Origin of the sequence: Pseudomonas sp. MIACH (assembly GCF_001269925.1) — a bacterium.
Lineage (GTDB): Bacteria > Pseudomonadota > Gammaproteobacteria > Pseudomonadales > Pseudomonadaceae > Aquipseudomonas.
In genome coordinates this window covers 1-115,343 of the sequence record NZ_LHVO01000052.1, presented here as the reverse complement: position 1 = coordinate 115,343, position 115,343 = coordinate 1, and the positions used below count along the sequence as shown (strand labels likewise).

The 115,343-nt window shown below is 58.0% G+C and carries 104 protein-coding genes and 1 pseudogene (1 of these 105 running past the window's edge); 75 read left to right on the top strand and 30 right to left on the bottom strand.

Annotated elements, in window-relative coordinates:
- The 24 genes from AD670_RS20005 to AD670_RS19890 form a co-directional block, all read left to right on the top strand.
- Positions 1–1,089, top strand: the 3' portion of a protein-coding gene (locus tag AD670_RS20005) for an acyl-CoA dehydrogenase family protein (protein ID WP_053136261.1). 75 nt of this gene lie to the left of the window's left edge; the window shows 1,089 of its 1,164 coding nt (coding positions 76–1,164); its start codon lies beyond the left edge, outside the window; it ends in the stop codon at positions 1,087–1,089.
- A gap of 12 nt (positions 1,090–1,101) precedes the next feature.
- The gene (locus AD670_RS20000) at positions 1,102–1,926 is read left to right on the top strand and encodes an enoyl-CoA hydratase (protein WP_053136258.1); all 825 of its coding nucleotides are present in this window, start codon (positions 1,102–1,104) and stop codon (positions 1,924–1,926) included.
- Positions 1,927–2,017: 91 nt separating this feature from the next.
- The gene (locus AD670_RS19995) at positions 2,018–2,935 is read left to right on the top strand and encodes an SDR family oxidoreductase (RefSeq protein ID WP_218187634.1); all 918 of its coding nucleotides are present in this window, start codon (positions 2,018–2,020) and stop codon (positions 2,933–2,935) included.
- Between the two features lie 48 nt (positions 2,936–2,983).
- Positions 2,984–3,853, top strand: a complete 870-nt coding sequence (locus AD670_RS19990; RefSeq protein ID WP_053136250.1) for a MaoC/PaaZ C-terminal domain-containing protein — start codon at positions 2,984–2,986, stop codon at positions 3,851–3,853.
- A 9-nt stretch (positions 3,854–3,862) separates the two neighbouring features.
- Complete coding sequence (locus AD670_RS19985) at positions 3,863–5,059, top strand: acyl-CoA dehydrogenase family protein (RefSeq protein ID WP_053136248.1); 1,197 nt, start codon at positions 3,863–3,865, stop codon at positions 5,057–5,059.
- A gap of 79 nt (positions 5,060–5,138) precedes the next feature.
- A complete protein-coding gene (locus AD670_RS19980; protein ID WP_053136245.1) occupies positions 5,139–6,269 on the top strand; it encodes an acyl-CoA dehydrogenase family protein in 1,131 nt (376 codons plus the stop codon).
- 1 nt (position 6,270) lies between these two features.
- The gene (locus tag AD670_RS19975) at positions 6,271–7,137 is read left to right on the top strand and encodes an alpha/beta fold hydrolase (RefSeq protein ID WP_156338276.1); all 867 of its coding nucleotides are present in this window, start codon (positions 6,271–6,273) and stop codon (positions 7,135–7,137) included.
- 501 nt (positions 7,138–7,638) lie between these two features.
- Positions 7,639–8,649, top strand: coding sequence for an alpha/beta hydrolase (locus AD670_RS19970; protein WP_053136238.1), 1,011 nt, complete (start codon positions 7,639–7,641; stop codon positions 8,647–8,649).
- 82 nt (positions 8,650–8,731) lie between these two features.
- Entirely contained in the window at positions 8,732–9,481 is a 750-nt protein-coding gene (locus tag AD670_RS19965) for an electron transfer flavoprotein subunit beta/FixA family protein (RefSeq protein ID WP_053136235.1), read from the top strand.
- A gap of 1 nt (position 9,482) precedes the next feature.
- Entirely contained in the window at positions 9,483–10,412 is a 930-nt protein-coding gene (locus tag AD670_RS19960) for an electron transfer flavoprotein subunit alpha/FixB family protein (protein ID WP_053136232.1), read from the top strand.
- A gap of 120 nt (positions 10,413–10,532) precedes the next feature.
- Positions 10,533–12,074, top strand: a complete 1,542-nt coding sequence (locus tag AD670_RS19955) for a class I adenylate-forming enzyme family protein (RefSeq protein ID WP_053136230.1) — start codon at positions 10,533–10,535, stop codon at positions 12,072–12,074.
- Positions 12,075–12,264: 190 nt separating this feature from the next.
- Complete coding sequence (locus AD670_RS19950) at positions 12,265–13,626, top strand: SRPBCC family protein (protein WP_053136227.1); 1,362 nt, start codon at positions 12,265–12,267, stop codon at positions 13,624–13,626.
- Positions 13,623–15,329, top strand: a complete 1,707-nt coding sequence (locus AD670_RS19945) for an FAD-binding protein (RefSeq protein WP_053136224.1) — start codon at positions 13,623–13,625, stop codon at positions 15,327–15,329. The genes AD670_RS19950 and AD670_RS19945 overlap by 4 nt, the downstream gene beginning before the upstream one ends.
- 43 nt (positions 15,330–15,372) lie before the next feature.
- A complete protein-coding gene (locus tag AD670_RS19940) occupies positions 15,373–16,356 on the top strand; it encodes a thiamine pyrophosphate-dependent dehydrogenase E1 component subunit alpha (RefSeq protein WP_053136221.1) in 984 nt (327 codons plus the stop codon).
- Positions 16,353–17,348 (top strand): alpha-ketoacid dehydrogenase subunit beta, encoded by a 996-nt coding sequence (locus AD670_RS19935; RefSeq protein ID WP_053136218.1) that lies wholly within the window; start codon positions 16,353–16,355, stop codon positions 17,346–17,348. The genes AD670_RS19940 and AD670_RS19935 overlap by 4 nt, the downstream gene beginning before the upstream one ends.
- 22 nt (positions 17,349–17,370) lie before the next feature.
- The gene (locus AD670_RS19930) at positions 17,371–17,601 is read left to right on the top strand and encodes a biotin/lipoyl-containing protein (protein WP_053136215.1); all 231 of its coding nucleotides are present in this window, start codon (positions 17,371–17,373) and stop codon (positions 17,599–17,601) included.
- A gap of 29 nt (positions 17,602–17,630) precedes the next feature.
- The gene (locus AD670_RS19925; protein ID WP_053136212.1) at positions 17,631–18,413 is read left to right on the top strand and encodes a 2-oxo acid dehydrogenase subunit E2; all 783 of its coding nucleotides are present in this window, start codon (positions 17,631–17,633) and stop codon (positions 18,411–18,413) included.
- Positions 18,414–18,524: 111 nt separating this feature from the next.
- Complete coding sequence (locus AD670_RS19920) at positions 18,525–20,060, top strand: class I adenylate-forming enzyme family protein (protein ID WP_053136208.1); 1,536 nt, start codon at positions 18,525–18,527, stop codon at positions 20,058–20,060.
- Between the two features lie 23 nt (positions 20,061–20,083).
- Positions 20,084–20,974: a crotonase/enoyl-CoA hydratase family protein gene (locus AD670_RS19915; RefSeq protein WP_053136206.1), complete on the top strand. Its 891-nt coding sequence runs from the start codon at positions 20,084–20,086 to the stop codon at positions 20,972–20,974.
- 16 nt (positions 20,975–20,990) lie between these two features.
- A complete protein-coding gene (locus tag AD670_RS19910; RefSeq protein WP_053136202.1) occupies positions 20,991–21,770 on the top strand; it encodes an enoyl-CoA hydratase/isomerase family protein in 780 nt (259 codons plus the stop codon).
- Positions 21,771–21,810: 40 nt separating this feature from the next.
- Entirely contained in the window at positions 21,811–23,028 is a 1,218-nt protein-coding gene (locus AD670_RS19905; RefSeq protein ID WP_053136199.1) for an acyl-CoA dehydrogenase family protein, read from the top strand.
- A gap of 9 nt (positions 23,029–23,037) precedes the next feature.
- Positions 23,038–24,159: an acyl-CoA dehydrogenase family protein gene (locus AD670_RS19900; RefSeq protein ID WP_053136196.1), complete on the top strand. Its 1,122-nt coding sequence runs from the start codon at positions 23,038–23,040 to the stop codon at positions 24,157–24,159.
- A 66-nt stretch (positions 24,160–24,225) separates the two neighbouring features.
- Entirely contained in the window at positions 24,226–24,768 is a 543-nt protein-coding gene (locus tag AD670_RS19895) for a nuclear transport factor 2 family protein (RefSeq protein ID WP_053136193.1), read from the top strand.
- Positions 24,769–24,801: 33 nt separating this feature from the next.
- On the top strand, positions 24,802–25,812 hold the full coding sequence (locus tag AD670_RS19890) for an NAD(P)-dependent alcohol dehydrogenase (protein ID WP_053136190.1): 1,011 nt from the start codon (positions 24,802–24,804) through the stop codon (positions 25,810–25,812).
- A gap of 71 nt (positions 25,813–25,883) precedes the next feature.
- Here AD670_RS19890 and AD670_RS19885 read toward each other — a convergent pair whose 3' ends face one another.
- Positions 25,884–27,302 carry an MFS transporter gene (locus AD670_RS19885; RefSeq protein ID WP_053136189.1) on the bottom strand — a complete coding sequence of 473 codons (1,419 nt, stop codon included), beginning with the start codon at positions 27,300–27,302 and terminating at the stop codon, positions 25,884–25,886.
- A 173-nt stretch (positions 27,303–27,475) separates the two neighbouring features.
- Between AD670_RS19885 and AD670_RS19880 the strand changes: the two genes are divergently transcribed.
- The 10 genes from AD670_RS19880 to AD670_RS19835 all read left to right on the top strand — a co-directional run bounded on the left by AD670_RS19880 (position 27,476) and on the right by AD670_RS19835 (position 35,490).
- The gene (locus AD670_RS19880) at positions 27,476–28,228 is read left to right on the top strand and encodes an SDR family oxidoreductase (RefSeq protein ID WP_053136186.1); all 753 of its coding nucleotides are present in this window, start codon (positions 27,476–27,478) and stop codon (positions 28,226–28,228) included.
- Positions 28,225–29,007: an SDR family NAD(P)-dependent oxidoreductase gene (locus AD670_RS19875; RefSeq protein ID WP_053136183.1), complete on the top strand. Its 783-nt coding sequence runs from the start codon at positions 28,225–28,227 to the stop codon at positions 29,005–29,007. The genes AD670_RS19880 and AD670_RS19875 overlap by 4 nt, the downstream gene beginning before the upstream one ends.
- Before the next feature lie 18 nt (positions 29,008–29,025).
- Positions 29,026–29,838 carry an SDR family NAD(P)-dependent oxidoreductase gene (locus AD670_RS19870; RefSeq protein WP_053136180.1) on the top strand — a complete coding sequence of 271 codons (813 nt, stop codon included), beginning with the start codon at positions 29,026–29,028 and terminating at the stop codon, positions 29,836–29,838.
- 7 nt (positions 29,839–29,845) lie between these two features.
- Positions 29,846–30,424, top strand: a complete 579-nt coding sequence (locus tag AD670_RS19865; protein ID WP_053136176.1) for a nuclear transport factor 2 family protein — start codon at positions 29,846–29,848, stop codon at positions 30,422–30,424.
- Between the two features lie 20 nt (positions 30,425–30,444).
- Positions 30,445–31,617, top strand: a complete 1,173-nt coding sequence (locus tag AD670_RS19860) for an NADH:flavin oxidoreductase (RefSeq protein WP_053136173.1) — start codon at positions 30,445–30,447, stop codon at positions 31,615–31,617.
- A 55-nt stretch (positions 31,618–31,672) separates the two neighbouring features.
- Positions 31,673–32,296, top strand: a complete 624-nt coding sequence (folE, locus tag AD670_RS19855) for a GTP cyclohydrolase I FolE (protein WP_053136170.1) — start codon at positions 31,673–31,675, stop codon at positions 32,294–32,296.
- Between the two features lie 15 nt (positions 32,297–32,311).
- Positions 32,312–33,064: a pteridine reductase gene (locus AD670_RS19850; RefSeq protein WP_053136167.1), complete on the top strand. Its 753-nt coding sequence runs from the start codon at positions 32,312–32,314 to the stop codon at positions 33,062–33,064.
- Between the two features lie 126 nt (positions 33,065–33,190).
- Entirely contained in the window at positions 33,191–34,207 is a 1,017-nt protein-coding gene (locus tag AD670_RS19845) for a phytanoyl-CoA dioxygenase family protein (protein ID WP_082341004.1), read from the top strand.
- Positions 34,208–34,217: 10 nt separating this feature from the next.
- Complete coding sequence (locus AD670_RS19840; RefSeq protein WP_053136161.1) at positions 34,218–35,042, top strand: SDR family NAD(P)-dependent oxidoreductase; 825 nt, start codon at positions 34,218–34,220, stop codon at positions 35,040–35,042.
- A 28-nt stretch (positions 35,043–35,070) separates the two neighbouring features.
- A complete protein-coding gene (locus AD670_RS19835) occupies positions 35,071–35,490 on the top strand; it encodes a carboxymuconolactone decarboxylase family protein (protein ID WP_053136158.1) in 420 nt (139 codons plus the stop codon).
- 49 nt (positions 35,491–35,539) lie between these two features.
- On the opposite strand, the gene AD670_RS19830 is transcribed toward AD670_RS19835, so the two are convergent.
- The 3 genes from AD670_RS19830 to AD670_RS19820 all read right to left on the bottom strand — a co-directional run bounded on the left by AD670_RS19830 (position 35,540) and on the right by AD670_RS19820 (position 38,225).
- The gene (locus AD670_RS19830) at positions 35,540–35,860 is read right to left on the bottom strand and encodes a 2Fe-2S iron-sulfur cluster-binding protein (RefSeq protein WP_053136155.1); all 321 of its coding nucleotides are present in this window, start codon (positions 35,858–35,860) and stop codon (positions 35,540–35,542) included.
- 25 nt (positions 35,861–35,885) lie between these two features.
- A complete protein-coding gene (locus AD670_RS19825; protein WP_053136152.1) occupies positions 35,886–37,142 on the bottom strand; it encodes an NAD(P)/FAD-dependent oxidoreductase in 1,257 nt (418 codons plus the stop codon).
- A gap of 159 nt (positions 37,143–37,301) precedes the next feature.
- Positions 37,302–38,225, bottom strand: a complete 924-nt coding sequence (locus AD670_RS19820; RefSeq protein ID WP_082341003.1) for a LysR family transcriptional regulator — start codon at positions 38,223–38,225, stop codon at positions 37,302–37,304.
- 154 nt (positions 38,226–38,379) lie between these two features.
- Between AD670_RS19820 and AD670_RS19815 the strand changes: the two genes are divergently transcribed.
- The 7 genes from AD670_RS19815 (at position 38,380) to AD670_RS19785 (ending at position 45,950) form a co-directional block, all read left to right on the top strand.
- Positions 38,380–39,159 (top strand): SDR family NAD(P)-dependent oxidoreductase, encoded by a 780-nt coding sequence (locus tag AD670_RS19815; RefSeq protein WP_218187633.1) that lies wholly within the window; start codon positions 38,380–38,382, stop codon positions 39,157–39,159.
- A 243-nt stretch (positions 39,160–39,402) separates the two neighbouring features.
- Positions 39,403–40,650 carry a cytochrome P450 gene (locus tag AD670_RS19810; RefSeq protein WP_053136143.1) on the top strand — a complete coding sequence of 416 codons (1,248 nt, stop codon included), beginning with the start codon at positions 39,403–39,405 and terminating at the stop codon, positions 40,648–40,650.
- A gap of 73 nt (positions 40,651–40,723) precedes the next feature.
- On the top strand, positions 40,724–42,325 hold the full coding sequence (locus tag AD670_RS19805) for a GMC family oxidoreductase (RefSeq protein ID WP_053136140.1): 1,602 nt from the start codon (positions 40,724–40,726) through the stop codon (positions 42,323–42,325).
- The gene (locus AD670_RS19800; protein WP_053136137.1) at positions 42,322–43,083 is read left to right on the top strand and encodes an enoyl-CoA hydratase/isomerase family protein; all 762 of its coding nucleotides are present in this window, start codon (positions 42,322–42,324) and stop codon (positions 43,081–43,083) included. Before AD670_RS19805 ends, AD670_RS19800 begins: the two co-directional genes overlap by 4 nt.
- 21 nt (positions 43,084–43,104) lie before the next feature.
- Complete coding sequence (locus tag AD670_RS19795; protein ID WP_053136134.1) at positions 43,105–44,262, top strand: serine hydrolase; 1,158 nt, start codon at positions 43,105–43,107, stop codon at positions 44,260–44,262.
- Positions 44,263–45,117, top strand: coding sequence for a MaoC family dehydratase N-terminal domain-containing protein (locus AD670_RS19790; RefSeq protein WP_053136131.1), 855 nt, complete (start codon positions 44,263–44,265; stop codon positions 45,115–45,117). It begins immediately after the preceding gene.
- A 41-nt stretch (positions 45,118–45,158) separates the two neighbouring features.
- Positions 45,159–45,950, top strand: coding sequence for a CoA ester lyase (locus AD670_RS19785; protein ID WP_053136128.1), 792 nt, complete (start codon positions 45,159–45,161; stop codon positions 45,948–45,950).
- A gap of 55 nt (positions 45,951–46,005) precedes the next feature.
- On the opposite strand, the gene AD670_RS19780 is transcribed toward AD670_RS19785, so the two are convergent.
- Complete coding sequence (locus AD670_RS19780; RefSeq protein WP_156338274.1) at positions 46,006–46,755, bottom strand: IclR family transcriptional regulator; 750 nt, start codon at positions 46,753–46,755, stop codon at positions 46,006–46,008.
- Between the two features lie 392 nt (positions 46,756–47,147).
- Between AD670_RS19780 and AD670_RS19775 the strand changes: the two genes are divergently transcribed.
- The 5 genes from AD670_RS19775 to AD670_RS19755 all read left to right on the top strand — a co-directional run bounded on the left by AD670_RS19775 (position 47,148) and on the right by AD670_RS19755 (position 51,125).
- Positions 47,148–48,062: an SDR family NAD(P)-dependent oxidoreductase gene (locus AD670_RS19775; RefSeq protein WP_218187632.1), complete on the top strand. Its 915-nt coding sequence runs from the start codon at positions 47,148–47,150 to the stop codon at positions 48,060–48,062.
- 105 nt (positions 48,063–48,167) lie between these two features.
- Positions 48,168–49,367: a cytochrome P450 gene (locus AD670_RS19770; protein ID WP_053136120.1), complete on the top strand. Its 1,200-nt coding sequence runs from the start codon at positions 48,168–48,170 to the stop codon at positions 49,365–49,367.
- A 9-nt stretch (positions 49,368–49,376) separates the two neighbouring features.
- Positions 49,377–49,541, top strand: coding sequence for a rubredoxin (locus AD670_RS19765; protein ID WP_053136117.1), 165 nt, complete (start codon positions 49,377–49,379; stop codon positions 49,539–49,541).
- Positions 49,542–49,604: 63 nt separating this feature from the next.
- The gene (locus AD670_RS19760) at positions 49,605–50,402 is read left to right on the top strand and encodes an enoyl-CoA hydratase/isomerase family protein (protein WP_053136114.1); all 798 of its coding nucleotides are present in this window, start codon (positions 49,605–49,607) and stop codon (positions 50,400–50,402) included.
- Positions 50,403–50,432: 30 nt separating this feature from the next.
- On the top strand, positions 50,433–51,125 hold the full coding sequence (locus tag AD670_RS19755) for an SDR family NAD(P)-dependent oxidoreductase (RefSeq protein ID WP_053136112.1): 693 nt from the start codon (positions 50,433–50,435) through the stop codon (positions 51,123–51,125).
- Between the two features lie 67 nt (positions 51,126–51,192).
- Here AD670_RS19755 and AD670_RS19750 read toward each other — a convergent pair whose 3' ends face one another.
- From AD670_RS19750 to AD670_RS31495, 3 genes are read right to left on the bottom strand one after another with little or no spacing between them, the layout of a single operon-like run.
- The gene (locus tag AD670_RS19750; protein ID WP_053136108.1) at positions 51,193–51,993 is read right to left on the bottom strand and encodes an enoyl-CoA hydratase/isomerase family protein; all 801 of its coding nucleotides are present in this window, start codon (positions 51,991–51,993) and stop codon (positions 51,193–51,195) included.
- Positions 51,994–52,041: 48 nt separating this feature from the next.
- Positions 52,042–52,956, bottom strand: coding sequence for an NmrA/HSCARG family protein (locus tag AD670_RS19745; protein WP_053136104.1), 915 nt, complete (start codon positions 52,954–52,956; stop codon positions 52,042–52,044).
- Positions 52,957–52,986: 30 nt separating this feature from the next.
- Positions 52,987–53,157, bottom strand: coding sequence for a hypothetical protein (locus AD670_RS31495; RefSeq protein WP_156338272.1), 171 nt, complete (start codon positions 53,155–53,157; stop codon positions 52,987–52,989).
- Between the two features lie 142 nt (positions 53,158–53,299).
- On the opposite strand from AD670_RS31495, the gene AD670_RS19740 reads away from it, so the two are divergent.
- The 4 genes from AD670_RS19740 to AD670_RS19725 all read left to right on the top strand — a co-directional run bounded on the left by AD670_RS19740 (position 53,300) and on the right by AD670_RS19725 (position 57,377).
- Positions 53,300–54,073, top strand: a complete 774-nt coding sequence (locus AD670_RS19740) for an SDR family NAD(P)-dependent oxidoreductase (protein WP_053136102.1) — start codon at positions 53,300–53,302, stop codon at positions 54,071–54,073.
- Between the two features lie 155 nt (positions 54,074–54,228).
- Positions 54,229–54,696, top strand: a complete 468-nt coding sequence (locus tag AD670_RS19735; RefSeq protein WP_053136097.1) for a MarR family winged helix-turn-helix transcriptional regulator — start codon at positions 54,229–54,231, stop codon at positions 54,694–54,696.
- Positions 54,689–55,846 (top strand): HlyD family secretion protein, encoded by a 1,158-nt coding sequence (locus AD670_RS19730; RefSeq protein ID WP_053136094.1) that lies wholly within the window; start codon positions 54,689–54,691, stop codon positions 55,844–55,846. Before AD670_RS19735 ends, AD670_RS19730 begins: the two co-directional genes overlap by 8 nt.
- Positions 55,839–57,377, top strand: coding sequence for a DHA2 family efflux MFS transporter permease subunit (locus AD670_RS19725; RefSeq protein ID WP_053136090.1), 1,539 nt, complete (start codon positions 55,839–55,841; stop codon positions 57,375–57,377). Before AD670_RS19730 ends, AD670_RS19725 begins: the two co-directional genes overlap by 8 nt.
- A gap of 436 nt (positions 57,378–57,813) precedes the next feature.
- Here AD670_RS19725 and AD670_RS19720 read toward each other — a convergent pair whose 3' ends face one another.
- From AD670_RS19720 to antA, 10 genes are all read right to left on the bottom strand, one after another.
- Entirely contained in the window at positions 57,814–59,280 is a 1,467-nt protein-coding gene (locus AD670_RS19720) for an aldehyde dehydrogenase family protein (protein ID WP_053136087.1), read from the bottom strand.
- A 98-nt stretch (positions 59,281–59,378) separates the two neighbouring features.
- Positions 59,379–60,614, bottom strand: a complete 1,236-nt coding sequence (locus AD670_RS19715; protein WP_053136085.1) for a dienelactone hydrolase family protein — start codon at positions 60,612–60,614, stop codon at positions 59,379–59,381.
- 22 nt (positions 60,615–60,636) lie between these two features.
- Positions 60,637–61,431, bottom strand: coding sequence for an SDR family oxidoreductase (locus AD670_RS19710; RefSeq protein WP_053136082.1), 795 nt, complete (start codon positions 61,429–61,431; stop codon positions 60,637–60,639).
- A complete protein-coding gene (locus tag AD670_RS19705) occupies positions 61,428–62,009 on the bottom strand; it encodes an isochorismatase family cysteine hydrolase (protein WP_256243925.1) in 582 nt (193 codons plus the stop codon). Before AD670_RS19705 ends, AD670_RS19710 begins: the two co-directional genes overlap by 4 nt.
- Positions 62,010–62,020: 11 nt before the next feature.
- Positions 62,021–62,554, bottom strand: a complete 534-nt coding sequence (locus AD670_RS19700) for an aromatic-ring-hydroxylating dioxygenase subunit beta (protein ID WP_053136076.1) — start codon at positions 62,552–62,554, stop codon at positions 62,021–62,023.
- Positions 62,544–63,875, bottom strand: a complete 1,332-nt coding sequence (locus AD670_RS19695) for an aromatic ring-hydroxylating dioxygenase subunit alpha (RefSeq protein WP_053136073.1) — start codon at positions 63,873–63,875, stop codon at positions 62,544–62,546. The genes AD670_RS19700 and AD670_RS19695 overlap by 11 nt, the downstream gene beginning before the upstream one ends.
- Positions 63,876–63,893: 18 nt before the next feature.
- The gene (locus AD670_RS19690) at positions 63,894–64,838 is read right to left on the bottom strand and encodes a PDR/VanB family oxidoreductase (protein ID WP_053136070.1); all 945 of its coding nucleotides are present in this window, start codon (positions 64,836–64,838) and stop codon (positions 63,894–63,896) included.
- A gap of 121 nt (positions 64,839–64,959) precedes the next feature.
- Entirely contained in the window at positions 64,960–65,982 is a 1,023-nt protein-coding gene (gene antC / locus AD670_RS19685; RefSeq protein WP_053136067.1) for an anthranilate 1,2-dioxygenase electron transfer component AntC, read from the bottom strand.
- Positions 65,983–65,998: 16 nt separating this feature from the next.
- Positions 65,999–66,490: an anthranilate 1,2-dioxygenase small subunit gene (gene antB, locus AD670_RS19680; RefSeq protein WP_053136063.1), complete on the bottom strand. Its 492-nt coding sequence runs from the start codon at positions 66,488–66,490 to the stop codon at positions 65,999–66,001.
- Between the two features lie 3 nt (positions 66,491–66,493).
- Positions 66,494–67,897: an anthranilate 1,2-dioxygenase large subunit gene (gene antA, locus AD670_RS19675; RefSeq protein ID WP_053136060.1), complete on the bottom strand. Its 1,404-nt coding sequence runs from the start codon at positions 67,895–67,897 to the stop codon at positions 66,494–66,496.
- Positions 67,898–68,367: 470 nt separating this feature from the next.
- Here antA and AD670_RS19670 point away from each other — a divergent pair, with 470 nt between their 5' ends.
- A complete protein-coding gene (locus AD670_RS19670) occupies positions 68,368–69,378 on the top strand; it encodes an AraC family transcriptional regulator (protein ID WP_053136058.1) in 1,011 nt (336 codons plus the stop codon).
- 145 nt (positions 69,379–69,523) lie between these two features.
- On the opposite strand, the gene AD670_RS19665 is transcribed toward AD670_RS19670, so the two are convergent.
- From AD670_RS19665 to AD670_RS19655, 3 genes are all read right to left on the bottom strand, one after another.
- Complete coding sequence (locus tag AD670_RS19665; RefSeq protein WP_053136055.1) at positions 69,524–70,870, bottom strand: aspartate aminotransferase family protein; 1,347 nt, start codon at positions 70,868–70,870, stop codon at positions 69,524–69,526.
- Positions 70,871–71,009: 139 nt separating this feature from the next.
- A complete protein-coding gene (locus AD670_RS19660) occupies positions 71,010–72,425 on the bottom strand; it encodes an APC family permease (RefSeq protein ID WP_082341002.1) in 1,416 nt (471 codons plus the stop codon).
- A gap of 521 nt (positions 72,426–72,946) precedes the next feature.
- Positions 72,947–73,840, bottom strand: coding sequence for a LysR family transcriptional regulator (locus tag AD670_RS19655; RefSeq protein ID WP_053136052.1), 894 nt, complete (start codon positions 73,838–73,840; stop codon positions 72,947–72,949).
- 612 nt (positions 73,841–74,452) lie between these two features.
- Between AD670_RS19655 and AD670_RS19650 the strand changes: the two genes are divergently transcribed.
- The gene (locus AD670_RS19650) at positions 74,453–75,778 is read left to right on the top strand and encodes a hypothetical protein (protein WP_053136048.1); all 1,326 of its coding nucleotides are present in this window, start codon (positions 74,453–74,455) and stop codon (positions 75,776–75,778) included.
- Between the two features lie 183 nt (positions 75,779–75,961).
- Here the strand turns inward: AD670_RS19650 and AD670_RS31700 are convergent, their stop codons facing one another.
- A complete protein-coding gene (locus AD670_RS31700) occupies positions 75,962–76,234 on the bottom strand; it encodes a hypothetical protein (RefSeq protein WP_053136045.1) in 273 nt (90 codons plus the stop codon).
- 124 nt (positions 76,235–76,358) lie between these two features.
- Here AD670_RS31700 and AD670_RS32315 point away from each other — a divergent pair.
- Together AD670_RS32315 and AD670_RS32310 are read left to right on the top strand one after the other, a co-directional pair.
- Positions 76,359–77,678 (top strand): annotated as a pseudogene (locus AD670_RS32315) (HAMP domain-containing protein); the annotation flags it as partial.
- Between the two features lie 102 nt (positions 77,679–77,780).
- Positions 77,781–78,536 (top strand): methyl-accepting chemotaxis protein, encoded by a 756-nt coding sequence (locus tag AD670_RS32310; RefSeq protein ID WP_371263191.1) that lies wholly within the window; start codon positions 77,781–77,783, stop codon positions 78,534–78,536.
- A gap of 331 nt (positions 78,537–78,867) precedes the next feature.
- Here AD670_RS32310 and AD670_RS19635 read toward each other — a convergent pair whose 3' ends face one another.
- Positions 78,868–80,136: an integrase arm-type DNA-binding domain-containing protein gene (locus AD670_RS19635; RefSeq protein ID WP_053136039.1), complete on the bottom strand. Its 1,269-nt coding sequence runs from the start codon at positions 80,134–80,136 to the stop codon at positions 78,868–78,870.
- Between the two features lie 153 nt (positions 80,137–80,289).
- On the bottom strand, positions 80,290–81,204 hold the full coding sequence (locus AD670_RS19630) for a LysR substrate-binding domain-containing protein (protein ID WP_053136036.1): 915 nt from the start codon (positions 81,202–81,204) through the stop codon (positions 80,290–80,292).
- A gap of 267 nt (positions 81,205–81,471) precedes the next feature.
- Here AD670_RS19630 and AD670_RS19625 point away from each other — a divergent pair, with 267 nt between their 5' ends.
- The 4 genes from AD670_RS19625 (at position 81,472) to pgm (ending at position 87,764) form a co-directional block, all read left to right on the top strand.
- Entirely contained in the window at positions 81,472–82,494 is a 1,023-nt protein-coding gene (locus AD670_RS19625; RefSeq protein ID WP_053136032.1) for a zinc-dependent alcohol dehydrogenase family protein, read from the top strand.
- A 707-nt stretch (positions 82,495–83,201) separates the two neighbouring features.
- On the top strand, positions 83,202–84,620 hold the full coding sequence (locus AD670_RS19620; RefSeq protein WP_053136029.1) for a hypothetical protein: 1,419 nt from the start codon (positions 83,202–83,204) through the stop codon (positions 84,618–84,620).
- The gene (locus tag AD670_RS19615; protein ID WP_053136026.1) at positions 84,617–86,023 is read left to right on the top strand and encodes a PLP-dependent aminotransferase family protein; all 1,407 of its coding nucleotides are present in this window, start codon (positions 84,617–84,619) and stop codon (positions 86,021–86,023) included. The genes AD670_RS19620 and AD670_RS19615 overlap by 4 nt, the downstream gene beginning before the upstream one ends.
- Before the next feature lie 97 nt (positions 86,024–86,120).
- Positions 86,121–87,764: a phosphoglucomutase (alpha-D-glucose-1,6-bisphosphate-dependent) gene (gene pgm, locus AD670_RS19610; protein ID WP_053136023.1), complete on the top strand. Its 1,644-nt coding sequence runs from the start codon at positions 86,121–86,123 to the stop codon at positions 87,762–87,764.
- Positions 87,765–87,995: 231 nt separating this feature from the next.
- Here the strand turns inward: pgm and AD670_RS19605 are convergent, their stop codons facing one another.
- Complete coding sequence (locus AD670_RS19605) at positions 87,996–88,691, bottom strand: pirin family protein (RefSeq protein ID WP_053136020.1); 696 nt, start codon at positions 88,689–88,691, stop codon at positions 87,996–87,998.
- 270 nt (positions 88,692–88,961) lie between these two features.
- Between AD670_RS19605 and AD670_RS19600 the strand changes: the two genes are divergently transcribed.
- On the top strand, positions 88,962–91,358 hold the full coding sequence (locus AD670_RS19600; protein ID WP_371263190.1) for a UvrD-helicase domain-containing protein: 2,397 nt from the start codon (positions 88,962–88,964) through the stop codon (positions 91,356–91,358).
- Positions 91,359–91,498: 140 nt separating this feature from the next.
- Here AD670_RS19600 and AD670_RS19595 read toward each other — a convergent pair whose 3' ends face one another.
- Positions 91,499–91,771 carry a DUF1652 domain-containing protein gene (locus AD670_RS19595; protein WP_003191138.1) on the bottom strand — a complete coding sequence of 91 codons (273 nt, stop codon included), beginning with the start codon at positions 91,769–91,771 and terminating at the stop codon, positions 91,499–91,501.
- 256 nt (positions 91,772–92,027) lie between these two features.
- On the opposite strand from AD670_RS19595, the gene AD670_RS19590 reads away from it, so the two are divergent.
- The 6 genes from AD670_RS19590 (at position 92,028) to AD670_RS19565 (ending at position 97,067) form a co-directional block, all read left to right on the top strand.
- Positions 92,028–92,837, top strand: coding sequence for an AraC family transcriptional regulator (locus AD670_RS19590; RefSeq protein WP_053136014.1), 810 nt, complete (start codon positions 92,028–92,030; stop codon positions 92,835–92,837).
- Positions 92,838–92,885: 48 nt separating this feature from the next.
- Complete coding sequence (locus AD670_RS19585; RefSeq protein ID WP_053136011.1) at positions 92,886–94,292, top strand: FAD-binding oxidoreductase; 1,407 nt, start codon at positions 92,886–92,888, stop codon at positions 94,290–94,292.
- Between the two features lie 27 nt (positions 94,293–94,319).
- Positions 94,320–94,661 (top strand): cupin domain-containing protein, encoded by a 342-nt coding sequence (locus tag AD670_RS19580; RefSeq protein ID WP_053136009.1) that lies wholly within the window; start codon positions 94,320–94,322, stop codon positions 94,659–94,661.
- Positions 94,662–94,721: 60 nt separating this feature from the next.
- The gene (locus AD670_RS19575) at positions 94,722–95,801 is read left to right on the top strand and encodes a polyamine ABC transporter substrate-binding protein (RefSeq protein ID WP_053136004.1); all 1,080 of its coding nucleotides are present in this window, start codon (positions 94,722–94,724) and stop codon (positions 95,799–95,801) included.
- Positions 95,802–95,906: 105 nt separating this feature from the next.
- The gene (locus tag AD670_RS19570; protein WP_053136001.1) at positions 95,907–96,341 is read left to right on the top strand and encodes a hypothetical protein; all 435 of its coding nucleotides are present in this window, start codon (positions 95,907–95,909) and stop codon (positions 96,339–96,341) included.
- Between the two features lie 264 nt (positions 96,342–96,605).
- Positions 96,606–97,067 carry a M10 family metallopeptidase C-terminal domain-containing protein gene (locus AD670_RS19565; RefSeq protein WP_053135998.1) on the top strand — a complete coding sequence of 154 codons (462 nt, stop codon included), beginning with the start codon at positions 96,606–96,608 and terminating at the stop codon, positions 97,065–97,067.
- Positions 97,068–97,165: 98 nt separating this feature from the next.
- Here the strand turns inward: AD670_RS19565 and AD670_RS19560 are convergent, their stop codons facing one another.
- Positions 97,166–97,951 carry a LuxR C-terminal-related transcriptional regulator gene (locus tag AD670_RS19560; RefSeq protein ID WP_053135996.1) on the bottom strand — a complete coding sequence of 262 codons (786 nt, stop codon included), beginning with the start codon at positions 97,949–97,951 and terminating at the stop codon, positions 97,166–97,168.
- Positions 97,952–98,149: 198 nt separating this feature from the next.
- Here AD670_RS19560 and AD670_RS19555 point away from each other — a divergent pair, with 198 nt between their 5' ends.
- The 8 genes from AD670_RS19555 (at position 98,150) to AD670_RS19520 (ending at position 108,861) form a co-directional block, all read left to right on the top strand.
- On the top strand, positions 98,150–99,514 hold the full coding sequence (locus AD670_RS19555; protein WP_053135993.1) for an APC family permease: 1,365 nt from the start codon (positions 98,150–98,152) through the stop codon (positions 99,512–99,514).
- Between the two features lie 9 nt (positions 99,515–99,523).
- Positions 99,524–100,627 (top strand): P1 family peptidase, encoded by a 1,104-nt coding sequence (locus AD670_RS19550; protein WP_053135990.1) that lies wholly within the window; start codon positions 99,524–99,526, stop codon positions 100,625–100,627.
- Between the two features lie 366 nt (positions 100,628–100,993).
- On the top strand, positions 100,994–102,427 hold the full coding sequence (locus AD670_RS19545) for a serralysin family metalloprotease (RefSeq protein ID WP_053135987.1): 1,434 nt from the start codon (positions 100,994–100,996) through the stop codon (positions 102,425–102,427).
- A 49-nt stretch (positions 102,428–102,476) separates the two neighbouring features.
- A complete protein-coding gene (locus tag AD670_RS19540) occupies positions 102,477–102,845 on the top strand; it encodes a protease inhibitor Inh/omp19 family protein (RefSeq protein WP_053135984.1) in 369 nt (122 codons plus the stop codon).
- A gap of 105 nt (positions 102,846–102,950) precedes the next feature.
- Positions 102,951–104,678 carry a type I secretion system permease/ATPase gene (locus tag AD670_RS19535; RefSeq protein WP_053135981.1) on the top strand — a complete coding sequence of 576 codons (1,728 nt, stop codon included), beginning with the start codon at positions 102,951–102,953 and terminating at the stop codon, positions 104,676–104,678.
- A gap of 97 nt (positions 104,679–104,775) precedes the next feature.
- Positions 104,776–106,068 carry an HlyD family type I secretion periplasmic adaptor subunit gene (locus AD670_RS19530; RefSeq protein WP_053135979.1) on the top strand — a complete coding sequence of 431 codons (1,293 nt, stop codon included), beginning with the start codon at positions 104,776–104,778 and terminating at the stop codon, positions 106,066–106,068.
- Positions 106,069–106,070: 2 nt separating this feature from the next.
- Positions 106,071–107,408: a TolC family outer membrane protein gene (locus tag AD670_RS19525; protein ID WP_053135977.1), complete on the top strand. Its 1,338-nt coding sequence runs from the start codon at positions 106,071–106,073 to the stop codon at positions 107,406–107,408.
- Between the two features lie 40 nt (positions 107,409–107,448).
- Positions 107,449–108,861, top strand: coding sequence for a lipase (locus tag AD670_RS19520; protein ID WP_053135974.1), 1,413 nt, complete (start codon positions 107,449–107,451; stop codon positions 108,859–108,861).
- A gap of 57 nt (positions 108,862–108,918) precedes the next feature.
- Here AD670_RS19520 and AD670_RS19515 read toward each other — a convergent pair whose 3' ends face one another.
- Positions 108,919–109,143: a YgdI/YgdR family lipoprotein gene (locus tag AD670_RS19515; RefSeq protein WP_053135971.1), complete on the bottom strand. Its 225-nt coding sequence runs from the start codon at positions 109,141–109,143 to the stop codon at positions 108,919–108,921.
- Positions 109,144–109,330: 187 nt separating this feature from the next.
- Here AD670_RS19515 and AD670_RS19510 point away from each other — a divergent pair, with 187 nt between their 5' ends.
- Positions 109,331–110,980, top strand: a complete 1,650-nt coding sequence (locus tag AD670_RS19510; protein WP_053135968.1) for a VRR-NUC domain-containing protein — start codon at positions 109,331–109,333, stop codon at positions 110,978–110,980.
- Entirely contained in the window at positions 110,977–113,229 is a 2,253-nt protein-coding gene (locus tag AD670_RS19505; RefSeq protein ID WP_053135966.1) for an ATP-dependent DNA helicase, read from the top strand. Before AD670_RS19510 ends, AD670_RS19505 begins: the two co-directional genes overlap by 4 nt.
- A gap of 6 nt (positions 113,230–113,235) precedes the next feature.
- Here the strand turns inward: AD670_RS19505 and AD670_RS19500 are convergent, their stop codons facing one another.
- Entirely contained in the window at positions 113,236–115,044 is a 1,809-nt protein-coding gene (locus AD670_RS19500; protein WP_053135963.1) for a hypothetical protein, read from the bottom strand.
- A gap of 87 nt (positions 115,045–115,131) precedes the next feature.
- On the bottom strand, positions 115,132–115,343 hold a 212-nt coding region (locus AD670_RS31785), incomplete at its 5' end, for a hypothetical protein (RefSeq protein ID WP_218187631.1).

Here is a 115,343-nt window from a genome sequence, read left to right as displayed (position 1 = left end):
GAGTACTGGCGCAAGATCGACCATGAACGGTCTTACCCGGAAGCCTTTGTCGATGCGTTGACCCACGCCGGCTGGATGGCCGCGCTGATCCCCGAGCAGTACGGCGGCTCGGGTCTGGGACTCACCGAGGCGTCGGTGATCATGGAAGAGATCAATCGCAATGGCGGCAACTCCGGTTTCTGTCACGGCCAGATGTACAACATGAATACCCTGCTGCGTAACGGCTCAGAAGCACAAAAGCAGCTGTACCTGCCGAAAATCGCCAGTGGTGAACTGCGCTTGCAGTCCATGGCGGTCACCGAGCCTTCGACGGGTACCGACACCACCAAAATGAAAACCATGGCCGTCAAAAAAGACGGTCGCTACGTGGTCAACGGGCAGAAGGTCTGGATCTCCCGGGTACAGCATTCGGACCTGATGATTCTGCTGGCGCGTACCACGCCGCTGGCTGACGTAAAGAAAAAGTCCGAGGGCTTGTCGTGCTTTCTGGTCGACCTGCACAGCGCCATTGGCAACGGCCTGACCGTGCAGCCGATTCCGAACATGGTCAACCACGAGACCAACGAGCTGTTTTTCGACAACCTGGAGATTCCAGAAGAAAACCTGATTGGCGAAGAGGGCATGGGGTTCAAGTACATCCTTGATGGCCTGAACGCGGAACGCGCATTGATTGCTGCCGAATGCATCGGTGATGGTTACTGGTTCGTTGATCGCGCGACGCGGTATGCCAATGAGCGAATCGTGTTCGACCGACCGATCGGCAAGAACCAGGGCATCCAGTTCCCGATTGCCGAAGCCTACATGGACATTCGCGCCGCCGACCTGATGCGCTACCAGGCCTGCTCGCTGTTTGATAGCCATCAACCGTGCGGCGCCGAAGCCAACATGGCCAAGCACCTGGCGGCGACCTCGTCCTGGAAAGCCGCCAATGCCTGTCTGCAAACCCATGGCGGCTTTGGTTTCGCGTGTGAATATGACGTCGAGCGCAAATTCAGAGAGACGCGTCTGTATCAGGTTGCGCCCATCTCCACCAACTTGATCCTTTCCTACGTGGCCGAGCACATCCTCGGCCTGCCACGTTCTTTCTGACAGGAGTCACCCATGAGCGTTGAAGCCTCTGGCTATGAAACGATTCTGTATGAGGTCAAGGATCGCATTGCGACCATTACCCTCAACCGACCCGATCAGCTCAATACCTGGAACGACGCGGTCGCTACCGACGTCTACGACGCGATGCAAAAGGCCGGGGCGGATAAAGGCGTGCGGGTCATCGTGTTCACCGGCGCGGGCAAGGCCTTCTGTGCCGGCGGCGACATCAACAGCTTTGGCGGCGACCCGAACCGCTTGATGACCAAGCTGCCGCGCCCGTTCGACATGCGCCAGCGTCCGGATTGGCAGACGCGCTGTTCCTACTACCCGGCGATTCCGAAGCCGGTGATTGCGATGCTCAATGGCGCTACGGTCGGGATCGGGCTGATTCACGCGCTGTTCTGCGACATCCGGTTTGTGGCTGAAGACGCCACCATCACCACCGCCTTCGCGCGTCGCGGGCTGACGGCTGAATACGGCATGGCGTGGATTCTTGAGCGTCACGTCGGCCATGCCCATGCCCTCGACCTGTTGTTGTCGGGCCGCAAGATCAAAGGGCGTGAGGCCGAGCGCATGGGGATGGTCAACCGGGCGATCCCGGCAGATCGATTGGTCGAAGAGACCTACGCCTATGCCCGGGATCTGGCTGAGAACTGTTCTCCTCGTTCAATGCGAGTGATGAAGCAGCAACTCTGGGAAGTGCCATTCCAGACCTGTCATGAAGCGGTGATGAGCGCCGGGCTGGATATGCCGATTGCCAATCAGGGCCCTGACTACAAGGAAGGCATCGCCAGTTTCATGGAAAAACGCAAACCCGAATTCCCGGACGACCTGTAAACGCCCCCGTGGGCTACAGGCCAGACGAAAGCTATCGATAGCGTTGCGGGAACTGCTCCCGGCGCTCAAATAATGACAAGAGGACGCAGACATGAGTGCAATGCTGGAAGGTAAGGTAGTAGTCGTCAGTGGCGCCGGCAATGGCATCGGTCGTGCCATCGCCCTGGAAATGGCGGCTGAAGGCGCCCGTGTGGTGGTGAATGACCTCGGTTCTTCCGTACACGGCGAGGGCCAGGATGCCGGGCCTGCGCAGAAAGTGGTCGACGAGATCAAGGCGCTGGGGGGCGATGCCGTGGCCAATACCGACAGCGTTGCGGGATGGGATTCCGCGCACCGTATCGTGCAGACCGCCATGGACACCTTTGGGCGTATTGATGTGGTGGTTAACAATGCGGGCATTCTGCGTGACCGGATGTTCCACAAGATGGACGAGCAAGAATGGCTGGCGGTGCTTAACGTCCATCTCAACGGCTCGTTTTTTCTGGCGCGTGCTGCCGCACCGCACTTTCGCCAGCAAAACGGCGGCTCTTACATTCACATGACCTCCAACACCGGCCTGGTGGGTAACGTCGGCCAGGTCAATTATGCCGCCGCCAAGCTGGGTATCGTGGGTATGTCCAAGGCGATAGCGCTGGACATGGCGGCCTTTGGCGTACGTTCCAACTGCATCTCGCCGGCCGCATGGAGCCGCATGATCGGTGCGGTCCCCACCGACACTCCGGAGAAAAAGCTGCAAGCCGAACGCATGGAAAAAATGATGCACCCCTCCAAGCAGGCGCCCTTGGCGGTGTTCCTGGCGAGTGATGCGGCCAAGGATGTTTCGGGTCAGATTTTCTATGTGCGCTCCAACGAAATCATGCTGGTCAGCCAGCCACGGGTGGTTCGTTCAGTCCACCGCGACGCTGGCTGGACCGCGCAATCGGTCGCCGAACACGCTATTCCGGCGTTGCGCGCGAGTTTCCTGCCGTTGCAACAGACCCATGAAGTCTACAGCTGGGACCCGATCTGAACTGTCGGTCAACCCATCACTGCGCCTGGAAACCCTGAGGACCCGAACATGCTGAACTACGACAAAGTCAAACACTGGCCCATAGAAGACGTCACACAGACCTGGACTGAGCGCGACAGCATCCTCTACGCACTGGGTCTGGGCGTGGGTGGCGATCCTATGGATGCCAACCAGTTGCGGTTCACCTACGAAAAAGATCTGCAAGCTGTGCCGACGCTGGCGGCAGCGATTGCCTGGCCAAAATCGTGGATGCGCAATCCCGAGACCGGTATCGACTACCTCAAACTGGTTCACGGTGAGCAAGACACCCGCTTGTTCAAACCAATGCCAGCCAGTGGCACGGTGACCAGCCGCACCCGGGTCAGCCGGATCTGCGACAAGGGCGTGGGTAAGGGCGCGATTGTAGAGTTGCTGCGCGACATCATCGATACCGCCAGTGGCGAACGGATTGCCGAAACCCGACAAATCTCGTTTTTACGTGGCGACGGTGGCTTCAGCGAAGTTTCAGGCGTGACCGACGCCCCCCCCGCGGGGTTACCAGGAGTGCCTGAGCGCGCACCGGATGCGGAGTTCGAATTGACCTCTCCGGCCCAGGCGGCCTTGATCTATCGCTTGTCGGGGGATTCCAATCCGCTGCACGCGGACCCGGAGATAGCGGCCAAAGCCGGTTTCAGCAAACCGATCCTGCACGGTCTGGCGACTTACGGCATGGCGGCGTTCGCGGCGATCAGTTGTCTGGCGGCGGGCGATGCCCGTCGACTCAAGCGTGTCGCCGCGCGGTTTACCGCACCGGTCTATCCCGGCGAGACCCTGCGCTTTCAGTTCTGGAAAGGTGATAACGGTCGATGGCACTTGCTCGCGCGGATCGATGCGCGCGATGTAATCGTGCTGAATAACGGCCTGATCATACTGAGTTGAGATAAGCCTATGAACCTAAGTGAAAGCTCGGAAGACCAAGCCTTCCGCCAGCAGGTGCGTGAATTCGTTGCTACCCAACTTCCAACTGACATTCGCGACCGGGTGCTCAACTTCAAGCACCCGGTGCGCGACGACTACGTTCGTTGGCAGCGTATTCTCGCGGCCCAGGGCTGGGGCGCGCCAGCGTGGCCGCAGTCCTTCGGTGGTGCCGGCTGGAACTCAGCCCAGCGCAATATATTCGACGAAGAATGTTTCTGTGCCGGCGCGCCCAGACAAATGCCGTTCGGGCTATCGATGGTCGCGCCGGTGCTGCAGAAGTTTGGCACTACGGCTCAGCAAGAGCGCTTTCTGCCGCGCATTCTCAGCATGGAGGACTGGTGGTGTCAGGGCTATTCGGAGCCCGGAGCCGGTTCGGACCTGTCGTCACTGAGCTGCCGGGCCGAACGCGAGGGTGACTTTTATCGCGTCACCGGGCAAAAAATCTGGACCTCGTTTGCCCAATGGGCCAATTGGATTTTTTGTCTGGTGCGTACCGATGCGTCGGGACGCCAGCAGGAAGGTATTTCGTTTCTATTGATCGAAATGAACACCCCCGGCATCCAGGTGCGCCCGATCAAAACCCTGGATGGCGGCCATGACGTCAACGAAGTGTTCTTCGATAACGTCAAGGTCCCGGTCGAGAATCTGGTGGGCGAAGAACACCGAGGCTGGAACATCGCCAAGTATTTGCTGGGGCATGAACGCACCAATATTGCCGGGTTGGGTAACTGCAAGCGCTTCATGCGGCGCCTGAAGGAAATTGCCGCCAGCGTCAGCAAACACGGAAAACCACTGATCGAAGATGTGCGCTTTCGCGACAAAGTAGTACGTATCGAAATGGAGTTGCTGGCCCATGAGTGGTCTTTACTGCGGCTGATCGACCAGGAACAGAAGCAGCAAAGCAAAGGCATCGAAGCTTCATTGCTGAAGGTGCGCGGATCTGAAATCCAGCAGACCCTGACCGAGCTCATCATGGAATGTGCCGGCCCTTACGCCGTGCCGTTCACCAGCGAGGCGATGGAGGCCGATGCGCAGGTCGACACGGCCAATGGCGAGTTGCTCAACGCCTTGGCGGCGCACTACCTCGATTGGCGCAAGATTTCGATCTATGGCGGCTCCAACGAGGTGCAGAAGAACATTATCGCCAAGTTGACGCTTGGTCTCTGACTGTCGACGGATCGGTCCATTCGCTTGAACGACGCCCGGATGACGAGCGTGCGGGTGGGTTGGCCATGAGGGTACTGCCATGGATTTTTCGCTGAACGAAGAACAAAGAATGCTGACCGACCTGGTCAACCGCTTCATTGAGCGCGAGTACGCATTTGAAAACCGCCGCACGCTGGCGCAGACCGCACAGGGTTGGTCGACGCAAAACTGGGCCGCGCTGGCCGACACCGGGTTGTTGGCGTTGAACGTTGCCGAGGTTTATGGCGGGCTGGCGGCCGGTCCGGCAGAAACCATGATGGTCATGGAGGCGTTTGGCCGGGGTTTGTTGCTTGAGCCGTACCTGCCCACCGCCGTGGTCGGTGCAGCGCTGATCGGTAAATCGGCCACTGACGCACTCAAAAGCGATTTGCTCGGCGAATTGGCGGCCGGCTCGTTGCGCGTAGCGCTGGCGGCACTGGAGCCACAGGCTCGTTTCGATTTGAGTGATGTGTTGACCGACGCCAAGCGTTCGCATAATGGATATGTGCTTAACGGGCAAAAAGCCGTGGTGGCCCATGGTGATTCGGCCGACTGGCTGATCGTTTCTGCGCGCACTTCTGGCCAGCAGCGCGACCGGCAGGGTATCAGTCTGTTCCTGGTCCCCGCCACAGCCGCTGGTGTTGAAACCAGGGGCTTTTCCGGGCTCGATGGTCAACGTGTCGCCGAGATCAGACTGAACGATGTTCATGTCAACGCTGAAGCCTTGATGGGCCGGGTTGATCTGGGGTTCGACGACCTGGATTGGGCGGTTGATCGGGGGCTCTTTGCCCTGTGTGCCGAGGCCGTGGGCTGCATGGCCAGACTCACCGAGCTGACCGTCGACTACCTGCAGACCCGCAAGCAGTTTGGCAAGGCGATTGGCAGCTTTCAGTCACTTCAGCACCGACTTGCCGACATGCTGGGCTATGTCGAACAGTCCCGCTCAATCACCCTGTATGCGGCGTCCTGCCTCGACGGGCCGGCCGTAGAACGGTGCAAGGCGGTGTCGGCTGCCAAAGCCTTGATCGGGCGGGCAGGGCGCCTCATCGGGCAACAGGCGGTGCAATTGCACGGCGGGATGGGCATGACCGATGAACTGGCGGTGGGTTGGTATTTCAAGCGACTGACCTGCATCGACATGACCTGGGGAGACGCTGATCACCATGTCGAACGCTACAGTGAACTGCTGTGATATGACGACCTTCAATGAGCAAACACCGGCCTGGTTTGACCAGGCTATCGGGTGTCCCGCACGCTCTCATTTCGCTACGAGCGAGGGCGTCGCGGTGCATTACCTGGCCTGGAACGAGGAGGAGCGGCACAAACCGGCGTTGCTGTTCGCCCATGGCTACCGTGGACATGCGCACTGGTGGGACTTTATCGCGCCGTTTTTTCGCGAAAACTATCGGGTGTTTGCCCTGGACTTCAGCGGCATGGGCGACAGCGCCTGGCGGACACAGTACAGCGCTGAAGTGTTCGTCGAAGACTTACGAGCGGTGATCGAACACGCCGATATGGGCACCGCTACCCTGGTGGGCCACAGCTACGGCGGTACCCGTGTACTTCGGGCGTGTTCGGTCTGCCCCGAGTTGATTCATCGCGCCGTGGTGGTCGACAGCTATGTCGCGTTTATCGACACCGACACGCCACCTGTGCAGCGTCAATACGGCGGCAATGTCTATCCGGATGCCGCCACCGCAATGCAGCGCTTTCGTTTGATGCCTGAGCAGCCGGCCCATCAATGGGCGCGTGAATACATCGCACGGCATTCGTTGCGTGAGACCGAACAAGGATGGACCTGGAAGTTCGATCCCGACCTGCCGTTCGCGCTATTTGAACGCGACGGTGAGTCTGTCTTGCAACAGATCAAGGTGCCCCTGGATTTCGTCTGTGGTGAGCTTAGCCAGGTAGTCAGTAGCGCCCGTGCGGAACGTATTGGCGCAGTCCTGGCGAGACTGCCCAATGCCAGAGGACCGGTAGTCATGCCGCAGGGGCATCACCATTTGATGCTGGATCAGCCATTGGGCTTGATCATTACTTTAAGGGCGTTGTTGTCCTGAGGGGAATCCCGGCGCTGGATATCGCTGGGCAGTCGAATACTCGCTCGCAGCAATGGCTGCGAGCGAGCACAGATGAGCCCAGATGCCAGCCGACGCCTCAACGCAGTGAGGCAAAGCTCACGGAGGGTGTCACGCACTGAAGGGGATTCATCTTGCAATTATTGATTGCCGCCTGAGGATTCGCGATGCGAATTTCATTCACTGCGGCAGCAAACACCATGATCGAAAGTAACAAAACAGACGTGCTTATTATTGTTTTCATGTCTTTACCTGCCTGTTAGCAGTGTCTTGGAAAGTCCAGCACCTGTTCCAACCGCAACCTGCGCTGGTGTCGATAAGGCCTCGAACACACTCATCCTCCCACACTATTCAGTTATTGTGAACGGTGTTTACAAATATAAATCGCATGCCGTAAGTTCCTCACAGGGGAGTGCCGACGTATGGCGCGAGTCTACGTGCTCTCCCCATCCTTGATGCTCACAACAAAAACGAGAGTGATCTATGAGTGCTTCCTCTATCAGCAAACGCTTGGACATGCACGTCGATGTCAGTGCGGTGATTCCCCTGCCAGGCCCGCATCGGGTGGCGATGACGGTGTATTTGCCGGATGTCGACCGCTTGACCCAGCCGCCGGTCGCTATCTTCGCCTCGCCGGGTGGCGGCTACACGCGTCACTATTACGACATGTCATTTGCCGGCCACGCAGGCTACAGCGAAGCTGAATATCACTGCGGGCAGGGGGTGATTTTCATTGCCTACGATCATCTGGGCGTTGGCGACAGCTCCACGGAGCACCTCGGCACCTATACCGTCGAGCACCTGGCAGCGGCGAATGACAGCGCGGTGCGTCAAGTGATCGAGCTATTGCGCAGCGGTACGTTGACCGAGGGCTACGCAGCGTTGCCAATGCTGCGCAAGGTGGGCATCGGTCAATCGATGGGCGGCTGCATCACGCTGATCATGCAAGGGCGGCACGCGACCTTTGATGCGGTGGCGGCGTTGGGCTACAGCGCATTGCATACGGTATTGCCACAGCGTAATCCCGAGGACGTGAAGCGCGGTATCGACGCCCACAACCAAGGACGCGAGGCCGCTCCAGCCGAGCTGTCTGTGCAGCAATCAAGCCTGCAAGTCGTGGATTTCGTCTACCCCTTCCACTGGGAAGACGTTCCTCGGGACATCCTCGAGACTGATATGAGCGGTGGCTACCCCATCCGACTCAAAGCCCCTCCGTTTGGCAGCCTGACCGTTCCGCCCTGCGCCGTGGCGATGATGTCTGAAGGATTTATTCGTGAAGAGGCGAACCTGATCACGGTTCCTGTGCTGATGGCCATGGGGGAGCGGGATGTCAGCCAGAATCCGCAGCTGGAACCCAGCGCGTTTGCCCAGGCCCGCGACGTTTCGGTGTTTGTCGTGCCCTCGATGGCTCACATGCATAACTTCGCCTCGAGCCGACTCACCCTGTGGGTCAGGATCAACCGCTGGGCCATGATGGTCACCACTGACGTGTGAGCCGGACGTTTTCAGGATTGACAGATAACCTGAACGAAGTTCAGTATACTGAACATCATTCAGGTTATCGGGCAGGTCCGTTATGAAAGTGCTGGTCGCCGTCAAGAGGGTTATCGATTACAACGCCAAACCGCGCGTCAAACCTGATGGTTCGGGTATTGATCTGAGCAACGTAAAAATGTCGATGAACCCTTTCGATGAAATCGCCGTGGAAGAAGCGGTAGCGCTCAAGGAGGCCGGTATCGCCAGCGAAGTGGTGTTGGTCTCCATCGGCACCCAGGCTTGTCAGGACGTGCTGCGGACCGGGTTGGCCCTGGGAGCGGACCGGGCGATTCTGGTGCAAACCGACATTCAGGTGCAGCCGCTGGGCGTAGCCAAGGCGCTGAAAGCGATCTGTGAACGTGAGCAGCCAAGTCTGTTGATTCTTGGCAAGCAGGCCATTGACGATGACGCCTGCCAGACCGGCCAAGCGGTCGCCGCGCTGTTGGGCTGGCCACAAGCGACATTTGCTTCAAACGTTGAGCTGTCGGCAGACACTGTTGTGGTTACCCGCGAGGTGGATGGCGGTTTGGAGATCCGGGCATTGTCCCTGCCTGCGGTCATCACCACCGACCTGCGCCTCAACACCCCGCGTTATGCCTCATTGCCCAACATCATGAAAGCCAAGAAAAAAACCCTGGAAACCCTCAGTGCGACAGAGCTTTCAGTCGATCTTGCACCCCGTCTCAAAACAGTCAGCGTGCGTGAACCGATGGCGCGAGCAGGTGGGGTGCTGGTCGCTGATGTGAAGGCGCTGATTGATAAACTTCGTTTGGAAGCAAAGGTGATTTGATATGGCTGTCCTGGTAATTGCGGAACACGACAACCGTTCGCTCAAGAGCGCGACGTTCAATACGGTAGCGGCGGCCTTGCAGATGGGCAGCGACGTGCACGTGCTGGTCGCCGGACACCAATGTTCAGATGCAGCCAAAGAGGCTGCGAGCATCGCCGGTGTGAGTCACGTGTTGCAGGCCGATGGTATCGAGCACGCCTATGCACAGGCGGAAAACCTGGCGGCTCAGGTACTTGAGCGGGCGCGTGGCTACAGTCACATCGTCACGGCGGCCAGTGCGGTAGGCAAAAGCTTTATGCCGCGTGTCGCGGCTCTGCTCGACAGCTCCCAGGTGTCCGATGTGATTGCGGTCGTGGCGAGCGACACCTTCGTTCAACCGATTTATGCCGGCAACGCCCTGGCCACTGTCCAGACCTGCGACCCCATCACCGTGGTGACCATTCGCACCACGGGTTTTGATCCCGCCGTGACGGGTGGGCAGGCCGTTATCGAAGCGATTCCGGTGGTGGCGGACTTTGCGTTGTCACGCTTTATCAGCCAGCAACTGACCCGCTCGGATCGCCCGGAACTGACGGCTGCTTCCATTGTGGTTTCCGGTGGTCGCGGCATGGGTAGCGCGGACAACTTCAAACTCCTGGAAACCCTGGCCGACAACTTGGGGGGCGCGGTCGGTGCCTCGCGCGCGGCCGTGGACGCCGGTTTCATGCCCAACGACTATCAGGTTGGGCAGACCGGCAAGATCGTGGCCCCTGAACTCTATATTGCCGTGGGTATTTCAGGCGCCATTCAGCATCTGGCGGGCATGAAGGATTCCAAGGTCATCGTTGCGATCAACAAAGACCCTGACGCACCTATTTTTCAGGTCGCGGATTACGGGCTGGTGGCGGACTTGTTTGAGGCGGTACCCGAAATGGCCGAAGCACTCGGCTAGTTTCAACCGCCAGTGCCGGGAAAGCTGCCATGGTGTGTTGCCAAACGCCGAGGGTATAGCGGACTCTTGGCTCATAACTATAAAAGGCAGGAAACGGATGCTCATGTTGGGGGAGCTATTTTGAAAACGCTTGCAGAACTGCTGGAGCGCAACGCTCGTCTGTTTCCAGAGCAGGAAGCCGTGGTGTATCAGGATCGTCGCATCACCTATGGCCAGTTGCTGGAGCGCGGTTTGCGCCTGGCTTCGAGCCTGCATCGCATGGGCATGCGGCATCAGGATCGCGTGGCGGTCCTGGCGATGAACTGTAACGAGTATTTTGATGTGTTTGCCGCCTGCCAGATGACCGGGTTTATTTGTGCCACGGTCAACTTTCGACTGGCGGCCCCGGAGTTGCAGTACATCCTGAGCGACAGCGCACCGTCGGTGTTGATCTTTGAAGCGCAGTACGCTGAATTGGTTGATGCGTTGCGCCCCGGTTTGCCTGCCATCGAGCACTATTTGTGCATCGGCGAATGCCCGGCCTGGGCACAACCTTACGAGCTAAGCCTGGCCACGGGTGATCCGGCGGGGCCAGGGCTGCGCGCGCTGCCGGAGGATATCGTCCATCTGATATACACCAGCGGCACCACCGGCCGGCCCAAAGGTGCGGCACGCTCGCAACAGGGCGACCTTGCGCTGGCTCAGAACCAGTCCGCAACCATGGATATTCGCACCAACGGCCGTATGCTGGTGATGATGCCCATGTTTCACGCCGGTGGTATCTCAATGATGCTGTCGGAGTTCTGGCACGCCGGCTGCGTGGTCTTGCATCGCAAGTTCGAGCCTGAGGAAGTACTGCGTACCATCGAGCGCGAGCGTATCGAAACCGTCCATATGGCGCCCACCATCGTGCAGCAGGTTCTCGACTTGCCGAACATCGGTGATTTCGATCTGTCGAGTCTGGAAACCATCCTTTACGCCGCAGCCCCCATGCCGGTGGCTGTTCTCAAGCGTGGCGTCGAGCTGCTCGGACAAATATTCGTCAACTCCTGGGGCATGACCGAGACCAGCGGGACCGTGTTGCCGCGCCATCTGCACAAGCTCGAAGGCAGTGCCGAAGAGGTGCGTCGCCTGGGCTCGATCGGCCAGGCCATGACCTATTGCGACATTCGGGTGGTCGATGAGCAGGATCAGGACTGCCCCTGCGGTACGCCGGGTGAAATTTGGGTCCGTTCGCCTGCCAATATGGCGTATTACTGGAACAACAGCGTAGCCACCATCGAAACGTTGCGTGACGGTTGGCTGCGCACCGGCGATATGGCCTGGATAGATGAGGCTGGCTTCCTGTTCCTGGTCGACCGCAAGAAAGACATGATTATTTCCGGTGGCGAGAATATCTACTGCCAGGAGGTTGAGCAGGCCCTCATGCATCATCCTGGCGTGGTCGACGTCGCGGTCATTGGTATCGCCCATGAGAAATGGGGCGAGGCGGTGAAGGCGGTGGCTGTACGCAACCCCGGCATGTCTGTCACCGAAGCCGAACTGATCGAGTTCTGTACCACGCGTATCGCCCGCTACAAGAAGCCTGCGAGTGTCGACTGGGTAGAAGAGCTGCCGAGGCTGCCGAGTGGAAAGGTGAATAAGATGGTTCTGCGCGAGCGCTATCGCACGGCTTCCAGCTAAGCGTACCAAGCCAGGCGATTGCACCAATGATTAGCTAACGAAGTACATTGACACCCATTTGCTTGCCGTTTATATTTTTGAACATCGTTCATAAAAAATTCCATTTACACAGTTCCATGTGGTTCAAATAGATAGTCCTGTACCGAAAACAATAAAAGGCAGTGCGCTGCCAGATACCGGAGGATTTCTGATGACTGTTCATGAAGAGGCTCCTCAGCCGATTCGAGAAGACTTCGTCCCGCGTGACGGGTACATCTCTCCCAAGTTCCTGCAACTTGAAAACGAGCGCATGTGGCCGAAAGTCTGGCAAGTCGCCTGCCGGCTTGAGGAAATCCCGAACGTCGGCGATTACGTGACCTTTGATGTGGTCGGTGACTCAATCATCATCACTCGCTTGACCGGCGACAAAATCAAGGCCTACTACAACGTGTGCCAGCACCGGGGTCGGCGTTTGACCACGGGCTGCGGCCATGTCACCAAGTTCCACTGCAACTACCACGGCTGGCAATGGAACCTGGACGGCAGCGTGCTGCGCATTCTTGACGAGAGCGATTGGGCCGGCTGCCCCAGCATGAGCAAGGAAGACCTTGCGCTCAAGGAAGTGCTGGTCGACACCTGGGGCGGCTTCGTGTTCATCAATATGGACCCGCAAGCCGAGCCGTTGGCCCAGTACCTGGCGCCGGTGCCGGAAATTACCGATTGCTACGAATTCGAGAAAATGCGCTACCGCTGGTACAAGTCGGTGAAGCTGCCGTGCAACTGGAAAGTTGCCCAGGAAGCGTTCAGCGAGGGCTACCACGTGGCGGCCACTCACCCGCAGATCCTTGATACCCAGGGTGACGACGTGACCCGCAGCTTCGCCTTCGGCAAGCACGGCATGTTCGGCTATTCGACGGCGGTGCGCATGCCAGGCACACCGTCTTCGCGTACGGGCAAGCCGATTCCAGAAGACATTCGCCCGGGCATGGTCAAGTTTTACCAACTGATGGAAGATCAGTTGAAGGCCATCTTCACTGACCGTGACAACGAAGCCACCAAGCGCCTGATGACGGAGCTTGAGCCGACTCAGGATCAGTTCCTGGTGCTTTCCAAAGCCATGGAGTTTCAGCGCGAAGCGGCCATTGCCGATGGCGCCGGTTGGCCGGACATTTCCTTCGAGCAAATGGGGCGTGCCGGCACGGATTGGCACGTATTTCCGAACCTGGTGTTCCTGCTGTACCCGGATGGCGCATTGTTCTACCGCTCCCGCCCGGACGGCGATAACCCGGACTCGTGCATCTTTGATATCTGGTCGCTCAAACGTTATGCGCCAGGCAAGGAGCCAAAACTCAACCGTGAGTTTTATCACGGTGTGGATGACTGGAAAGTCGACACGGCGGAAAACTTTGGCGTGATCCTCAGCCAGGACTTCATGAACATGGGGCAAGTGCAGCAGGGCATGAAGTCCCGTGGTTTTGCCGGTGCGCGAACCAACCCGCTGCAGGAAACAGCGATCTCCAACTTCCATCGCGAGCTGTCCGAGTACATCAATGGCAAGGGGACCACTCGATGAGCGATTGGCAGGAGAGTTATGACCTGGTGATCATCGGCAGTGGCGGCGGTTCGATGTGCGCTGCGCTCATGGCGCAGCAACTGGGCAAAAAAGCCCTGATCATCGAGAAGCAAGACAAGGTCGGCGGTTCGACCGGGTATTCTGGCGGCGTGTGGTGGGTACCCAACAATGCCGTGATGAAACGGCATGGCGTACAGGACTCCTATGAACGCGCTCGGCAATACATGGACAGCACTGTCACCTATGACGGTCCGTCGACATCGCCGATCCGTCGTGAGGCGTTCCTCAAGACCGGTCCGATCATGGTCGATTTTCTCGAGCGCAAAGGCATGGCGTTCGAGTACGCGGATGGTTGGTCAGACTATTACGACGAGCTTCCCGGCGGCGAACCTCGCGGTCGCTCGTTAATTGCCAAGCTATTCAATATCAATGAACTGGGAGCATGGACCCAGAAGCTTTCGCGCTATCGCGGAGCCGGTATTCCAGCCACTACCAACGAATACCCGACGTTGTTTCTGATGAAGCGCACCTGGGCCGGTAAGCGCATGGCGATGAAACTGGGCCTGCGCATCCTCAAGCAGAAGTTGCTGAAACAGGAGTTGCTGGGCGGTGGCGCAGCGATTCAAGGGCGCATGTTACAAATCGCCTTGCGGAACGAATTGCCGATCTGGACCGAAACCCCGGTCACTGATCTTGTCGTCGAAGACGGTCGTGTGGTCGGGGTGCTGGCGCAGCGCGAGGGCAAACCCGTTCGCATTCAAGCGCGTGAGGGTGTGCTGATCAATGTGGGTGGCTTCTCGCGTAATGAAGCCATGCGCAAGCAGTATCAGCCACAGCCGTCGTCGGCCGATTGGACCAACGCCAACCTGGGCGATACCGGCGAGATTATTCAGGCCGCGATGAAGCTGGGGGCCGCCGTGGATTGCATGGACGAATCCTGGTGGGTCGTGACGTCCCTGGGCCCGAACGAAAGTTTCCCGGAAGGCGCGCTGACGCCGGAAGGCAAGCCATTGCCCTTCATGCATCACCTGGATTTGTCGCTGCCGTACTCGATCATGGTCGATCAGGACGGCCAGCGTTTCTGTGACGAAGCCGGTGCCTATATGGAAATCGGCCAGCGCATGTACAAACGTCAGGCCGAGACCGGCAAGGCGGTGCCTGCGTGGGTCCTCATGGACAGTCGTCAGCGCAAGTTCTACCCCTGGGGCACCGCCATGCCTGGGCAGATTCCCCAGCAGTGGCTGGACAGCGGCTACATGATCAAGGCCGACAGCCTCGACGAACTGGCGCGCAAATGCAGTATTGATCGCAAGGGTTTGGCTGCGACGGTGACGCGCTTTAACGGTTTCTGTCAAAGCGGAGTCGATGAGGATTTCGGCCGCGGTTCCCGCGCTTTCGACCGCTGCCACGGCGACCCGACTGTCAAGCCGAATCCAAACATGGGCAGCATTGAAGAAGGGCCGTTTTACGCCGTGCGTATGTACCCGGGCGACGTGGGCACCGCCGGTGGTTTGGTCACTGATGAATATGCCCGTGTCCTCAAAGAGGACGGCAGCCCCCTCGAAGGACTCTATGCCACCGGTAACTCGACGGCAGGTGTCACCGGGCGGTGCTATCCAGGTGCGGGCACCAGCATTGCGGCCTCGTTCATTTTCGCCTACATCGCCGCGCAGCACTCGGCCGGTGTGGAAAAGATCTGGTAACCCCTCGAATCCATTCGTGACGGTTTTAACGGAGATTCACCTCATGGCAGGCACACTTCCAGACAGCGGCACGCTGGTCGACATCTACCAACGCATGACCCGTATCAAACAGAATGATGAGCGCTTTCGTGCGGTGATCAAGTCCGGCAAGTTAGTCATGCCGTACTACTCGCCCCGTGGACAGGAAGTCATTCCGTCGGCGGTGTCGGCGAACCTGACCGACGACGATTACATCTGCACGATCTACCGTGGCGTACATGACATGATCGCCAAGGGCATCCCGCTCAAAGACCTGTGGGCGGAGTTCGGTGGCCGTGCCACCGGTACTTGCAAAGGCAAGGGCGGCCCGATGCACGTGACACACCCGGCCACAGGCGTGATGGTCACCACGGGTATCGTCGGCAGCTCCATGCCGATTGCCAACGGCCTGGCCCTGGCGGCGCAGATTCGCGGCGAGAAACGCGTGGCGATTGCCTACTTCGGTGATGGCGCCAGCAACATCGGCGCGTTCCACGAATCGTTGAACCTGGCGTCGGTCTGGAAACTGCCGGTGGTGTTCGTGTGCCAAAACAACGGCTATGGCGAGCACACTAAATACGCCTACAGCACCTCGGTGGCGAACATTTCGATGCGGGCTGCCGGGTATGGCATGCCCGGCATCACGGTCGACGGCAATGACCCGATTGCCATGTACAACACGGCTAAAGACGCTATTGAGCGCGCTCGCAAGGGTGGCGGACCCACGCTGATCGAGGCCAAGACCTTCCGTTTTCATGGCCACGTGTTCGGCGATGTCGATGCGTACATGGACAAGGGTGAAAAGGACGCCTGGATCGCCAAAGACCCGGTGCCGCTGTTTCGCACCTGGTTGATCGCGACCGGCAACGCCAGCGAAGACCAACTGGCCGCCCTTGAAGCCAGCATCGAACGCGATATCGATGAGGCCGTCGAATTCACACTTTCCAGCCCATATCCGGATCTCGCCGAACTTGATCGCGATATCTACAAGGATCAGGTGAGCGCATGAACCAGAAAGTAGAGACCAAGCTCAATACGATCCAGGCCGTCAACCTGGCCCTGGATGACGCCATGGCCGCGGACGAGAATGTGATTATTCTCGGCGAAGACGTCGGCGATAAAGAGGAGGGCGGCATTGTGGGCGTCACCCGTGGTTTGTCGACCAAATATGGCGACTCCCGTGTGCGCTCTACGCCTATTTCCGAGCAGGCGATCATTGGTGCGGCGATTGGCGCGGCGATTGTCGGCATGCGGCCGGTGGCCGAAATCATGCTGATGAACTTCACCACCGTGGCCATGGACATGATCGTCAACCATGCGGCCAAACTGCGCTTCATGTCCGGTGGCCAGACCCATGTCCCGATGGTTATTCGAACCATGACCGGTGCCGGCTTTGGTACGGGCGGCCAACACGCTGATTATCTGGAAGCCTGGTTCGCTCATACCGCCGGGATCAAGGTAGTGGCTCCTTCCAGCCCTGCGGATGCGTACGGGCTGATGCTCTCGGCCATCGAGGACGATGATCCCGTGCTGTTCATTGAAAACATGCCGACGTACTGGACGCCCGGCGAGGCCCCTGAGCGCGGCAAAAAAATCCCGCTGGGCAAGGCCAATATTCTTCGCGAAGGCAAGGACGTGACGCTGATCACTTACAGCCGTCGGGTACTCGAAGCCAGTGCCGTGGTTCAGAAACTGGCCGGGGAAGGCATTTCGGTCGAGCTGATTGATTTGCGCACCATCGCGCCGATGGACACCGACACCATTCTGGCTTCGGTGGCCAAGACTGGCCGCGCGGTGATCGTCCATGAGGCGGTAAAACCTTTCGGAGTCGGTGCCGAGATTGCCTCGCGCATCTACGAATCACTGTTTGCTCAACTCAAGGCGCCCGTGCAACGGGTGGGCTCGCATTTCTCGCCCGTGCCATTTTCCAAACCGCTCGAAGACGCCTATGTCCCGGGTCTGGACCAAATCGAAGCGGCGATTCGCGCCACGCTGAAGTGATCAACCGAAGGAATACATTGCGATGACGACACAAGTACTTATGCCCAAGCTGGGTTTCTCGATGAATGAAGGGACCATCAGTGAGTGGCTGATTGACGACGGTGCAACGGTCACTGAAGGGCAAGCGCTGTACGCACTTGAAAGCGACAAGTCAGTTCAGGAAATCGAGGCGCCGGCCAGCGGCACGCTGAAGATCCTGGCCCAGGTAGGCGAAGTCTACGAAGTCGGCGCCGTGCTGGCGGAGATCGTTTAAGCCGTTATCGGCACGCAAGGGGGAGTCTGATGAGCGCTGAAACAGTGGTAGATGTCCCGAAGCCCGCAGCCTTTGGCAGTGATTTACCGCTTTGGCCCCAGGTTGACTTCAGCGAGTTTGGTGAAGTCGAGAGCAAGCCGCTGTCGCGGGTGCAAAAGCTGACCGCGCAATACATGTCGCGTAACTGGGTGATGATTCCGCACGTGACCCACAACGACGAGGCAGACATCACGGGTCTGGAGTTGCAACGCAAGGCGCGTAATGCGGCCGGCGAAGCGACCAAACTGACCTTGCTACCCTACCTGATCAAGGCCGTTGTCGGCGCACTCAAGGCGTTTCCACAGTTCAATGCATCACTGGACGGCAGCGGTAAAAACCTGGTGCTGAAAAAGTATTTTCACATCGGCGTGGCGGTCGATACGCGCTTCGGATTATTGGTCCCGGTGCTGCGTGACTGCGACAAGAAAAGCCTCGCGCAGATTGCGGCCGAGCTGCAGAGCATCTCCACCCAGGCACGGGACAAGGGCCTGAGCATGGCGCAAATGTCGGGTGGCTGTTTCACCATCAGTTCACTGGGAAGCTTCGGGGGCACCTCATTCACCCCGATTGTCAACGCGCCGGAAGTCGCCATCCTGGGCGTGACTCGCGCCGGTGATAAGCCTCGACGCGGCGCCAATGACGCCATCGATTGGCGGTTTACGTTGCCGCTTTCGTTGAGCTATGACCATCGAGTCATCAATGGCGCCGACGCCGCTCGCTTTACGGCAAAACTGGCTGATTTACTCGCTGACGTCGCTGCACTGGAGTCCTGAACACGGCGTGTTATCAATACCTGAACCGACCGGAAAACCCTCGTCTAAAAGAGACCGTTTTCCGTCGGGGCCTTTCGAACCGTTCAACAACATAATAAAGACGGGATTTCGATGAAAACACTGGGTGAGATGATCGAGCGGAATGCTCGGTACTTTCCTGATAAAGAAGCCTTCGTTTCGGCTTCCCGCAGGATCACTAACCACCAGCTCGCCGAGCGTGCCAAGCGCCTATCGAGTCATCTGTATAACCAGGGCCTGCGGCGACAGGACCGGGTTGCCATTCTGTCGATGAACAATCTTGAGTACTTTGAAACGTATCGTGCTTGCGAATGGGCGGGCTTCATTGCCGCGACGGTGAACTTTCGCCTGGCGCCACGGGAAATTCTCTACATCCTGCAGGATGCCTCACCCAAGGCGCTGGTGTTTGAAGCCCAATACGCCGAGGTGGTGGGAGAACTGAGGCGGGACTTGCCTGGCATCGAGCATTTTATTTGTATTGGCGATGGGCCTGCCTGGGCGCAGTCCTTTGAGCGTGCGATGGACCAAGGTTTGGTGCAAGGCCCGCCCATGCGCTCCAACCCCGACGATTACGCCTATTTGATGTACACCAGCGGAACGACTGGTCGACCCAAAGGTGTGGTCCGCACTCATCATGCAATGTGCGTCACGGCCGACAGCTGTGCCTTGATGACCGAATTCAAAGGTTCAACGCGGGTGCTGCAAACCACGCCGGCGTTCCATATCGGCGGTGTCGGATTCGTCAATGCGGCTGCATGGCTAGGCGGGACCACCATCGTCCACCAAGGGTTTGATCCGCGCGCCGTGGTGCTGGCCGTCCAGGAGGAGGGCGTGACCTTCACCTTCATGGTCGCGGCGATGTTGCAAGCGTTGCTGGATCTACCGGGTGTAGCGGATTTCAACCTGCGCTCGCTTGAACATGTGGTCACGGCCGCCGCCCCGATTCCTGTGCCGCTGCTCAAACGGGCGATGGACCTTCTGGGGCCAATCTTCTCTATCCAGTACGGCATGACTGAAAGTAATGCCTGTGTCATGCAACGCCATGAAGTGGTCGCCGAGGGCACGCCGGAACAACTTCACCGACTGGAGTCGGTCGGCCATGCGTGCCCGGGTATCGAGCTGAGAATCGTCGATGAGCACAGTCAAGATTGCCCTGTGGGCACGCCCGGCGAAGTGCTGTTGCGCTCCGACACACAACTGAGCGGCTACTGGAACAATTCGGTCGCGACTGTCGAGGCCTTGCGCAACGGCTGGTATCACACCGGCGACATGGGCTACCAGGACGCGCAAGGCTATGTGTTCCTGGTTGATCGCAAGAAAGACATGATCATTTCGGGGGGCGAAAATATTTACAGCCGCGAAGTTGAAGTCGCGCTGGAACTGCACCCGCTGGTGGTCGAGTCCGCCGTCATTGGCGTGGCCGATCCGCGTTGGGGTGAGTCGGTAAAAGCCATCGTGGTCTTGAGTCCCGGCGCAGGCCTCGGCGAACAAGAGCTGATCGCACATTGCAAGGCGGTGCTCGCCAGTTACAAGTGCCCAAAAACCGTGGAGTTCATTGATGAGCTGCCGCGCATGGCCACGGGCAAGATCAATAAAGTCGTTCTGCGTGAGCGTCAACGCAGCGTCTAAACGCATTGAGCGGAGAACTACACATGGCTAAGTGGCTGCAATCGAGTGAATGCGTGACCTTTGAAGTGGCTGATCGTGTTGCGCGCATCACGCTCAACCGCCCGGAAAAACGCAACGCCATTAACAACGTGCTGTTACGTGAATTAAAACAGGCGCTGCTTGAAGCGGATGACCTCAAATCGGTCAACGTCATTGTGCTCCAGGGCGCGGGCAAGGACTTCTGCGCGGGTTATGACCTGGTCACCACCTATGGCGACCTTGCTGACGTCAACCCGACGGACTATCGCGGCACGCAGAAAAACTTCGATGACGATTGCTGGTCGATGGAGCGGCAGAACGAAACCATCAACCTGTTCGCCGAGATCCACAAACCGATCATCGCTCGGGTGCATGGCAATTGTCTGGCCGGTGGGACTGACCTGGCGCTGGCCTGTGACATGGTGTTGGCTGCAGACACTGCCAGGATCGGTTTTCCGGCTACCCGGGCCAATGGATCGCCACCGGCGCATATGTGGTTCTACCACCTCGGGCCGCAATGGGCCAAACGCATGCTGCTCAGTGGTGACTCACTGTGGGGGCGTGATGCCGCCAAGCTGGGCCTGGTGCTGGATGCCGTGCCGCCCGAGCAGCTTGACGAGGCGGTCGGTGAGTTGGCACGGCGTTTATCGTTCGTCGACGCCGATCTTCTGTCGGCCAACAAACGCATCGTCAATTTGGCGCTTGAGTTGTCAGGCTCCAAAACCTTGCAACGGCTGGCCGTGGAGAACGACTCCCGGGCCCATCAATGCCAAGGCCCCCGCCGCACCCAGTTCAAGGAAGACATGCAGAACCTGGGCTTGAAAGATGCCCTTAAACGCCGCGACGAACCGTTCGGTGACGGAATGATCAAGCTCTACGCCCGTGGCGAAGAGTGAATTGGAGAGCGCATTAATGGATGTTGAACTGACAGTCAACGGTTCGGTGGCAACGCTTATCCTGAATCGCCCGGACAGCCTGAACGCACTGACGCCACAGATGCTGGAATTGATTATCGAGCACCTGGACCGCGTGGAAAGCGACCCGCAAATCCGCGCCCTGATTTTGACCGGGGCCGGTCGCGCATTCTGCGCGGGTGCTGACGTCAAGGGTTCGGGCTCGGCGCCGGTACGCATGAGCGTCAGCCATGCTCGGCGTTCGTTGGTGCCTTATCAGCAAGTGGCACTGAAACTCTACAACCTGAATAAACCCGTGGTCGCGGCGGTTCGTGGCGCGACGGTGGGCATCGCCTGGTCGTTCGCGATGTGCGCCGATCAACTGGTTGCCTCCGAAACCACCAAGTTCATTCCGGCGTTTCTGGCCCGGGCGACTGTGCCGGAGGGCGGCATGCTGCACCTGTTGGCACGCCATTGCGGTGAGTTTCGGGCCAAGGAAATCATGTACCTGAACCGCACACTCAGCGGTCGTGAGGCCTTTGACATCGGTCTGGCAAGCAAGGTGGTGACGGACGATCAATTGATGGTGACCGCACAAGCACTTGCCCAGGAACTGGCCGAAGCGCCGACCTTTTCCATCGGATTGACCAAGCAACTGTTTCGCGCAACGTCCGGCAATTTCGAGGCGTACCTGGCGCTTGAATTGAATGCGGTGGCGTTGGCGGTCAACTCCGCCGATGCCTCAGAAGGTCGTCAGGCCTTTCGCGACAAACGCAAACCCGAATTCCAGGGGCAGTAGGCCCGACGTCCTCGACGTTTCACCTGACAGAGGTCAGACCATGCATTTCGAATTCAGCCCCGAAGATGAAGCATTTCGCCAGGAAGTCCGGCAGTTCTTCAAGGAAAACGTAAACCCCGAGGTCGCGCGCTACAGTTTTGAGGGCTGCCACCCGCCACCCCGTGAGGTGTTGCGTCAGTGGCAAAAAGTCCTGCATGCCCGTGGTTGGGGGGCACCGCACTGGCCTGAGGCGTTTGGCGGTACCGATTGGTCGCCGTTGCGCAAGCACATTTTTCTGGAAGAGCTGGTGAATGCCGACGGCCTGGACTACGGCTGGCAAGGCACGCACATGATGGCGCCGGTGGTGATCGCCTTTGGTAATACCTGGCAGCAAGAGACATTTCTGCCCCCCTTGTTGGCGGGCGACACGTTCTGGTGCCAGGGCTTCTCTGAACCCAATGCCGGTTCCGACCTGGCCAGCCTGCGCACACGTGCCGAGCTGGACGAGGCGGGCACCCATTACATTGTCAATGGCCAGAAGATCTGGACCAGTGACGCGAAGATTGCGGATTGGGGGTTTTTCCTGGTACGCACCGACACGACCGTCAAGCCTCAGCGCGGTATTTCGTTTCTGTTGATCGATATGAAAAGCCCAGGCATTACCGTGCGGCCAATCATCTCCATCGATGGTGGTGACGGGCTCGCCGAGGTGTTTCTGGAGAATGTGCGGGTACCTAAGGAGCACTTGGTCGGCGAGCCGGGGATGGGCTGGACCTATGCCAAATACCTGCTGGAAAAAGAACGCACATCCAGTGCCTTCATCTACTTCAACAAGCGTGAATTGGAGAAGGCCAAAGCCATCGCCCGTCTCGAAAAAATTGACGGCGTTGCGTTGATTGATACACCGGCCTTCAGTCGCCGGCTTGCGGCGATAGAGGTGGATATTCTCGGGTTGGAGTGGTCGGTGCTGCGCATTCTGAGCAAGGAGACCTTGCGCGACAACATCGATGCGGTGGTCTCGACCCTGAAAGTCCGTGGCTCGGAATTGCAGCAGCAGGTCACCGAGCTGCAGATCGACGCATTGGGGCCTAGGGCCCTGCGATTCTACGACCATGGACCCAATCGCAAAGCCCATGAACCGAGCGCCGCCGACGAGCTCTGGCCAGCCTATGTACCAGGGCGCAGCAATATGTACTTTTTCCAGCGCGCCTCGACCATTTATGGCGGAGCCCGCGAAGTACAGAAAAACATTATCGCCAAGCTGGCCTTCGGCCTCTGAGGACGTACCATGGATTTCAATCTATCTGAAGAGCAGACGATGCTGCGCGATGGCGTAGAGCGTTATATCAAAGATGCTTACGGGTTTGAGGAGCGCCGTCACCATGCTGTGAGCGCCGAAGGTTTCAGCCGCGAACATTGGCAGCAATTTGCCGACCTGGGCTGGCTGGCCTTGAACCTGCCGGAGGACGTGGGCGGCCTGGACTGTTCATTCGCTGAAACCGCTATCGTTCTGGAGTCCTTTGGGCGTGGCATGGTGCTTGAGCCTTATATCAACAGCGCGGTGTTGTGCGCACGGATCATCGACCAATCCGGTAACGACCACCATCGACATGACTTGCTCCCGGCGCTGATCGAAGGGCGTATGTTATTGAGCCTGGCCGACAGTGAAAACGGTTCACGTTTTGCGGTCGGGTGCTGCGCCGAGACGTTTGCGATGAAAACTGCCCAGGGTTATACACTCAGCGGTCTCAAAACCCTGGTTATGGGAGCTGCTTCGGCGGACAAACTGCTGGTGACCGCCAGCCTGGACGACTTCAGCGATCCGGCGGTGTTTGTGGTTGACCGGAATGCGTCGGGCGTCAGCCTCGATAGTTACACGTTGATCGATGGTACTCGGGCAGCCGACGTACGGTTTGACGCTGTTCAGTTACCGGCGTCTGCCTTATTGCTTGCGCCATCGGCCAGCCAGAAGGTGCTGGAGGAGGCTCATGATCGAGGGGCACTGGCGGTGGTCGCACAGATCCTTGGGGTGATGCACGGTGTCATGGACTTGACGGCTGAATACATCAAGACCCGTGTGCAATTCGGCCAGCCCATTGGCAAGTTTCAGGCTCTGCAACATCGAATGTCCGAGATGTTCGTCGAAGCCACGCACACCCGGTCGATACTGTTCCGGGGTATGGCGTACCTGGAGAAACCGCCCCAAGAGCGCAGCAAGGCTATCTCGGCCGCCAAAGCCGCCGCGAGCAAATCCGGTCGGTTCGTCTGTGCCCAGGGGGTGCAGTTGCACGGTGGTATCGGCCTGACCGAGGAGTATCAGGTGGGCCATTACTTCCGCCTGATGACCTTGCTGGAAAAACACTTCGGCGATATCGACTACCATCTGGCCCGCTTTGCCGCCAACAGTTGACCGCTGTCACTCGGGTCTGTCCGCAGACCCGAGAGCCTGCCGATAATAAAAAAGGAAGTCTTGCTCATGAACGTCACCGAAGAACTGCTGGCCAATGTTCGGCTGTTGCTTGATCGCCAAGCCATTTCCGACTGCGTCACCCGCTATTGCCGGGCAGTAGACCGATTTGACCGGGACCTGCTGCGCACGGTTTATCACGAGGACGCCACTGACGATCATGGTGCATTTTGCGGGGGGCGCGAAGCCTTCATAGACTGGGCTTTCACCTACCACAACGAATACCAGATTTCACACCATCACATCATCACTAACCATACGACCGAGATCGAGGGCGATACCGCACACGCCGAAACCTACTGGCTGTTCTTCGGTGAAAATCGCACCAAGCCCGACACGGTCGCGGTGGGGCGCTACGTTGATCGTTTCGAAAAGCGTGACGGTCATTGGGCCATAGCGGCACGGGTGTGCGTCACGGAAAGCATCAACGAACTGACGCCCGCCGAGATACCAGAGGTGTTTCGACAGCTGCAGATGGGTAACGCCACCAGCGCCCGGTCGAAAGACGACGTGTCCTGGATGCGCCCGCTGAACGTACGCCAACCCGTCTGAGTCTGTTCGGCCATCAAGCTTCTGGAGGCAACCATGCGTTCCTATGTCATTTCGCATTATGGCGGAGTCGATGGCTTACGCCTTCGTGAAACCGACGCGGCGCCAGCGCCGGCAACGGGTCAGGTGCTGGTGCGGCTGCGGGCCGCTTCGTTGAATTTTCGTGACCTGATAATCCTCGCCGGGGGATACCAACAGCTGTGCAAACCGGATCTCGTGCCTTGCTCTGATGGCGCGGGAGAAGTGGTCGCGGTAGGTGAGGGGGTGCAACGGGTGTGTGTCGGTGATCATGTTGCCCTGACGTTTCATCCACACTGGATTGCCGGTGAGAGGCCTCTGGGGCGGACTATTCTAGGGCGTGGGGGCTCTGTGGACGGCACCTTGTCTGAATATGCCAGTGTGTCCGAAGAGGAGCTGGTCAAGGTGCCTGCGCATCTATCCTTTGAGGAAGCCGCGACTTTGCCGTGTGCCGCACTCACCGCCTGGTCGGCGCTCTGCGCGCAAGGTGTGCTGCTCCCCGGACAGCGCGTGTTGGTGCAGGGCAGTGGCGGGGTTTCGGTGTTCGCGCTGCAACTGGCCATGCTGTTTGGGGCTGAGGTCGTCGCGTTGTCATCCAGCGCCGAAAGGCTTGAACATTTACGGTTATTGGGCGCCGATCACCTGATCGATTATCGCGTCCATGAGGATTGGCATCGGCAGGTCCTGGACTGCACCGAAGGGGAGGGAGTGGACGTTACGGTGGAAGTCGGTGGTGGCGAAACCATCGAGCGCTCGGTGCAATCGACGCGTATTGGCGGGCGTATCAGTGTCGTCGGGTTGTTATCCGGGAGCCCCGCACTCAGTGAGGGATTCTTCTACCGAGGATTGAGCGTCAATACCATCGGCGTCGGCAGTCGCGAGCAGTTCGAGCAGATGAATCGCGCCATTGCCTTACACCGACTCAAGCCGGTTATCGACCGGGTGTTCAGTTTTGAACAGGTCCCTGAAGCGTTTACCCATCTGAAACAACGCAAGCACGTTGGAAAGGTGGTGATTCGTATCGATTGAGGTACTTGCCCTGGGGCGCGGCTTGAAAGGGACTCGGTGGCGCCAAGCATGGCGCCGCCAAGTCCCTTCTTCTACTCAACCAACGCAAGCTCCACTTTTTCCTTTGCCGGCCTCTTGGGCAAGGTAAACGCCACCGCCAGCCCTGCCAGCGTCATTACCAGCACATAGCCAAACACCCGCATGTAAGCCAGGTCGCTCGGCAAGCTCAGGGCATTGGTCGTGGAGGGGGCGTGGTCGGATGCCAGCAGCGTGAAAATCATTTGCGCGCCGATGGCGAAGGCGCAGGCGAAGAACACATAGGTGACGCCTGTGGTTTCCGAGGTCCGTTCGGCAGGCGTGGCTTCAATGATCAGGTTGTAGATGGCTGGGTGAGCGAACGCGAATCCGATGGTCGAGAGGACGGCGCACGCCAGGGTGGCCGCCAGCGTCGCATGCAAGAACAACATCGCGGCCCATGCCGCTGAGGCTATCGACAGACCGATGATGGCCGCAGAACGAGCACCTCTGCGGGCAGCAATACGGCCACTGAGCGGTCCCCCAATGAGCGAAAACAGGTTGATGCACAACATGGACAGGCCGGCATAGGTGGCACTCAAGCCAAAGCTGCCCAGCGTGCCGCCAGGTTGCTGCAAATAAAGCGACATGACTTGCCCGATCTGAACGCAGCCCATGCCAATACACACCATGCAGAGATTGGCGCGAATGACTTGGCGGTTAGCCAATAGGCGCAAATCGATTAAGGGTGCCGGTTGTTGCCACTGTTGGCGTCCCCAGACCAGCAGAACGCCCACGCCAGCCACCAACAATCCCCAGGTATAGGCATCCCAGCCCCATGCAGCGCCCTTTTGCACCACCACCAGCAACGCAGCCAGCCCTGGCGCGAACAATAGACCGGAAAATAGAGAGACTCGTTGTCCGGCCTTGGGCTCGGAGTGATGCACCGCGAGGTAGACGGCCAGCATCGCCGCTAATGCGAGTATCAGTTTGAACCAGAAGCCGCCCTGCCATGAGTAGTGATCAATGACAACGCCGGCCGATAAATAGATCACGCCAGCACTGATCATTCCCACCGCGCTCAACAGACCTACTGCAAACGGTATGGATTTGGCGTCCAGGTTTTCGCGCAGAATGCCGAAGGCCAGCGGGGTCAATGCACTCGCCAGGCCTTGTATGGCGCAACCGGCGATCATCCATTCAAGGCTTGTGGCCAAGGCCGCAATCAACGCACCGGCCATGCACAAACCCAAGACCCAAAGCGTTATTTTGCGTCGGCCCATAAGGTCGCCAAGTCGCCCGCATAGCGCGGCGGCGATGGCCGACACCAGCCAGTAAATGGTTACCACCCAGCCGATGGCGGAGGAGTCTGGGAAGTGCCGGTACAGCACTGACAGCATGCTGTAGATCACCGTGATACCTGCCGAGGATACGATGCTTAAGAGCATCAGTGCAGTGTAAAGCCCAACTCGGTTGCGGCGTTGCGCGGGCTGCATCGGTTTCCCTCCAGTTATTATTTTTATTAGTGGGCACTGTCGTGCCCAGCAGAAGCTTGGCTTGACAGTAAATATGAACGCTGTTTACATAGATGAATATATCGAGCTCTGCGTCATACCTGCAAGCCTTAAGATCGCGACTCCGAAAAACAACAAAAAACGGGAGTGTATGCATGACCGTCAACCCAATGTCCGGAGCGTTGCAATGCGCCAAGGATAAAAAAATCGTTGTCATCGCCATGGGCTTCGGTGCCGCAGACAGCCTGGTGCAGGGGCTAATCGCGCAGGGCGCCAGCGTTAGCCTGGTCACCGATGCGGTGCAAGCAAGCACCTTGAATGCGGTGTGCGAAAGCGAGTTCAGCTCCCAATCGGGGCTGGCATTGGCGCTTCGGCAGGCCGTTCAGCAATTGGGTGAGATTGATGCCGTGGTTGTGGCCTTGACTCCGCCGGCTTCGCTGGTTGCACGCCCCATTACTTCGATGTCTTCCGAGGACTGGCAAAGCGCTTGCCTGACGCCCTTGCGTTTGGCGCGCCACTGTTTGCAGGAGGCATTCGCGCTGTTTGCCGGACGGTCCGGCAGTGTGGTGCTGCTGGGGGCGAATCTTTCACTGACGGGCAGCGCGGGCCTGACCGCGTTTTGCGCCTTCAGTGAAGGGCAGCGTGCGCTGATGAAATCTGCCGCCAGGCAGTGGGGTAGCAGAGGCGTCCGTGTGAACTGGGTAGGCGTCGACTCGGTGACCTTCGTGCCATCGCTTCAGGATGTGCCCATCCCGTTAAGCCCGGAAATGGGGCCACCGCCTCCTGCTTTAGGCTACGTCCCGACGCTGGACAAGGGTGTGGCTGAATCGATCGCGATGCTGGTCGCTGCTAGCGCATTGACCGGGGTTTCGCTTCCCGTGGACGGTGGTTTATGGATGGTCCCATGAGTAATCAAATGACGCGAGTGCTCGACGGTGAAACCGTGCTGGTCACCGGTGCGGGAGGCGGGCTTGGCCGAGGCATCGCGCTGGCGATGGCTGAAGTCGGTGCCCGGGTGGTGATCGCCGCACGCCGAGGCAGTACCGGCGAAGAAACGGCGCAACTGATCCGCGCGGAGGGTGGCGAGGCGTTGGCCATCGAGACCGATGTCACCTCACTGGAAGGCATGCGCCAGGCAGTCACCGCTGCCGTCAGCCATTTTGGCGGCCTGGATATTTTGGTGCATAACGCCACTCACGGTGCCTCAGGCCACCCGAAAAACCTCGAGGACTTTGCAGATGACGATTGGGATAACCAACTGGCGGTGGATCTGGTCGGTGCCCACAACTGCGCCGTCGCCGCGTTCGACGCTTTGCATGCCACGGGGTGTGGCCGCCTGATTCTGCTGTGTTCGGCGTTCGGTTTGCACGGCGCGGCGCTCAATCCGGGTTATGCCGCCAGTAAAGGCGCGATTCGCGGCCTGACCAAGGCCCTGGCGCGGGAATGGGGGCCCTTCGGCATTACCGTCAATGCGGTTTCTCCAGCAGCACTGACCCCGGCGGCTGAGGCTTTTTTCGCCATGAATCCGGTGCTGCGCGATCAGTACATCGCCAACTTCCCGCTGGGATACATGGGGCGTGAACGCGAGGATGTGGGGCGTGCCATTACGGCCTTGTGCAATCCCAACCTGAGTTATGTGACAGGGCAAATCATCCAGGTCGACGGCGGCCTTTATACCGCGGTTTAACGTTCAGGAGTGCTATCAATGAACCGACTACAAGGCAAAGTCGCCATCGTTACAGGGGCGGCGTCAGGTATCGGCCTGGGCGCTGCCAGACGTTTTGCGCAAGAGGGCGCGCGAGTGGTGTTGGCCGACCTTAATGGCGAAGGTGCACGTCGAGAAGCGGACAGCCTGTGTGCGGCCGGGGCGCAGGCGGTTGCCGTCACCGTGGACTTGGGCGATGAAACGTCGATCCGCGCCATGATCGATTTTACCCTCAAGACCTTTGGCGGTCTGGACGTGCTGTTCAACAACGCGGCTGCAACCCATTTGTCCCAGTTCAAGGACTCACCCGTCGAGCAGATGGATACTCAGGTTTGGGATGACACCCTGCGCATCAACCTGCGCGGGTGCATGCTCGCCAGCCGCATGGCGATCGCGCCGATGCGTCAGGGGGGCGGTGGTTCGATCATTAACACCAGTTCCGGCTCCGCCCAGGCCGGCGCACTCGGGTACAGCGCCTACGCAGTGTCCAAGGCCGGGATCGAAGCCTTGACTCGGTACATCGCGACCCAGCACGGCAAAGAGGGTATTCGTTGCAATGCCATCTCACCCGGTTTGATCGTGACGCCCGCCACCGAGCAGGGCTACGCCGGCCCTGCCGGCCAAATGATGCTTGAACATCACCTCACGCCACGCCTGGGTTCGGTGGAGGACATCGCCAGCGCAGCCCTGTATTTGGCCTCGGACGAAGCGGCATTCGTGACCGGCCAAGTGATCAACGTGGACGGCGGGCTTCTGGCGCATCAGCCCTATTACGCCGATGAGCGCCGCGCCATGGCCATTGCTCAGGAGTAACCATTCGATGAGTCAAGTTCAAACCCTTGAACAGCGTCTTGAAAGGGTTGAGGCGCAACTGGCTATTCAGCAACTTCCATCGCGTTATGCCCTGAGTGTCGACGGTCGTGACCTCGATGCGCTGGTCGCGCTGTTTACCGACGATGTGGACTGTGGCCGACGAGGCAGAGGGCGTGCGGCGCTCAAGGACTTTTACGCTTCGGAATCGATTCTCCAGGCGTTCTACCGCAGCGTGCACCAGATCTGCGGTCACACCATCGACTTGCAGGATGCCGACCATGCGACCGGCACCGTGTACTGCCGCGCCGAACATGAAGACGGTGAACACTGGGTGGTCATGGCTATCTGTTACTTCGACAGCTATGTGCGGCGTGACGGGGAATGGTTCTTTGAACGCCGTGACGAACGTCATTGGTACTCCACCGACTGGCAGCAACGCCCAGGGGTTCCGCAATGGCAGCACTGGCCGGGCAAATACACTGAGCCGCGATTTGAACCGCGCTTGCCGAGCAGCTTCCCGCATTGGGACACCTTTTGGTCGCGCAGTTCCAGTGAGTTGCGCCAACGCCTGACGAAGCAACCATGACTGCCTGCGAGGAGCACTCCATGTCCAACCTTGTCGCACCTTTATTTGAACCCTTGCAGCTCGGATCGCTGCGCTTGAACAACCGTATCGTGATGGCGCCCATGACCCGCAACTTCTCCCCTGGTGGCGTGCCAGGTGAAGACGTCGCGGGCTACTACAGTCGCAGGGCACTAGGCGAAACCGGTCTGATCATCACCGAAGGTGTCGGCGTCGATCATCCCTCGGCCTTGGGCGAGGCGGGCATCGGCGAAAGCGACCTGCCGCATCTTTACGGCGAAGCGGCGTTAGCCGGTTGGCGTCGGGTGGTCGAGCAGGTGCATGCCGTGGGTGGGCGTATTTTTCCGCAACTGTGGCACCAAGGGGTGATGCGTTTGCAGGGGACCGGCCCTAACCCTCACATACCATCGTCGCGTCCCTCCGGGATATGGGGGCCGCCTGCCGGCCTGACCTCATCGCCCGCCGACTACGTAGCGGCACAGTTGGTGCCGACCACGGCGATGAGCGAAGAAGACATCGCCGATGTCATTGCGGGCTATGCGCGCAGTGCCGCTCATGCCAAGGCGCTCGGTTTCGATGGGATCGCGATCCACGGCGCTCACGGTTATTTGATCGATACCTTTTTGTGGTGCGTGACCAACGCGCGCACCGATGCCTGGGGCGGTGACCGCAAGGCGCGCAGCCGCTTTGCCGTCGAGGTAGTGAAGGCCATTCGTACGGCGGTCGGTCCGGAGCTGCCGATCCTGTTCCGTTTTTCCCAATGGAAGCAGCAGGACTTCAAGGCTCGGCTGGCGGCGACGCCTGAAGAGTTACAGGACGTTCTGCTGCCGATTGCCGAGGCCGGCGTCGATGTTTTCGATGCCAGCGTGCGCTATTTCAATCGCGCCGAGTTTGCGGACATCAAAGGGAGCGACGGTGAGTTGAATCTGGCGGGCTGGGCCAAGAAAGTCACCGGCTGCATGAGCATGACGGTCGGCGGTGTCGGGTTGGAAAACGGTATGTACGACAGCAATAAACAGGGTGGGGCCCACTCCAGTAACAACTTTCAATTGCTCATGGCGCGTTATGAGCGGGGTGAGTTCGACCTGGTCGGTGTTGGCCGGTCTCTGTTGCAGGACCCCAATTGGGCAAGCAAGGCCCGCCAGGGCCAGGTTTTCGAACCCTTTAGCAATGAATCCCTGAGCGTATTGACCTGATCAAGCATTGGGTTCCCACGGGATGCCTCCGTAAAGCATGAAGAAGAGTGATGTGATGACGGTCAAAGAACAGTTTCAAATCCAGGCACGGCCCACCCGTGACGAAGCCGAAGAGGCAGTGCGCACCCTGATTCGTTGGGCCGGCGACGATCCCGATCGTGAGGGCCTGCTCGATACGCCACGACGGGTGGTCAAATCGTATGACGAATTCTTCGCGGGTTATCTTGAGGACCCACGAGAAATTCTGTCGCGCACCTTCGAAGAAGTCGAAGGCTACGACGAGATGATCGTGCTGACCGATATCCGTTTCGAAAGTCACTGCGAACACCATATGGTGCCGATCATTGGCAAGGTCCACGTGGCCTATCTGCCAGACAAGCGCGTGGTGGGGATTTCCAAGCTTGCGCGTTTGGTCGAGGTCTACGCCAAGCGTCTGCAGATTCAGGAAAAAATGACCGTGCAGATCGCCGATACACTCAGTGACGTGCTGCAACCGCTCGGCGTGGCCGTGGTCATCGAGGCGTCTCACCAGTGCATGACCACCCGTGGCGTGCACAAGGCGGGCGTCTCGATGGTCACCAGCCGGATGGTCGGCGCGTTCCGCGATCATGGCGAAACCCGCCGCGAACTGCTGGCGATCATCGGTCTCGCCGCTCACCCACGGTTTGCCAACAGCTGAGTAAGGAGATACGCAATGTCCAATTCGTCCCTCCACGGCAAGGCGATTCTGGTCACGGGTGGCGCAAAACGCGTCGGTGCGGCCATTGTCAGAGCCCTGCACGATGCCGGCGCCTCGATCATTCTGCATTACCGCCGCAGCGCCGGGGATGCCAACGAACTGGCCGAACGGCTGAACTGGGAGCGTCCGGGCTCTGTCACCTTATTGCAAGCCGACCTGCTGGACACGCAGGCGCTCGCAGGATTGGTCGAGTGTGCGGTTGAGAGCTTTGGCCGTCTTGACGGGCTGATCAACAATGCCTCCAGTTTCTACCCGACCCCGTTGGGCAGTATTGACGAACAGGCCTGGACCGACCTGATCGGCAGCAACTTCAAGGCACCGCTGTTTCTGTCTCAAGCGGCATGGCCACACCTGAAGGAAACCGGTGGCGCCATCATCAATATCATCGACATCAATGCGCAGAGACCTATCGCAGGCTTTTCGACCTACTGTGCAGCCAAGGCCGGGCTATTGGGGCTGACCAAAGCGCTGGCCGTCGAAATGGGCCCCCACGTACGGGTCAATGGCATTTCACCGGGCGCCATAGAGTGGCCTTCGGATGGCTTATTCGATGCGGCAACGCGGCAGACGATGATCGACTCCACATTGCTCAAACGCACGGGCGAACCCCATGACATCGCTCGCACCGTGTTGTTTCTGCTGGCGGACGCACCTTATATCAGCGGCCAAATTCTTGCGGTGGATGGCGGTCGGTCAGCCCACCTTTGACATTATCCGTTGACCTGGCTGCGGTATCTCGAGTGATTAATCAATAAAACTGAAGGGTGTTTTGGTGGTAAGGCGGATTATCCGGCGTCGCCTTCTCGGTAGTATCAGTCCAGTGCTGGGGTGCTGATGCGGGTACCCATGCTCTACAACGACAACAAGAAAGGGCTGCAGTTGATGAATATTTCTTCGCCTATATCAAACCAACCGCCGATGCGAGAGTTGAATGTTTCCAACGACTTGCTCGATGACCGCCAGGCACTGAACGCAGCCTGGGAACGCGATGGCTATTGGTTCTTCCGTGATGTCCTTGATCAGGCATCGGTGTCCCGTTTGCGCGGCGTCTACATGGACTTACTGGATGAGCTTGGGGTTACCCAAAAAGACGACGCCGAGGCGCTCTACAGCGGCAAAAGTCTCGAGGGGTTTCCGTTCCGCATGGAACCTTTGGTCGAACGTGAAATCTGGCGCCCTTTTGTCCAGGAACCGCCGATCCACGCGTTCTTCCAGCGCTTGCTGGATGACCAACCGTTCTGGATTCCAACCGTGGAGTACCGTGCCACGCCACCCACCGCAGAGCGCAAACCCAGCCGTCTGGATTACTTGCATCAGGATGGTTTCTACAACGTGGGTATTCCGTTCCTGATTTGCTGGATTCCGTTGTCAGTGATCAGTGATGAGATTGGTGGCCTGGTCCTGGCCGAGGGCATGCACAAAGGGCCGTATTTGCACGATGTGAACACGCCTCCATTGTTTCCGATCCCCAATGGCTCAGTCCCTGATCACGCCTGGCGGCGAACCACCTACCGCCCCGGCGATGTGCTGCTGATGCATATCAACACCCCGCACAGCGGGCTGGCCAACTACTCGGACCGTTTTCGTTTGTCGATGGACATTCGCATCATGGGAGCCTCGGGGCACACTCCGATTATCGGCACCTTGACCGCGTTATCCAGCAGTTCGGTCAGCGTGGTCGGTGACGATGGGCGCACAGGGACATTCGTCGTCGATACGCAAACCTATTGCCGGGGTATCGACGGCAAGAAGGTCCCTCTGGATGAAATTCCCCAGCGCATGAAGGCCGGTGATTCTGCGATTGTTGCTTTCAGCGACGGCCACGCCACCCTTATTCGTCCGCCGCACTGAGGAGCCTTCGATGCCATTACCCACTGTTTTTAATACACGGCTGGCCGGCAAAGTGGCCATCGTTACCGGCGCGGGCTCCCAGGGCAAAGGCGTTGGCACCGGAAAGGCCATCGCTTACCAGTTTGCACGGGAAGGCGCGAGGGTCTGCCTGGTAGATCAACACCCCGAGCGCGCGGAAGAAACCCTGGCGATGATTCTCGAGGCGGGCGGCGATGCGTTTGTTTGCGCCGGTGATGTCACCTCCGATGAGGACTGCCAGCGTTTCGTCAGCGATACGGTCGCGCGTTACGGGGCGCTGCACATTTTGGTCAATAACGTCGGCATCGCCACCGGCCCGCAGCGTTTTGAACAGCATCCCCTCGACCTGTGGCAGCGGGTGATGGAGGTTAACCTCAAAAGTGCTTTTTTGATGAGTCGGCACGCCTTGCCTCACCTCTTGGCAAAGCCCGGTTCGGCGGTGCTCAACATCGCCTCGACGGCCGGTTTGCAAGGCCACGGCTCGGTCGCCTATGGGCCGTCTAAAGCGGCGATGGTGCAAATGACCCGTGAGCTGGCGGTGATGTATGGCCGACAGGGGCTGCGCGCCAACACCGTCGCGCCAGGGCACATCTTTACGCCGTTGGTGGACGGTCTGCTTAACGAAAGCATGCGTACCCTGCGCCGCGGTATTGCCCCCTTGAACATTGAGGGTGATGCCTGGGATGTCGCCGCTGCATGCCTGTTTTTGGCCAGCGACGAGGCACGGTTCATCACCGGGATCTGTTTGCCTGTGGATGGCGGCGTGACGCAGGTTGCACCGCTGACTGCCTATGGCCAGGTTCAATCTGAAATCTGACCCCTTCTTCACGACGAGAACAATAACAATGAACGAGAACTGGCAAGCAGGGCATGAGTTGATGGTCCAGATGATGGGGCCTGAGTTCGCCAAGGCGATAGAGGCGGGGGCAACCTCAGGTGGTTTTGCCGCCGATGTCGCGCGCATGGCCATCGAGCATGCGTTTGGCAGCGTGTGGTCACGTCCCGGATTGGAACTCAAGTACCGAAGCGCGGTGGTCATTGGCGCGCTGATTGCTCAACACCAGCCGGCCGAACTGAAGAACCATCTGCGCTTCGGCCTGAACAATGGTCTGACGGTGTTGGAGCTGCAGGAAATCATCATTCAGACACTGCCGTACGTGGGCTTTCCGGCTATTTCCAGTGCGTTGACGGTGACGATTGAAGTGTTGCGCGAGCGCGGGTTGGACGGTGGGGTGAAAAAGGCCGACGAAAGCGGCTTGTTGTAGTTCCACAATCGCCCGTCGCACAGTGAGGTGCGACGGGCTGCTGGGGCGCTCAGGTCTGCGACGCGGGCAGGCGGATAATCAAGCCATCGAGTTCGGGGGTCATGTTGATCTGGCAAGTCAGTCGGCTTCTGTCATCCACGTCCATGGCGCAACTGAGCATGTCGACTTCATAGGCGGCGGCTTCTGGCATGTGTGCGGCCCATTCAGGTTCGACATAGCCATGGCAGGTTGCGCAGCTGCAACTCCCGCCACAGTCTCCGAGAATCCCTGGAATTTGATTATTGACGGCAAGCTGCATCACCGATTGACCGACTTCGGCCTGCACGGTTTGTTCCGTGCCATCGTGCTGGATAAACGTAAGTTTCGGCATCGTTGTTATTCTCAGGCCAGGGAAATCACGGGGTCGGTAACAGGCTTTTCAAGGGGATGCTGTCGTCTGCCAACTGTTCAGGGTCCAGTCGCAGACGCTCGGCGATGATACGTTTGGCGAGCATGAATTCGGGCGGACGATTGACGGTATCGGCCGCCAGCACCAGGCCGTCCTTGAGATAAAAGGCGCTGAACGAATCGCTGTCCAGCGAACCGCGCACCACCAACTGCTCGTAGCCTTGGGACAAACCGACCATTTTCAGCTTCAGGTCGTATTGATCAGACCAGAACCAGGGGATGACGTTATAGGGCTTTTGTTTGCCGCAGATCGCCGCCGCTGCGGTACGGGCCTGCTCCAGAGCGTTAGGGACCGACTCCAGGCGCAAGCGCCGCCCCAGCGATGCATTGGGATGATTGGTGCAGTCGCCGGCTGCGTAGATATCTGGATCACTGGTTTGTGCGTGCTCATCGACCAGAATGCCATTGTCGACGGCGAGGCCTGCCTCCTGCGCCAGCTCGGTATTGGGGATCAGGCCGATACCGACCACCACCAGGTCCGCCGGTACGCGAGTGCCATCGGCGCAGAGCACTGCTGATACCGCGTCGCCCGAACGGTCCATCTCTACGTCACTGACCTGCACGCCCGTACGAATCTCCACGCCGACTTCGCGGTGTTTGCGCTCATAGAAGGCTGAAAGTTCCGGTGCTGTGACCCTGGCCAGTACGCGAGGAAAGGCTTCCAGCACGGTGACCTTGAGGCCCACCTTGACTGCCACGGCCGCCACTTCCAGACCGACGTAGCCACCCCCCACGATGACCAGTCGCATGCCGGGTTCAAACTGACGACGCATGGCATCAACGTCACCCAGGGTGTGTAAGTAATGAAAATTGCCCGATTGTTCCGCGAGGCTCGTTTTCGGTACCGACAGCGGGCGAGGGCGGCCACCGGTGGTCAGTACGAGCTTGTCGTAGCCAATCCATTCGCCATTCGCCAATTCGACAGATTTGCGTTGTCGATCGATGCACAAGACCCGCGTGTTATTGATGATCTCGACGTTGGCTTTGATATAGGTGGCAGGGGATTTGATCAGCAGGCTTTCTGCTGTGGCCGCACCGGACAAGTAGGCCTTGGAAAGAGGCGGGCGGTGATAGGGCAAATGGGGTTCATCACCGATCAAGATGATTCGTCCACTCCAACCGTTGTCACGCAAGCTGGTGACTAACTCCCCGGCGGCATGCCCGGCGCCAACGATCACAGCCGTGCGATGGGTGTTTTCAGTCATTGTTCACCTGGCCTGGTATGAGGGCTTTGAGCGTAGCCGTTATGATTGTTGTTATGGGTTTTATTATGAACGCTGTTTCATATGCTGAACCATTGGTGTGGTGACTGTCAAACCACTTCATGCCAGAGATGGCCGGCGTAACCGGGTCTGGGCCTATTTTCAATGGCAACGAGCGGGCGCTATGATTTCGCGTCCAGCGGGATAATGCTCAATAAGAAAATCGACAAATGCATGGACCTTGCGCGATTCCCTGCGGCCTCGCGGATAAAGTACTTCCAGCGTGGGCGCCATCGAAACCCAGTCAGGCAACACCTGTTGCAAGTGCCCCGACGCCAATGAACCTTTCAAGTGAAAAGCCATTCCCTGGACAATGCCCAGGCCATTCAAGGCGGCTTCGATTCGCGTGTTGCCCTGGCTGATCGACAATCCTCCCAGGGTTTGCAGCTCGATCGGCTGCCCACCTTGCTGGAAGGACCATGGAAGTAAACGGCCGGTACGCTCTATCAGATAGTTGATGCACTCATGCCCATGCAGGTCGTCAGGTGTCAGCGGAATTCCCCGCTGGGCCAGGTAATGCGGTGAGGCAACCGTCAGCAGGGCTGAATGGCCAAGCGGCCTGGCGATCATTCCGGAGTCCCGGAGCAAGCCCAGCCGTATCATCACGTCGTACTGGTTTTCCACGGTTTCGAGGATCTGCTCCGAGTCGGAAAAATCCAGGTGTATAGCCGGATAACGCCGTCGAAACTCCGGGAGCAGGGGCATGATCAGGTGCTGGGCGATGGTACTGGGGATGTCCAGCCGCAGCCGCCCACGTGGTGTGCCGCCTTTGCCCGCCAGCTCGGCTTCGACACCGCTGATTTGATCGAGAATCTGTTGGCAGTGCACGTGATAGGTCACGCCTTCATCCGTCAGGCTCAAGCTCCGTGTGGTGCGATTGAGCAGCCTGACGCCGAGGTCTGTTTCCAGGTTGCTCAGGTGAGTCGACACCATCGACGGAGACAGCCCCAGGCTCGCCGCCGCTGCGCTCAGGGTGCCGCGGTCGACCACGGCAAGAAAGACTTCCATACAGCGCAACTTATCCATAGGCCCTGCTGATTCTTCAAGATAATTGAAAGATTAATTCGGTTTATGCAGGTTTATCTAGCGGTGAAGATCACATAAATTTATTTGGTTGAACAGTGTTCAACTGAACTCCTCTTGGATAAGCGAACCAATCATTCCGCTAAGGATGCCCCTCTTGAGTAACGATCAAACTGTGTTTCGCCTGGACGACAAGACTGCCGTTGTGACCGGCGCGGGCTCAGGCATTGGCCGAAGCATTGCCGAGTTGTTTGCCCGCGTGGGCGCGCAGGTCATCGTTGCCGATATCAACCTTGAGGCCGCGTGCGCTGTCGCCCAACGTATCGAAGCAGATGGGGGCAGGGCGACTGCGTTGAAAGTGGATGTTGCCGATGAGGCCGATGTCGTCGCACTGTTTGACCGGGTAGTGGCCGACTTCGGGCGTCTGGACATTTTGATCAATAACGCAGCGATTTTTCCGAAACGATCGTTTTTGGAAATCGACACAGCGTTTTGGGACAGGCTGCAATCGATCAATTTGAGGGGCACCTTCCTGTGCTTGCGCGAATCGATCAAGCATATGAAAACCCTGGGCGGCGGATCCATTGTGAATATCTCATCGGTGTCATCGTTGCAGGCGGTGGTCTATCACAACGCAACCTATAACGCCTCCAAGGCCGGGGTGAACGCCTTGACCCGGACCACGGCGCTTGAGTTCGCCGCCGACGGCATCCGGGTCAATGCCGTACTGCCAGGTGGCGTGATGACCTCCGGCGCCAAAGCTGCATCGGCAGCGATCGAGATTAAAGGGCCCATTCTGGGTCAAGGGCGGGTTCCGCTGGGTGGCATGGGAGAGCCGCAAGACATCGCCAATGCCGTGCTGTTCTTCGCCAGTCCGGCGTCTCGATACGTGACCGGGCAATTGCTGGCCGTGGACGGCGGCTTTCTAGTCAGTTAGGGCTGTCGCCGCTCTCTCCGTGGGATGTCATCTGTGATGAGGTGCGCCACGTTGGCGCGGATCAACTTTATTCGAGGAGCTGCTTGCCGCCATAGGACTCCGTGATTATAGTGAACGAGGTTCGCATATATGAACGGCGTTCGTGTATGTTGGAGATGCGCCCTCTGAAGCGGCTTCAGGTCGACTTCGGCGATGTTGTGGCCAGCGCACACCGATACCTGATGCTACGCGGAGATAATAATAATGGGTGCAAAACTGAATATTGAAGACTTCGACGACCCTTCCTTTGACCCGTTCCTGGAAGACGCGTTGATGTTTGGCGATCACCTTGATCCCTACGCCAAAATTGCCGAAATGCGTCGCCAGGGGTCGTTGCACAAAGGCGAATATCGGACGTTGATGGGTTTGTACGCAGACATCACCAAGCCAGCGGATGCGCAGTATTACAGCGTCTTCGGCTATGACGAGGTGGCTCAGGTATTGGGCGACCCGGCCACCTACGGCAATCATGCCTACGACTACAACATTGGCATCAGCTTCGGCCAGAGCATTTCGACCATGGATGCTCCGGAGCATCCACGGTTTCGCCGGATTTTCCAGAAAGCTTTTTTGCCGCAAACAGTCGCCGCCTGGGGTGAAACGCTAGTCGACCCGGTGTTAAGGGACTTGATGAGCTCGTTCGAAGGCCGAGGCGAAGCGGACCTGGTGCAGGAGTTCACCCTGCACTATCCCTTCCACATCATCTATCGCCAATTGGCGTTGCCGCCTGAAGACGCGAAGATTTTCCATAAGCTGGCGATTGCCCAGACCGTGGTGTCGGTGGACATCGAACACGGCACGGAAGCGTCGCGCAAGCTGGGTGACTATTTCATCAAGCTGGTGGCCGAACGCCGCGCCAATCCGGGCGATGACTTGGTCAGTTCTCTGGCATTGGCAGAAGTCGATGGCGAATATCTTCCGGAAAATGTGCTGATTTCGTTCTTGCGCCAACTGGTCAATGCTGCGGGCGATACCACCTATCGCGGCACCAGTGTGTTGCTGACGGGGCTGTTGACCAACCCAGAGCAACTGGAGGCTATTCGCAATGATCGCTCGCTGATTCCTCAGGCAATCGAAGAGGCATTGCGTTGGGATGGGCCGGTATTGATGCAGAGCCGTTACGCGCGTGCTGATGCGGTCTTGGGAGGGGTCAATATCCCGGCGGGTACCTTTATCGATGTGGTGGCGGGATCGGCCAACCGTGATGAGAGTAAATTCCCCGACCCGGATGCCTTCAATATTTTCCGCAAGCCTCAGCACCGGCATTTTGCGTTTTCCTTTGGTCCTCATGTCTGTATCGGTCAACACCTGGCCCGAGTTGAAATGACTCGCGCCTTGACGGCGATTCTCGACGGCTTGCCAAACCTGCGCCTTGATCCGGACAAGCCGGCTCCCCAAGTGCGTGGAACGATGATGCGGGTGCCGCATTCGATTCACGTGAAGTTTGGTTGACAGCCTCCACGCACAGGATGCAGCTCCGTCATGGTCAATGCGGCCATGACGGGCTTTTGATGAGTTAAGCCCAATGAAAGATTTCGATTACATCATCGTCGGTGCGGGTTCGGCCGGCTGCGTATTGGCCAACCGCCTCTCTGAGCATGCGCGCAATAACGTCCTGCTGATCGAAGCAGGGCCAGAAGACCGTAACCCGCTGATCCACATGCCCAAAGGGTTCGGCAAGTTACTGTCGGACCCGAAACACGCATGGTTTCTTCCGGTGACGACAGAGCAAGGCACCGGCCGCACCACGGAGATTTGGGCTCGCGGCAAGATGCTGGGCGGCTCCAGCGCCATCAACGGCATGGTCTACATGCGCGGCCACCCACAGGATTACGATGACTGGGAAGCCAACGGCGCGACCGGCTGGGGTTGGAAGACCATGGCCAAGGCGTTCCGCAGTATCGAGAACCACGCGCTGGGTGAAAGTGAGCTGCGCGGCGGTAAAGGCCCCTTGAAGCTGTCCACCTACAGCGACCGTAATGCGCTGGGAAATGCCGTGGTCAATGCCTGCAAGGGCCTGGGGTTGAAGCTGCGCGACGATATCAACGGACTCGATCACGAAGGCGTGGCCTACCTGACGTACACCATCAGCGGCGGTGTCCGGCAGAGCGCGGCGAAAGCGTTTCTTGGCCCGGTCCGTCAGCGAAAGAACCTCACCGTCGTCACTGATACCCAAGTGCAGCGGGTGCTATTCGAAGGTACGCGCGCCGTAGGTGTCGAGTGCATACAGGGCGGGACGTTGGTGTCTTACACTGCGCGTTGTGAGGTCATACTCAGTGCGGGGGCGCTGGAAACTCCACGTCTCTTGCAACTGTCCGGCGTCGGCGACAGCGCACACCTGACGACGCTGGGAATCCCGGTGGTTGCGCATAGTCCGAACGTCGGTCGCAACATGCGTGAACACCTGCTGTATTTCCTGCAGGTGCGCCTGCGCCATTGGCGTGACAGCCAGAACCGCGAGTTCAGCGGTGTACGGTTGATCAAAAATGCCTTGCGTTACTTTCTGACGAGAACCGGCCTCATGGCACTGGGTTCTTATCAAGTCGGTGGGTTCTTCAAAAGCCGTCCCGGGCTTGATCGCCCCGACGCGCAATTGATGATGGCCCCCTATTCGTTGGACTTTTCGTCGCCAACCTATGGCTTTGATACCTTTCCGGGTATGCAGTTATTTGCCTATCCCTTGCGTCCGCGCAGCCTGGGGAGCGTACAGATCACCTCGGCGGACCCGGCTCAGCCTGCACAGATCATCACCAATTACCTGGCCGATCCTTACGACCGTGAGGTATCGGTGGCCGCGTTTCGGTTCATGCGTAAAGTCGTCAACAGCGCGTCGATGAATCACATGGTCCTGGAAGAAACGCATCCGGGACCGAAAGTGCAGACCGACGAGGAAATTCTTGCCGAGTTTCGGCGGCGTGGGCAGTCGGGGTTTCATGCCTGTTCGACTTGCGCCATGGGCTCGCATGACGATGCCGTCCTGGATCCGAGGTTGCGGGTTAGAGGCGTTGAGGGATTGCGCGTGATGGATTTGTCGGTAATCCCCACGATGGTGTCAGGCAACACTAACGGGCCAATGATGGCTATGGCATGGCATGCAGCCGATTTGATTCTGGAGGACGCGCCATGAGTCGATTCGAGGACTACGTACAGGGCTTCGCAAACATTCACTTGGAGCGCAAGGACGGCATTGTGCAGTTGTCGGTGCATAGCGACGGCGGCTCGCTGCAATGGGGGGCGTTGGAGGGCAGCATCCACACCCAATTGGGTGATTGCTTTCGTGAGATTTCCCGCGACCCTGAAGTCCGCGTGTTGATTATTACCGGCACCGGTGATGCGTTTTGCGCAGCGATGAACATGGCCGAAATGCCCAGCGAGCCCATGTCTCAAGGTTGGCACCGCTTGCAGCGTGAAGGAAAGGATTTGCTGATGAACCTGCTGGACATTGAAGTCCCGGTCATTGGTGCCATCAATGGTCCGGCGCACATCCACGCCGAAATCCCGGTGCTGTCGGACATCGTACTGGCGAGCGAAACCACGGAGCTGGCTGATCTGGCGCACTTCGTCCACGGCGTCGTCCCCGGCGATGGCGTGCAAGTGGTGTGGCCGATGCTGCTGGGCGCCAATCGAGGGCGTTACTTCCTGCTGACCGGTCAGCGCCTGGGGGCCGCTCAAGCGCTGGCATTGGGCGTCGTCGCCGAAGTCTTGCCCGCGGACAAGCTGCTGGCGCGGGCCTGGGAACTGGCTGGGCAACTGGCGAGCAAGCCTCTGCATACCCTGCGCTATACCCGTGTCGCCTTCACTCAACCGATCAAGCGCCGGCTTCTGGAGGAGTTGGGCTACGGCCTGGCAATGGAAGGTCTGGCCACGATCGCCATGACTCAATAACGGTCACAAGAGGGTTTTTCAATGACTCACGTTTTAGATCCCCATGCTCAGGCTGTCGTGCAAAAAGCACTGGACCTGGCCACCACCCAAGGCGGTGAAGTCGGCGTTCAGGTGGCTGCCTACCTCAATGGCAAGCTGGTGATCGACGCCTGGAGTGGTTACACGGACGAGGCACGGACACAAGCGGTCGATGGCGATACGCTGTTTAATGTCTACTCGGTGACCAAGGCCGTTGCGGCCACCGCCTTGCATATTCTCGCCGACCGAGGCCAGATCGATTACGACTCGCCGGTCAGTCGTTACTGGCCCGAATACGCTGCCAATGGCAAGGCATTGACCACCGTTCGTGATGTGCTGACGCATCGCGCCTGTGTACCGCAAATGCCCGAGGGTGTGACCCCGGAACTGATGTGCGACTGGGACTGGATGACTCAGGCCATCGCAGACCTGGAACCGTTGGCGACGCCTGGCACCAAGACCCTGTACCTGTCGATGACCTTCGGCTGGATCATCGGCGAATTGGTCCGCAGGGTTGATAGCAAGCAGCGTTCCTTTGGCCGCTTTGTGCGCGAGGAAATCGCTGAGCCGCTGGGCATTACCGACCTGTGGATCGGCATCACCGATGAGGTTGAGCCGCGTGTCGCCAGGCAAACCAATGCCATGGTGTCGGTGCCTGCCGAGTACCTGCCACCGCTGTTCAGCGCCTCGATGCCAGACGCCGTTGCGTTGGTTCCCGAAGTCTTCGAGCGGGCCGACGTGCGTCGGGCAGAGGTCGCGGGGGTAGGGGGTATATTCAACGCTCGCTCTGAGGCGCGGTTCTGGGCGTTCCTCGCCAACGGTGGCGAACTTGACGGGGTACGCTTGCTTTCCAGGGAGCTGGTCGCGACCCTGAACACGCCGCGGGCCAACAGCGAAGAGCCCGACCCGGTGATGTTCGGCTTTCCGATTCCGATCACCATCGGCGGTTTCTGGTTCGGTGGCAACTACCCTCCCGTGACCTGCGTGCAGAACCCCCGCGCGATCTGCCATCCGGGCCAGGGCAACTCGATTGGCTGGGCAGACCCGGATGTCAATCTGGCTGTTGCGATTTGTCATAACAAGCTGTTCAACCCGACCAGTCCGGAAGAAGACCCGCTGCTGCCCATTGCTCAGGCAGTACGTGAGGCATTGGGTATTTGAATGAGCATTGACATCGAACATTTGAAATCCTGGATCGGTCGGCAAGAACATCAGAGCGACCGGCTCACGCCGGTGCCCATGACAGCCTTGGCCGCGACGCTGGAGCATGAGCCGGTTTTTACCGGACCGGAGCATGCGCTGCCGGAGTTGTGGCACTGGTTGTACTTTTTGCCGCTTGCACAACAGTCGGCTATCGGCGATGACGGTCATCCGCGGCGTGGCGGGTTTCTGCCGCCCATCGAACTGCCTCGCAGAATGTGGGCCGGTGGGCGGCTGGAGTTTCTGCGCAGTCCTTTGGTGGGCAGTTCGGTCGAGCGGACTTCGACGATTCTTGATGTCACCCACAAGAGCGGTCGTAGCGGTGAGCTGGTATTCGTCACGTTGGAGCACCAACTCGCAGATTCAGGCGGAGTGCTGATCCGCGAAGAGCAAGATCTGGTTTACCGTGATCATCCGCAGCCAGGGACGCCCTTACAGGCTACCGAACCGACGCTGCGCAAGCCGTTGTGGACCCGGGAAATCACCCCGGACCCGGTCCTGCTGTTTCGGTATTCGGCACTGACGTTCAACGGCCACCGTATTCATTACGACCGACCTTACGCACAGGCGGTAGAGGGTTATCCGGGGTTGGTGGTGCACGGTCCGCTGATCGCCACCTTGCTTGTGGATTTATTTCATCGGCAGATGCCGGGCGTCAGGCTCAAACACTTCAGTTTCCGCGCCATGCGGCCGTTGTTCGATACGGCACCGATCACCCTGTGTGCCTTACCCGCTGACAACGGGGCAACGGTGCTGCTGTGGGCTAAAGGGCCCGATGGGGAAATAGGTATGGAAGCGACCGCCACGCTGGCTTGACCCTGCGCCGCGATCCAGTGACTTAGCATCAAGGAGAACCCATGCGTTCCTATTTGTTCGTTCCCGGTAATCGCCCTGAGCGTTTTGCCAAAGCCTATGCAGCGGGTGCCGACGTCGTGATCATTGATCTGGAGGACGCGGTGGCCGATGCCGATAAACCTCAGGCTCGTGAGCATGTGCGCACAGCCGTGGCGGGCGGCGCGCGTGTCTGCCTGCGGATTAACGCCTACGGTTCGCCCTGGTTCGCTGACGATCTAGCACTGTTGTCGTCAATTAACGTCGAGAGTGTGATGCTGCCGAAGTCTGAGACCCTGGAGCCATTCCTGGCTTTACGCGAGGTGACGCAGGCGCCGATTATCGCTTTAGTGGAAACCGCGCTGGGTATCCATCAAGTGCTGATCGTGGCGCAAGCCCCTGGGGTCCAGCGCATCGCTTTTGGGTCAGTGGACTATCAATTGGACGTGGGCTGTGATGGCAGTGATGACGCCTTGTTGTACGCGCGCTCGCAAATCGTCGTCGCCTCGCGGGTGGCACGTATTGAAGGGCCGATCGATGGGGTCAGTGTCAGCATCGATAACCAGGATGCGATAAGGCATGAGGCCTCGCACGGCAAGGCGCTCGGCTTCGGCGGCAAGATGTGTATCCACCCGCGGCAGGTGCCTCTGGTCAATCAGGTGTTCAGCCCCTCCGAGCGTGAGATGGCCTGGGCCAGGGAGGTCGTCCAGGCCTTCGCACTCTCGAATGACGGCGCAGTGCGGGTGCGCGGGGAAATGGTCGATCTACCGGTGCTGCTCAAAGCGCGAAAAATCATCGCTCAAGGCGAGTCCGCCTAGGTTGTAGTGCAACACCCAATTCCGATGGAATCGAATCAGGTGTTGCAGCGGTTGCTCATGCGTGACCGAGCAGACCGGATGCGGCGGTGCCTACTGAAATCAGTAGCTCGCGCAGCTCATTGAGTTTGTGCTGCATGCGTTCGGCAGGTGCTGCGATCACCAACGCTGCAGCGACTGTACCGTCGGTGTTGTGGACCGGTACTGCAATGCCGGCGGCGCCTTCGCTTAGCTCGCTGATGCTGATGGAGACGCCGGTTTCACGAATCTCTTTCAGCTGCTTTTTCAACGTGCTGCGATCTGTGATGGTGCGCCAAGTCATGGCCTTCAGCTTGGCGGACTTGAGGTAGGTCTCCTGGCTACGCTCATCCTGATAAGCCAACAACAGACGACCAGGGGCTGTGCAGTGGAGAGGACGTGGAGCACCCAGCGGCGAAACGTAACGCACCGGGTTCTGTGAGTCGATACCGTCGATGTGGGTAACCATCTGTGACTCCATATCGATCACGGACAGGTACACGCTTTCGCCAGACTTGACGGCCAACTCTTCGAGATAGGGGCGCATCAGCTTGGGGAAGTTGCGGGTGGCCAGGATGTCTCCCGCCAGCCGGTATATAAACGGACCAAGCCGGTAACGATTGCTGCCATGGCTGAGATAGCCTTCAGCGACCAGCGGACGCAGCAGCGTTAACAGACTGCTTTTCGGGGATTCCAGAGTCACGCTCAATTCGGCCAGTGAAAGGCCGTCGACGGCCTTGGCCAGGGTTTCGAACAGGCCCAGGATCCGCGTTACAGAGCGTGGGCCCATGGATACTTGAGATTCAGCACTATCCACGTGTATTACCTTTTCCATGATTGATCAAAATCGTTGTACTGATGTCTAGGCCATCGCATGCAACGGTACTGCTTGAAGTAGTTGTGCATCATACCAAATACCGTTTAACAATTCCCTTTGATCTTGAACGCCCTGTAAATGCTGCGCTGTAGCCAATATTTTCTGAGCCTATGGCTTATTTATAGAAGGAATTTGCTCAGTACGCAGTTTTTTTTGGTGCTTTCTGAACGGCTTATTTGTTTGCATATGTGAATGCTGTTCAGTATTCTGCTGCGAGTGATCACCTCAAATTGCGGCTATCTGCTCGCTGCTGTGAGCCTGTCCGGGATTATAGGTGATGAGTATTCACGATCGAGGGATCAGGCATGACGGATATGGTTAAGGGCAAGGTGGTGGTCGTCACGGGCTCCGGTGGCGGGATTGGGCGAGACATTGCACTGCTCATGGCGAAATACGGTGCCAAGGTGGTGGTCAACGATGTGGGGGCCTCTGTCAGTGGTGAGGGGCTGGATGTCGGGCCCGCGCAGAAAGTTGCGGATGAGATCAGGGCCGCCGGCGGCGATGCCGTGGCCAATACCGACAGTGTTTCCGACCCGGCGGCGGCGGCCAGGCTGATCGAGCAGGCGGTGCAAACCTATGGGCGGATCGATGTCGTGGTCAACAACGCCGGTATCTTGCGTGACCGTTTTTTTCACAAAATGACAGCCGAAGAGTTTGACGCGGTACTTAAGGTCCATCTCTACGGCACCTTCTACGTCAGCCGCGCTGCCGCCAACTATTTCAAGGAACAGGAGTCGGGGTGCTTCGTGCACATGACTTCTACCTCTGGCCTGATCGGCAACCTCGGTCAAGCCAACTACAACGCGGCGAAGCTGGGCATTATGGCGTTGTCCAAGTCCATCGCCCTGGACATGCAAAAATTCAATGTCCGGTCGAACTGTGTCGCGCCTTTCGCGTTCAGTCGCATGATTGGCGCCATACCCACCGATACGCCTGAGCAGCAGGCCCGCGTCGAAAAAATCAAACAGATGACGCCGGCAAAAATCGCCCCCATTTGCGTGTACCTGGCCAGTGATCAGGCAGCTGAGGTCAACGCTCAGGTGTTTGCGGTGCGTAATAACGAGATATTTTTGATGAGCCAGCCGCGACCGATCCGATCGGTACAGCGCTCGGAAGGCTGGACCCCTGAAACCCTGGCTGAGCACGGTATGCCCGCGCTGAAAGGCTCCTTCATACCCATGGATCGCTCCGGCGACGTCTTTACCTGGGATCCTGTTTAAAGCTGGCAGTCGCGGTAATTGGGATCGAGTTCGTCGCTTGCGACGTTAATAAAAACAACAATAACAGCCGCTTTGTGACCAGAGACGGCAGAGGAGGGAAGTAACGTGACTTACCCTGATAACTGGACAGTACCTGCACATGTCCCGCCCCATCTGGTGGTTGATTTCGACTGCCTTCATCCGGCAGGCGCCGAGACCGACGTGCACCTTGCCTGGAAGGTGCTGCATGACGGCCCTGACATTGTCTGGTCGCCTTATAACGGCGGGCACTGGATCGCCACCCGCGCCGAGGACATTGAAGTCATCCAGAAAGATGGTGCTCGTTTCTCTCATCGCATCGTAAACATCCCGCCTACGCCGCAAATCACTCTGGTTCCGCTGGAATTGGATGTGCCGGAACATACGGCTTATCGAGCGTTGATCACACCGTCTTTCCTACCGCAGGCCATTGCCTCTATGGAAGACGATATCAGGGCTCTGACGATCGAGTTGATCGAAGGTTTTCAGGCGAACGGTCAGTGTGAGTTCGTCAACGACTTCGCCAAAATGTTGCCGATCCTGATTTTTTTGCGCCTGGTGGACCTGCCCAGCAGTGATCGCCTTGAGTTGCTGACGATGGCGGAGATGGCCGTGCGCGGCACGTTGGAAGAGCGCATCGAGTCGCAGGTTTTACTGCAACGCTACCTTGGAAAGTGGATTCAGGAACGGACGCTCAAGCCTGGCAACGATGTGATCAGCCTGATCGTCAATGCGCAGATCGACGGTGAACCGATCCGGCCCGAACGGATGTTTGGCATGCTGATTGTGGTGCTGTTCGGTGGCTTGGACACCGTTGCTTCAATGATGAGTTTTATCTGCCGCTTCCTGGCTGATCACCCAACTAAAAGGCAGCAATTGGTTGACGATCCCCAATTGATCAATACCGCGGTCGACGAATTGATTCGTCGTCACGGGGTCACCAATACCGCGCGGGTCGTGACTGGCGATTTCGACTTCAAAGGTGTGCCGCTCAAAGACGGCGATCAGATTCAGGTTCCGAATGCGCTTTTCGGTCTCGACGAACGCCGCTTTGCCGATCCCATGGATGTCGACTTGACACGCAAGCCAGTGATCCACGCAGCCTTCGGCAATGGTCCGCACCGCTGCCCCGGGTCGTTTCTGGCCCGCACCGAGATCAAGGTGTTCCTGCAGGAATGGCTCAAGCGCATTCCAGATTTTCGCGTGAAGCCAGGCGAGCAAGCGCGTACGGCGTCAGGAGCGGTGAATGGGGTGCTTCATTTGCCGCTGGTCTGGGACGTTATCTAAGGAGTCGAGATGAAACAGTGGCAATGCATTTTCTGCGGTTTTTTTTATGACGAAGCCTTGGGTCTGCCCGAAGAGGGCATCGCCCCCGGGACGCGCTGGGCAGATATTCCCGAAGACTGGATGTGCCCTGAATGTGGTGCCGCCAAAGTTGATTTCACCATGGTCGAAGTCTGATTGTCTCGCACCTTAAGGCGATAGACGTCCAGGACGTCAACCTACTTCCAAAAGGATACCCGAATGGATTTTTCAAGTTATAAAGCGCTCAAGCTGGAACGCGATGAGAACGGTATTTTGACGATCACCTTCAACCGTCCTGACTCACTCAATGCCGTGGATGCGGGCATGGATGAGGAATTGGGCAGAGTGTTCACCGAAGTCGGATACGACGAGCAGACCCGCGTGGTGATCCTGACCGGTGCCGGCCGTGCTTTCAGCGCGGGCGGCGACCTTGAAGAAATGCAACTGGTCATCGATGAGCCCCAGCGATTTATCGACGGCATGCGCCGTGGCAAGCAACTGCTCTTTTCGATGCTTGATTGTCCTAAACCGATCATTGCCAAAATCAACGGTCATGCCATAGGCCTGGGCGCCACCCTGGCACTCTTCTGTGACCTGACCTACGCCACGTTAACCGCCAAAATCGGCGATCCTCATGTCAGCGTGGGTTTTGTCGCCGGTGATGGCGGCGCGGCCATCTGGCCGCAACTGATCGGTTATGCGAAGGCCAAGGAGTATCTACTGACGGGCGAGGCATTGACCGGCGAAGAGGCTGCCCGTATCGGCTTGATCAACCATGCTGTCGCGGCCGAAGAGCTTGACGAAACCGTCCAGGCGATGGCGCTCAAGCTGGCCCAGGGCGCCTCGAAAGCCATCCAGTGGACCAAGCTTGCGGTCAACATCAGCCTCAAGCAGATCGTCAGCTCGGTGATCGATGCCTCGTTCGCCTACGAGGCCTTGTCCAACCAGACCGAAGACCATCAGGAAGCAGTCAATGCGTTCCGGGAAAAACGTAAACCGGTATTCAAGGGTCGCTGACACTCACTGTATTGAAAAAGGGCATCTGATATGAGTAAGACCGCGGTGATTACGGGCGGCTTCGGCAGCCTGGGTGTTGCAGTAGGCCGATCATTTGCACAGGCAGGCTGGCAGGTGGCGCTGGTAGATCGGGCGGCGCAGGCTCTGCCAGCGATCAACGCCGAGTTCAGTGGGCAGTTGTTGCTGGGCGATGTGGACCTGACGGACCTGGCCGCGGCAAACAGTGCCTTGGCCAAGGTCCAGGCGCATTTTGGCAGTGTGGATGCGCTGATTAACGTCGCGGGCGGGTTTCGCTGGGAAACGCTGGAGGACGGCGATCTGGCGACCTGGGATCTGCTGTACCAGATGAACCTGCGTACTGCCGCGACGGCCTGCAAAGCCTCACTCGCCCATCTGAAGGCAAGCGGGGCAGGGCGCATCGTCAACATTGCAGCCGGTGCTGCCAGCAAGGCAGCCTTGGGCATGGGTGCCTATGCCGCGTCCAAGGCCGGGGTGGTGCGACTGACCGAGGCGGTGGCTGAAGAGCTGAAGGATCATGGGGTCACCGTCAACGCGATCTTGCCGTCGATTATCGATACGCCGCAGAACAGAACAGACATGGCAGATGCTGACTTCACGCGATGGGTCCAACCTTCACAGATCGCCCAGGTGATTCTGTTTTTGGCGTCTGACGCAGCGTCGGCAATCACTGGCGCGTCGATCGCGGTCAACGGCAGGGTCTGATTTTAAGACGAGAAATCAGGCCGTTGGCGATCCCCAGCAGAAAGCCAGTTGGTTGGTCTAGAAGTGATCAAAGCTTCTTCTGTGTACGTCTTTGCTGGGTAATGAATGCCGTCGCGAGGCTGTGGTGTTCTTCACTCAAGGTGGCCGCCAACTGCCGCCCCAAGGTGGTGTCAAGCACTTGGGCAGCGCTACGATGCAGGTAGCTGTTCATGATTTTTTTGGTTTCACGCAGTGCCTGGCTGGGTTGTTTGAGCAGCTTTTCGGCCAATGTGCGGGCTTCTTCCATGAGTTTTTCCGGCGCGACTACGCGGTTGGCCAGCCCGTACTCCATGGCTTGCTGTGGGGTGATGCGATCTCCCGTGAAGATCAATTCCTTGGCTCTTAATAGGCTGGTGTAAAGCGGCCAGGCCACCGAAATGCCGTCGCCCACGACCAAGCCGATATTGATGTGCGGCTCGGCCATGAACGATTTTTCCGACATCAGCACGATGTCGCACAGGGTGGCCATGGTCGCGCCCCACCCCACGGCCGGGCCATTCACTGCGGCGATAATCGGAATGGGCAGATCAATGAAACTGAGAATGGTGCGCCGGGCATTTTCCTGCACCGACCGAGCAAAGTCGGAATCTTCCAGCGTCTTGACGAAGTGCTGAAAGTCGCCACCGGCGCTGAAGGCACGGCCGGCACCGGTCAGGATGGCAACACGTGCTTCACTGTCTTCGGCCAGGGCGCGAAACAGTTTTGGATAGGCGAATAACATATCGGTAGATGATGCATTGAGGTCGTCGGGCCGATTAAGAGTGATCAGGCGCAGGCCGCCTTCGGCAGTCACCTGGATTTCTGGCGGCAAGTCATAAAGATTAGGCATATATGGCTCCTTGAGCGTTTGGGCGTGCACCGACAGGCGTCTCTACAATCAGCCCGGAAACTCACGGGTATGGTTTTTTACCCACTGCTCCAGCGGTGTAAGTGGCACTTCGTAGGCAGCCAGCGCGTTAATGTCAGCGCGATAACCCACTTCGTTTGTCCACTCCTGCGAACGCACCCAACCTGGAAATAAGCCTGCCGCGATAGCCTCGTCGGGGGAGACCGACTCACTGATGATGTTTCTGTGCAGCACACGGCTCAGCAGTGCTGCAACCTCATCCATTGACAACGCCTCATTGGCCAGATCGATGCTCTTGCCGTTGTACCGTTCAGGGTATTCAAACGCTGTTCGTGCAAAGGCGCCGACGTCATCGGCCGTGGTCAATTGCATACGGGTCTGAGGATCGAAGGCGGTGATGATTTTGCCGTCCACCAGGTGTGGAAACATGTACCGGGCTTTGGGCAGGGTGAAGTTGTCTAGCATGAAGGCCGGCTTGAGCACCGTCCAGCATGGGAGTCCGGCGTGGCGAACGTGCTCCTCAATATCCCACTTATCGGTCCAGTATTTCTGCCACCAATAGCCACTGTCCCAGCGTGCAAAACTTGTGTGTTTACCGGCCTCGCACACCGAGGTATGCACGAAGTGTTGAACGCCGGCCTGGTGGGCGGCCTCCACCAGCGCGAAGCCCTGTTTACGCTCGCTGTCTGTGTTGGAACTGTCCGGGATCTGGACCGAAAATACCCCATAAATACCTTGCAGCGCATTGGCCAAAGACACGGGATCGTCCATGTCGCCCGCCACAACCGTTGCCCCTTGTTTGACCAGCGCCTGCGCAGCAGGAGAGTCAGGAGAGCGCGTCAAAACCCTCACGGGATATCCCGCCGCCAGCAGCGCCCGTGCGGTTGCCCCGCCTTGGGCACCTGTACCGCCAGTGACGAGGATCGGTGAATTACGGTGGTTCATTTCAATACTCCTGGGTCGATGCAGAGGGGATCAGTTGGAAACGAGAGACAGTTTTTTCGCCAGTTCAACCAGTTCGGAGCCAATAGCCAGCAGCTTTTTACGCGGCCAATCCAAGGTCAGACCAGAAGCAGACAAACCGTATATTTCCCCGGTGTCCTGGGTGCGAATGGGTACCGCCACGGCGTTGAATTGAGGGTGCATGACGCCAATGCCGAGGATGAGTCCATCTCGTTGTTATCCTGAATGGAGTTCGCTATTGTAAACGATGTTCAGGTAACCTACATTCATTCGCATGGCAGATTCAACATTCGCTGTGCGAATAAATTCAGAGGATAAAAATAAGATGACCTCCAGTCTGTTCGATCTCCACGGCAAGGTTGCTGTCATTACCGGCTCAAGCCGCGGCCTTGGATTCGCCAGTGCCAAAGGCATGGCAGAGCATGGCGCCAAGGTGGTGATTTCTGGCCGTAAAGCGGACGCCTGTGAAAAGGCGGCTCAATCGATTCGCGACGCCGGGGGCGAGGCCATCGCCGTACCCTGCAATATTGGTCGCAAGGATGAGCTGCAAAATCTGGTGGATACCACCCTTGCAACCTGGGGCAGGATCGACATCGTGATGGCCAATGCCGCCATCCATCCCTGGGGCGGCTCGGTCCTGGATCTACAGGACGAAACCTTCAACAAATTCATGCAGGTCAATGTGCAGAGCAGCATCTGGCTGACACAGATGACTCTGCCGGCCATGCTGGAGCGGGGTTATGGACGTTTTATCGTCGTGGCCTCAATCGTCGGCCTGCTGGGTGATCCGGTCAGTGGTACCTACGGGCTGACCAAGGCTGCGGACATGCAGCTAGTGCGCAACATGGCCAATGAATTTGCCAGCCGGGGTGTGACGTCCAACTGCATCGCACCCGGTACTTTCAAGACCGAGATGGCGCGTTCCCAGTGGGAGGATCCTGCCATGGTCGAGTGGTACAACGGGCGCAATCCCTCCAAGCGCTTTGGTGAGGCTGACGAAATTGCCGGACTTGCCGTGATGCTGGCCTCGCCATCGGGTGGTTACATCAATGGCCAGACCATCGCAGTGGACGGGGGTCACACCGTCTCCTTTCGTTAGAACTCTGGAGCTTCGTTCTGGCGCGCACCAACCTGACCGCAAAACCTCAACGGGGCGTCTTTTTTCTGCTGGTGTCGAACATTTCACATATTTAGTTAGCAAGCTAATCACAAGCTAACCTATGATAAGGTAACTCCTTAGCCGCAGACTTCGACATGACTGACACATTGACACTTGGCTTTGCCCTGCATGACAGCGCACGGTTGATGCGCAAACGCTTTGAGCAACGCGCGCGGCATGTCGGCCTGACCCGCTCGCAGTGGCAAGTACTGGCCATGTTGTCGAAGAACGAGGGCATCCATCAAAAAGGCCTCGCGGATTTACTGGAGTTGGAATCGATCACCCTTGTGCGCCTGCTGGACAAAATGGCGGAGCGTGGGCTGCTTGAACGACGCAGTCATCCTAAGGATCGACGCCTGTCCCTGCTTTTTTTGACCAAGCAGGCACACCCGCTTCTGGAACTCATGCGTGACATGGGCCGGTCGACGCGCCTGGAGGCCACGGCCGGTTTTTCTGAAGAAGAAGAACAACTGCTGCTGCAGATGCTCAAGCGGATGAGGTCCAACCTTATCGAAGCCTGCAGTCTTCCCATCGACGACGATGAGACGCGAAGCCATGACTGATCAACACCTGGAGTCACCGGCGCAAACGCCTGTGATGCCCGCGAGCTCACAACTTGAGGGTGGCCAGAGCAATACATCCCTCGTCCGTCCAAAGCGGCAGATGGTGCGTACAGCACTCTTTGCCCTGTTACCCATCGCCCTGCTGGTCGGTGCTTACCTGTATGTCACGGGCGGGCAAATCATTTCCACCGACAACGCCTACATACAGGCTGATCATGTCGGCGTCTCCACGGATGTCTCGGGTCTGGTCGCCTCGGTGGTCGTCAAAGACAATCAGCGGGTCGTCGAAGGTCAAGTCCTGTTCACCCTGAAACCCGAGCCGTTTCAGATTGCGCTGGCGAGCGCCAAGGCGCAACGGGATAACGTGCGTAATCAGATCCTCACGCTCAAGGCCAACTATAACCAGGCACTGGCTGAAATCGATCAGGCGCAAATCGACCTCGCGTACTACCAGACCAGTTTCCAGCGCCAGCAAGCCTTGCTCAGCGTTTCTGCGGTGTCCAAAACCAACTTCGACGATGCCAAGCATGCGCTGGACAGCACCCGGCAAAAAATCGCCGTTGCCAAGGCCACGGCGCAAATGGTGCTGGCGCAATTGGGCGGGCATATCGAGACACCCATCGAACAACAATCCACGTTTCTACAGGCACAGGCTGCCGTCGACGAAGCGCAGCGCAACCTGGACAACTCAGTCGTCAGGGCGTCGTTCGACGGTGTCGTGACCAACGTTGATTCGCTGCAAGTCGGCTCCTATCTGCAACCTCCACAATCGGGCATCAGCCTGGTGTCGGCCGATCACCTGTGGGTGGCAGCGTCACCCAAGGAAACCGAACTGACCCACATGAAGCCCGGTCAGCCCGTCAATATCAGCGTCGACAGTTACCCCGACGTCCGGTGGCACGGCACTGTCGTAAGCATCAGCCCGGCGTCGGGTTCAAGCTTCTCGTTGCTGCCTGCACAAAACACCACGGGCAACTGGGTCAAGGTCGTGCAACGGATTCCCGTGCGCATCAGCATCGATGATGCCGCGAACAAACCGTCGCTGCGCACTGGCATGAGTGTGCAAGCAGAGATCGACACAGGCTCGGTACGTGGCCTTCCGCACCTGTTCTCGGGGCTGTTGGCGAGTGAAGCCTCCGCCCATGAGTAATCCGGCAACCACGCAACCGGTGGCCCATCGCGGGATGATCACCGCTTGCGTCGTGCTGGCCGTGATCATGCAAGCGCTCGATACCACCATTGCGAATGTCGCTCTGCCCTACATGCAAGGCAGCATTTCGGCCAGCTCGGACCAGATCAACTGGGTGCTGACCTCCTACATCGTCGCCGCTGCCGTCATGACGCCGCCCTCAGCCTTCCTGGCCAGGCGCTTCGGTCGCAAACGCGTGTTGCTGTGGGCGATTGTCGGCTTCGTCGTCTCGTCGATCCTTTGCGGCCTGGCGCAGTCGCTGGAGGAAATCATCCTGGCCCGCCTGCTGCAGGGGCTGGCGGGCGCGGCGTTAGTACCATTGTCCCAAGGCATTCTGCTGGACATCTACAGCCTCAAAGAGCGCGGCTCAGCCATGGCGCTGTTTGGTATGTCGGTCATGGTCGGCCCGGTACTGGGCCCGATGCTCGGCGGCTGGCTGACGGAGAATTTCAGTTGGCGGTGGGTGTTTTTCATCAACTTGCCCATTGGTTTACTGGCGCTGGCCGGGATCGCCTACTACGTCAGCGAAACGTCGACCGACACCTCGTCACGACTGGACTGGCTCGGCTTTGGTTCCTTGAGCGTGGCCATCATGGCCCTGCAACTGTTTCTGGATCGAGGTGAGCAACTGGGCTGGTTTTCTTCCGATGAAATCCTGATCGAAGCGGTGGTGGCCGCTGTCGCCACCTATGTGTTTCTGGTCCATACCTTCACAAGCGACGCGCCCTTTATCAGCCCGAAGCTGTTCAAGGATCGTAACTTTTCGATCAGCGTCATCTTCATTTTTATCGTCGGCATTACTTACCTGGCCTCGCTGGCGCTGATGACCCCTTACCTGCAAACCCTGATGGGCTATCCGGTGCTGACCGCCGGCATGGTGATGGGCCCACGCGGGTTGGGCACAATGCTGACCATGTTCCTTGCCGGCCAACTGCAGGGCAAAGTCGATACCCGCCTGTTACTGCTGACGGGGCTGGGTTTGTCAGCGCTGTCGATGTGGCTGATGACTGGCTGGACGCCTGATGTGTCGATACAAACCATCATCGTGGTCGGCTTCATTCAAGGCACCAGCCTGGGCATGCTGTTTGTACCATTGACCACGGTGGCCTTCGCGACACTGCCCGCCTCCTTGCGCGCAGAAGGCACCGGGCTTTACAGCCTGTCACGAAACGTCGGCTCCAGCGTCGGGATCTCCATCGTGACCATGCTGCTCACGCAGAGCATCCAGGCCAACCACGCAGAAATAAGTGCCTACGTCACGCCATTCAACCGCGCCTTCGAGGCCTGGCCGATCAAGCACTTTCTGGACCCAATGGTCGCTTCCGGACGCGCAACATTGGACGCAATGGTCACGGTGCAATCCAGCTGGATCGCTTACGTGGATGACTTCAAATTGCTGATGGTGTTGTCACTGGCAGTCATGCCGCTGCTGCTGATTATCAAAACGCCGAAAATTCAGTCGAGTGCAGAACCTACGGTGATCATGGAGTAATTAGAGTCAGCGTTCGTTCGATTTGGGCAAGCCGACTGTTTCAACAGAATCTGCCGAAAGCAGTCCTCTGAGTGATCACTCAGAGGTTTTAGGGCAATGCCCGCGAATTGATGATGCTCGCAGATTAGGTTGATGCAATTCCAAGACCAGGTGCATTGAGCTCATAGAGGCGATACAGCGGGAGCGACTTCACTCCATCTAGGCATCCAAGAAGCAGTGAATAACTTCCAAGACCATACTGTTGGCGCCGAAGCCGAGTTGACCCAGTTGCCGAGATTTCACTGACCCAGTCTGAATCGTTGTGAATCATTGGCTTTGATCGATTGTTGCCATTTTGGAGATGGAGCATTCTTGCGTCGGCAATTGGGTCAATCTGGGGTCAGCATCAACATACAATGGCCCCGATCTGCGAGGGCGAGGCCATTAGTATGGGTCATCAGATAGGGAAAGCGCGCTCACCCAGTTGTAAGGTCACCCACTTGAGTTCAGTCATATCGTGAATGGAGTAGCGACCATTCTCCTTGCCGTGACCGCTATCCTTGAAACCTCCGAAAGGCGCATTGGGGTCGTCGTCAAAAGAATTGTCATTGATATGTACCGAACCTGCTTCGATACGCAAAGCGAAGTCAAATGCCTTCTGAAGATCGTTTGTCACGACTCCCGAAGAAAGGCCGTAGGACGTATCGTTTGCCAGCTCAATGGCCTGCTCGAAGTCACTAGCCTTGTAGATAGACACCAGCGGTCCGAAGCTCTCTTCGTCATAGACATTCATGGAGGGCGTGACGTCGGTCAGGACGGCGGGTTGGAACAGGTTCCCCTGGTACTCGCCACCCGTTAGCAGACGTGCACCTTTTGCGACGGCATCGTCGATCTGGCCACGGATGAATTCGCACTGTGTGGCACTGATCAATGGGCCCACGATCGTTGAGGGATCTACGGGGTCCCCGCAGCGAATGGAGCGAACTTTTTCAACGAACGCTGTGCAAAACGCCTCGTAGATGCCTTCTTCAACAATGATCCGTGAATTGGCCATGCACACTTGGCCCTGGTTAAAGAAGATGCCGAAAGCAGCGGCGCTTACGGCGTAGTCCAGCTTCGCATCATTAAGAATGACGATGGGGCTCTTGCCGCCTAGTTCCAGGACGATTCGCTTCTGAAACTTGCCAGCCAGCTCGGATAGATACCGACCGACTTTCGCTGACCCGGTGAAGGTCACCATTTTCACGCGTTTGTCTGAAAAGAACTTGTCACCGAGTGCTTCGTTGGTGGTGGGCAGAACGTTGAACACGCCGGGTGGAACGCCAGCCTCTTCCAGAATCTCAGCGAAGAGCAAACCAATCAGCGGGGTTTGTGGCGCCGGCTTGAGGAGGAATGCGTTCCCGGCCGCCAGGGCAGGGGCGAGCTTTTTCCCGTTCAACAGCAGCGGTGCGTTAAAAGGACCAACGCCCGCGATGACACCCAGCGGCTGCCTGATGGACATCGAGATACGGCCTGCACCGTCGGCAGGCATGGTTTCGCCACGGATATCCCGTGCCTGGCCTGCCGCGATGCGGAAGGTGCTGACCATGTAGTCGCATTCGAACATGGCTTTGCCGAACACATTGCCACCTTCCTCGATGAGGATCTTCGCAATGTCGGCGCGACGGCGTTCGATGATGTCCGCTGCACGGCAGAGAATGGCCTCGCGCTCCTTGGCCAGGGTTTTCCCCCAGGCCTTTTGCGCCTCGAAGGCTAACGCGATCGCGTTATCGATGTCTGCTGCCGTTGCAAGCTTCACGCGTGCAATGGCTTTTTGGGTGTAGGGGTTGATCACCACCTGCTCCGGCTGGTCGTCGCTCTGCCAGGATTTTCCGTTGATATAAGGGTGGTAGATTTTAAGGTCTTTTATGGCTAAGTCGGTCATTGCAGCACACCTATGGGTCACGCGCAGAAAATTATTGTTGAAGTATCGAGCTGGACGTGGGCCGCGCGTCTCTATTCGCAGGACTGTCCAGCGGCGCATTACAAGGTTTCGCTATTCTTCCAGTTATCCATCAACGTATTCGAAGGCAGTGCCTCATCCAGTAGCTTCTGCGCAGTGATCACGCCTGCGACAGGCAAGCCTGTCGGGTCAAGCAGACCGACCTGGACCAGCAGGCTCGCCTGATCCCAGTAGATATGCTCGTGGTAGAGCTTGTCGCCCCTGAAGCGGACGACCCCCAGCATAGGGATTTCGACGTACTTGCCGGTAGGCGCCACGTTCGGGAGCATCCAATCGATCTCCGTCGTGTGGGTAAAACACATGATGAATTCGTCGACGATCTGCAGTGCACCCACCGTCCGGGACAGGGGGATCAGTTTCATGTCCGGCGGGTTTCCGTGGACAAAGTGGTGCTGATAAAAACGGCTTAGCTGTTTGCTGCCAACTCCGCCGGTCATCGTCGGGATATGGTTGACGTAGGGCTCCGAAACCATGGTGGCCATGGTTGCAGGAACGTCCCGCGTATCAAACTCATGCTTTACATGTTCGTCCCACAAATCCGAAAGGTTGAAGTTTGGACCAATCTCCCTCTTCAACGCTGCAATGGTTCGCTCATGCGCCATGAGGGCGGCGGGTTTGTCGAAGTGGTCACTGCCTGCACGTGCAAAAGCGTGGTCGACATTCGGATAGACATAGATCTGCGAACCCTTGTTGCCCTTTAACGCTGAGCTGATTTTTTCGCGGGCCTGGGCGTCGCAGTAAGCGTCGTTTTCGGCAAAATGAAGAACCAGACGACCCCGGATGTTATCCACTTCGTCGAGATAGTTTTCGATGCCCATGCCATAGAAACCTACCGAGCAGGCAGCCTTAGTACGTGTGGCCGTGAGATACGCCAGTTTGCCGCCCATGCAGAAGCCGACGAAACCAAAGTCATCGCCTTCGACCTGGTCCAGGGTTTTGAGCTTGGCAAAACTTGCAGAAATATCATCAACAGCCAGATCCAAATCCAGGCGCTGGAAGAAATCAATCGCTTTTGCAAAATCCTGTTCCGTGTAGCCGAGGTCGACGTTCCGCTCCATTCTCCAGAATAGGTCGGGCACCAGTACCACGTATCCCTCTTCAGCGTAGAGGTCTGCAACGGCACGCATGTTTGCGTTGACGCCAAAAATTTCCTGTCCGAGAACCAGCCCTGGTCCTGTTCCGCTGGCGGGTACGGCAAGATAACCGCGAAACGTTTGTGCTTTGTCCAGAGTCTGGATACCGATGAATTCGCCCATTTTTATGTTCCTCTCGATCAAACTATTCAGAATCGGAATGACGCTGGAACCACACGCGAGGTGATATGCCTCTGTCTGGACCCAGGATGGAAAAACCGCCATCAACAGGTATATCCACGCCGGTCATCCAGGACGCGCCGGATGTGCAGAGAAAAGCGACCACATTCCCCACTTCCTCACCTCGTCCGATACGCCCTAGAGGGTGGAAGTCAGCGCCGACGCGGTCAGCGAGCGCAATATCATTATTTGTTAGGTTGGCTACGGCCGGCGACCAGGTCCACGCCGGTGAGACGCTCAGCACGCGAGTGCCCTTGGGGGCCAGGCTCACGGCGAAATTCTTGGTCAATTGAAGCATCGCGGCTTTAGACGCGGGGTAGAGTGCACGGCCTGCTGCACCGAATTTCCCGCCCGTGCTGGTGATGTTCACTATCGTGCTGCCAGGCTTTAGCTGGGGCGATACTTTTTGCACGAAGATGGCGGCGGAGATGACGTTGACGTTCAGGCTTTTGTGCCAATCTTCCCGGGAAGATTCGATGCCCTGGTCGGTGTAGATACACGCGTTGTTCACCAGGATGTCGATTTTTCCGAATTGATTGAGGGTGTTCTCGATACACCTATCAATATCTTCATCGTTTTCCACATCGCACTCTGTGTAGGACGCGCATGGCCCCAGCTCGTCGCATAGGGCGCTTCCCGCGCTGGCGTTACGCCCGACCAGCATGACTTGCGCACCTTGGGCGATCATGACTTTGGCAATATCCAGCCCCAGCCCCTGAGTGCTGCCGGTGATGATTGCAACTTTTCCTTCCAGGCTCATGATTGCACCTTGAACAATTGATCAACGCTGGACACTTCAGCGATCAGGCTCATGCTTTTAAGTGACGCGTGATGTGCCGCCGGGTCTGCGGCCGAGCAGGCGTCTGCGGGGACGACTACGTGATAACCGCAGTCCACGGCGTGCCTTACGGTACTTTCCACTACCGAATGAGTTGCCACTCCGGCAATGATCAGCGTCCTCGCGTTAAGCATGTTTAGAAGTGCTTCCCCATGCGTCCCGTAAAAGGCATTGATCCGCTTGTGGGTAATGATGAATTCCCTGCCGTTTTCATGGGGGCTCAACGCGTCGAGGAATTCGGCGCCCCACGTGCCGTCAATCACGGCACCTATCTTCTTTACGTTCTTCAAGATGGGCGCGTTGGCAATCAAGTCGGAGTAATCACCTCGATACGCGACACGCGCATGGAGGATGGGCCAGCCGTTTAATCGCGCGCCACGAAGTAATGCCGTCGCAGAGGCAATCAGATTCGCGCGAACGGCCCCATCTTCGTCCATGCCTACCTTGATACGTCCTTCCGGATGCAGGACATCATTCTGATAGTGGAGCGCGATAACCACGGGCCGCTCCATCAGACAAATACCTCCAGGTTGGCAAACACATCATTGCAATTGACCAGGTCCACACGCTTGAGCTTGATCTTCCAGCCCTCCACTTTATTGCCGGCAAGTTTGTAGGTGTAACGCCCGGCGAGCTGACGTTGATCCAGGCGCCATTCCGTGGCCTGGAACACCGCGCTGACCACCAGGCAATCGTCCTCGTCCAGACCTTCGATGCACACATTCCCAACCAGGTGAGCTGTTTGAGTTTGTGGTTGCTGTGACCAGTTACGCGCATTTTCCACACGGCGAATGCGCGTCTCGCGCAGCATGCGGTTTTCCCAGAACAGCGAAATGTGCTCGAAAGGATTTACCTGGTTGTGCTTTTGCGGCACCCAATACATGCCATCGTCGGTAAAGAGTTTGTCCCACTCCCAGAACTTCCACGTATCCAGCAGGCGAGCTTCCTTAAACAGAAATTGCTCGACCGAGCGAAGGGTGGCTTCTTCGGCATTTGCAGGCTTGAGGTCGGATGTATTTACGTTGAAAGCGCGGTCAAGCAACATTATTGCTCTCCTTGGCGATAATTGTTCCGGTCATGAACTTTTTCCAGGCTGCAAACTGATTACGCATGGGCAGTTCGCTGGTGCCATTGGTAGAGACTGCACCGTCTTCAAGAAGGGTGTCGGTGCCGACATAACGGTGCATGCTGATCCAGTTGCCGCCTCGGGTCATGTTGCCCTCCTGGCAGCGTGCATACACTTCAACGTCGTCCGGCATGACATTGGAAGAGGGGGAGTTGATGACGTTGGCGTAAGTCAGCGCCCGATCGAACACCACATCAGGGGCACCTTTACAGCGGAACGTCTGGATCTCCACCATGGTTTTATCGACAGCAACCGGGCGGATAACCCGAAATTGCATGAAGACGGTATGAGGCGATCCGCTGCCGTAAATCACGGTGTTATGGCGGTTCATGCCCATGATTTCACGGGCGCGGTCCGCTCCGTAGGCTTCGCTCAAACATTCAAAGTGCGCGCGCGAAACTTCGTCCTTCTCGGCGGCATCCGGATCGAAGATCGCCTCCATGTAGCCATGGCCATTGTGGTAGGCGCGCAGTTCCAGCTTTTCCCAGAAGTCATAGGGCTCGCCATTGCCATCCATGATCAGCAGTTCGAACGGCATCTCGCCGATGGCTTCGGCCTGTTCCCGGGCGGCATCGACCGATGACTCGTGGGTTACCCGTGCGTGCATGGTGTCGTGGAGGTTTTCATAGAAAACTTTCCAATTGGAACGTTGTTGTACGCGGAAAATACCGCCCGCTACTTCAAGCTCACCCACCGGAGATCTGTCGCACATGTTGTCGATGGAGCTGACGACGCCGCCAAGGAACGTCTTCAGGTCTTCGCCGTAGGACGCCTGGCTGGCGAATACGAAGCCGCGGTAGCTATCGACCCGGGCCACGCTGGCCATGGAGAAATCCGGATGTTTCGGGTCATAGCATGTGCCTTCGAAGCCGCTCTTCAGCGGCGCCGACAGGTGAGTGCCGTCCAACTTGAATGTCCAAGCGTGGTAGGGGCAGCGGAAGAACTTGCCGACATTGCCGTCACCGTCCGCGACCAACTTTGCCCCTTTGTGAGGGCAGCGGTTGTAATGGACGTTTACTTTGCCATCAGGTGCACGAACCATCACCACATCCTGGTCGCCGATGCGAGTCGTGTGGTAGTCGCCAGAGTTCTTTACTTGACTCTCATGGCCCACATAAATCCAGGCATGCCCATAAATTCGCTCCATTTCGAGCTGAAAGAGAACAGGGTCGGTGTACACGCTTTTATGAACGCTGTCGGGCCGGATCAAATCGGCAATTTGTTCATTGCTAGGAATCATTGTTCGCTCCTTTACTTATTAGAGGTCAAGTACCAACTTGGCAGTCTTGGCACGAGAAACACAGGTGCAGAAGGCGCCGCCGGAGCGCTCGCGATCAGACAGGCAGATATCACGGTGATCGGGTTCACCCTCAATGACTTGCGTTACGCATACACCGCAATCACCACGTCGGCAGTCGAACATCGGGTCCAGGCCTGCCTCGATCATCACGTCCAAGAGGGTCTGGCCTGCGTTCACTGCAAGCGTTACTCCACTGGCGCGAAGTTCTACTTCAAACGCCTGGTCGCCCTCTTCTTCAAGGGCACCGGCGAACAGTTCGTAATGGATGTGATCTTCCGACCAGCCAAGTTCCCGAGCTATTTGGATGACCGAGGTGATCATCTCCACGGGGCCGCATATATACAGATGAGTGCCTTCAGAGGGGTTCGCTAACACGGCGGGAGCCGCGAAACGTTTGCTGGCGTCACCGCCGCTTATCCAGCATTGGCTATTGCCCAGACACTGGACTTCGTCCAGATAAGCCATGTTTGCGGCATCGCGGCCGGAGTAATGCAGGGTGAATGCCTGTTTGGAGGCCAGCAGTGCACGGCCCATGCTCAGCATCGGTGTAATGCCAATTCCACCGGCTATCAGCAGTATGTGTTTGGCCTCGTCGACCAGTGGAAAGTGATTGCAAGGGGGTTCTACCTCAATGATTTGACCTTCCGTAAGTGTATGTACCCACTTCGAACCTCCCGTGCTTTTGTCATCGAGTTGCACGGCGATTTCATAGTGGTCACCGGTCGATAAGTTCACGATTGAGTAGGCGCGCTTTTGCTTTCTATCACCCGGGATATGCAATTCGAGATGAGCTCCCGGGGTAAATTCGGGGAGCCGGCTAGCGTCTTGCGCAACTAATATCAACCGCCTGATGCGGGGAGTAAGCGCTTCAATACTTTCTATTTTTACTGATAAGCTGGACATAAAGAACCCGCGTGCATAACTAACAGTCAATAAAAGTCAACTGGGCGTCCGGTGAAGCTCATTACTCAGGCAATAAATTTATTTAAATAGTCATCGCGTGAGCAGCAGTGGCTAAAGGGTCTCAGGTATTACTTTCCGTAAACTTTTCAAAATACATCCGCACAGAGGTAAGTTGTTTTTCCAGATGCCATTTTTTTACAGACTCTACCATTGGCGGAGGCCCGCACATGTACAGGTCAAAGGGGGTATCTGAACGCTCGAAGGGGGCGAGGTGTTCAGGAATAAACCCTTTTTTACCCTGCCAATCGTCAGCGGCATTGCTGAGGACCGGTGTGAAATCGAAGCCTTGAATCGTTGATTTATACGCCTCGATACGCGGAATTTCGCACAGGTCCTGCTCTGTCCTGACCCCGTAGAAAAGATGAACCGGGAACCCGGCCCCACCTTTCTCTGCCAGCTGGTCAAGCATGCCAAGGAAGGCGGACAGTCCGGTTCCGCCTGCGACCATCAACACCGGACGGTCGATATGGCGCAGGTAGAAGGCCCCCAATGGCGCCTCCATCTTGATGATGTCGCCGACTTTGCACCGATCGCGCATGTAGTCGGTCATGACCCCGCTGGGCAGAAGCCGAACCAGAAATTCAAGCGTTCTACTTCCAGGTGCACAGGCAAACGAATAGGAGCGACTGTGACCGGTATCCGGCACTTGCAGGCGCGCATATTGGCCGGGCAGATAATTAAGTGGAGCACTTCCGGAGGCCAACTCGACCTTCAATATTGCGGTGCTATCAGACACCTGAATGACGTCAGTGACAGTCGTTATCACCTCCGAAGTTCCAGCACTTCCACATAGTGTTGAGTCGAAGTCGAAATAGAAGGACGCGTCTGACAACACCCTTGTTTGGCACGACAGAATCTTGCGATCCGCCAAATCCTGTTTGGAAAGGGCTTCTTCGTCTACGTAATCCTGAGTGTAACTTCCGGACTCACAACGGCCTTGGCAGGTCGCGCAAACCCCTTCGCGGCAGTCCAAGGGGATTTTGATCCCGCTCTTGAGTGCAGCATCTAACAAAATTTCGTTAGGCTGGACAGGACAAAACAGTGTTTTACCGTCAGCGAAGTTCAACGCAACCTTGTACATGATTTAACCTTTCTGGGACTTAGATATGGTAGAAATCCAACACTGAATTGATCTTGTCATTCAGCAGCACGCTGTGCTTTTTGGAGATCAGCCAGCTATCACCATGCGGTCGAAGTGTGTAGGTAGCGCGCCCGTAGAAGTGCTCAGATAGGGCTTGGCGGTAATACAAGGTCTGCCAGTTGACGTGCACTTCAAGATCGCCACCCTCCAACGGGTGAATCCGAACATTGTTTATTTGATGCAGGGTCCGCGGCAGGGGCGTCGCAGATGCCGCTTTTCCTGTACGAATTCGAAATACCCGGTCTTCCAGACCACCCCTGTTGGGATAGTAAATCAGTGACATCTCGCGCTTGGGATCGGTGGTGTAGACGTGCTCGGAATCCCATTGGGGCAGGTGAAACACGCTGTCTTCGCTAAAGAGTGCGAGGTAGCCGTCCCAATCCTGGTTATCGCAAAGTTCTGCTTTCCTGTAGAGGAATTGTTCTACTTGATACTGAAGTTCGACGTTCATTGCTTATACCTCCTTCAGTTTCAGCGCTTGGGCATCGGCGGCCTTGAGCGCGAGGCCATTGAGCAGAAACTTCTGCCAGTTGCCGTGTTGATTCACGTACAGGCCTTCGTGGGTAAATTCGGCCCCGATCATCGCGGGCGAAATGCCGATGGTTTCGGTGTTTTTCGTCGGCCCGGTTGTCCACTTGTCGCGGCCACGGGAGATGTCGCTCCAGCGTTCCAGGCGCGCCTGAAAACCACGCTGGGCTTCACGAAACTCGACGAGGTCGTCGGGCGTACCCATGCCGGACACGTTGAAGAAATCTTCGAACTGGCGGATCCGGTTTTCGCGGTCGGCATCGGACTCGCCTTTCACGCCAAGGCAAAAGCTGTTGATTTCGGTCTTGTTCCACGCAATCGGGCGGATGATCCGCAACTGTGAGCTGATCTGATCGAGGAAAAACATGCTCGGATAAACGTTCAGGTTGCGCAGGCGATGCATCATCCACTCAGCTTTGTCCTGGCCATATTCTTCCACCAGTCGCGGCATGATGGTTGCGTACCCTGGGCGAACTTCCGGGTTCGGCATGTCGCTGAACAAGACGCTGTGGCCGTTGTTGAACGCGAACCAGCCGTCGTCGGTTTCGGCATCCCCGGCGCCCAGCTTGCTGTAGTCAAGGAAGTCGCCGGCGTTATGTCCCTTGGAAGCGTTAACTTGCTGACGATGTTGCACGGTCGACACATAGTTATAGTGGACGGTGCTGACGTGATAGCCATCAAGGCCATTCTCGTTTTGCAGCTTCCAATTACCATCGTAGGTATAGGCGGATTTGCCCGGCAGTACTTCCAGTTCACCAGTGGGTGATTGGGCGACCATCATGTCGAAGAATACCTTTGCATCGCCCAGGTAATCTTCGAGTGAGTCAGTGCCGTTCACGTCAAGGCTCACGAAAACGAAACCTTTGTAACTTTCTATACGGGCTTTCTGCAATCCACGCGTGGCTTTGTCGAAGTCTTCCCCGTATTCAGTTGGCGCCTTGACTTTTACAAGGCGTCCGTCGCTCTTATAGCACCACGCATGGAAAGGACAGGTAAAAGTAGATTGATTGCCTTTGCCGACCCGAGTCAAGGTAGCGCCACGGTGTTGGCAGGCGTTAATTAAAGCGTTCAACTGGCCGTCGCCATCACGCGTAATAATAAGCGGCTGACGGCCTGCGTTCATGGTGACGAAGTCGTGTTTGTTCAGGATCTCGCTTTCATGGCAGGCATAGATCCAGTTTTTTTCGAAAATCAGTTCCATTTCCAGATCGAAAAGTTCTGGCTCCGTGAACATGTCACGGGCAATGCGATAGATGCCTTCCTCGCTTCGAAAGTCCAGGCAACTCTCGATATATTCTTTCCACTGGCTAATATCGCGCATACGGCTCATGGGTAGATCCTCAATCGTGCGGTTATGCAGGCTTCCTATTAGAGGCGGCAGCCGTCGATTGGTCTATCCGATTTATTTATGACTTAAAGCCGATTAATGAGATTAAAAAGTCGAAGCGGATAGCTGGATATGAATCATCATATTAATGAGAGCGATAATCGACGGATTGTTGGGGCATGCAATAGGGGTGTTACTGGTCGTGGGTAGAAAGGTGCCGATCCCTTACATCAGGTCGTCTTTCGGGTAACAAGTGGTGCAAGTTTCCCTGGTATCGCCCACGAAGAGTGCTTGTGCCGGTGCCAGAAATGGCAGGTATTACCTAATGATTTGAAACTATCCAATTAATCGGAGGGTATTATCCAAATTGCCAGGCTTCAATCGTTGATCAACTCTGTGGCATATTTCTTGCTATTAACATAGAAGGTACGCGCCAAAGAGCGCTTTGTCTTTCCTAACTGTGGTGCCTTGCTATGACCGAGCCGCATTTTGTTCCCCAGGGTGATATTCAGATCAACGGCTGTGATATGGAAGGCGCCCGAGCATGGATGGAGCGGGTGTGCGGTCCTCACAGTCTGCAGAGTGCACAACCTGGGCGGATTTCATTCCGTCACAGTGCCAGAGTGTTTCGCTCCTATGCCACGAAGTTAGGTACTTTGGAGTACGGGGCCGATGTTTGTATCGGCGTTGAGGGCTCTGAGCAGTTGGACAGCTACAGCCTTAGTCTGCCGCTTTCCGGCGAACAGGAACTGATTTACCTTGGGCGTCGTATCCCGTCCAACAGAATTATGGGGGTCATCGTTTCGCCTTTCCATAGCCAGGAACTTTCAATAGCGGGCGATTGCAAGAAGCTGTCGGTCGTAATCCCTAGAGTCACAATGAGACTTGCGCTCGAAGAAATCCTGAAGCGCCCCGTGGAAACCCCAATCAACTTCGATCCGCTGATGGACGGGCAATTAGGGGCGAGCGCTTCATGGTGGCGACTGGTCAATCATTTTGTTTCCGAGCGAGAGGTGGGGGGGGCGATTTTCGACCAGACGCTCTTTTCAAGAGACATCGAGGCCTCCCTTGTCAGGGGCTTGATATTGGCTCAGAAGAGTAATTACACCGACGAGATTCACCAGTGTCTGATCGGCAAGCTGCCCAGCTTTTTACTTAAAGCCAAAGACTTTATACATTCCAATGCCCGCGAAGATATTCGTCTCGAAGATATTGAGCATGCAGCCGGTGTTTCCAGATTTAAGCTTTTCGATGGGTTTCGTAAACATATGGGCATGTCGCCGATGGCGTATCTGAAGAAGTTACGCTTGTCTGAAGTGCGCAGGCAGTTGCTGGACGGTGGGCGGGGTACGAATATATCCACTGTCGCCACTGAATGGGGGTTTAACCATTTGGGCAGGTTTGCGAGCGAATACAAAAAATTATTTAATGAGATTCCAAGCGCTACGATACATCGTAATGATGGCGGTCGGGCGCATATGTGATGGGTGTATTGTAGAAACGCGGTATATTCACAACATTCTCAAATGGCTTGGTCGATTTTAATCCCAAGCCATTTTTATTGATCGAGTGAGTGGTGGAAATAGCCGGACTATCCAGTGCATGAATAATCCGGCTTGACAGGTGGGATCAACGGGTGCCGTAGATGAGTGTAACCACGTCTTTCGTTGTTTCGATATAGCCGTTAACGTCTTCGTCAGTCATGGGAAGCGTCAAGCCGACCTGACCGCGATGCACCGGGAAGTAACCGCGAGTGGCCATCTCCAGTGCATAGATACTCATGCTGTTGTCGTCAATCTTGTGCCAGTGATCGCGGTGCGTGGTGATCGCCTGACCTCTTTCACGAGTAAACGCAAAAGCGAATACGGAGAAGGCGCCGTAGATAATGAAAGGGTAGTTATGCTCTGCGGCCCAGCTGTTCAGTTCTGTTTTAATCTTCGCGTACATGTCGTTAAGCCTTTTATAGGCTTTTTCATCCATGGCCTTGAGACATGCAATACCGGCTACGCACGCCAGCGGGTGGCCATGGTGAGTCCCGGAGATCATCACCTGGTTATCTTCAAGTACACGGAACACCTTGCGGCTACCGCCGACTGCACCGATAGGCAGGCCCCCGCCGATCATCTTGCCCAGCACGGTCAAGTCAGGCTTGATCTCATATTCGCTTTGAAGTCCGTTGTAAGCCGCGCGTAGCGTGACCGTCTCATCGACGACCAGCAAAATGCCCAGTTCTTCAGTCAGCGCGCGAATTTTCTTAACGAACGTTTTGTCCAGCACTACGATGCCGCCAGCACAGGCCTGCAGTTCCATCATCACGCAGGCAATGTCTTCTGCGTTTCCGCGTAGAATTTTCTCGCAGGCTTCGTAGTTGTTTTGCACCAGAATGACGACGTTTTCGGTTTTGTAGCTTGGAATACCGTCGGAGTCTGGAAGGGCTTTGGGGTTGAAGTCCGGACCGGGAAAGTTGTCAGGGTTTGGATGAGCGGAAACCGCGAGGTCATCGGTAAAACCATGATAGCCGCCTTCGAACTTGGCGATCTTGGTTCGTCCGGTGTAACCCCGCGCTATCCGCACGGCACTGAGGCATGCCTCGCTCGCCGAGCAAGAGAACTTGACCTGTTCGATTGATTCAATGCGTTCGCAAATTAATTTAGCCAGTTCCAGTTCATGATCGGTCGGGTTGCCGAAGGAAAAACCATTCGGCAGCATGTCCGTGATTGCCTGAATGACAGCAGGATGATTATGTCCGAGTACGTTGGTAGAGAAATTATTATTGAGGTCGAGTAGGCGTTTTCCATCAATGGTATGAATATATTGAGCATCGCCCTTTTCTACAAAAATAGCATGTGGCCCAAAAGCAAAGGTGCGTCTGCTGAAACCGCCTGGAATATAATCCTTGCCCTTGGTTGTTTCGCGTTTGGACAAGTTAAAAGCTTCTGAAAAGTTATTCACGGATTGTTGATAATCAAGCTTCATGGCTATTTCCACGTAAAGAGCTAAAGAAGGTAGTTGGGGCGATTGGATTTAGCTGAACCAAGGTGTTCTCCCCCAACGCAAACCTTGGATTCAGCGATCTGAATGAACAGCAGAAGAAGTGCGGTTCAATGATTTCGAGTCAGGCCGAGGTCGGGATTTCATTCGCCGTGTAGTGGGCGGCCTTGCGTTTCCCGTTGATAATTCCAACCACAGCCGCAATCGGCACCAACCAGGGCAGAAAACCTACCAGCTCCGAGCTGGAACCGGTCAATTCATGGAAGTTAGTGAGTGCCAGTATTACCACGAAGATCAGGCCTGCGCCGCCCAACAGTGGCGCGATAAGGCCTTGCCACAGAAAGCCCTGCCTGGTCTTTTTAAAGTAGGCAATCACGGCGATCGCGCCCATCGATTGCAGCACCAGTATGGCGAGCGTACCGACAGCCACCATCCACATGTAAAGGTTGCCGATCGGATCAGCGCCAGTGAGCATAAATGCCGACAGTATGAGAAACGTAATGACGCTGAGCGCCAGGCTGGCGACGTGAGGACTGCTGTTTTTAGGGTGTACGCGGCTCAACGCATTAAAGAGGAAGTTCGAGCGGGCAAGGGAGAAGAGGTATCGACACAGGGCATTATGGAATGACAACAGCACGGCAAACAGGCTGGTAACCGCGAGGAACTGCATAATTTGGGTTGACCAGAGCCCGACAAATTTGGTGTTCATGTTGAACACGAAGTTAACCAGGTCGCCGGTTGCAGCGGCTTGTATATCGCTGCCCGAATAGGCGATGCCCAGGCACCATGTAGTGAGCGTATAAAACACGCCGATCAGCGCGATTGCAATGTAGGTGGCAAGCGGGATCGTGGTATGAGGGTTTTTCGCTTCTTCTCCGTAGAGGGTTGTTGATTCGAAACCCACGAAACAAGCGAAGGCAAACATCATTGCGACGCCAAGGCCCGGAGCGCTCAGGTCTTTGGGTATGAAATTGGCAAAGTTCATGGCTGCCGGGTCTGCTTGGATCAGTACCGCAATATCGAATATGACAAGAATCAACACTTCGAGGATCATCAAGACCCCGAGCACCTTCGCGGATATGTTCACGTCCAGGTAGCCAAATATACCGACGACGACAATCGCCAATAAGGCGCTTAGCTGCCAGGTGAACTCAATACCCGTATAGTTTTTAACAAGATCCGAGTTAAACGCGGAGAATGCGCCGTAAATACCGGCCAGCATGCAGATGTACGCAAGAATCGCGATGCCGGAGGCCGCATTACCCACGGTGCGGCCAATGCCCACTTTAACCAGCTCGGCAAATCCGCCGGCACTGACGACATAGCGACTCATGGCGGCAAATCCGATGGCAAATAGCATAAGGATCACCGACGCACACAGGTAAAGGCCTGGTGCGCTGCTCCCGCCTATGGCAAACACGGCTGGCGAGCCACCGAGTGTCGCGCCCAGTGGCGCGGCGGCGGCGACAACAAAAAATACAATGTCGGACACGCCCAGCGAGTTTGTTTTCAGGTTGTCTTTTTGATCACGGTTTTGCATCACATCCTCCACGCGGAATACCATTCTGCATTGCTGTGATCCGGCTAACTGTTACGCGGCCTATTACAGCAATGCGATTGTTTTATTCGGCAGTATTGAGTCGTGCACGGGCAGTGAACTGTTTTCGCCGCAGGGGCAAAGAACAAAATAGCCGGTGCATTTTTTGAATTGGCAAAAATTCTTGTTGTTATGTCGTTCGGCGCAATTTCAGGAGGAAGCTGGGGTGTCAGTCATTTGATTGCATCCCGGTTGAGTAGTGTATCAACGGGCAACAGGACAGTTGTCTTTATTTTTTTCATATTCGACACCTATTATTTTTAGCAGTCCGGATAAACGCTATTATTTTTCTCGTTCACGCAAAGGCATTTTTAAATCTTATCGCAGCCACGGTTTGGTGTGGCAGCAGCATGATAATGTGACCATCCGAAGGGGGATTCAATGCGCCAAAGCTGATTGATCAATCACGCTTTGTGATAGGTGCGGCTGGCATCTCCAGCGCGGTGGGGTGAGGGCGCAACCGACTACTGGGAAAAATTGATTTCAAACGTCTGCTCCGCACAATAGCGCAGCGCCCTGACACCGGGGCTTCGATTGCCCTGCAGGGTGGCCAGGGACATTGCGCTGAGCGATGCGTCTTCGATAGGAATGTATCGAATGCCGGGATGGTTGTAGGCTTTGGTTAACGACGACGGGAAGGTATCAAACGCTCCCCCGTAAGCGACTGCCGATATCACTTCAGGTATGGTTTTTACCATGGCGGCCACTTTACTCGGCTCATTCCTGACGTCTGCCAGGCTCCAGTACGAAATCAGGTCGGACGGTGCTCCTTCGGCCGGAATGGCAAAGGGTTTATCGAGCAGATCCGCTACGGTCAGTGCACCCAGCGATGCCAGTTCGTGGGTTGCGGGAACGACGGCAACCCTAGGCTCCTTGAACAGCTCGCAGTACTCCAGCCGCGCATCATGAGTCGGGATGCGCATCATCACCACATCGACAAGGCCGCCCACCAGGGATTGCACCTGGTTTGTCATTTGCAGCTCAATGAATACCAGTCGGATATCCGGGTTCAGCCGTTGAAAAAGGGCGAACATCGGATGGGTGTATTCCGCTGCCTGATCGCCGAACATGCCTACCTTCAGCACAGAGCGTTTGTTGTCGGAAAGCGCTTTGCATTCGACGATTGAATTGTGCATGTCGGCCAGGATCACGCGCGCCTTTTTAATGAATATTTCACCCGCTTCCGTCAGCGCGACTGTGCGATTGGCACGCACGAAAAGGCGAAAACCCAGTTCGCTTTCCAATTTGGCGATCTGCGCACTGAGGCCTGATTGCGCCATATTTTCAATTTCTGCGGCCTTCCCGAAATGAAGGGTTTCGGCCAGCCTCACGGCGAGCAGCAGTTTCTTGGTGTCCATGTTCGATAGGGCCGCATAAGAGAAGTTAAGGGGTTGCTAGCAATAATCGCACCTTGTCACGGACTGGAGCGCCGGCGAAGCCGGGATGCCTGGCGCAGTGGCTTTGCGGACGCTTTGGCAACCTATGCGGCCGCTGACAACATGTTACCGGAAAGATAAAGCGGGAAGGCCCGTAACAGATAATTAGATCATAAAGGGGGGAGCACCATGTTGGTGCTGGCGGTCACATCATGCTCTAAGTTGGAAAGCAGTATATGAGTCAATAGCGGATAGCCTGGAAGTTGGTTAATTTGTCCGAAAAATTGTGCTTTAAACCTTGGTGAGCGCTACGGTTTTTTATTTATGTTAACAAGATATCAGACACTGATTTCCAGGATGAAATTGACCAATAAAGTGGATAGATGAGTGTCGGCGGATTGTATAGTATTTCCGTGCACTACTGTGGCTTGCTACGTCTGCACGGCGGGGCCGCCGATAGAATTTTAATAATAATTAGTTGCTCGCATTAACTGCCCAAACGACTCCAACACTCCTTGGCGGTATTTAAATGCAGGGTTGATTCCCAGCCTGTTTAACGCACCGCTCAATTCTAATAAAATTGGAAATGCCTCCATGCGCCAATATCCCATGCTCCGCTTTTGCACACTCGCAGCACTTGTCGGCACTGCCACTCAGGCGGCGGCCTACGAATTGTATGCCCAGGACGATACCCATCTGAACGCCACCCTGGAGGCGGCGTTTGGTGCTTTCCACAGTCAGCAAAATTACGCACCTTCCGGTCGATTGCAGCCGGGGTCGTCCTCATGGCAGGAGGGTTACATCAAGTATGGCTTGAGCGGCGATCATGGGCTGGGTAGCGCCGGGACGGCCTATGGCGCTTTCTCACTGCTCAGTTCGGGGACTTGGGGCGACGGCGACGCGGCCGGTTTTACCGATGGCTCTGAACGCACGACCAAGATCGAGGATGCCTATCTGGGGTGGCGTTCGGGCAACCTGTTTGAAGCCCTTGGCAAGGACGGCATCGACCTGTCATTTGGCCGACAGAATATTGTGGTGGGTGACGGTTTCCTGATTCAGGGCGACGCCCTCAATTTGGGTCACGGCGCGGCCGACGGCCAATTCAACCGTGGCGGCGCTTACTACCTGGCGGCGCGTAAGGACTTTGACCAAACCGCCGTATTGCGGATCGGTGGTAAGGAAGGCTGGCGTGGCGATCTGATGTGGCTTAAGTCCGATAACCGTGCGCAGGCCGATACCCAGATGTACGTCGGTACGCTGGAACACGTGGCCGAGGCGGGAACAGTTGGCCTGACGTACATCAACACCACCGACATCCGTGAACAGTACGCCTCGCCGCTGCAACTCGAACGTGACGGCATGAAAACCTACAGCATTCGCGCAACAGGCAATGCGGGCGTGAAAAACCTGTTTTTGTCCGGCGAATACGCCAGGCAGAACAAGCCCAATGCGGCAAATGAGGACGCCTGGTACCTGGAAGCCGGGTGGACCTTTGCCGATGCGATGTGGACGCCGAGCGCCAGTTACCGCTACAGCCGCTTTTCAGAAGGCTATGACACGCTGTTTTACGGCATGAGCCGTGGTTATGGCACCTGGTTCCAGGGCGAAGTGGCGGGTAACTATGCCGGCCCCTTCAACAGTAATTCGCGTATCCAGAACGTCACGTTGAAGGTCTCGCCTTTGGAGAATCTGACCGTAGGCGCACTGTACTTCAACTACGACACCCTCGACCGGAAATTGGGCAATACCGATGGCCATGAAGTCGATCTGTATGCCGAATGGCACTTCAATGAACACCTGACTGTGATGCCGTTGATCGGTATCTACCAGCCAGACAAGAGCGCGGGGCAGGGGGGGACTCAATTGGGCAGCAACGACAACAACGTCTACAGCCAGTTAGTGTTTGCTACGACGTTTTGACCGTAGTTGGGTGGCTAGCGCCACCCTTTTTCGTTCCAACTTACTCCCACAAGGATGTACCCCATGCGCACGATTCCGTTGACCCTACCAAGCAAAATCACCCGTCTCGCGACTCTCTGTCTTGCCTTAGCGTTGCCGCCGACGCCGAATTGACCCAGGTGACAGTTTAAAACTGACCTCACCTCAAATGGCACCAATATGGAACGCGTTTAATTTTCGCGGTTCGATTATCGGGAACGGCAGCGCGTTGGTCACAGCGGCCAATTGCATGATCAATGCTGTCCCCATGACCGCGAGTAATGTGCAATCGGCGGCGCCAATCATTCTCGCCAGTCCAATCCACTGGCCACCGAGGGTCATGATTGCGGCGCCTGAAGATCGGCTCGAACAAGACGCTGATAGCTCGGGGAATGCGCGCATGATGTCATTGTTCGTAATCTGCTCCAGTCTGGACATCAACTCATTCGGTACCACCTTCAAGGACGCGATAGTTGATGTCTCACCAAACCAGGCTAGTTAAAACGCGAGACCGGCCGATATATGACATACCCAATAAGAAGTCAGTGGCCCAGGCCTGCTGATGGTCAACAAGCATGCTGTTCACTTGCGAGATACTCCAATGCTCGATTCGATCTCCATCCGCTTGAAAATCACCCTGCTTTCTGGCTTGTGCCTTCTCGGCGTGATAGGTCTGATCGTCAGCTTGAACCTCTACCAGGGCAACCAGAACATTCAGGTGATCAGTGCTTCCAGCAGCAAGATGTTGACCGATAGTGGCCAAAACCTGCTGCAGGCTAAGGCCGCCGAACAGGCGGGTAACCTGCAGAGGGTCTTCGGGGACAGTCTGCTGATCATCACCTCCCTCTCAGACCAGGCGACCAACCTGCGTAACATGGCCGCCCAGCGCGGGTTGCCGGCCTCAACATTACGTGAGGAACTTAACCAGAGTGTGAAGACAACATTCGATCGCAACCCGCAGATTCTGGGACTTTGGCTTGTGTTCGAACCGAATGCCTTGGAAGGTAAGGACAGCGAGTTTGTTAACGACACGCCGCGCGCATCCAACGAAAGTGGACGCTTTGCCAGCGCTTGGAACCGGGGTGCCGGCCAGTCGATGAACCTGGAGATTACCGAAAGCGATTTGCACAAGACCGAACTCAGCATCAGCGGTACCCCATACAACAGCTGGTACACCTGCCCGAGAGACAAGGGAATTACCTGCCTGACTGCGCCCTACGCAGACACCTTGGGCGGGCAAGCCCAAGTGATGACCTCACTGTCGGTCCCGTTGATTGCCGATGGCAAGGTGATCGGTGCTTTGGGCGTGGACCTCGCACTCGGCGCCCTGCAAGCGGCCGCAAGCGATGCCCAGCGTACGCTGTTCAACGGCTCGGGAAGCATGCTTATTGTGTCCGACAGCGGCGTACTCGCGGCCTATAGCAAGGATGCAGGCCAGGTCGCCAAACCGCTCAGCGTCACATTGGGCGAGGACGGCAAGGCGATACTCGCGGCATTGACGCAAAAAAAACCGCTGGTGCTGGCCCAGAATGATTTGATCCGCGCCGTCTACCCCGTCGCGCCTATCCCCGACGCGCCGGCTTGGGGGGTGGTCATTGATTTGCCCAAACAAGTCTTGCTGGCCGACTCGGTAGCGCTTCAGACCTTGCTTGACCAGACCCAAACACGCGACACCCTGAAGTCGCTGCTCGTGGCCATAGGCGCGGGTCTGCTGGGCCTGCTGCTCATCGGGTTCACCGCCTCCGGGGTGACGCGCCCGATCAACAGTGTCGCGCAGATGCTCAAGGCGATTGCCAGCGGCGACGGCGACCTGACCCAACGCCTGCACTACCGCAAGAAAGATGAATTGGGCGAACTGGTGAACGGGTTCAACCGTTTCCTCGACAAACTGCAGCCCACCGTCGCGCAAATCAAGCAGAGCATTACCGATGCGCGCGGTACCGCCGACCAGTCTTCGGAAATCGCGCGGCTGACCAGTGAAGGGATGCAGGTGCAATTTCGCGAGATCGACCAACTGGCAACCGCGTCCAACGAAATGAGCGCCACCGCCCATGAAGTCGCCCACAGCGCCTCGAATGCCGCCCAGGCCGCGCGCGGTGCCGACCAGGCGTCCAGGGAGGGCATCACCCTTATCGAGCGCAGTACCCAGGACATCAATGCGTTGGCCCGCGAGGTCAGCAAGGCCGTGACGGAAGTCGAAGCGCTGGCGGTCAACAGCGAGCAGATCGGTTCGGTGCTGGAAGTGATCCGCAGCATTGCCGAGCAAACCAATCTGCTGGCACTCAACGCCGCGATCGAAGCGGCGCGCGCCGGGGAAAGCGGCCGAGGTTTTGCGGTGGTGGCCGATGAAGTACGCAACCTGGCCAAGCGCACCCAGGATTCCGTCGAGGAAATCCGCATGGTCATCGAACGCATCCAAACCGGCACGCGGGGCGTGGTGGCGACCATGCATTCCAGCCAGACACTTGCCCAGGACAACGCCGGGCAGATCCATCAGGCCGTGCAGGCGCTTGGCAAGATCAGCGACGCGGTAACGGTGATCAGCGACATGAACCTGCAGATTGCAAGTGCGGCGGAGGAGCAAAGTGCGGTGGCCGAAGAGGTCAATCGCAACGTCTCGACCATCCGCGGTGTGACCGAGACCCTGACGGAACAGGCCGCCGAGTCGGCGCAGATCAGCAGTCAGCTCAACGCACGGGCCAATCAACAAATGAAGCTGATGGACCAGTTCCGCGTGTAACACGCGGCGGTATAGCGGCGCATGACGGGTGGGACGGTAACTAGGCAACAGCGCATGTACTACGCTGCGAAATGGCTGAAGTGGTAGCCCCCCCCATCGGGCCGCGACATCATCCTTCGCCGACGCTGCCTCCCGTCCGACTGGCTATGGGGGCGAAGAAAATGGCATAGTCCGGAATCACTCTTTCTTGGCCCTTGATACACCTCAAAAACAAGTCCAGAATTGAGTCTTTTCCTGCTCCGGCAAGAAAAGAAACCCCTTAGATTTCAACGAGTCGGACGCCAGATATGAGTCTCGTTTCCTACTCCATTCTCCTGATTTTCGTATATCTTCAATCTGTCGTCACTCGCCAAGCGTTTTGCCGTAGATGATCTAAATAGTCAGCCCATCGTTGAGCCGCTTCCCGGCGTTGCGCTAGCAGTTGCGCACGCGCATAAACAGCCCCTAGCGCACCTGGCATTCTGTGGGATAACGATAGTTCGAGCACAATTGGATCGATGCCCAAGTGCTCGTGTGCAATGGTTCTGTAGGTCGCGCGAAAGCCGTGAGCAGTGATGTTGTACTCCGGCCAAATACGCTGAAAGGACTTGAGCATGGAGGTCGGGTTTATGGGACGTCCCGGATAGACCGGCGAGACGAACACCCAGCCTTTGCCTTCCTCATCCACCACGCGGGTTTTATGTAGCTCGCGTAACAGAACCAAGGCTTGTTCAGGCAACGGCACGATGTGTTTGCTCTTGTCCAGATGCTTGGTCTTGCTCACCACATAACGCCAATCGGCGCCCACCAAGTCGACATCTTCCCAGCGCATCTGCACCAGTTCGCCTGGTCGGACCGGCAACATGACCAGCAGATGCATTGCTGTGGCTACGCTGCCCTCGTTGCAGTCATCAAGGCGTAGAAGAAACCTGCCCAGGTCGGATGGCCTTTCGATCGCCGGGTTGCTGGTCACGATGTGGCGAATCTTCAACTCCTCGATATTACTGAGCGCCACATTGCGCTCCACCCAGCCGCGACCTTCGGCAAAGCCCAGAACGGCACGTATGATGGTGCGCACGCGCCGGGCCATGGCCATGGTGCGCTGGCGGCGCAATTCAGTGATGATCGTAGTGATGTGCTCCAACTTGATCTCGCTGATCGGTTTTTTGCCAATGGCAGGCAAGATGTGGTTGTTCAGCGCTCCGGTAAAGCCCGAGATGGATTTGGTCACCAGTTCGGCAGACTTGAATGCCAACCATTGCTCGGCCACGTAAGCGAAGGTGCGCTCTTCATTGAGCAACTGTGCCTCAATCTTGGCGGTCTTGGCCTTGAGCGGAGCGGTGTGGTTAGCCACGTCGCGGCGTGCGCCGCGGGCAATGTCGCGCGCCTCCTTGAGGCTAATGTCGGGGTAAGCGCCGATGGAGAAGCGGTTTTCCTTCCCATGCAGCCGATACTTCAATCGCCAAACCTTGGAAGGGGATTTGCCGACCTTACTCGACGCCCTCACTTCCAAGTAGAGGCCAGGAACTTCGCCATCGGCGTGTTTGCCAGGTTCGGTCAGTGATCGGATCAAGGCATCGCTGAGTTTTCGTTTGAAAACAACCGGATTATTTGGGGGCATCGGTGGGGGCATCCTTTTTAAGGAACCGAAATTTGCCCCCAATTATGCCCCCATGAGTCGTGGAATCCATTGGATTTAGACAGACGGCTATGGACTTAAAAAGCCAATAACTTGTTGTTATTAAAAGGTTTAATGGAATTTAGTGGAGTTCCGTTACAGGCTATCGGGGTCCCCAAAAAACATCTGAATCCGCGACCGCAACCACCGCTCTCCCGGATCATTGTCCTGAGACCCCCGCCAAGCCATATGCAACTCGAACGAGCGCACCGGTAACGGTGGTTCTTCCGCGCGCAAACCACCTGCGGCCGTCAGTGCTTCGGCGGCATAGTCGGGGACGATGGCGACGATGTCGGTGCCGGAAAGCAGGGTGCCCAGCCCGTTGAACTGCGGCACGGCCAGTACCACATGGCGCTTGCGATTGAGCTTCTCCAGCTCTTCATCGATAAACCCGCTCAAGTCGCCGGCGAACGACACCAGTGCGTGGGGGCGGGCGCAGAAGTCGTCGAGGCTCAGGGCGCCCGGCACGCTGTCGGCGCGCAGCAGTTTCGGCAGGCTGCGGCGCAGTACTTTGCGTTTGGCGTTGGCCGGCAGGTCGGCGGTGTAGCTGACGCCGATGGAGATTTCACCGGAGGCCAGCAGGCCGGGCATCAGGATGTAGTTGACGCGGCGCACCACCAGCACGATGCCGGGGGCTTCGGCGCGCAGGCGTTTGAGCAGTTGGGGCAGCAGGGCGAATTCGACATCGTCTGACAGGCCGATGCGGAATACCGCAGTACTGGTGGCAGGGTCGAACTCAGCGGCGCGGCTGACGGCGGTGGAAATCGAGTCCAGGGCCGGCGAGAGCAGGGCGAAGATTTCCACGGCGCGGGCCGACGGCTCCATGCTGCGCCCGGTGCGCACGAACAGCGGGTCGTCGAACAGCCCTCGCAGGCGCGACAACGCCGCGCTGATGGCCGGTTGGCCGAGGAACAATTTCTCGGCAGCACGGGTCACACTGCGCTCATGCATCAAGGTTTCGAATACGATCAAGAGGTTAAGGTCGACACGACGCAGGTCGTTACGGTTCATCTTGTGTCCTGGAAGAGTCTGCAAACTTGACGAGAGCAGTCACATAAGAGCCCTTGGGTTCCATTTAGAAGCGTGACCGGCATGAATCTTACGGGGAAAGGCTGGTACTCTGCACCGGCTAATTGAGTTTTCCTACGATGTTTGAGGTCTATTCCTCAGTAGTGGAATCAATGACAGGCATGTCGACTATTAATGGCGACCGATGGCCTTACCTGCAAAGCCCAGATAAAGTTCATGGCATTAGAGGTTACTTTGACGAGGTTTGCGATGTCCCGCACGATCCGTTTTCACAAGTTTGGTCCGGCCGAGGTGCTCAAATGCGAAGAGCATGCGGCCGCGCAGCCCGCACCGGGCGAAGTGCAGGTGCGTGTCGAGGCCATTGGCATCAGCTGGTATGACATTTTGTGGCGCCAGAATCTGGCGTCTTCCCACGCACGTCTTCCATCCGGCCTTGGCCATGAGATGGCTGGTGTAGTTGTCGCGCTGGGCGACGGCGTGGATGATTTGGCAGTGGGCGATAAAGTGGCCAGTTTTCCGGCCGAGAGCCCCAATGATTACCCGGTGTATGGCGAACAGATCGTCCTGCCCCGTTCGGCCCTGACCCGCTACCCGGACGTCTTGAGCCCCATCGAAGCCAGCGTGCACTACACGCCGCTGCTGATTGCCTACTTTGCGTATGTGGACCTGGCCCGGGTCAAGCCCGGGCAGTTTGCCCTGGTGACCGACGCCAGTCACTGCGCCGGCCCGTCGTTTGTGCAGTTGGGCAAGGCCCTGGGTGTGCGAGTGATTGCCGCCACCAAGGACGGTGCAGAGCGCGAATACCTGCTGTCCCTCGGGGCAGAGAAGGTGATCGTTACCGAAGAACAGGACCTGCTGATGCAAATCAACAAGTTCACCGACAACCGTGGCGTTGACGTGGTGTTCGATGGTTTGGGCGGCCCGCAGATGTCGTTGCTCGGTGATGTGCTGGCGCCCCGTGGCAGCCTGGTGCTGTATGGCTTGCAAGGCGGTAACCAGACACCGTTCCCGGCGTGTGCGGCGTTTCAGAAGAACATTCAGTTCTTTGTGCACTGCATTGGTAACTTCACCGGCAAACCGGAGCTGGGCATCATCCAGGATCAGGTGGCCTTGCAGCGTGCGTTGCGTGATATCAACCAACTGACCGCTGATCGTGTACTCGTTCCCCTGAAAACCACGGTGTTTCCGTTCAATCAGTTTGTCGAAGCTCACCGTTATATGGACGAATGCCCTTGCCGCGAGCGGGTTGCGTTGCAGGTTGCGGCTGTTTGAGCTGTAGGAGTATTCGTAAATGAATACTCCAGGTCCCGAGTGAATGGGGCAAATGCGCCATTTGACAGGGCTTAACCCGCCCGCCCCAGAACGTGCCTGAATGGCACTTGCGCCCCCAAATCCGGCCTTTTCTCCCTGACGCCGCGCTGAATACCAGCGCGGCGTCGTCGTATCTGCGCTATTTGCGCGGTATCAGCCGTTGATCTGAACTGGTTTTCGGCCGGCTTCTGTATCTATTAATCATTATTCCAGCACTGATAATTGCCCCTTCACTTTCATCTCAAGGATTGAGCAATGATTGAATCTCTGACGCGGCGGCACATAGTTATTCGAACTAGCGATGCGGTCCACCTGCGGGCTCAGGAGGGCAGGTGCTTTCATAAAACGTACCTGCGCAGCAAATGGAAAAGTTGTTTGAGTCTATTTGTCGGACACTTCTTTAATAGGCCGATTAAAAGGCCGTAGGAACTTGTCGGAAGAGTCCTAGGGTGCGCGTTTCAAATGGATTATCCAATGTTTTCATTGGGTTGCGTGCTTGTTTAGGGTGAGGGTGTTCTTCCGGTAGATCCATGTCGTGTTGTTGCGCGGTGCTAGTGTTTAATCATCGACGCACACTGCGATGCGCGATTTTCCTACACGCAAAATAGGTCAAGCAAACACTGTCAGCAGTTGCTTGAAACTGATATTTCAACTCGGGTAGTAGAACTATGAGCACTATTCACGAACAGGCTATGAATCATGTCTACCAGCAAGTTCTGCAGCGCTTGATCGGGCACTTTAATCGTGCCGGACGTACAGCCCTCCAGTTGCTGGTCCAGCGAATTGTTGTCGCCGCGGGCGGAATGGAGCAGGTGGGGGATTTCAAGGTGCTGGTGGCCCACGGTGGCGGTGAAGTCAGCAGCTATACCCTGGCGCTGCTGCGGGCGGCTCAACTGACCATTGCCGGTCGAGCGCCGCGCACCTTTAACCTGAGGGTCGCGACGTTACGGCATGCAGGCATGACCGAGGGCCAGTTCGACACGCTCAATCGTGGCTACGGCAGGCTGTTTCTGCACGACGACCCGCGCGTCGAATTGCTGATGGTGGAAAATCACGAAGTACAACCCTTCAATCACCTGCGCCCGGCCTCGGCGGTGGGGCGAGAGATCAGCCAGCGCAATAGGGTGATGGTAGGCCACCAGAGCGCCGGGGACTGCCGCGCCACGCTGTGCAACGACACCTACCTGGCGGTCGGGGATTTTTACCAGCGCGTCACCACCTGCAACGGCGGCGTCCATGCGTTGGTCAGCGGTGATTCCCCGCGCAAGCAAAGTCAGTTTCTTGCCTGGCTCAAGAAAACCGCCCAGAGCGTCGGCATCCGTGTGCCCAAGGGCCATCCGCTGTCGCTCAACGCGTTGTTCTCGCGCCTGGACGAGTTGAGCACGGGTTACTACCGTGATGTGTTCGGTGAGCACTATGCGGCCAGCGATAATCCCAGCCAGGTGGGGCATCGTCACTTGGCCTACATCGGCATTGCCGACCTGCTGGAAGATGTCGACCTGGCGTCGACCTCCTTGCTGACCGAGTTCATGGCCTACAAGCCCGATCCACTGGGCTTTCACTTCAGCCAACCGACCTATTCCAATCCGCTGCTGATGGCTCATTTGCGTGGCCTGCAGGCCGAATGCCTGCGTGAGCTGGATTATGAAGATGGCGTCGACGGTTTTACCCAGCAGGCCGATGGGTACCTGCGGCGCCTGCACATGCCTGAGGATTTGCTTATCCAGGCCGGGACCCGCGAAGGGCGTATGCTCGCCAGTACTTACGCCCAGCAGTTTTTCGGCCTGGATGAAACCCAACTGGTCTGCCTGTTGTTCTCGCCATTTCTGCATCACGGTGAGCGGCTGGAAAGCTATTTGCGCCAGTGTCATCCGGGCATGCTGGTGGCGTTGCCTGAGTTGCACAAAGTCCTGCAAGGCAGCGCCTGTGCCGAGATGCTGCAGCAGTGGATAACGGACACCAGCGGCCTGCCGCTGCCCTTGTTACAGCACCTGTATCGCAAGCGGCCGCCGGTCAGGGCGAACGGCGGGCGTCACGTCAGTGCGGCCCAGGGCGCCGCTCAGGCCGTGCCATTGTTCGGGCGATGACACTGCGCGGCGAGCGTCAGGCGGATTTCGCGTATCAGGCGGTCTATCGCTACATGATCAGTCTGATCAACGAAGTCAGTACCGACACCCGGGTAAAACTGCCGTCATTGCGGCAGTTGGCGGGGCGCCTGAACGTGTCGATTTCGACCATCCAATATGCCTACGCGCTGCTGGAGAAGGAGGGCAGGGTCTATTCGGTGGCCAAATCCGGTTATTACGCCTGGCCGATGTCGGCCAATCCGCTGGCGTGGGCCGGAGGGGATCTGCTTGACCGCCTCTACGCGGCGGCCCGGCGCCCCGGCATGGTGGTGCTCAGCGGTGATGAGCCGGCATTGCCGGGCGCGTTGGACGCAACGCTGCTGCGACTGGAGCGGGAGTTGGTGCGCCAGTACCCGTCGTATCTGCAGCCCTGGTCCCAGCCCTGCGGGGTGTGGGAGCTGCGCGCAGCGCTGGCCGCACGCTATACCTCGTCACCCACGCGCTGCTGGCATGCCGACGACGTGTATATCGGTGCCGACCTGCGTGGCGTGCTGGACATTCTGATCGAGGTGCTGGGCCTGCGCGGCACCACCGTGATTGTCGAGTCGCCCTGCGATTGGCTGATCCTGCGTCTGTTGCAGGACGCCGGGGTGCGCGTCGTCGAGCTGCCTTGGACGCCGGAGGGTAGCCTGGATCTAGCGGCGCTGGGCAGGCTGTTGCGCGATGAATCGGTGCAACTGGTGTTGCTCTCGTCGAAGGTAAGCCTGCCATCGGGGATGGCCATGTCAATCGACGAACGTGTGGAGGTAGCCAGTCTGCTGGGCCAGCACGGTTGCTGGCTGGTTGAAAACGACACGTTTGGTGAGCTGGGTTTCGACGCCACGCACACTCCGTTGCGCGAACTGGTGAACCCTGAGCGGCTGATTGTGTTTTCCTCCTTCGAGAAAATACTCGGCTCGGAAGCCCCCTACGGGTATCTGCTGTCCCGGCGTATGAGCAACGAATTGCAGCGCCAGTTCCTGCTGCGCTCATTCCGCTTATCGTCGATCCGCCAGCGCGCAATCGCCCGTTTGTACCAAAGCGGGCGGATTGACCTGCACCTGGGCTCGCTGCGCCAACGCTTGAGCGAGCAGGCGGCGCACATGAGTCAGCGCCTGGAACAGCATTTGGGCGACCAGGTGACCTATCGGATGCCGACCGCCGGCGCCGCGTTCTGGCTGGCCTCCACCCTTACGGTGGATATGCGCCAGGCCTTTCAGCGTCTGCTCGCACGACAGGTGGTGATCGCCCCCGGCGAGCTGTTCAGCGTCAGTGGCCTGCACCAGCAGAACCTGCGCTTGAGTCACACCTTCCACGGGCAACCCAATCTGGATATTGCCCTGGAAGCATTGAGTGATGCGTTGCGACAGGCGCAGACTGGGTGAAGTTTCTCTTAAAGATGTAGGATCGATACCGTCGCGCAGTAGTCCAAGTCTCAGTAAACTGCCATTTTTTCCAAATTCTTCTTTCCGAGGTTTATGCATGACAATCAGTCCTTTTGCGGGCAAGCCGGCGCCGGCCCAGTTGCTGGTGGATATCCCGCGACTGGTCACGGCCTATTACACCGGACAGCCTGATGCAGCGATCTCCACCCAGCGTGTGGCCTTTGGCACTTCCGGGCACCGTGGCAGCTCCTTCGAACTGAGCTTCAACGAATGGCATGTGCTCGCCATCAGCCAGGCCATCTGCCTGTATCGCGAAGCCCAGGGCATCAACGGCCCGCTGTTTGTCGGCCTGGATACCCATGCGCTGTCGACTCCGGCCGGTGCAAGCGCGCTGGAAGTGCTGGCCGCCAATGGTGTGCACGTGATGCTGGCCGAAGGCGATGAATACACGCCAACGCCGGCGATTTCCCACGCGATCATCTGCTACAACCGTGGCCGCACCAGCGGCCTGGCTGACGGCATCGTTATCACGCCGTCCCACAACCCGCCGCAAAGTGGTGGCTACAAGTACAACCCGCCCAACGGTGGTCCGGCCGACACCCACGTCACCAAGTGGATCGAAGCCAAGGCCAACGAGCTGCTGGCCAATAAACTCGCTGGGGTCAAGCGCATCACCCATGCGCAGGCGCTCAAGGCCGACACGACCCATCGCCATGACTACCTCAACAGCTACGTGGCCGACCTGATCAACGTGATCGACATGGACGCCATCCGCAGCGCTGACCTGCGCCTGGGCGTGGATCCGCTGGGCGGAGCAGGGGTGCGCTACTGGTCGGCGATTGCCGAGCACTACCGCCTGAACCTGGAGGTGGTGAACACTGAAGTCGATGCCACGTTCCGCTTCATGAGCGTCGACTGGGACGGCCAGATCCGCATGGATCCGTCCTCCAGCTACGCCATGCAAGGCCTGATCGGCCTCAAGGAACGCTTCGACGTGGCCTTCGCCTGCGACCCGGACCACGACCGCCACGGCATCGTGACCCCGTCCGGCGGCCTGTTGGCGCCGAACAACTACCTCGCGGTGTCCATCGACTACCTGTTCCAGAACCGTCCTGACTGGCGCGCCGATGCGGCTGTAGGCAAGACCGTGGTCAGCAGCGGCCTGATCGATCGCGTGGCCGCACGCATCGGCCGTCGCCTCTACGAGGTGCCGGTGGGCTTCAAGTGGTTCGCCGACGGCCTGTTCGAAGGCTCATTGGGCTTTGGCGGGGAAGAAAGCGCAGGTGCCTCGTTCCTGCGCAAGGATGGCACCGTGTGGAGCACCGACAAGGATGGCCTGATCCCGGCATTGCTGGCAGCGGAAATGACCTCGCGCAAAGGCCAGGACCCGAGCCAGATCTACCGTGGCCTCACCGATGCCTTGGGCGAGCCGTTCGCCATTCGTGTCGATGCCAAGGCCACCCCGGCGCAGAAAGCCCTGCTGGGCAAGCTGTCGCCAGAGCAGGTGACCTCCACTGAGCTGGCTGGCGAAAGTATCCAGCAGATCCTCAGCCATGCGCCGGGCAATAACCAGGCGATTGGCGGTCTGAAAGTGATGACCGAAAACGGCTGGTTCGCCGCACGCCCATCGGGTACCGAAGACATCTACAAGATCTACGCCGAGAGCTTCATTGGCGAAGACCACCTCAAGCAACTGGTGGAAGAGGCACAGGTGCTGGTAGACGGCGCCATCTCGGAATAACACCGCAAAACCAATATGGGAGGGGGCAAGCCTTAATGCCAGTCAGTTAAGGCTTTCTTGTAGGAGCGAGCTTGCTCGCGAAAAACTCACAGGCGCCGCGTTCATTCAGGAAGCACGCGTTATCGTTGACGTTTTTCGCGAGCAAGCTCGCTCCTACAGGAGGCGATGTACGCTTAACTGACTGGCATTAGGGCAAGCCTCTCCCATAGTTTATTGGGCCAAAGCGTTGGATCAGGCCAGATCGACCAGCACGATCTCGCTGTCTTCAACCGCCGTTACCCGCAACACCTGCTCATCCTCAACCGCCACACCGTCTCGAGCTTGTGCACGCAGGCCATTGACTTCGATCACTCCGGTAGCCGGTACCAGGTAAGCACGACGCCCGTTGTCCAAGCGGTATTCCGCACTTTCCCCGGCTTTCAGGTTTGCCGCTACCAGGCGAGCATCTGCACGAATGCGCAAGCTCTCGCTATCACCGGCTTTGCCACTGGCCAGGGTCACAAACCCTTCGCGATCACCTTTCGGAAACGGCTTGGCGCCCCAGGAGGGTGGAAGGCCGGCTTCGTTCGGGATGATCCAGATCTGGAAGATCTTGCTCGGCGTGGCTTCCAGGTTGTACTCGCTGTGGGCGATCCCCGTGCCCGCGCTCATTACCTGCACATCACCGGCCTCGGTGCGGCCCTTGTTGCCCAGGTTATCGGCGTGACTGATGGCGCCTTCACGCACATAGGTAATGATCTCCATGTCGCGATGCGGGTGCTGCGGGAAGCCGGTGCCGGGGGCGATAATGTCGTCGTTCCACACCCGCAGGTTGCCCCAGTGCATGCGCTTGGGGTCGTGGTATTCGGCAAATGAAAAGTGGTGATGGGCGTCAAGCCAGCCGTGGTGAGCGCCGCCCAGGGAGTTGAAAGGTCGAAGTTCAAGCATGATCGTCTCCTGTTGATGGCGCGTATGATCCAATAGCCTTTGATCGATAAAAAGCGTAAAAAATGCCTGATTCCTATCGGAGGATTAGATTGGTTTCCAGCGTTATAACGTTCACTTCATCGCCTAACTGCATGACCGTAAAGCAATTGGCTGGAACTGAGGGCCAATTCCGGCGACCATGACGCCCTTGTCAAAACCCAGCTCATCGCAGGAGTCCGCGTGCTGCAACACAAGCCTGAACTGCCCCCCGAACTGCGCCCATTGGCCGAAATGCCGCTGCTCAAACGTCTTGCCGCCCGCTTGTTTGGCCATGGCCTGACGCGCTTGCGCGCGCAGCATCGGTTTTCCTGGTTGCACGGACAGGCCGATGGTTTTCGCAGTGGCCACGAAGCCGGCGTGGAGTACGGCTATCGCGAGGGCAAGGCCGATGGCATTGAGGAAGGCCGACAAGTCCTGTTGATCCGCGACTTCCGTCCCGATGAGCACCGCGCGCCTGGTGTGGACGACAGCCTGTTCGATGATTGGCGCCTGCCCCTGACGGCCGATATCAAAAAGCGCATCAAGGCCGACGTGGCCCGCTTGCTGCCGGCCCATGCCCAGCCGAGTGCGGCACAATGGAAGATGATCTTCAGCGACACGCCGTCAACCTCGGTGATCGCCGGTGCCGGCGCGGGTAAATCCACCTCGCTGGTGTTGCGTATTTTGCTGCTCACCCATTACCTGGGCTTCGAATTGAGCTCGATGACCGTAGTGACCTTCACCCGCGAGTCGCGCAAAGACTTCATCAACAAGCTCATGGAAATTCTCAACCTGTGGGGCCAACCCCTTGAAATGAAAGAAGCCCAGGCGGTGGTGCGCACCTTTCACTCGCGCATCCTGCCGATGGTCCGCAGCCTGCCGGGTTTTGAACGCCTGCAAGCGTTCGAGAACCTCAGCGCCGGTTTCGAAGAGGCCGACAGCAACCCGTTCGACCTGCGCATCAACGACGCCCAGCGCCAGCAAATGAATGCCTGCTATCACCGATTGCATGGCCAGCACCCACGCTTTCGTGAGCTGATAGCACCGCTTGCGCGCCATGGGCTGCAACTCAGGGAGCTGGAGCGCGATCATCCGGATGTACAGAAGCGCGTGGCGGTGACCGAACTGGCGGCCAAGCGCGATGAAGAGCTCTGTGATGTGATCGAAGACTTGTGGTTTCGCGCCGGCGCCTGGCCGATCCAGGGTATTGAGCCGAGTCGGCAGCGCGTCGAAATCAACGGCGCGCAGTTTCACTGTCACGGCTATATCCCCGAACTGGATGCGTGGGTAGTGCTGGGCTTTGATCCCAGGGAAAACGCCCAGATCAGCCGGCCGAATTCGAAGCTGTCGGTGCGTGCGGAGTGGGCGGTAAAGCGCACCCTGTTTCAAGCTTTCTATCGTAAGCCTTTGATATGGTTGGATAGTTATGATTCGTCAAGGCGTCTTCTAAGCAGCCTCGCCAGTGATGCCAGCGCCGGTCCCGGCTTTGATTACAAGGTCAAGGGAGAGCTGGCGTCGGCGCCGCTGCTGGACAGTTTCGTGATGGCAGCCGGCTTTATCGAGAACCTGGGGCTGGACGTGCCGACCGCCGTCGGCCAGATGAGCTTCGCCAAGGACGACCCGGACCGGTTCTTCTTTGAAGCCCTGAGCATTTTCTGGAAGGCCCTGGAAGACCACCTGCTTGATCAGTCGCCGCCGATCATGACCTATAACCGCATGTTCTCGCTGTTCGGCGAAAACACCCCGGAAAACCTCAAGCTGCTCAGCGATCCACTGCTGCGGCCGATGTCGCACCTGATGATCGACGAATTCCAGGACGTATCGCCCCAGATCGTCTCGTGGATACGCGCCAGCCTGCGGGAAATCCGCAGCCGTGGGCCGGCGATGCATGTGGGCCGTGGCGCGCAACGATCGTCCTTGCTGTGCGTGGGTGATGACTGGCAGTCGATCTACGGTTGGCGCGGCAGTTCGCCCAAGTACTTCATGGAGTTCAACAACGAATTCCCATCGCCGAGCACTACCCGAGTGATGCTCAGCGAGAACTACCGTAGTCATCAGCACATCATTGATGCCGCCGAACATATCGTGCGCGCGGCGCCGTCGATCCCCGGAAAGAAAGCCAAGGCCAGTGGCACAGCCAAGGCGTTGAGGCCGGTCACAGTACTGGAGCGGGACGATGCTGCCCTGGGCCGGCAACTGCTGGAACACTATCAAAAGGGCGATTCGGTGTTAATGCTTTATCGAAAAAGTAGCGATAAGTTATTGATTCAAGAGCATATTCATTCGGTAGTTAATGTTGATTCTAGCTTGGCTCCAGCGGCGCGCAGATTGAAACAGCTGACGTATCACAGCGCCAAGGGCCTGCAGGCAGACGCCGTCTTCCTGCTTGGCGATTGCCAGCACCTGACCAGTTCGCCGTACAAGAACCAGGTGTATCGCATGGCCGGTTTGGGCAAGGACGGCGATAGCGAACCTTATGACACGGCGCAAAAAGACGAGGTGCTGCGCCTGGCCTACGTCGGGATTACCCGCGCCGTGAACCATTGCTACTGGTATGTGGAAAAACCTGAAGGCCAGGCGGTGAATGTGCCGAAGGCCTCGGAGCGGGTTGATGGCAAGAAAGCGTTTTTCGACGATCAGCGCCACTAGAGAATGAACGCAATCCAACGGTGGGAGGGGGCTTGCTCCCGATAGCAGAGTGTCAGCCACCACCGACAGTGACTGAACCACCGCGATCGGGAGCAAGCCCCCTCCCACCGTTGAGCTTCTTTCTGTTGGCTGGGCCGGGATCAGGCCCTCAGCGACAACGGCGGCACAAACGACTCCAATTCATCTTCCACCGCCTCGATAATCCGCTCCACATCGGCGGCATTCATCACGGTCGCGCAGGGGATGCCGGCGATGGCAATCAGCGTCTCGCCGCTGGCGCGGTCGAACAGGCGGGCGATCATACTGCCGGGCGCGTCCATGCTGCCCTCGAAGCCCATTGGATGGAAATGCCAGCGCATCAGCTGGCAGGCGTTGGGGAACGTCACTTTGTTCATGTTGCCCACCTTGTTCATTGAGCGCTTCCTTTAGCTCGCGGCAGGGCGCCATGACCTTCACTGGTCGCGGCGTTGAAGAGCTTAAAAATAGCATTCGTTCGTACGCGCAATGTGATTTTTTCTGCCCCGTTCGGCGGTTGTTATCCATTCACTTGACGTGGGTCATCTCCTGCTGATGATGGGCGAAATGCCACTAGTCAGAAGTTCCAATTGGCCATTGAAGGCCCTGGCAAAATTCGGCAATCTCCAAGGTTTACCCGCTTCCGAGCCCCCCATGCCCGACATCGCCCCAGACGATGATTGCCATCACACTCATGCCACCCGGGACCTGGTGCTGCGCCACCACCTGTGTTGGCGCCATCGCGACCTGGATGGGGTGATGTCCTACTACCACCCGGATATCCAGTACCACGATTTTTTCCAGAACCGTGTGGTTGGTTACCCCGAGTTGCGTGATTACCTGCAAGCCAGCATGCCCCGCGAAGCCGATGAAGCCATTGAGCACACCGACCGCATCCGCGCCGACGGCGATACGGCCTTTATCCAATACCGCATCACCTTGCGCGGCGGACAGGGCCTGGTGTCATTCCGTACCAGCGAGGCCATCACCGTGCGCGATGGGTTGATCTGGCGCGTCAATGAGTACGCGTCATTGGTGCATGAACAGCCCTCCCAGGCCCAGCGCCCCAGCGTCAGCCGCCTGGGCCTGTCGCCCCAGCAATTGGGGCATATGGCCAATGACTTGCAACAGTACTTCGAGCGCAAGCAGCCTTATCTGGACCCGGAACTGGACCTGCAGCGCGTCGCCAAGGAATGTGGCTACAGCCGCAATCAGATTTCCTACCTGCTCAACCAGGTGCTGGGGCAAAGCTTCTATCGCTACGTCAACCAGGCCCGGCTCCAGCATCTGCTGGCCGCGTTGGACAAAGCGAAGCCGCCGATCAAGGTCGACGATCTGGCTTTCGCCGCCGGCTTCAATTCGTTGTCGGCGTTCTACAGCGCCTTCCGCCAGCACACAGGCCAATCACCCAAGGCCTACGTCAAACAAATTTCCCTGCGTGCACGCGCGCAAGACAGCGAATAACCCGCAGTTCTAGGATCCCCCCATCGAAACGTGGTTGGGGAGCTTGGCATGCCGGCATGGCGCAACATCAGTTTATGGATGGACCAGTTGGATGACCCGCTGATAGCGCGGCCGTCCCTTGAGCATGACCTGGACGTCAATGTCGCCATTATCGGCGCCGGCTACACCGGCCTGTGGACGGCCTACTACCTCAAACGCCAGGCGCCTGAGCTGAAGATCGCGATTATCGAGGCGCAAACCGCTGGCTTCGGCGCATCGGGCCGTAACGGCGGCTGGCTGATGGGCAATCTGCTGGGCGAAGACCGCCTGCTGGCCGGCCTTGCACCTGAACAGCGTCGTGCCTCATTCGACCTTTTGCATGGCATTCCAGACGAAGTGGGCCAAGTCCTGGCCCGTGAAGGCATCGACTGCGACTACCGCAAGGGCGGCGCGCTGTATTGCGCCGCACGCTACCCCGAGCAGGAAGGTAGCCTGCGCACTTACCTGGACAAACTCTACGCCCAAGGCCTGACCGAAGCCGACTATCGCTGGCTGAGCCCGCAACAGTTGGCTGAACAGATCCGCATCGCCAAGCCCTATGGCGGCATCTATGCCCCCCATGTCGCGACGATCAACCCGGCCAAACTGGTGCGCGGCCTTGCGCGGGTGGTGGAGAGCATGGGCGTGACGATTTATGAAAACAGTCCGGTCACCCACTGGCAGTCCGGTACCGTGCGCACGGCCAGGGCCGGGGTACGCGCCACCTGGGTGGTGCCGGCTGTGGAAGGGTACGCCAACACCTTGCCGCCCCTCGGTCGTTACCAGTTACCCGTGCAAAGTCTGATTGTCGCCACCGAACCACTGCCCGCCAGCATGTGGGACGAAATCGGCCTCAGCCAGGGCCAGGCGTTTGGCGAAAGCAGCCGACAAGTCACCTACGGCCAACGTTCGGCGGATAACCGACTGGTGTTCGGCGCCCGTGGCGGTTACCAGTTCGCCGGCAAATTGCGGCACAACTTTGATTTGACCGACAGCGAAGTGGACCTGCGTCGCTACCTGTTCGGCGAACTCTTCCCACAGCTGAAAAAGGTGCGGATCAGCCATTCCTGGGGCGGCAACCTCGGCATGTCGCGCAATTTTCGCCCGCACATGCTCTGTGACCACAAGACCGGCATTGCCCTCTCTGGCGGTTACGGCGGGGAGGGCGTCGGTGCCACCAACCTGGGCGGCCGCACCCTGGCTGACCTGATCCTTGGGCGCGACACGCCGCTGATTCACCAACCCTGGGTGCTGCGCGAACGTGGCCTGGATGCGCTCAAGGCTTGGGAGCCGGAGCCGTGCCGCTGGCTCGGCTACAACGCGATCATTCGCAGCTTTGTCCATGAAGACCAGGTACTGGCCAACCCCAACAGTGCGCCCTGGCGCCGCAAGCTGGCGACCGGCGTGGCCGGGTTTATGGAAGGTTTCATGCACTAAGTCGTTTCATTCACACGGGAAAATCCCATGAGCATCACTCAATTCAAAGACACGCTGAATGCCCACCTACCAGACTCATCGCCGGTGGCCGTGCCCCTGGGCGAGCCGATCGCGGTGGCCTCGACCTTGAGCGTTGAACGCAGCGACGGCGTCGAAACCGGTATATGGGCCTGCACCCCAGGTCGCTGGCGGCGGCAGATCAAAGCCCAGGAGTTTTGCCACTTTATCCAGGGCCGCTGCACGTTCACCCCTGACAACGGCGAAATCGTTCACATACAAGCCGGCGACGCACTGATGTTGCCGGCCAACAGCACCGGCATCTGGGATATCCAGGAAACCGTGCGCAAGACCTACGTATTGATTTTGTAACGCTTTGATCCTTGATCGCCTGCCATAAAAACAGCCCTAAAACCGCCAGGAAATCGAACCATGAAAGCCATTGCCCTGTTGCCCTTGATAGTGGTCGCGTCCATCAGCCAGGCCGCCGAAACGGTGAAGATCTACAACTGGTCCAGTTACATCGCGCCGGACACCACGAAGAACTTCCAGAAGCAGACCGGCATCGGTTTCAGCTACGACGTGTATGACAGCAACGAAACCCTCGACGGCAAGCTGATGACCGGCAACTCCGGATACGACGTGGTGTTCCCGTCCAACCACTTCATGGCGCGGCAGATCCAGGGCGGCGCCTTGAAGAAGCTCGACAAAAGCCAGTTGCCCAACTGGAAAAACCTCAACCCCGTGCTGCTCAAGGCCCTGGAAAACAATGATCCGGGTAATGCCCACGGCTTCCCGTACCTATGGGGCAGTACCGGCATCGGCTACAACATCGACAAGGTCAAGGCGGTACTGGGTGATAACGCACCGGTGGATTCCTGGGACCTGATCTTCAAGCCCGAGTACATGGAAAAACTCAGTAAGTGCGGGGTAGCGATCCTCGACAATGGCCCGGAATTGCTGCCTATCGCCCTCAATTACCTCGGGTTGCCACCCCACAGTAAAAACCCCGAGGACTACAAGAAAGCCGAGGCGCTGCTGATGAAAGTGCGGCCGTACGTAGCGTACTTCCACTCCTCGAAATACACCGGCGACCTGGCCAATGGCGATATTTGCGTGGCGGTCGGCTTCTCCGGCGACGTACTGCAAGCCGAAAGCCGCGCCAAGGAAGCCAAGAATGGCGTGAAGATCGGCTATCGGATTCCCAAGGAAGGCGCCGCCATCTGGTTCGACATGGTGGCCATGCCCGCCGATGCGCCCGATGAAAAGGCCGGCTACGCGTTCATGAACTACCTGCTGGAGCCCCAGGTGATGGCAGACATCACCAACGCCGTGCACTACGCCAACGGCAACAGTGCGGCGGATAGCCTGGTAGACCCTGAGATCAAGGCCGACACCAAGATCTACCCAAGCGATGAAATGATGGGCAAGTTGTTCGCACTGGAGGCGATGCCACTGAATATCGACCGGATTCGTACGCGGGTGTGGAACACCATCCGTATGGGGCGATAAAAGCATAAAAAATCGCCTGTCTAGACTGTTATTTCTGACAGGTTATTTTTTTCAACGCCGAGTGTTTAATGACCGTTCACGTTCAACTGTTGATAGGAGAGGGTCATGAGCAACGAATATGACGTGAAACCCGATAACGTTACGAAAGGTTATATGAAAGGCGCGGTAACCATAAATGGCAAGGAAGAACCGTTCGAATCAGATTATGTCTATCGTGATGAGATGCAAGGCTCATTACGCTTTTTTGCGCATATGACTGACGGCTTTCCGGCCAGATCAGTCATTTCGGTGCAACTCAAAGACAAGGATGCGAAAAGCGGCTCTTATGAATTTAACCACCCAATGGTTCAGTACTTTTCCTATCGTCCTCTGAGGGGGGGTGGTGAAGATGGACTGAACGCAACGAAGGGGCATTTGGACTTGACGAGGACGGATGACCCTGAGCCGGTCATCGCAGGAACACTGGAGTTTTGGACGAAAGACAACACCAGAACGTTCATGATCAAAGTGGAGTTCGAGCTGACGGGTGTCAACCGTTGATTACCAGGGAGGTGGGGCATTGCCCTACGCTCCTGGGCACTAATTCATTTCCTGAAATGCGTTGCGTGGTGTAGCAATATTCCGACATTAAGCGGTACCCGGTACTTGATGAGAAGTGTTGAATGATGTTTTGTATAAGCGTTGATATTTTTCGGAAATGGGATGTTAAAGAATCCGACTGGAAGTTGATGTCTTTGTCGTGAGAAGTTTCTCGGCGCTGCACGTCTCACCACCCAATCAAAACATTTCCGAAAGGTAATCAATATGGCCTTAGTACAAAGTTTTCCTACCATCAATCACTGGACGTACCCTGAAAATAGCCGCCCCGTGTTGCGCGGTACCGACAGCCGTGAGCGGCTCGAAGCCCAGCGTGGCAAGGACTCTACGCTGATCGGCGGCGGAGGCAGTGACCAACTGGTTGGAGCGCCAGGCGCAAATACTTTCAAATATGAAAAAGCCAGCGATTCCCTGAACAATGACTCCGATATCATCTTTAACTTCAACCCGAAACAAGACCGCATTGATTTGTCCGAGATGGTCAAGGACAGCGATATAAAAATTGTTCATGTTCGGATTGGCCCGCCGCAGCAAGTGGGCGACGCGCATATATCCCATAGTCCCTTTGGTTTCAGTACGCTTACCATGAAGTTAACGGAGAAGGGGCCGCTTTTCGCCATCCGAGTTGATGACGTAAAACTACTGCCGGCGCATGTAAAGTTTTGGTGATGCCGACCAAATGAAGAGGGCGTGAAGGTGATCAAGGCGTGAACATTGCGCTGCTTGATCGTTTCGCGCCTATATAAAAAGTTCAGGGTTTTATACGTTCAAGGGTTTTCAAGGTCATGCCCCAACGACTGGATAAACAACGAAAACAGTTCCGGCTGTGACGAGATATCCAGCTTCGCGTACAGATGCCGACGGTGCACCTTCACCGTATCCGGCGAGATATTCAGGCGTTCGGCCATGGCCTTGGACGAGAACCCGCGCAGCACCAGGCGGGCGATTTCCAGTTCGCGGTCCGAGAGCACGCCGCAGCCGAATTGGCTCAAGGCGTCCCTGATCTGGCTGTCCATGGCCGGCACGCGCTGGGTGCTTTGTTGCCAATGCTGCTGCATCAACGGCAGCACCCAGGCCGCCAGGGTCGTCATCAACCCGGTCTCCTCAGCGCTGAATCGCCGCTGCATGCCCAGCGACAGCGACAACGTACCTGCGCCCGGCAACTGCAGGATCAACTGCACCTCGTCTTCCAGCACATTGTCGTGAAAGTAGCTGAGGAAATACTCGCTCTGGCGAAAATGGTCCGGCGCCACTTCCTCCAGGCGGTACACGCCACTGGCATAGCCCTCGCGACAGGCCTGGAAAAACGGATCGAGCAAATACAGGCCATTGAGGTACGCCAGCATCGACGCCGGTTTGCTGCTCGGCTGGGCGTCGTACTCCTCCAGGGCCTGGGGTGGGCCATCAAGGGGATAGAAGATGGCCAGCGCGTTATCGAAGGGCACGCACTGGTGCAGCAACAGCACCAACTGTTTCCAGAAACGCTCGGTGCCGATGTACGCGACGGTGCGGCCCAGGCCGGCGTGCATGCCGACTTCACGAAACAGGCTCATGTAGCAGGCTCCCGCCAGTAAAAGATCGGCCAAGGGTTCGGCTTTTACCGGGTGTCGTCAAGGGGAGTACGCCAATAGGGGAATTGGCTGGCATAAACCCAGCGGTTACCGTCGGCATCATTCAGCGGGAAACATATCCCGTCACTTCAGACCTTTCGTTTCTGCCTCACACCAAGAACAACGACAGAGGATAACGAGATGAGCACATCCCCAGCGCCCGACGGCGTACTGAAACCGACCTTGAGTGTCTTCGACGTAGTGGCCATTACCGTGTCAGCGGTGACCCCCGCCAGCTCGGTGTTCGTGATTGCCCCCTTTGCCATCCAAGAGGCCGGCAGCGGCGTGTTCCTTGCCTTTGTGATGGCCGGCTTGCTGGCATTGATGTTTGCCTTCTGCTACGCCGAACTGGGACGCGCGCATAACAGCGCCGGTGGCGAGTATGTGTATGCCAAGCGCGTGTTCGGCGGCATGGCCGGCTACGCGACGTTCCTCACCGTGCTGGTGATGCTGCTGTTTATCCCGCCGGTCCTGGCCACGGGCGCGGCGACGTACCTGAATAATGCCCTTGGCACGACGTTCGACTCACAGGCTGTCGCCCTGGTGATCGTGGTCTGCAGTTACGCCCTGGGCATCCTCAATATCAAGCTCAATGCCTGGATCACCGGCACCTGCCTGCTGCTGGAAGTGGCGGCACTGCTGGTGATCGTCGTGATTGGCTTCGGCAACCCGGTACAGCCGGCCAGTGTGCTGTTTCAACCCCAGATCGTCGAAAACGGCGTGTTGCACCTGGCGCCCTGGGCCCTGGTGATCGGCGCAGTGGGAATCGGTCTGTTTTCCTACAACGGATACGGCCCGGCGGTGTTGTTGGCCGAGGACATGAAATGCGGCGGCAAGGGCGTACACAAAGCGGTGCTGTGGTCACTGGGGCTGGTGGTGGTGATCGAGCTGATCCCCATCACTGCGCTGTTGATCGGCGCGCCGTCGCTGAGTGCGATGATCAGCAGCCCGGACCCCATCGGCTACCTCTTGACCAGCCATGGCAACGAAACCCTGTCGCGCCTGGTCAGTGCGGGGATCTTCCTGTCGGTATTCAACGCCATTGTCGCCATCGTGATCCAGATCGGCCGCGTAGTGTTCAGCAGCGGGCGCGATGCGCTGTGGACGCCCGGCATCAACAAACTGTTCACACGTATCCACCCGCGCTGGGATTCACCCTGGCTGGCTACGCTGTTCCTGGCGATTCCATCGGCGCTGCTGAGCTTCAGCTCTAACCTGGCCGACCTCACCTCGTTCAGCGTATTGCTGATCATGCTGGTGTACCTGGTGGTGGCGTTGAGCGCGTTGATGAGCCGGGTGCGGTTGCGTGATCGCGAGCATCCGTATCGCATGCCGCTATGGCCGCTGCCGGCACTGGCGGCTGTGCTGGGCGCCGGCTACCTACTGGTGACCTTGCTGATGGCGGCGTCAGTGCGCGACATCATGATCATCATCGGCTTGCTGGCCCTGTCGGTGATTCTGTATTGCATCAGTGGCCGGTTAAGTCCGGCGTTTCAGAAATTGTAAGGAGTGGATATGCGAGCACGTCAACTGGGCATCACATTGGGGCTGGGCACGCCCGGTGAGTTGAATGCCATCACCGATGTCCCCGGAGTGCGGGTCGGTCACAGTACCCTCAAGACGCGCATCGACGGCAAACAGGTACGCACCGGTGTCAGCGTGGTCCAGCCGCGCGCCGGTGAAGCGCGGCTGCAACCGTGCTTTGCCGGGTATCACGTGCTTAACGGCAACGGCGACGCCACGGGCCTGGAATGGATCAGCGAGGCGGGCCTGTTGACCACGCCGCTGGCCATCACCAACACCCACAGCATCGGTATTGTGCGCGACACCCTGATAGCCCTGGAGCGCGAGCGCCTGGCGGACCCGGCGGTATACTGGTGCATGCCGGTGGTGATGGAAACCTACGACGGCCTGCTCAACGATATCTGGGGCCAGCATGTGCAGCCTGAGCATGTACGCGAGGCGTTGAACAACGCAGAGGCCGGCCCTGTGCAAGAAGGCGCGGTGGGCGGCGGCACCGGGATGATCTGCCATGAATTCAAGGGCGGTATCGGCAGCGCCTCGCGTCGTTTGTCGGCGGAGCAGGGCGGCTGGACCGTCGGCGTGCTGGTGCAGGCCAACCACGGCAAGCGCCAGGAACTGCGGGTCGACGGCTATCCGGTGGGCCGCCAGTTGATGGACATTCCGTCACCCTTTGCCGAACGGGGCACGCCGGGCATGGGCTCGATCGTGGTGATCATCGCCACTGACGCGCCCTTGCTGCCACACCAGTGCCAGCGTCTGGCCCAACGCGCGTCGATCGGCATCGCGCGCACCGGCGGTGGCACCGAGGATTCCAGCGGCGACCTGTTCCTGGCCTTCGCCACCGGCAACCAGGATTTGCCGCCAGCAGATTACGCGCGCAAGGGCCTGCCGTTGAGCAGCACCTTGCAGATGGTGAATAACGACCATATCTCACCGCTCTTCAGCGCGGCGGCGGAGGCGGTCGAGGAGGCCATCATCAACGCGATCCTGGCTGGCGAAGACATGGTGACCGACGACGGCGTACAGGTGCCGGGCTTGAAAAGTGAAACGTTGTTACAGGCACTGCATAACACTGGCTGGTGTGTGCCCCGGTAATAGGGGACAGCGCCGATATAATCATATAGATAGTGGCTGTTTAATGTTGCCAATGACACGGTGACAATATAGTGGATCCAATTATCAAGTGTGCCGCTCAACTTGAGCGGCCTTAACGTTATTTAATATTTAAATAAGTACCCGGTGTCTTTTGTCAGACAAAGGCACCGCTGCCCAATAGATACGGCGCCAAACTTGTTGGCGATGTTTATTGGCCAGTTTTCATGCAGGAAAAGATGTAGACGAAAGATTTCAAGTTGTGTCAGTTTCGTGACGCCTTCAAAAGAGGCGAGTGATAGGACGATCTCGCCCGCGGGGTTCCTATCGATCAAAGACTGATGCACTTGCAAACAAGGAAGTACGTTTATGTCAAAAGTAAAAGACAAGGCTATCGTGTCGGCGGCGCAAGCCAGCACCGCTTACTCGCAAATCGATAGCTTCAGCCATCTGTATGACCGTGGCGGCAACCTCACGATCAATGGCAAACCCTCCTACACCGTTGACCAGGCCGCGACCCAGTTGCTGCGCGACGGCGCCGCGTACCGGGACTTTGATGGCAACGGCAAGATCGACCTGACCTACACCTTCCTGACGTCGGCGTCCTCGAGCACCATGAACAAACATGGTATCTCGGGCTTCAGCCAGTTCAACGCCCAGCAGAAAGCCCAGGCCGCCCTGGCCATGCAATCCTGGTCGGACGTGGCCAACGTCACCTTCACCGAGAAAGCCACCGGCGGTGACGGCCACATGACGTTTGGCAACTACAGCAGCGGCCAGGACGGCGCGGCAGCCTTCGCCTACCTGCCCGGCACCGGTGCAGGCTACGACGGCACTTCGTGGTACCTGACCAACAACAGCTACACGCCGAACAAGACCCCGGACCTGAACAACTATGGCCGGCAGACCCTGACCCACGAAATCGGCCACACCCTGGGCCTGGCTCACCCTGGCGACTACAACGCCGGCGAAGGCGCCCCTACCTACAAAGACGCGACCTATGGACAGGACACGCGCGGCTACAGCCTCATGAGCTACTGGAGCGAGAGCAACACCAACCAGAACTTCAGTAAAGGCGGGGTTGAGGCCTATGCCTCTGGCCCGCTGATCGACGACATCGCCGCGATCCAGAAGCTCTACGGTGCCAACTACAACACCCGTGCCGGCGACACCACCTACGGGTTCAACTCCAACACCGGGCGCGATTTCCTCAGCGCCACTTCCAACGCCGACAAGCTGGTGTTCTCGGTCTGGGACGGTGGCGGCAACGACACCCTGGACTTCTCCGGCTTCACCCAGAACCAGAAGATCAACCTCAATGAGGCCTCGTTCTCTGACGTTGGCGGCCTGGTGGGCAACGTCTCCATCGCCAAGGGCGTGACCATCGAGAACGCGTTCGGCGGTGCGGGCAACGACCTGATCATCGGCAATAACGCGGCCAACGTGATCAAGGGTGGCGCCGGCAACGACCTCATCTACGGTGGCGGCGGCGCGGACCAACTGTGGGGCGGCGCGGGCAACGACACGTTTGTGTTCGGTGCCAGTTCCGATTCCAAGCCAGGGGCGGCGGACAAGATCTTTGACTTCACCTCGGGCTCCGACAAGATCGACCTCAGCGGCATCACCAAAGGGGCCGGCCTGACCTTCGTCAATGCCTTCACCGGGCATGCCGGCGATGCGGTGTTGAGCTACGCGGCAGGCACCAACCTGGGTACCCTGGCAGTCGACTTCTCCGGGCACGGCGTGGCGGATTTCCTCGTCACCACCGTCGGCCAGGCAGCGGTCAGCGACATCGTGGCATGATCCACGGGCGCGGCGCTCAAGCGCCGCGCCTCCCGGCTGGAGCGTACAGATGCAGCGTTTTTACAATGTGATCGCCTGCGTGTTGCAGGTGATGTTCGTGTCGGCAGGAGCCCACGCAATGGCGAGCAGTCTTGTTTTACCCACCAGCGCCCAACTGGCCGGGCACTGGCAGTTGCACCAGCAGGATCAGGCGTGTGCCCTCGACCTGCTTGAACAGGCCAATGCCCTGGGCGGCGATGTGGCCTGTGCCGCGCAATGGCTTGGTGATACTCCCCGTACGTGGTCGCCCACCCCGGACGGTATCTGGCTATTCAATGCCGAAGGCAGCGGGATCACCCACCTGAATCGTCAGAAAGAAGGTGAGTATCAGGCACGTACGAAGTCCGGCGCCGTGGTTGAACTAAAACGGGTGCCTTAGTTATTGCTATAACGCTATAACTCGATGTCATTAGTTGGCAGGCCGCTATAAAAGGACGGGCGGGCAACTTATGCGCGTAATTTGGTTCAAGGAAGATCAGAACATATGGCCAAGCCCCATGCAGTTGCGCCCTTATTCAAGGCGCTGGGTGAATACAAGAGCATCTTGATCAGCGTTGGCTGCTTCACGGCATTGATTAACCTGTTGATGCTGGTGCCGTCGATTTACATGCTGCAAGTGTATGACCGTGTGCTGTCCTCCCAGAATGAAACCACCCTGGTGATGTTGACGCTGATGGTCGTGGGCTTCTTTGCTTTTATTGGCCTGCTCGAAGTGATCCGCAGTTTTATCGTGATCCGTATTGGCAGCCAGTTGGAACGGCGTTTCAACTTGCGCGTGTACAAGGCCGCGTTCGAACGCAACCTGCAGCGCGGCCAGGGGCATGCCGGGCAATCCTTGGGCGACCTGACCCATATCCGTCAATTCATCACCGGACCGGCGCTGTTCGCGTTCTTCGATGCGCCGTGGTTTCCCATCTACCTGTTGGTGATTTTCCTCTTCAACGTCTGGCTCGGGGTGTTGGCCACGGCCGGCGCGCTGCTGTTGATCGGCCTTGCGTGCCTCAACGAATACCTGACGAAAAAGCCATTGGGCGAGGCCAGTGGTTTTTCCCAACAGTCGACGCAACTGGCCACCAGCCATTTGCACAACGCCGAAACCATCCAGGCCATGGGCATGCTCGGCGCGTTGCGCCACCGCTGGTTCGCCGTGCATTCGCAGTTCCTGGGTTTGCAGAACACAGCCAGTGATACCGGCTCGGTGATCACTTCTCTGAGCAAGTCCTTGCGCCTGTGCCTGCAATCCCTGGTGCTGGGCCTGGGCGCACTGTTGGTGATCAAGGGCGATATGACCGCCGGGATGATGATCGCGGGCTCGATCCTGATGGGCCGCGTACTCAGCCCCATCGACCAGCTGATTGCGGTCTGGAAGCAATGGAGTTCGGCCAAGCTGGCCTACCAGCGCCTGGACGAATTGCTGCGCGAGTTCCCGCCGGAAGTGGAGCAGATGAAATTACCGGCGCCCAAGGGCCAGGTCAGCTTTGAACAGGTCAGCGCGGGCCCGCCCGGGCGGCGCATGCCCACCCTGCATCAGGTCAGCTTCACCCTTGGCGCCGGCGAAGTGCTGGGCGTGCTCGGCGCCTCCGGCTCCGGCAAATCTACCCTGGCCCGCGTGCTGGTGGGCGTGTGGCCGACCCTGGCTGGCACCGTGCGTTTGGATGGCGCGGACATCCATCGTTGGGACCGCGACGACCTCGGCCCGCACATCGGCTATCTGCCCCAGGACATCGAACTGTTCAGCGGCAGTATCGCCGACAACATCGCACGCTTTCGCGAGGCCGACCCCGAGTGGGTGGTGAAGGCTGCGCAACAAGCCGGCGTACACGAATTGATCCTGCGGCTGCCCCACGGTTACGACACGGTCCTGGGCGATAACGGGGGTGGCCTGTCCGGTGGCCAGAAACAACGGGTGGCCCTGGCGCGTGCGCTGTACGGCGGGCCGCGGCTGATCGTGCTGGACGAGCCCAACTCCAACCTCGACACCGTCGGCGAAGCTGCGCTGGCCAGCGCCATTGTGCAGATGAAGGCGCAGGGCAGCAGTGTAGTGCTGGTGACCCACCGTTCTTCGGCCTTGGCCCAGGCCGACAAGTTGCTGGTGCTCAACGAAGGGCGTTTGCAGGCGTTCGGGCCGAGCCAGGATGTGCTGCGGGCGTTGTCCGGCCACCGGGACCCAGCGCCCCAAGGTAGGAGCGAGCTTGCTCGCGAAGGGCATTAACGATGACGCGCCCTGATTGGATACACGCGGTGACGCTGAGTTTTTCGCGAGCAAGCTCGCTCCTACAGGTTTTGCGTCAAGCAGTAAGGATGTCAGCATGATTCACGAACAACACGACGCCCGATTTTTCGTACGCATGGGCTGGCTCCTGACCGTGGTCGGTGCCGGTGGCTTTTTCCTCTGGGCCAGCCTGGCGCCCCTGGACCAGGGCATCCCGGTGCAGGGCACGGTGGTGGTCTCGGGCAAACGCAAGGCGGTGCAAACCTTCAGCCCTGGGGTGGTCAGTCGGATTCTGGTGAAGGAAGGGCAGTGGGTGAAGCAAGGCCAGCCGCTGTTCCGTCTCGACCAGACCCAGCACCAGGCCGACGTGCAGTCCCTGCAAGCCCAGTACCGCATGGCCTGGGCCAGCGTCGCGCGTTGGCAGAGCGAGCGCGACAATCAATCCTCGATCACCTTTCCCGCCGAGCTGAGCAGCAGCCCCGACCCGGCATTGGCGTTGGTACTGGAAGGCCAGCGCCAACTGTTCAGCAGCCGTCGCGAAGCCTTTGCCCGTGAACAGGCAGGCATCCGCGCAAATATCGAGGGCGCCACGGCGCAGCTCAACGGCATGCGCCGCGCCCGCAGCGACCTGACCGCCCAGGCCCAGTCCCTGCGCGAGCAATTGAGCAACCTGCAACCTTTGGCCGACAACGGCTATATCCCGCGCAACCGGTTGATGGAGTACCAACGCCAGCTGTCCCAGGTGCAACAGGACCTGGCGCAGAACACCGGCGAAAGCGGCCGGGTGGAGCAGGGCATTCTCGAATCGCGCCTGAAATTGCAGCAGCACAGCGAGGAATACCAGAAGGAAGTGCGCAGCCAATTGGCCGACGCGCAATTGCGCAGCCTGACCCTGGAGCAGCAACTCACCTCGGCCGGCTTCGACTTGCAACACAGCGAGATCAACGCGCCGGCCGACGGCATTGCGGTCAACCTCAGCGTGCACACCGAGGGCGCCGTGGTGCGTGCCGGTGAAACCCTGCTGGAAATCGTGCCCCAGGGCACGCGCCTGGAAGTCGAAGGGCACTTGCCGGTGCACCTGGTGGACAAGGTCGGCACCCACCTGCCGGTGGATATTCTGTTCACCGCCTTCAATCAGAGCCGCACCCCGCGTGTGCCGGGGGAGGTCAGTCTGATTTCTGCCGACCAGATGCTCGATGAAAAAACCGGCGCGCCGTATTACGTGCTGCGCACCACCGTCAGCGAGGCGGCGCTGGAGACACTCCACGGCCTGGTAATCAAGCCAGGCATGCCCGCCGAGATGTTCGTGCGCACCGGCGAGCGTTCGTTGCTCAATTACCTGTTTAAGCCGTTGCTCGACCGCGCCGGCTCCGCGTTGACCGAGGAATGAGCATGAAACCTGTGTTCATCGCCTTGCTGTTGACCTGCGCAAATGCCCAGGCCGCCATGGGCCCGTTCGATGTGTACGAGCAGGCCCTGCGCAACGATCCGGTGTTTCTCGGCGCGATCAAGGAGCGCGACGCCGGCCTGGAAAACCGCACCATCGGCCGCGCGGGCCTGCTGCCCAAGCTGTCGTACAACTACAACAAGGGCCGCAACAACTCCCAGGCCACCTTGCCCGACGGGCGCGGCGGCACTTATCACGACGACCGCAACTACAACAGCTATGGCTCGACCTTCAGCCTGCAACAGCCGTTGTTTGACTACGAGGCCTACGCCAATTACCGCAAAGGCGTGGCCCAGGCGCTGTTCGCCGATGAAAGCTTTCGCGACAAGAGCCAGGCCCTGCTGGTGCGGGTGCTGAGCTACTACACCCAGGCGCTGTTTGCCCAGGACCAGATCGACATCGCCCGCGCCAAGAAGAAGGCCTTCGAGCAGCAGTTCCAGCAGAACCGGCACCTGTTCCAGCAAGGCGAGGGCACCCGCACCGATATTCTCGAAGCCGAGTCGCGCTATGAGCTGGCCACAGCCGAAGAAATCCAGGCACTGGACGAACAGGACGCCTCGTTAAGAGAACTGGGCGCGTTGATCGGTGTGCAGAGCGTCAACATCCACGACCTGGCGCCGCTCAACCAGAGCTTTGCTGCGTTCACCTTGACCCCGGCCAACTACGACACCTGGCATGAACTGGCGATCAGCAACAACCCCACGCTCGCGTCCCAGCGCCAGGCTCTGGAAGTGGCGCGATATGAAGTGGAGCGCAACCGCGCCGGGCATCTGCCCAAGGTCACCGCGTATGCCAGCTCGCGTCAGCAGGAGTCCGACAGCGGCAACACCTACAACCAGCGTTACGACACCAACACCATCGGCGTGGAAGTCAGCCTGCCGCTGTATGCCGGTGGCGGCATCTCCGCATCCACCCGCCAGGCCAGCCGAGCCATGGAACAGGCCGAGTACGAACTGGAAGGCAAGACCCGCGAGACCCTGATCGAATTGCGTCGGCAGTTCAGTGCCTGCCTGTCCGGTGTGAGCAAACTGCGCGCTTACCAAAAGGCCCTGACCTCGGCAGAAGCGCTGGTGGTGTCGACCAAGCAAAGCATCCTCGGTGGCGAGCGGGTCAACCTCGATGCGTTGAACGCCGAGCAACAGCTCTACAGCACGCGGCGTGACCTGGCCCAGGCGCGTTACGACTACCTGATGGCCTGGACCAAATTGCATTACTACGCCGGCAACCTGCGCGACACCGACCTGGCCAAGGTGGATGAGGCGTTCGGACCGGCACCGCATTGATTGGCTTTCTCGACAATTCCAACAACAGAGAGGCAAGACCATGGGCGTGTTTGACTATAAAAACCTCGGGGCCGAGGACTCCAAAGCGTTGTTCGCCGATGCCATGGCGATCACGCTGTATACCTACCACAACCTGGATAACGGCTTTGCCGTGGGCTACCAGCACAACGGCCTGGGGCTCGGTTTACCGGCCACGCTGGTCGGTGCTCTGCTGGGCAGCACGGATTCCCAGGGCGTGATTCCCGGCATTCCCTGGAACCCGGATTCGGAAAAAGCTGCCCTGGAAGCGGTGCAACAAGCCGGTTGGACACCCATCAGCGCAAGCACCTTGGGCTATACCGGCAAGGTCGACGCCCGTGGCACGTTCTTCGGCGAAAAGGCCGGCTACACCACGGCCCAGGTCGAGGTACTGGGCAAGTACGATGACGCCGGCAAGTTGTTGGAAATCGGTATCGGTTTTCGCGGTACGTCGGGTCCTCGGGAAACGCTGATCAGCGACTCCATTGGCGACCTGGTCAGCGATCTGCTCGCGGCCTTGGGGCCCAAGGATTACGCCAAGAACTACGCCGGCGAAGCCTTTGGCGGCCTGCTCAAGAACGTCGCCGAGTACGCCAGTGCCCACGGCCTCAGCGGCCACGACGTAGTCGTCAGCGGCCACAGCCTGGGCGGCCTGGCCGTCAACAGCATGGCCGATTTGAGCAGCGGCAAATGGGCCGGTTTCTACAAGGATGCCAACTACGTGGCCTACGCCTCGCCGACCCAGAGCGCCGGCGACAAGGTGCTTAATATCGGCTATGAAAACGACCCGGTATTCCGTGCGCTGGACGGCTCATCCTTCAATTGGTCGTCATTGGGCGTGCATGACAAACCCCATGAATCGACCACCGACAATATCGTCAGCTTCAACGACCACTACGCCTCGGTGCTGTGGAATGTGCTGCCGTTTTCCATCACCAACCTGCCGACCTGGATCTCGCATTTGCCCACGGGTTATGGCGATGGCATGACGCGCATTGTGGAATCCGGTTTCTATGAGCAGATGAGCCGCGACTCGACCATCATCGTGGCCAACCTGTCCGACCCCGCCCGGGCCACCACCTGGGTACAGGACCTCAACCGCAATGCCGAACCGCACAAGGGCAACACCTTCATCATTGGCAGCGACGGCAATGACCTGATCCAGGGCGGCAAGGGCGCAGACTTTATCGAGGGCGGCAAGGGCAATGACACCCTCCGCGACAGCAGCGGGCATAACACCTTTTTGTTCAGCGGGCAGTTTGGCCAGGACCGGATCATCGGCTATCAAACGACGGACAAGCTGGTGTTCAAGGGGGTGGAGGGCAGCGTGGAATACCGCGAACACAGCGGCGACACCGTGATCAGCTTTGGTGGGGATTCGGTGACGTTGGTGGGGGTGGTTGGATTGTCGGGGGAGGGGATCGTTATCGGTTAAAACTGTGGGAGGGGGTTTGCCCCCCTCCCACATTTGGACAGCGCTGGCGGCTGGAAATCAGTCTTCTTTACGCACCGTGGCTACATCGTCGGCTTTGACCCGGACGCGCTTGCCGGCGATATCGGTGAATTCATAAAACCCGTCGGCGGTCTTGGTTTTTGGGGAGTCCTTGGTCAAATACTGCGTACCGTTTTGCAGTGTTACTACGGTTTGCGTCGCGCAACCGGCCAATACCAGAAAAGTGAGTGCAACCAGTGGCAGACCCAAATTCTTCATGTTCATAACCCTTACCGTTAACCCTGAAAAGTCCCGCGCCAAGGGCTGCGGGCCATAAATGTTACGCCATCGACTCCCCCATCTGATCACTTTTATACAAAAAGTTGCGTGCGCCATTTATCTATTACCGATTGCAACAGCGCATGGGTGGCGGCACTCTGTATGCATAACCAGTATTTGATCAATGCGTACCATGGCCAACCCCCTCGAAAACCCGCTCTATTACCTGCATAACTTCCGCCAGGTCCTGCATTGGCTGGGGCAACGCTATGCGGACCTGCTCGATGCGGACGAACAGCATTTCATTCAGCAATTCGACAGGTTGCCCCAAGCGTCCCAGGCGCTGTTGGTGCGCATGGTGATGCGCAAGGGCGTGCATTTTCGCGCGGGCAAACTCCGCTACCCAGAGATCGGGTGTACCCATGGGGCTGTGGGGCCCTTAAGACAATTGGGTTGGGTCGATGACCAATCCCCACTGGCGTTTGAGGTGTTGTTTGCGTTGCTGCAAAAAGGCGAAATCCTCAGCACCTTCAAACCCTGGATCGAGCAGCCCAGGGGCAAGAAGACCGACTGGCTTGAGGGCTTGGCGACGCAGTTCACCGAAACCCGCAGCTTTGCGCAGTGGTGTCCCGAGCTTGCCGAACCGCTGTACAGCCTCACTGTGATGGACTTGTGCGAGCGATTGCGCCTGATGTTCTTCGGCAACCTGCACCAGGATTGGTCGGAGTTCGTGCTGGCGGACCTGGGCATCTACACCTACGAAAAAGTCCAGTTCTGTGCCGAATCCCGTGGCTTGCGCAGCCGTGACGACGTGCACGGCGTGCTGTTCCTGCACCAATGCCAGCAAGCCTTTGAACGCGGTGAGGCGCTGCAGGATGTGCTGGCGCAAGTGGCCTTGCTGACCACCGACAACCCATGGTTGGAAAAACGCCGGGCCAAGCTGTTGTTCCAACTGGGTCAGTATTGCGAGCGCAGCGCCGAATTGGCGTTGGCGGCGCAGATCTATCGCACCTGCGCCTACCCCGGCGCCCGCGCGCGACTGATTCGCGTGCTGGAACGCCAGGAGGATTACGCCCAGGCCATGGCCCTGGCGAGCATCGCGCAACAGTCACCGGAAAGTGCCGCCGAACAGCAACACCTGTTGCGCGTCATGCCACGTCTGCGGCGCAAGCTGGGTGAACCCCGGCTGCCCACTCTCAAGCCCCGGGAAGTCCCGCGCCTGGACCTTGAACTGGCACTGCCTGAACCCCTGATGTCGGTGGAGTACTGCGTCCAGGCCCACCTGAGCGAACCGGATGCGCCGGTGCACTACGTCGAAAACGGCCTGATCAATTCGCTGTTTGGCCTGCTGTGCTGGGAGGTGATCTTCGCGCCGCTGCCGGGGGCGTTTTTCCACCCGTTCCAGCGCGGGCCGGCGGACCTGCACAGCGAAGACTTCCACCAACGCCGTGCGCCGCTGTTCGCCGCATGCCTGGAGCAACTGCAGGATGATCGCTACAAGGCCACGATCCGCCAACGCTACGCGGAAAAATGGGGGATCCAATCACCCTTCGTCTTCTGGAACCTGCTCAGTGAAGAACTGCTGGAACAGGCGTTGCACTGCTTGCCCGCCGAACACTTGCGCTACTGGTTCGAACGCCTGCTGCTGGACATCCGCGCCAACCGCGCCGGCATGCCGGACCTGATCCAGTTCTGGCCCGCCGAAAAAACCTACCGCATGATCGAAGTCAAAGGCCCCGGCGACCGCTTGCAAGACAACCAACTGCGCTGGCTGGCGTTCTGTGGCGAGTACCAGATGCCAGTGACGGTCTGTTACGTGCGTTGGGCGGAGCAGCCCGCTTGAGCTACAGCGTGGCCGTGCGAGCACTGTGCGAGTTCACGGCCAAGGTCGGCGACCTGGACCTGCGCTTTACCCCATCGCCGAGTGCCCAGGAAGGCATTGTCGGCCACCGCACCGTGGCCTCACGCCGCAGTGCGCACTACCAGAACGAAGTGGCCCTGGAAGGTGAGTACCAACAACTCAAGGTACGGGGCAGGGCCGACGGCTATGACCCGGACGCCAACCGCCTGGAAGAAGTGAAGACCTATCGCGGCGACCTCGATGCCCAGCCCGCCAACCACCGGCAACTGCATTGGGCCCAGGTCAAGGTATATGGCTGGCTGATGTGCCAGAAGCTCGGGCTGACGGAAATCGACCTGGCGCTGGTGTATTTCGACATCGTCGGCGAGGGCGAGACCCTGCTCGATCAACGCTTCCAGGCGTCCGAGCTGGAAGGGTTCTTCAACCAGCAATGCGCACTGTTTCTGGGCTGGGCTCGCCAGGAAATGCAGCACCGCGAAGCGTGCAACACGGCGGCGCAAACCCTGGGGTTCCCCCATGCCGACTTCCGTCCCGGCCAACGCGCGTTGGCCGAGTCGGTGTACAAGGCCGTCAGCACCGGTCGCTGCCTGATGGCCCAGGCACCCACCGGCATCGGCAAGACCATCGGCACGATCTTCCCGCTGCTCAAGGCCGTGGCACCCCAGCAACTGGACAAGGTGTTTTTCCTCACCGCCAAGACTCCCGGTCGCAAACTGGCCCTGGATGCGGCCAAGGTACTGCACGCCAGCAGCGACTTGCCCCTGCGCGTCCTTGAACTGGTCGCGCGGGACAAAGCCTGCGAACACCTGGACAAAGCCTGCCACGGCGACTCCTGCCCGTTGGCCAAAGGCTTCTACGACCGCCTGCCCGCCGCACGCATCGCCGCGTCCAAGGTGCGCCTGCTCGACCAGCGCAACCTGCGCGATGTCGCCCTCGCTCACGGGGTATGCCCCTATTACCTGAGCCAGGAAATGGCGCGTTGGGCCGACCTGGTGGTCGCCGACTACAACTACTATTTCGACTTCGGCGCCATGCTCTTTGGCCTGGCCCAGCTCAACCAATGGCGCGCTGCCGTACTGGTGGACGAAGCCCACAACCTGGTCGAGCGCGCCCGCTCGATGTACAGCGCCAGCCTCGACCAATACAGCCTCAAGACCCTGCGCGACACCGCGCCCGAGCCGCTGAAGAAACCCTTGCAGCGCCTCAATCGCGAATGGAACGCCTTGCACAAGGACCAGCTCGCGCCGTACCAGGCTTACACCGTGCGCCCGGACAAACTGCTCCAGGCCCTGAGCCTGTGCACCAGCGCCCTCGGCGATTACTTCAACGACCATCCCGAAGCCCTCAGCGGCGACCTGCAAGCCTTCTACTTCGAGGCCCTGCAATTTGCCAAAGTCGCCGAACTGTTCAACGAACACTTCATCTTCGACATCAGCAAACGCCAGCTCGGCGGCAAACGCAGCAGCTCAACCCTGTGCCTGCGCAACGTGGTGCCCGCCGAGTTCATTCGACCGCGCTTGACGGCAGCCCGCAGCAGCGTGTTGTTTTCCGCCACATTGAGCCCACGCCACTACTACGCCGACCTGCTCGGGCTGCCGACGGACACAGCTTGGGTCGATGTGGAATCGCCGTTCAAGGCCGAGCAACTGCAGGTACGCATTGTCGACGCAATCTCCACCCGTTTCGTGCATCGCCAAGCCTCGCTGGCGCCGATTGTCGAACTGATCGCCCGCCAGTTCGCCCTGCAACCGGGTAACTACCTGGCGTTTTTCTCAAGCTTTGATTACTTGCAACAGGTGGCGCAACTGCTCGCCGAAACACACCCGCAGATCCCGTTGTGGCACCAGTCGCGGGGCATGGCCGAGGCCGAACGCCAAGGGTTTCTCGACCAATTCACCGAACATAGCCAAGGCATCGGCTTTGCCGTGCTGGGCGGCGCGTTTGGCGAGGGCATCGACTTGCCAGGTGCACGCCTGATCGGCGCATTTATCGCCACCCTGGGCTTGCCGCAACTCAACCCGGTCAACGAGCAGATAAAACTGCGCATGGCAGCGATTTTTGGCGCCGGCTACGACTACACCTACCTGTACCCCGGCGTTCAAAAAGTCGTGCAGGCGGCGGGGAGGGTGATCCGCAGCCAGCACGACCGAGGGGTGGTGATGTTGATGGATGATCGGTTTGGGGAGGCGCGGGTCCGTCAGTTGTTGCCGCGCTGGTGGGTCGTGACCTGATTGCGGTTACGGCCGGGCCTTGTCCACTATCCAAACGGTCGACACTTCCGAGTAACGTAGCGGTTTTCCTTCAGGGGTGCTGGTCCAGTAAAGCTTGACCGCCTTGCCCACGTTGTCCATGACGACATGTGCCGGAACTACAATCCGGCGGGGCATACCGATGGGCTCGGTGGGGTTTGACGGGATAGCGATACTGGCTTCTGGGCCGACCCAATTAAGCATGACGATGCTGTTCTCCGGCGTATCATGGATGAGTACCACTGCCCCTTCCGATGCCTGGCTCACATCCAGTTCATGATCCACCACATTACGGACCACGGGGGCGAGCATACGGGCCCAAGGCTCACCCACTGTCAATGTCAATCGCAATGACTCGCCGAGCCTTGCCTGATCGCCCGCAAGGTCGCTGGCCTCGTAATACAACTGCGAAGGTCGGCCTTCAAAACGCTTGCTCTCGACCGCCGGCAGTTCGAACTCCAGCAGGCCGTTTTGCGGGCGATCACCCGCACTACGGCTGAACCGATATTCCACTGGGCCATTCGGGTCGGGTAACAACCAAACCAAACTGATCAAGTCCGAAGGCTTCCAGTATTTATGGAACGGTACAAACACGCTGAGGCCTGTTGTATCGGGCGACAAATGCCCGTTGATCAGAGGTCCGTTCAGGTGTGGCTGTGGCCACTGTGGTATGTCGCCCTGCACCGTGGCATAGCTGGCGTGGGAATGGATGACCCCGAAGTCATCATGTTTTTCAAGGACGTAATAGACGCTGACCAGGCCCTGGGCCATATCCCGTAGGTACTCGTAGCCCAGGGGGATACGTAGGGATTGGTTGACTTTTTCGATGCGCCGTTCTTCGTGGTGAGTCAGTACCCTTCCTTGCGCATCGATGCCTTGGCAGTACAGATGCAGGGTGTCATTGACTTCGAAATAGTCGCGTGTTGCGTAAACGACACAGGTCACAGGCCCTCCCGCGAGCGCTTCAAGGTCAATTACATGGGTCTGCGGGTCAGCACCTTCCAGGATCGGGGGCTCCAGTGGTGGCAGTGGGTCCAGGGGGGTTGGGTGTACGTAGACATCAAGCTCTGTGGCGGCGGACCAGCGTGGGGTCATGAAATTGCCCGTATGGCCACGAACTTGCACAATCACGCGAAATTGTCGGCTGTCATGAGCCTGCATGATCAGCGCGTAAGGGACTCGTATGCTGATAGGGTGACCGAACTCCGATTCCTTGACCCAGTGATAAATCTGTTGATCGCCCCAGCACAGCAGGATCCGATCATTTTTGGCCATGTGCCGATAGGGCCGTACCGTAACGATAACGTCCTCGCGAGCCCTGATCTCGCTGAGGCCATGGATCAAGATGTCCTCAGGTAACTGCATCTTAAGGCCTTGATGGCCAGCGTCATCGGAGTTCGGGTCAGCGCCGGCGGGAGGATTGAGGTCCACCCGCAAACGTAGGGGTAATGACGACTCGCCCGTTTGGTTGATACGGCACTCCAATGGATTTATCCAACTGGGGCGGATGCTGGTGGTGGGCAGCAGCAACGGAATCAGTGCCAGCGGATTATCCTCTTCCCGGATGAACGTGTAAGACACGGGGAGGCGTTTATCGTCGATGTATAACTCCAGCAACTCGCCGATGTAGGCGTTTTTCGGGCGATTGATGTAGACCATCTGAGGGTGTTCGCTGTGACGCTGTCCCAGGCTGCCATCGACACCCGGGGTATTGGCGTTAGCCGGAAACAGAGCGGGAAAATACAGCGGACCTAATCCGGTGGTGGCGTCTTTGAAGTCTTCAATCAACTTAAGCATGATGATCCTTCCTGTTTGTATCTGGGGCAGTGCATTCAGTTCTAAATGTCATGCCTGATAGATTTGCGTGATTTCCATGTTTGCCTGTCATCGCGCATGAAATGTAAAGTTGTCCAGCATCGAGTGATCAAAAGTCTCAATATCTATGTGCGTTATAATTTCATCCGCCGGTGCCATAAGCTCAATCCAATGATGCAACTCGCCACCGTCTAAAGACCCTAATAGGAAAAGTTTATTCAAGAGCTTGTTTTTGTTATAAAAAGTGACTGTGGCGTGACGATGAAGAAACGTTAAAGAAA

Excerpts from the sequence above, each read along its gene's own strand:
- AD670_RS19565 (WP_053135998.1), top strand. The coding sequence starts at position 96,606 with ATGGCCTTAGTACAAAGTTTTCCTACCATCAATCACTGGACGTACCCT.
- AD670_RS19845 (WP_082341004.1), top strand. The coding sequence starts at position 33,191 with ATGCGGGTACCCATGCTCTACAACGACAACAAGAAAGGGCTGCAGTTG.
- AD670_RS19530 (WP_053135979.1), top strand. The coding sequence starts at position 104,776 with ATGATTCACGAACAACACGACGCCCGATTTTTCGTACGCATGGGCTGG.
- AD670_RS19840 (WP_053136161.1), top strand. The coding sequence starts at position 34,218 with ATGCCATTACCCACTGTTTTTAATACACGGCTGGCCGGCAAAGTGGCC.
- AD670_RS19995 (WP_218187634.1), top strand. The coding sequence starts at position 2,018 with ATGAGTGCAATGCTGGAAGGTAAGGTAGTAGTCGTCAGTGGCGCCGGC.
- AD670_RS19715 (WP_053136085.1), bottom strand. The coding sequence starts at position 60,614 with ATGGGCGAATTCATCGGTATCCAGACTCTGGACAAAGCACAAACGTTT.
- AD670_RS19500 (WP_053135963.1), bottom strand. The coding sequence starts at position 115,044 with ATGCTTAAGTTGATTGAAGACTTCAAAGACGCCACCACCGGATTAGGT.
- AD670_RS19585 (WP_053136011.1), top strand. The coding sequence starts at position 92,886 with ATGCCGGCATGGCGCAACATCAGTTTATGGATGGACCAGTTGGATGAC.
- AD670_RS19625 (WP_053136032.1), top strand. The coding sequence starts at position 81,472 with ATGTCCCGCACGATCCGTTTTCACAAGTTTGGTCCGGCCGAGGTGCTC.
- AD670_RS19695 (WP_053136073.1), bottom strand. The coding sequence starts at position 63,875 with ATGATTCCTAGCAATGAACAAATTGCCGATTTGATCCGGCCCGACAGC.
- AD670_RS19765 (WP_053136117.1), top strand. The coding sequence starts at position 49,377 with ATGAAACAGTGGCAATGCATTTTCTGCGGTTTTTTTTATGACGAAGCC.
- AD670_RS19975 (WP_156338276.1), top strand. The coding sequence starts at position 6,271 with ATGACGACCTTCAATGAGCAAACACCGGCCTGGTTTGACCAGGCTATC.
- AD670_RS19885 (WP_053136189.1), bottom strand. The coding sequence starts at position 27,302 with ATGCAGCCCGCGCAACGCCGCAACCGAGTTGGGCTTTACACTGCACTG.
- AD670_RS19575 (WP_053136004.1), top strand. The coding sequence starts at position 94,722 with ATGAAAGCCATTGCCCTGTTGCCCTTGATAGTGGTCGCGTCCATCAGC.
- AD670_RS19985 (WP_053136248.1), top strand. The coding sequence starts at position 3,863 with ATGAACCTAAGTGAAAGCTCGGAAGACCAAGCCTTCCGCCAGCAGGTG.
- AD670_RS19510 (WP_053135968.1), top strand. The coding sequence starts at position 109,331 with ATGGCCAACCCCCTCGAAAACCCGCTCTATTACCTGCATAACTTCCGC.
- AD670_RS19965 (WP_053136235.1), top strand. The coding sequence starts at position 8,732 with ATGAAAGTGCTGGTCGCCGTCAAGAGGGTTATCGATTACAACGCCAAA.
- AD670_RS19930 (WP_053136215.1), top strand. The coding sequence starts at position 17,371 with ATGACGACACAAGTACTTATGCCCAAGCTGGGTTTCTCGATGAATGAA.
- AD670_RS19660 (WP_082341002.1), bottom strand. The coding sequence starts at position 72,425 with ATGCAAAACCGTGATCAAAAAGACAACCTGAAAACAAACTCGCTGGGC.
- AD670_RS19520 (WP_053135974.1), top strand. The coding sequence starts at position 107,449 with ATGGGCGTGTTTGACTATAAAAACCTCGGGGCCGAGGACTCCAAAGCG.
- AD670_RS19535 (WP_053135981.1), top strand. The coding sequence starts at position 102,951 with ATGGCCAAGCCCCATGCAGTTGCGCCCTTATTCAAGGCGCTGGGTGAA.
- AD670_RS19820 (WP_082341003.1), bottom strand. The coding sequence starts at position 38,225 with ATGGATAAGTTGCGCTGTATGGAAGTCTTTCTTGCCGTGGTCGACCGC.
- AD670_RS19940 (WP_053136221.1), top strand. The coding sequence starts at position 15,373 with ATGGCAGGCACACTTCCAGACAGCGGCACGCTGGTCGACATCTACCAA.
- AD670_RS19990 (WP_053136250.1), top strand. The coding sequence starts at position 2,984 with ATGCTGAACTACGACAAAGTCAAACACTGGCCCATAGAAGACGTCACA.
- AD670_RS19655 (WP_053136052.1), bottom strand. The coding sequence starts at position 73,840 with ATGGACACCAAGAAACTGCTGCTCGCCGTGAGGCTGGCCGAAACCCTT.
- AD670_RS19935 (WP_053136218.1), top strand. The coding sequence starts at position 16,353 with ATGAACCAGAAAGTAGAGACCAAGCTCAATACGATCCAGGCCGTCAAC.
- AD670_RS19525 (WP_053135977.1), top strand. The coding sequence starts at position 106,071 with ATGAAACCTGTGTTCATCGCCTTGCTGTTGACCTGCGCAAATGCCCAG.
- AD670_RS31700 (WP_053136045.1), bottom strand. The coding sequence starts at position 76,234 with ATGTCCAGACTGGAGCAGATTACGAACAATGACATCATGCGCGCATTC.
- AD670_RS19780 (WP_156338274.1), bottom strand. The coding sequence starts at position 46,755 with ATGGGCCCACGCTCTGTAACGCGGATCCTGGGCCTGTTCGAAACCCTG.
- AD670_RS19745 (WP_053136104.1), bottom strand. The coding sequence starts at position 52,956 with ATGAACCACCGTAATTCACCGATCCTCGTCACTGGCGGTACAGGTGCC.
- AD670_RS19950 (WP_053136227.1), top strand. The coding sequence starts at position 12,265 with ATGACTGTTCATGAAGAGGCTCCTCAGCCGATTCGAGAAGACTTCGTC.
- AD670_RS19555 (WP_053135993.1), top strand. The coding sequence starts at position 98,150 with ATGAGCACATCCCCAGCGCCCGACGGCGTACTGAAACCGACCTTGAGT.
- AD670_RS19570 (WP_053136001.1), top strand. The coding sequence starts at position 95,907 with ATGAGCAACGAATATGACGTGAAACCCGATAACGTTACGAAAGGTTAT.
- AD670_RS19620 (WP_053136029.1), top strand. The coding sequence starts at position 83,202 with ATGAGCACTATTCACGAACAGGCTATGAATCATGTCTACCAGCAAGTT.
- AD670_RS19880 (WP_053136186.1), top strand. The coding sequence starts at position 27,476 with ATGACCGTCAACCCAATGTCCGGAGCGTTGCAATGCGCCAAGGATAAA.
- AD670_RS19630 (WP_053136036.1), bottom strand. The coding sequence starts at position 81,204 with ATGAACCGTAACGACCTGCGTCGTGTCGACCTTAACCTCTTGATCGTA.
- AD670_RS32310 (WP_371263191.1), top strand. The coding sequence starts at position 77,781 with ATGCAGGTGCAATTTCGCGAGATCGACCAACTGGCAACCGCGTCCAAC.
- AD670_RS19540 (WP_053135984.1), top strand. The coding sequence starts at position 102,477 with ATGCAGCGTTTTTACAATGTGATCGCCTGCGTGTTGCAGGTGATGTTC.
- AD670_RS19605 (WP_053136020.1), bottom strand. The coding sequence starts at position 88,691 with ATGCTTGAACTTCGACCTTTCAACTCCCTGGGCGGCGCTCACCACGGC.
- AD670_RS19865 (WP_053136176.1), top strand. The coding sequence starts at position 29,846 with ATGAGTCAAGTTCAAACCCTTGAACAGCGTCTTGAAAGGGTTGAGGCG.
- AD670_RS19775 (WP_218187632.1), top strand. The coding sequence starts at position 47,148 with ATGACGGATATGGTTAAGGGCAAGGTGGTGGTCGTCACGGGCTCCGGT.
- pgm (WP_053136023.1), top strand. The coding sequence starts at position 86,121 with ATGACAATCAGTCCTTTTGCGGGCAAGCCGGCGCCGGCCCAGTTGCTG.
- AD670_RS19515 (WP_053135971.1), bottom strand. The coding sequence starts at position 109,143 with ATGAACATGAAGAATTTGGGTCTGCCACTGGTTGCACTCACTTTTCTG.
- AD670_RS19790 (WP_053136131.1), top strand. The coding sequence starts at position 44,263 with ATGAGCATTGACATCGAACATTTGAAATCCTGGATCGGTCGGCAAGAA.
- AD670_RS19860 (WP_053136173.1), top strand. The coding sequence starts at position 30,445 with ATGTCCAACCTTGTCGCACCTTTATTTGAACCCTTGCAGCTCGGATCG.
- AD670_RS20000 (WP_053136258.1), top strand. The coding sequence starts at position 1,102 with ATGAGCGTTGAAGCCTCTGGCTATGAAACGATTCTGTATGAGGTCAAG.
- AD670_RS19895 (WP_053136193.1), top strand. The coding sequence starts at position 24,226 with ATGAACGTCACCGAAGAACTGCTGGCCAATGTTCGGCTGTTGCTTGAT.
- AD670_RS19740 (WP_053136102.1), top strand. The coding sequence starts at position 53,300 with ATGACCTCCAGTCTGTTCGATCTCCACGGCAAGGTTGCTGTCATTACC.
- AD670_RS19580 (WP_053136009.1), top strand. The coding sequence starts at position 94,320 with ATGAGCATCACTCAATTCAAAGACACGCTGAATGCCCACCTACCAGAC.
- antB (WP_053136063.1), bottom strand. The coding sequence starts at position 66,490 with ATGAACGTCGAACTTCAGTATCAAGTAGAACAATTCCTCTACAGGAAA.
- AD670_RS19905 (WP_053136199.1), top strand. The coding sequence starts at position 21,811 with ATGCATTTCGAATTCAGCCCCGAAGATGAAGCATTTCGCCAGGAAGTC.
- AD670_RS19910 (WP_053136202.1), top strand. The coding sequence starts at position 20,991 with ATGGATGTTGAACTGACAGTCAACGGTTCGGTGGCAACGCTTATCCTG.
- AD670_RS19795 (WP_053136134.1), top strand. The coding sequence starts at position 43,105 with ATGACTCACGTTTTAGATCCCCATGCTCAGGCTGTCGTGCAAAAAGCA.
- AD670_RS19750 (WP_053136108.1), bottom strand. The coding sequence starts at position 51,993 with ATGCCTAATCTTTATGACTTGCCGCCAGAAATCCAGGTGACTGCCGAA.
- AD670_RS19830 (WP_053136155.1), bottom strand. The coding sequence starts at position 35,860 with ATGCCGAAACTTACGTTTATCCAGCACGATGGCACGGAACAAACCGTG.
- AD670_RS19650 (WP_053136048.1), top strand. The coding sequence starts at position 74,453 with ATGCGCCAATATCCCATGCTCCGCTTTTGCACACTCGCAGCACTTGTC.
- AD670_RS19670 (WP_053136058.1), top strand. The coding sequence starts at position 68,368 with ATGACCGAGCCGCATTTTGTTCCCCAGGGTGATATTCAGATCAACGGC.
- AD670_RS19785 (WP_053136128.1), top strand. The coding sequence starts at position 45,159 with ATGCGTTCCTATTTGTTCGTTCCCGGTAATCGCCCTGAGCGTTTTGCC.
- AD670_RS19835 (WP_053136158.1), top strand. The coding sequence starts at position 35,071 with ATGAACGAGAACTGGCAAGCAGGGCATGAGTTGATGGTCCAGATGATG.
- AD670_RS19735 (WP_053136097.1), top strand. The coding sequence starts at position 54,229 with ATGACTGACACATTGACACTTGGCTTTGCCCTGCATGACAGCGCACGG.
- AD670_RS31495 (WP_156338272.1), bottom strand. The coding sequence starts at position 53,157 with ATGCACCCTCAATTCAACGCCGTGGCGGTACCCATTCGCACCCAGGAC.
- AD670_RS19915 (WP_053136206.1), top strand. The coding sequence starts at position 20,084 with ATGGCTAAGTGGCTGCAATCGAGTGAATGCGTGACCTTTGAAGTGGCT.
- AD670_RS19595 (WP_003191138.1), bottom strand. The coding sequence starts at position 91,771 with ATGAACAAGGTGGGCAACATGAACAAAGTGACGTTCCCCAACGCCTGC.
- AD670_RS19925 (WP_053136212.1), top strand. The coding sequence starts at position 17,631 with ATGAGCGCTGAAACAGTGGTAGATGTCCCGAAGCCCGCAGCCTTTGGC.
- folE (WP_053136170.1), top strand. The coding sequence starts at position 31,673 with ATGACGGTCAAAGAACAGTTTCAAATCCAGGCACGGCCCACCCGTGAC.
- AD670_RS19945 (WP_053136224.1), top strand. The coding sequence starts at position 13,623 with ATGAGCGATTGGCAGGAGAGTTATGACCTGGTGATCATCGGCAGTGGC.
- AD670_RS19730 (WP_053136094.1), top strand. The coding sequence starts at position 54,689 with ATGACTGATCAACACCTGGAGTCACCGGCGCAAACGCCTGTGATGCCC.
- AD670_RS19805 (WP_053136140.1), top strand. The coding sequence starts at position 40,724 with ATGAAAGATTTCGATTACATCATCGTCGGTGCGGGTTCGGCCGGCTGC.
- AD670_RS19635 (WP_053136039.1), bottom strand. The coding sequence starts at position 80,136 with ATGCCCCCAAATAATCCGGTTGTTTTCAAACGAAAACTCAGCGATGCC.
- AD670_RS19960 (WP_053136232.1), top strand. The coding sequence starts at position 9,483 with ATGGCTGTCCTGGTAATTGCGGAACACGACAACCGTTCGCTCAAGAGC.
- AD670_RS19725 (WP_053136090.1), top strand. The coding sequence starts at position 55,839 with ATGAGTAATCCGGCAACCACGCAACCGGTGGCCCATCGCGGGATGATC.
- AD670_RS19800 (WP_053136137.1), top strand. The coding sequence starts at position 42,322 with ATGAGTCGATTCGAGGACTACGTACAGGGCTTCGCAAACATTCACTTG.
- AD670_RS19590 (WP_053136014.1), top strand. The coding sequence starts at position 92,028 with ATGCCCGACATCGCCCCAGACGATGATTGCCATCACACTCATGCCACC.
- AD670_RS19970 (WP_053136238.1), top strand. The coding sequence starts at position 7,639 with ATGAGTGCTTCCTCTATCAGCAAACGCTTGGACATGCACGTCGATGTC.
- AD670_RS19550 (WP_053135990.1), top strand. The coding sequence starts at position 99,524 with ATGCGAGCACGTCAACTGGGCATCACATTGGGGCTGGGCACGCCCGGT.
- AD670_RS19615 (WP_053136026.1), top strand. The coding sequence starts at position 84,617 with ATGACACTGCGCGGCGAGCGTCAGGCGGATTTCGCGTATCAGGCGGTC.
- AD670_RS19890 (WP_053136190.1), top strand. The coding sequence starts at position 24,802 with ATGCGTTCCTATGTCATTTCGCATTATGGCGGAGTCGATGGCTTACGC.
- AD670_RS19760 (WP_053136114.1), top strand. The coding sequence starts at position 49,605 with ATGGATTTTTCAAGTTATAAAGCGCTCAAGCTGGAACGCGATGAGAAC.
- AD670_RS19920 (WP_053136208.1), top strand. The coding sequence starts at position 18,525 with ATGAAAACACTGGGTGAGATGATCGAGCGGAATGCTCGGTACTTTCCT.
- AD670_RS19980 (WP_053136245.1), top strand. The coding sequence starts at position 5,139 with ATGGATTTTTCGCTGAACGAAGAACAAAGAATGCTGACCGACCTGGTC.
- AD670_RS19545 (WP_053135987.1), top strand. The coding sequence starts at position 100,994 with ATGTCAAAAGTAAAAGACAAGGCTATCGTGTCGGCGGCGCAAGCCAGC.
- AD670_RS19810 (WP_053136143.1), top strand. The coding sequence starts at position 39,403 with ATGGGTGCAAAACTGAATATTGAAGACTTCGACGACCCTTCCTTTGAC.
- AD670_RS19875 (WP_053136183.1), top strand. The coding sequence starts at position 28,225 with ATGAGTAATCAAATGACGCGAGTGCTCGACGGTGAAACCGTGCTGGTC.
- AD670_RS19665 (WP_053136055.1), bottom strand. The coding sequence starts at position 70,870 with ATGAAGCTTGATTATCAACAATCCGTGAATAACTTTTCAGAAGCTTTT.
- AD670_RS19755 (WP_053136112.1), top strand. The coding sequence starts at position 50,433 with ATGAGTAAGACCGCGGTGATTACGGGCGGCTTCGGCAGCCTGGGTGTT.
- AD670_RS19560 (WP_053135996.1), bottom strand. The coding sequence starts at position 97,951 with ATGAGCCTGTTTCGTGAAGTCGGCATGCACGCCGGCCTGGGCCGCACC.
- AD670_RS19850 (WP_053136167.1), top strand. The coding sequence starts at position 32,312 with ATGTCCAATTCGTCCCTCCACGGCAAGGCGATTCTGGTCACGGGTGGC.
- AD670_RS19710 (WP_053136082.1), bottom strand. The coding sequence starts at position 61,431 with ATGAGCCTGGAAGGAAAAGTTGCAATCATCACCGGCAGCACTCAGGGG.
- AD670_RS19900 (WP_053136196.1), top strand. The coding sequence starts at position 23,038 with ATGGATTTCAATCTATCTGAAGAGCAGACGATGCTGCGCGATGGCGTA.
- AD670_RS19690 (WP_053136070.1), bottom strand. The coding sequence starts at position 64,838 with ATGTCCAGCTTATCAGTAAAAATAGAAAGTATTGAAGCGCTTACTCCC.
- AD670_RS19870 (WP_053136180.1), top strand. The coding sequence starts at position 29,026 with ATGAACCGACTACAAGGCAAAGTCGCCATCGTTACAGGGGCGGCGTCA.
- antA (WP_053136060.1), bottom strand. The coding sequence starts at position 67,897 with ATGAGCCGTATGCGCGATATTAGCCAGTGGAAAGAATATATCGAGAGT.
- AD670_RS19720 (WP_053136087.1), bottom strand. The coding sequence starts at position 59,280 with ATGACCGACTTAGCCATAAAAGACCTTAAAATCTACCACCCTTATATC.
- AD670_RS19600 (WP_371263190.1), top strand. The coding sequence starts at position 88,962 with ATGCCGCTGCTCAAACGTCTTGCCGCCCGCTTGTTTGGCCATGGCCTG.
- AD670_RS19700 (WP_053136076.1), bottom strand. The coding sequence starts at position 62,554 with ATGTTGCTTGACCGCGCTTTCAACGTAAATACATCCGACCTCAAGCCT.
- AD670_RS19825 (WP_053136152.1), bottom strand. The coding sequence starts at position 37,142 with ATGACTGAAAACACCCATCGCACGGCTGTGATCGTTGGCGCCGGGCAT.